Below are 115,343 nucleotides of genomic sequence, written 5' to 3'. Positions count from 1 at the left end.
GCCGTCGAGTGCGGTGTCAGCCGGCCGAAGCAGCACGGGGCCGTGGCCACATGAGGAAGGCAGGGTGTCCCGGGACTCTCTCGGGACACCCTGCCTCAGGGATCCCGGGCTCAGGCGGCCGGCGTGGCCGGGGGCCGCATGCCGAGCCACTGCTCGGCGTCCCAGGCCTCGAACCGCTCCACCTCGGTGAAGCCCAGCTTCGCGGCGAGGCGCATCGAGGCGACGTTGGCGCTCTGGGTGGTGAGCACCACCGGCTCGCCGGGCAGCACACTGTCGAACCATTCGAGTGCGGCCGTGCATGCCTCGGCGGCGTACCCGAATCCCCATGCCTGCGGCATGAACAGGTAGCCGAGATCGGCCTTCCCCGCGGCGGCCGGCCGGCGGTGCTCCGTCGCCCTCCTGAGCAGAATCTGGCCGATCATGGCCCCGTCGAGCTCGACGACGAAACTCCCGGGCCAGCGCTCGGGCACCTCAGGCGTCTCGCGCTCAAGTTCGTCACGCGCGTGGGGGCCACCGAGATAGGTGTGCACTTCCGGCGACGCCAGCAAATCGATGAACGCCGCACGGTCGCGGGCCTCGGATTCACGGAGTACGAGTCTTTCGGTCTTGATCGGCTCAGGCGGCCAGGCGATGGGTCCCAGGTGTGACATGCGCGTAGGCTAACAGCCCAAGTCGCCCTGGAAATAGGTTCCTTCCCGCCTGCGATCAGCTCGGCGCCGCGCGGATCCGGCAGTGCGGCCAATCGCCCGGCCGACGCCATCTGCCCCGGAGCTTCGTTCCGCCCGTCGCGGAGCTCATGCGAACAGTCCGATCGCGGCGGAACTCCGTCGGGCCCTGGCATGTGTCAGTACAGATTGCCACACCGATCGGTAATCTACCGGTTTGAGGATAATAATAGGCCGCCGTGCGGAATAACACTTCCGCGATCCGGGGACAGGGAATGGGAAAGCTTATGCCTCTCACGCTGGTCGAGCGATTCATGCATGGACTGGAAATATCCCCGGACCGTCCCGCCGTGCGCATCGGATCAGAGGTCATCACCTATCGGCAGGTGCACGAGAAGGCCTTGCGATGGGCGGGATCGCTGGTGGCGGACGGCGCGCCCCGTGCGGTGGGAGTCCTGGCGGGCAAGAGCATGACGGGCTATGTGGGCCTACTGGCAGTCCTGTACTCGGGCGGCACCGTTGTCCCGCTGCAACCCAGCTTTCCCGCTGCCCTCAGCCGCCGGATGATCAAGGTGGCCGGGGTGGACACGGTGATCGCCGACGAATCCGGTCTGGCGGCTCTGTCGGAGATCACCGATGAGGACACCCCCGTTCGAGTACTCGACACCGATGGTCTCGCCGACGGTTTTCCGACGATTCCGGTGACTTCGTATCCGGCATTTACGGCGCCGATCGAAGTGGCGTTCTCAGACCGGGCATACATTCTCTTCACGTCGGGTTCGACCGGTATCCCGAAGGCTGTCCCGGTTTCGCACGGCGGGTTCGCGCACTATTTCGATCAGCTCCTCAGGCGGTGCGACTTCGGACCGGATGACGTGCTCGCCCAGACCTACGACCTCAATTATGACCCCGGCATCCACGACGTGTTCGCCGCGTGGGGCTCGGGTGCAATGATCCAGGTAGTACCGTCGTCGGCATATCGGGATCTCCCCTCGTTCATCGCGGAAAACGCAGTCACCATCTGGCACTCCACGCCGAGCGGTATCTGGATGGCCCGCGAGATGGGCGGGCTGGAGAAAGGCGCACTCGACGGCCTGAAGTGGTCGATCTTCGGCGGCGAAGCGTTGCGCGTTCAGGACGTCAAGGACTGGCTGGCGGCTGCACCGGGATCAAAGCTGGAGAACCGTTACGGACCGACCGAGCTTTCGATCGGCATCTCCTACCACCGTTGGTCGGGCGAGCAGTCGGTGGAGCGCAGTGTGAACGGCACGGTGCCGATCGGGAGGGTGCATGGCGGCCATGACTTCCGCCTGGTGACCGAGCAAGGGGAACAGTCGTCGGTAGAGGGTGAGTTGTGGGTCACGGGCCCGCAAATGACGGAAGGTTATCTCGATCCGGCCGACGACGAAGGGCGGTTCGTCGAACTGGACGGTCGGCGCTGGTACCGCACGGGAGACCGGGTCCGCGCGAATCCGGACGGCGAACTCGCCTATGTCGGGCGCATGGACTCGCAGGTGAAGGTGCATGGGTGGCGCGTCGAACTGGCGGAAGTAGACCATGTGGTACGCGCCTGCGACGGAGTACGCGACGCGGTCACCGTCGTGAGGGCTGCGATGCACGGCACGGAGCTGGTCGTGTTCTACACCGGCAGCGAGGTGTCGGAGACGGCGCTGGCAGATGCTGTGCGCGCCGTGCTGCCCGGTAGCGCGGTCCCGCGCCGGTACATTCACCTGGACAAATTCCCTCTGAATCCCAACCGAAAGGTCGACCGACTGGCACTGCGGAAGCGGGCCGAGGAACTTGTTGCTTGAGTGGGGTGCCGGTGCAGGGAAACAGAGAGATCGGCGCCCGGCTCTCCGCCGGCCAGGAGGAATCGATCGATGAACGAGCACAGGCATACGGTCGAGGAAGCGGAAAGGTTCCGCAAGCACGGTATCGACTTGACTGTCTACCGGCAGAACGATCCGTCGGCGACAGTTGTCCGCGTGCATGTAGAGCGGGGACACTTTCAGGAATTCTACAATGTAAGAAGTTCCTACATCTACTACATCGTCGACGGGCAGGGGACATTCTACCTGGATGGTGAAGCGGTCGAGGTCGGCGCCACCGACCTGATCTCGGTCCCACCGGGCATCCGCATTTACTATCTCGGAAGGATGGAGATGGTTCTGACCGTTGCGCCGGCATTTGACGAACGCGACGAACGGCATGTCAGGTTCATCGCCGAAGGCGAGAACACCGGGCCGTGATCGATTGAGACCGTCCCTCGGATCCCGCTGATCTGCTCCCGTCGCGAGCTGTGACGCCGTCGGGCGCACCAGGGTCCTGCGCGCCGGATGCCGGTGTCCACCGGGGGCGACGCGGCCGGTACCTCGGATCTGAAGCCCCAACAGGTAACAGGACCGAGGTCTGAGGCGCCAAGGCTATGGTGTCCGGCATGGATCAAGTTGCTGACGCGATAATGCGGACGAGCCGGCCGGGCCCTGCGGTTATCGAAATCCGCAATGGCGATATATCAGTGACCCTGCCCGAAGGTCATCCCGGGTACGGCGACGAGCGGTACATCGAGCGCCGCGAGTGGATTGCCGCCGCGGCGATATACGCCCGGTCCGGAGACCCGGCTCCCCACGTCGTGTACTCGGACAACGACCGTCAGGTCTGGCGGCTGGCCACCGAGGAACTGCGCGACCTGCATCGGCGCCACGCAAGCGCGCTGTATCTCGAATCGGTAAGCGCACTCAACCTTCCGTCGCATCGACCGCCGCAACTTCGTGAAGTTTCGGACGCGATCGAGAAAGAGACCGGCTTCAAGATGATTCCGGCCGCCGGGAGCGTCGCGGTCAGGACCTTCTACGGAAGCCTCGCGGACCGGAACTTCCACGCCGCTCAGTACATTCGCCATGTTTCGCGACCCGAGTTCTCTCCGGAACCCGACATGATTCACGAAGTCATCGGACATGGCCCACATCTGGTGAACGAGCGCTGGGCGCATCTGTATCAGCTTGCCGGAGATGCCGTACGGCGCCTGCGCAGGCCCGAGGCCGTAGAGCTCGTCTCGCGGATCTTCTGGTTCTCCATCGAGTGCGGGCTCGTGGCTGAAGGCGGGGAGCCGAAGGCGTGGGGGGCGAGCCTGATGTCTTCCACCAAGGAGCTCACACATTTCCAAAGTGCTGACATCAGGCCTCTGGACCTCGCTGACATGGCCAAGCAGGGCTACAACTCGCACGCTCGTCAGCCTGTGCTTTTCATGGCCAACTCGCATGCGCATCTAGAGGATTTCCTCGGCGAGTTCTTCACCACGATCGACGACGATTCTCCTTACGCGGTATGAGCCAGACGACGGGATCTCTTCAATGAAGGCTGTCATTCGGAACTCGGAGTGCGCCGAGCTCGGCGACATCCCTGCGCCGCCGCGTCCACCCGGCTGGGTCAGGCTCCGGGTGCTGATGGCGGCGATATGCCGCACGGACGTACAGGCGGCGACCGGGCTCCTTCCGCTCGGCGGCAGGAGAGTCCTCGGCCACGAGATGGTCGGGGAGGTGGTCGAAGCCGACTCGACGAGCAGTTACCGGCACGGGGATCGTGTGGCGGTGGCGCTGCCGCTGATTTCGTGTGGGGAGTGCAAGGCGTGCGCGGACGGCGACCGCTGTGCTCACAGGCTCATGCTCGGTGTCGACACCGACGGCGCGTTCGCCGAGCAGGTCGTCGTGCCCGAGGCGAGCCTGTGCGCCGTGCCGACGGACCTGGCGCTGACGCGGGCCGCATGCGTGGAACCGATCGCCGCGATGTCCGCGGTTCTGAACGCACCGATCAGGCCCCACGAGCGGGGGCTCGTGCTGGGCTCGGGCCGCATCGCCGACCTCACGACCCGTGTCCTGCGCGCCCGCGGCTTCGACGGCGTCGAGACCGCCCCGGCCCTGGACAGCCCGGAAGGCGAGGATCTGGGAGGGAGGGCGGAGAACGGAGCCACCTGGGAGTCTTACGACTTCGTGGTCGAGGCGGCCGGGACCGACAGGGCGCTCGACCTGGCAATTCGGTCGGTCCGGCCCGGCGGAGTGGTTGTGCTCAAGAGCCGCCCGGCCGTGCCGATCGCTACGGACGTGACCCGGGCCGTGCGCAACGACGTGACGCTGGCCGCCGTTTCCTACGGACCGCTCGACGACGCGGTGCGGCTGGCCGGTGAACTGGAGATCGACGACCTTCTGGGCCCGGTGTACCCGCTGGCCAGGTTCGGCGAGGCACTGGCCCTCAGCCTGGACCGGCCGCTGGGGCCCAAGATCTTCCTTGTCACCGAGTAGGACCTGGTCCAGCCGGATGACGCAGCGGCGGATCATGCCGCCCTGCTCCTCGCGGCTGGTGTGGTCGGTGCCGTCGAGATGCACGTCGGAGGTGATCCGTTTCCGTGTCCCTGCCCCTGCCCAGGTCGCCGAACTGCCGTCCGCTGCACAGGAAAGACCTGCACGCCTGCGTTCATGATCCCGTTCTGGACACCATGACGTTCCTGAACGAGATCACCCACCGCTATCCCGATGCCATCTCGTTCGCGCCGGGCCGGCCCTACGACGGCTTCTTCGACATCGAGCAGATCTTCGTCCATCTCCGCGCCTATCTCGACCACTTGGCCGCCCAGGGCCGTACCCCCGCCGAGGTGCGCACCGCTCTCTACCAGTACGGCCCCACCGCTGGTCAGATCCGCGACATCATCGCCGACTCGCTGCGTGCCGACGAGGGCATCGACGTGCCGGCGGAGTCGATCGTCGTCACGGTCGGCGCCCAGGAGGCCATGCTGCTGGTGCTGCGCGCCCTCGTCGCCGGCCCCGAAGACGTCGTCCTGGTGACCAGCCCCTGCTACTCGGGCATCACCGGCGCCGCTCGGCTGCTGGGCGCCCGCGTGGTCCCCGTCGACGAGGACGAGGACGGTCTCTCCCTGGCCGCCCTCGAGACCGTGATCGCTCGCGAGCGGGCGGCGGGACGGCGGCCCCGCGCCCTCTATGTCATCCCCGACCACTCCAACCCCTCGGGGAACACGCTGGACAGGGACACCCGCGACCGCCTGCTGGCCGCCGCGGAGCGTCACGGCATCCTGATCATCGAGGACAGCCCCTACCGCCGGGTGAGCCCCGGCACCCCGCTGCCCGCACTCAAGTCCCTGGACCGCTCCGGTACCGTCGTCCACCTCGGCTCCTACTCCAAGACGATCTTCCCCGGAGCCCGGGTGGGCTTCGCAGTCGCCGACCAGGAGGTCGTGGACGAGGACGGGCACACCGGCCTGCTCGCCGACGAACTCACCCGGATCAAGAGCATGGTGACGGTCAACACCTCCTCGCTGAGCCAGGCTGTCGTGGCCGGTGCCCTGCTCGCGGCGGACGGCCGGATCTCCGCACTCAACGCCCAACCGGCCGCCTACTACCACGATGCCCTGGGCAACGTACTGCGCTGCCTCGAAGCCTGCCTCCCGGTCGCCCGCCGCGAGGCACTGGGGGTCCGCTGGAACCGGCCCACCGGCGGGTTCTTCGTCACCGTCAAGGTGCCCTTCCGAGCCGACAACACGGCGCTGGCCCGCTCCGCCGAGAAATTCGGAGTGCTCTGGACACCCATGAGCTATTTCTATCCGGATGGCGGCGGCGACCGCGCTCTCCGGCTCTCCACCAGCTATCTGACCTCGGCCGACATCGAAGAGGGCACGGCGCGGCTCGCGGAGTTCATCGAGGCCGAGAGCGCAGTGGACGAGAACATCCCGGCGGACACAGCAAGAAGAATCCAGAACGACTGATTCGCCTCATTCCTGAAAGGCTGGTACTCGTGCACGACTTCGACAGGATCTGGCGAATACGCCAACGGCCGCGCAGCAAGCGCCGGATGTGGGGGTGGACCTTCCGATGACCATCACCCTCGAAGCCGGCGACGGCGTTCTTGTCGCGGAGCATCGTCCGCGCATCATCAGTGTCGGCACCGCGGTGCCTCCGGTCTCCTACTCCCAGCAGGAGGTCCTGGACGCCTTCGCGATCAGCGACCCGAAGATCACCTCCGTCTTCCGCAACAGTGCCATCGACCGGCGCCACCTCGTCCTGCCCGAGCCCGGCCCCGACGGCATCCGCAGTGCCGAGGAACAGGGCGACCTCCTCGACAAGCACAGGAGATCGGCCGTCGAGACGGGCGCCGAGGCGCTTCGCACCTGCCTCAAGCGGGCCGGCGCCGACCTGTCCGACCTGCGCCACCTCTGCTGTGTCACCTCCACCGGCTTTCTCACCCCCGGCATCAGCGCGCTGCTCATCCGCGAGCTCGGCATCGACCGGCACTGCTCGCGCAGTGACATCGTCGGCATGGGCTGCAACGCCGGGCTCAACGCCCTCAACCTGGTGTCGGGCTGGTCCGCCGCCCACCCCGGGGAGCTGGCCGTGATGCTGTGCACGGAAGCGTGCTCCGCCGCCTACGCCATGGACTCCTCCATGCAGACCGCGGTCGTCAACAGCCTCTTCGGCGACGGTGCGGCCGCCATCGCGCTCGTCTCCGGCCCCGACGACATGGGTGCCGTCGGCGGCGAGGGACCCACCCTCCTCAAGTTCGCCAGCTGCATCATCCCCGAGGCCGTCGGCGCGATGCGCTACGACTGGGACCGCGACCTGGGGCGCTTCAGCTTCTACCTCGATCCCCAGGTGCCCTATGTGGTCGGTGCGCACGCGGAGATCGTCGTCGACCGGCTGCTCTCCGGTACTGGGCTGCGCCGCAGCGACATCCGGCACTGGCTGGTGCACTCCGGCGGCAAGAAGGTCATCGACTCGGTCGTCGTCAACCTCGGCCTCACCCGCCACGACCTGCGGCACACCGTCGGTGTGCTGCGGGACTACGGCAACGTGTCGAGCGGGTCGTTCCTCTTCTCCTACGAGCGGCTGCTCGACGAGAAGACCGCCGAGCCCGGCGACTACGGGGTGCTCATGACGATGGGTCCGGGGTCCACCCTCGAGACGGTACTGGTGCAGTGGTGAGGGGAGACGTGCCCGTGGACGAAGCACCGACTCTGGCAGTGGACGGCCGCCGGCCGCCGACACCGGGGGCCGTGAAGGAACTCGCGGCGCTCTGCGACCGGGTGGAGGACGGCGGCCCCGGCGTTGCCGTGCTGCGGGTGAGCGGTGCGCCCGCCCCCGGCTGGACGAACGACCTCGACACGGCCCTTGTCACCAAGTGGGAGCGCACCCTGCGCCGATTCGAGCGCCTCCCCGCCGCGACCGTCGCCGTCGCCGTCGGCGACACCGGCGGCACCGCCCTCGACGCCTTCCTCGCCGCCGACCTGCGCCTGGCAGCACCCGGCACCCGGCTGGTGCTGCCCTTTGACGGTGAGGCCACCTGGCCCGGCATGGCCGCCTTCCGGCTGGTCCGCCTGCTCGGCGCGGGCGCCGCGCGCCGGGCCGTCCTCTTCGGCGACCCCATCGGCGCCGAGCAGGCCTTTGCCCTCGGCCTCGCCGACGAACTGGCGGACGACCCGGATGCCGCCCTGGCCGACCTGGTCCTCCGCTACGGCGACGGCGGCGGCAGCGAACTCGCCGTCCGCCGCCAGCTCCTCCTGGACGCGTCCACCACGCCGTTCGAGGACGCGCTCGGCTCCCATCTGGCCGCCTGCGACCGCGCCCTGCGCCGTGCCGTCGCCCGGGAGTCGGCGTGACCAACGCCCTGAGCGCCGGGGCGCCAGATCTGCCGGGCCTGCGGGCCGTCACGGAGGCCGCCGACGCGGCGGACCGCGTGCTCGCCGGGCTCCCGCGCCCGGCGAGCCGCGGCCCCGCCGCGCGGGAGGCGGCCGAGGCGGCGAAGGACGCCGCCCGGGCCGAGCGTTTCCGCTTCCTCGAGTCCCATGCCGAGGCCGTGTACGGCCATCTGACCGGGGGCGGCACCCGCGCCCTCCGCCTCGACGAGCTGGTCGAGGCGGCGGCCGCCGCCTACCCCGGCCTCGTCCCCGGCCCCGGGCGGATCGCCGAGGAGCGCACCCGGCCACAGGCCGACAAGGAGGGCCACGAGATCGACCAGGGCATCCTGCTGCGCGCGGTGCTCCGCTCGCCGGTCGCGGGCCCGCACTTGCTCGACGCGATGCTCCGCCCCACCGCCCGCGCGATGCGGCTGCTCCCCGAATTCAAGCGTACGGGCGTACTGGAGACGGAGTCCGTCCACGTGGAGCGCCGCGACGGCGTCGCCCGTCTGACGCTCTGCCGGGGCGACCGGCTCAACGCCGAGGACGAACAGCAGGTCGACGACATGGAGACCGCCGTCGATCTCGCCCTGCTCGACCCCGACATCCGGGTCGGCCTGATACGCGGCGGTGAGATGACCCACCCCCGCTACCGGGGCAGGCGCGTCTTCAGCGCCGGCATCAACCTCAAGAGCCTCAGCTCCGGCGACATCCCACTGGTCGGCTTCCTGCTCCGCCGCGAGCTCGGCTATCTCCGCAAGATCGGCAACGGCCTCTCCCTCGGCGACACCGCGACCTGGCACACCCAGCACGCCGGCAAGCCCTGGCTGGCCGCGGTCGACGGGTTCGCCATCGGCGGCGGGATGCAGGTATTGCTCGTCATCGACCATGTCGTCGCCGCCTCGGACGCGTACTTCAGCCTGCCCGCCGCCAAGGAGGGCATCGTTCCGGGAGCCGGCAACTACCGCCTCGCACGCTTCACCGGCCCCCGGCTGGCCCGCCAGATCATCCTGGGCGGCCGGCGCATCCGGGCGGCGGAGCCGGAGGCCCGGCTGCTGGTCGATGAGGTCGTCGAGCCCGAGGAGATGGACGCCGCGATCGAACGCGGCCTGGACGGTCTCGACGGCGAGGCCGTCCTCGCCAACCGCCGGATGCTCAACCTCGCCGAAGAGCCGGAGGCCGGATTCCGCACCTACATGGCCGAGTTCGCCCTCCAGCAGGCCTTGCGGATCTACGGCCAGGACGTCATCGGCAAGGTCGGCCGGTTCGCGGCGGGGAGTGCGTGAGCCGCCGACAGCGCCGGACCTACCGCTCAACCGGCACCCGGGTCACCTCAGTACGTCGCGGCCCGGCCGGTTCCGGTGATCCGCCCGGCGGCGCCACGAACCGACCCGCGCCAAGGCCCGTCATGGTCGTTCGCGACCTCGACGAATAGCCCGGCAACCCAGAAAAGGCGGTCAGCACAGAAGAGTTGGTATCCACCACGAGATCGTGATGCCGCTCGCGACGTCACCTGCCCGGAAATGCCCGCAAGTTGCCATTTGCGGTCGTCGGTGGGCAGCTCATTCCATCTTGTGGCTCCGGCGGGGCTGCAGGGGCGGCGAATGGAACCCGCCCGCCACTTCCCCAGAGGCAACCCTATTCGCGACGCCCGAGCCCTGTCCTATGTCAGGAGACGGCCACCAAGCGGTTGGCTAGCGTACGCCACATGCCCCGAGCCACATCAGCCGCCCCGCCGCCTGCCCCTCGGAAACCGTTCGCACGCCTGCTCCGCCGAGTGGCCCCGCCGTCTTCGGCGGTGGGGCGGGTCAGCGCTCAGGCTCTGCTCTACGGAATAGGAACCGGCAGCTTCTTCACCACAAACGCAGTCTTTTTCACCAAGGTTGTCGGCCTCTCCGCCGCCGCTGTCGGGTTGGGCCTGACCATTGCCGGGATCGTCACCTTCGTCGCCGCCGTGCCGCTGGGCCGTGTCGCCGACCGGGTCGGTCCCAAAACCGCGTGGGCCGTGGCGTCCCTCGCGGAGGCGGTCTGCTTCCTGGCCTATCCGGCGGTTCGCGGATTTGCCGCCTTTCTGGTGGTCGTCATGGCCCTCAGACTCATCAACGCCGCCGGAGGCGCAGGTTATGGCGCGTATCTGCTCAACCTCTACCCCGGAAAGGAACGGACCGCGGGGCTCGCCTACAACCGGAGTGCATTGAACGCCGGGTTCACCATAGGCGCGGGGCTGGGGGGCCTGGCCCTTGCCACCGGCAGCGACACCGCCATCCGCGTGCTCCCCTTCTTCGTCGGTGTGGTGCTGCTCGTCAACTCGGTGGTGATCTTCAGGCTGCCCAAGGCGGCCGGCCCCGTCCCGGCTCCCGCACAGCCGGAAGGGCGCGAGCGGCGGAAGTGGGGCGGCGCGCTCGGCAACCGGCCGTTTCTCGCCGTCTCCGTCCTGAGCGGTGTGCTGTCCACGAATCAGGTGATCCTCTCCGTGGTCATCCCGCTCTGGCTGGTGGAGGACACCAACGCCCCTCGTGTGCTTCTGGCGGGGCTGCTCGCGACCAACGCCGTCATGGTGGTGACCCTGCAGACCATGGCTGCCCACGGCACCGACACGCTGTCGGGCGCGGTCCGGGCGCAGTACCGGAGCGCCGCCTGCTTCGCGGCCTCCTGTGTGATCGTCGTGTTCACCGACGGCAGCGTCGAGTGGCTGACCATCACCCTGGTCTGGTTGGCCCACATCCTGCTGACCGGTGCCGAGCTCTTCCAGGCAGCGGCGGGCTGGGGATTCACCGCGCTCTTGTCCGACCCCCTCCGACGCGGCGAGTACCAGGGCGTCACCCAGGTCGGCCAGACCCTCGGCACCGTATGGGCGCCGGCCGCCTACACCTACCTCGCCATGGAGTGGCAGACCGCGGGCTGGCTGACCATCGCCGCCATCGTGCTCCTCGCGGCCGTCGTCACCCCGCCCGCCGCCCGCGCCGCCGAGCGTTCCCTCGCCAAGGCGGTCGCCGGTACCGCATCCGGCAGCGTGCACCCTGTTGACGAGCTTGCCTGACCGAATGCAGGGCCCGGCGCCCTGCTCGCACGTGTGCGACAAAGTTTTCGGCAATGCAGGTTCGGCAGGGCTGTAACTCCCGACGCGTCGTCCCACGGTTTCCGGAGTTTCTGATCTCGGCATCCATTTTTTACTGATGCCGTCCCAGGTTTCTTGGAGTTGCTTCAATCCTGGTACCTATCAGGACCTCGAGACCTGAGGTTCGTGCAGACTAATTCCGTGTTCTTGCACCATCGTTCTTCATGCCCGGCGAAAGGCAACAGTGCCCCTCTGTACAGCTCTGCGGGCGTTGCCGACAGTGGAAACACCTCCATCGCGGCCGGACGGGCTCGTAGGCGCAGCACAGTTGCCATATCGAAGAGAGGGCACGATGAGTACGCAGACCGGCAAGGCCGAAGTCGTGGTGTCGCCGAGCGAGTTCTTTCAGATCGAGGCAACGGAGCGAATCAGGTCCTCCGTTGAACTCGAGCTCTCGGACCACTCGTACCTTCCGAAGTCGGATTTCCTGCGCGCCGACTGGGTCGCGAGCGTTGCCGTGCCTGCGTTCAAGACACTTGCTCAGCGGGGCTTCCTTGCTCCGCGTTTTTGCACGATCGGCACGGGCGTAGGCCTGGACGCCCTGGCGGCCGTGGAGATTTTGCAGGCACGTACCGTCGGCTTCACCGATATCCACGACGACGTCGTCGAATGCGCCCGGAAAAACATTCAGAGCAACCTCCTGGCAGAAGACGTCGAACTGTTCGGAGGCGCCGGCGATCTCCTCACCCCGCTGGTCGGCAAGTTGTCCCAGGTCGATGTGATCTACGAGAACCTGCCCAACATCCCGATGGCCCAGAGCGACGACCTCGCTCACGGCCAGACGAGTTCGACGTTCATCGCGGAGCGCAGCGAAGAGATTCCCGGATTCGCCGAGAAGAACCTCGTCACACTGCACTACCTGGCTCTGCAGCAGGCGTACCCGGTCCTGCGGGTCGGTGGCCGCGTGCTGTCGTCGATCGGTTCACGCATTCCGATATCGGAGATTCTGGCTCTTTCCGGAGCCGCCGGCTACGACGGCCGCGTGCTGACCTACACATGGAAGGTCCAGTCCGAGCCGGACGAGGTGGTGGGCGGATTCGCCCGGTGGGAACGAAAAGGTCTCGGTCCATTCCACTTCTACCCGGTGCGCGTGCTGCAGGAGGCGTTCGAAGGCTTGTCACCGGCGGCTGCTGGTGCACAGGCGCTGCAGATGGAGAACGATCTGTCGCCGCACGAGATCTCAGCGGTGGATGCCATGGCCCTGGTGGAGAAGGGCGAACAGGTCGGGCATACGGTGGCGATTCTCGATTCCGTCAAGGTTGCCGCCTCCGCGCTCTGACGGGCAGGGGCGGGTGAACGCCGAAGGGCGCGACCGTTCACGATCACGTCGATTCCAACGGTGTCCCCGAGACCGGCTCCCGTCACCGCCGGCAGCGTCCGGGACCACCTGCCGGCCTGCGCCCGCCGCCGTGCGGGTCCGCGAGGTGTGCGGCGTGATCCGCCGGGCCCACGTCACGTCCTGCTCGGTCTCGCTGCGCAGCGTGCCGCCCCGGGCCTCCATGTCGATGATCGGCTGCCAGGTTCCGGTCGCCTGCCGCGCAAAGAAGCTGCTCACCCGGTGTGTGATACCGCGGTTGCCGCACTGGGTGAGCGATTCAGAACGCATCGAAGTCACGCTGGTCCTGCGCCGTCGCACCGAGATCCCGGACGAGTTGGTCGAGGGACCCGAGACGATCACGCGTGAGGAACTGGCGGCCCGTTACGGCGCCGACCCGGCCGACATCGACATGGTGAAGCGGTCAGCGGAGCAGCACGGGCTGACGGTGACGCAAACGGATCCGGCTTTCCGGCGGGTCAAGATCTCGGGAACGCTCGGTCAGCTGAGGTCCGTGGTGCAGGCCGACTCACTGACCATGGTCACGACCCCCGACCCGGCGGACGAGGCACGCACGGTGGAGCACCGGCAGCGGACCGGCGAGCTGCGCATCCTGCCCGAGTGGGACGGCGTGGTGATCGGCGTGACGGGCTTGGACAACCGACCGCAGGCCCGCCCGCACATCCAGCGCATGAAGGCCCATGCCGCCCAGACGTCGTACTCGCCCGTTGACCTCGGCAGGATCTACCGCTTCCCCCAGGGTACGGACGGCAGTGGTCACACGATCGGCGTCGTCCAACTCGGCGGCGGGATCCCGGAGGGCGACCTGGACGCCTGCTTCGCCACGCTGGGCATCCCCATGCCGCGCGTGGACGTCGTCGAGGTGGGCAACGGCAGTGACAGCCCGGGTGACCCGGCCGACGGGGAAGTGATGCTCGACAGCCAGGTGATCGGCGCGCTGGCGCCCGGTGCATGCCAAGTCGTGTACTTCGCGGGAGGACAGTGCCGCTCTCCTGGGTCGTGCGGAGTCTGCCCGCCTTGGCCAACGCTCAGTCGAACAGGGGTACCAGCGCGGTATCGCCCGCGAGGATCCGCCAGGCGGGCACCCGCACCGTCCGGCTCACGGGGCAGGGTTTGGCCCCGTGCCCTCCGGAGGGCAGGCCGGTGAGCAGGTCGCCTCGCGCGTGGGTCAGCCGAAGGTGCCGCGCGGGGTCTTCGCCGGGCCGCGGGCCGGGGTCGATCAGCACCGCCGTGTTCTCGCCGGCGTCGGTGAACAGCAGGTCCACCGGGTGGCCGCCCACCAGAACGGCCCGCTCCAGATCGGTGATGCCCCGTCCGGCCAGGTACCGCTGCAGGCGGTCGGCGAGGTCCGCGCGGGCCTCGGTCACCGGGCCGGGCGCGTCGGCCTCGGCCGTCATGCCGTCGTCGCCCGCGCCCAGCGGCGCCGAACGCGCGGCGAGCAGGGAGGGCAGGCCGCTCTGGTCCTGCCAGAAGGCACGGCCGCCCACCGTGCGGCAGGCCGCTCTGGTCCTGCCAGAAGGCACGGCCGCCCACCGTGATCAGCTGCGACTTGGCCCGGGTGACCGCCACGTTCCACAGATTGACCTGGCTCGCGACCCAGTGCGTCGTCCGGGGCGGTGTGTTCTGCGCCGCCACCGGGCTGAGCACCATCACGTCCCGTTGTCCGCCCTGGAAGGTGTGGACGGTGCCGACCCGGACACGGTCGTCGTCCCGCCACATCGGGGCCAGTGTCTCCTTCTGCGCCCGGAACGGTGTGACCACTCCCACCGTCGCGTCCGGCGCAAGCCCCGCCAGCAGTCCGTCGACCACGCGCCGGACGGCCCTCGCCTCCTCCGCGTTCCGCCAGGACTGCCCGTCGCCGCCGCGCGCCGACTCGCCGGACGGTACGTCGACCCAGCCGAGCACCGGTGCGGGGTCGGCCACTCCCACCGGGTCGTGTGCCGGCACCTGCCGCCGTACGTCGGTCAGCACCCGCAACCGGCCGCCGTAGCAGTGGCCGTTGACGACGTCCGCGACGCGAGGGTGGCAGCGGTAGTGCTCGTCGAGGAGCAGCGCGCTGTCGCCGTGCTGTTCGGCCGCGTGGTAGGAGGAGTGCACGTGATAGGTGAGGCGATGGTGCTCCAACTGCGCGGCGCTCAGCCCGGCCCGTACCCGTGCCTGACGCTCCTGCTGCGGCGACACACCGGGGATGTGCCCGAGTTGCATGGGGTCACCGATGATCAGCGCCCGGCGGGCCCGGAACAGCAGCGGCAGCACCGACGGGATGGAGCACTGGCTGGCCTCGTCGATGACCACGAGGTCGAACAGCTTCGGGGCGAGTTCCAGTTGTCGCACCGAATGGGTGCTGACGGCCCATCCCTTGATGTGCGTCATCAGGTTCTTCTGGCTGCGCTGGTAGCCGGAGCGGCGGCGGAGCGCCTGGAGTCGCTGGTTCATGAGCCCGGTGGCCCGGTTCAGCGCCTCGGCGGACAGCGCGCGGGACAGTTCCGCCGACAGCGCGGACAGCGCTTCCGCCGTCGCGAGCCGGGCCTGCCCGAGCCCTTCCTCGTCCCATTCCCCGTGCCGTTGGACGAGTTCCCGTAGCTCCCGCTCCACGGACACGATCCCGGCCAGGGACTCCAGCAGTTCGGGAGGCACGGGGCGTCCCGTCGCCCACTGCGGCCATGGCGGTCCGGCACCGTCCGTACGCTCCGCTCCCGCCGCGACCAGAGCGGCGAGCGCCCGCCCGCGCCGCCATGCCCCGAACTGCCACCAGCGGAGCCCGGCGGTCTTCCGCGCACGCTCCGCCCATCCGCCCAGCGATGCCACGCCGTCGACGTCCGCCGCCCAGGCCCCTTCGAGCAGGGGCAGAGGCAGCTCCAGGGCCGCGGCCCGCTCCTCCCGGTCGTGGAGCAGTTCCAGCAGCTGTCCTTCCTCGCCGACGCGATGTGCTGCCTGCGCCCGCAACTGGTCGGCCGTTCCCCGGGTGGTGCGCAGTTCCCCGCCCACGGTGGCCGATCCGCGTGGCGACGCCCCGGCCGGTTCGGCGAGGAGCCGTTCCAGTTTGGCGGCCTCTCGCTCCAACGCCTCCACGTTTCCCGTCCGCATCAGCAGCCCGGGCGCGATGTCGTCGCAGCGCTGGGCGACGACGTTCACGGCCTCATTGTTCGTGGAGGCGACCAGCACCGACTGCCCCGCGGCGACGCAGGTGGTGACGACCGCCGTGACAACTTCGCTCTTCCCCGTGCCGGGCGGCCCGGTCGCGACTGTCAGCGGCCGGGTCATCGCCGACGAGATCACCAGCTCCTGGCTCTCGTTGCACGGTCCCGGAGCGACTGGCGTCACCTGGCTCGCCGCGACGGCGATCGGGGCCGGGACCTGCCGGGCCCCGCCGTTCAGGAGTGCGTCCAGGGCGGTGCCCGGGATCTGAGCGGTCCGCGTCGAGATCTGGAGCAGGTTCTCCACCAGCGCCTGGGTGGCCATGGCCTCCGCGCCCGAAGGCACCAGCAGCACGGCCGCGTTGTGCGCCCCGGGCCGCAGCGCCTGCATCACCGTGCGCTCGCTCAGCGCGGAGGGCTCCAGCGGTTCGAGTTCCGGCAGCCCCAGCTCGTCCAGCAACTCCCTGATGGCGCGCAGCATCTGGGCGTCGTTGCCCTCCTGCCAGGCCGGTTGCCAGCGCGCGACCAGGTCCGCCGCGTCGCCGGCGTCCAGGAGTTCCGAGACGACGCCGCTGTGCAGGGACGGCACCCCGCTGGGCCGGAGCACGTCCCGGCCCTCCTCGTCCGGTGCCAGCTCCATCTGCTGGATGAGCAGCGGCGCCAGCCCCACCGCCGCGCGGCGCCCCCGGCCGCCGTCCCGCGCCGGCAGCGTGATCGCCGGATAGCCGTACCAGTACTCCTGGCGCGAGCCCACCTCGGTGTCCGAGCCGCTCCGCCCCTCCTGCGGTCGGGGCAACGCTCCGGGCGCGACGATGTGTGGTCCACGCCCCGACTGGATGGTCTCCTCGCCCTGGGCCAGCAGGAAGTACTTCTTGCCCCGGCCGCCGTCCCGGTCCGGGCGCATCCCGGCCGCGGCCTGCGCCGTGAGGCAGTCGGCGTAGTACCGCAGCAGCTGCTGCGCGTCGACGCCGTCCCGCTCGTCCGCCTCGGCGAGCTCCCGGGCCTTCAGCAGCGCGGGGGAGTGCCGGGCGGTTCCGGAGACGGTGTGGGGGAGCGCGGGGAGCCGCACCGGTCGCGCCACCGACCGGGCGAAGGGGAGGCTGCGGGTTGCCCTGATCGTGGATTTGGTGGGCCGCTGCTCCTCCGGTACGCCGTCGCGGGTCATCTGGGCGGTGAGGTAGGCGAAGAGGTCGTCCGGGGTGATCCAGCCACCCTCCTTGATCCGGCCGTTGCGCAGCCCCTCGACGATCTCTCCGGTGAACCGGGAGGTGCCGAGGCCCGACCCGGGCGGCGCCATCGCGGAGGCCGCCTGGAGGGCGTCGGACGCGGTGATGAAGTACACGCCGGTGGGTTGCAGCAGGGTGCTCGGCGCGGGCCGGTCCGGGTCCCCCGACGGGCCCTTGGCGGTCCAGCCCTGGACGACGGACCCGCTGGAGCAGCAGTCCAGCAGGACCAGTTTGGAGGCGGCCCGGCAGGACTGGAGCATCCGCTCCAGGAACTCCGCCGGTACGGCGGTGCCCGGCAGGTCGGCCGGGTCGGTGTCCCGGGTCAGGAAGTACAACTGGCCGTCCTGCTCGCAGTACTCGCCGTGCCCGCTGAAGTAGAGCAGCGCGGTCTCACTGGGCTGCCGTGTCTCCAGGAATGTCTCGACGGCGTGCAGCATCTCCGCCCGCGTCGGCTCCGCGGCCAGCGCGCAGTCGTTGTACATGCCGATCTCGGTGTTCTCCAGCACCGCCCGCATGTAGTGCAGATCGGCGCGTACGGCCGGGAGGTCGGCGTATGTCTCGCTGTCGTACGTGGAGACGCCGACAAGTAACGCGTGCCGGTCGTTGTCGGTCATCGCCGCTCAGCCCGCCGTCGTCGCCGTCGTGCCGTCGCCGTCGTCCGCGAGGAACCGCTCGACCAGTGTGTCGTCCTCGCGGGCCTCCTTGCCGGTGATGTGCAGGGTTGCCCCGTCGGGCCGCTTGACCACGATGGTGCGCTGAGGGACCCGCGCCAGCCATGTCTGCACGAGCGAGACGACGAACGAAGCGGCGCTCAGCATCAGCCCGACGGCCTCGGCGGAGGGGCCGCCCTTGTCGCCGGCCCCCGGCACGCTGCCGGGTTCGGGAAGGTCGAGCCTGGCCGTGGGGTCCACCTCGCCGAACGCGGCGAGCAGTTCGCGCGCGTCCTTGCGGGCGCGCAGCGGATCGTCGTCGACGACGGAGATCAGGTATCCGGTGTGGCTGTCGGGCATGGCGGTCTCGTGCTCCCCCTGAATTCACCGGCTCCCTGCCGGGCGAACGAGACTAGGGTCTGTGTGGCGTTGTGATCAGCCAGTTGCCTTCAGCAGGTCGTTGATCCAGATCATTGAGGCGCGGAGGTGGAGGCCGGCGAGGTAACTCTCGGGCGACTTGTCGTATCGAGTGGCGATGCCCCGCCAGGCCTTCAGCTTGTTGATGAGCCGCTCGACCGTGTTCCGCTCCTTGTAAAGATCACTGTCGTGGCACGTGGGGCGGCCGCCCCGGTGGCCCTTCTTCTTCCGGTTGGCGGCCTGGTCCTTCTTCTCCGGAATGACTGCTTTGATGCCGCGTTTGCGCAGGTAAGAGCGGTTGGCGCGGGACGAGTAGGCCTTGTCCGCGGCGACAGCGCCGGGCCGGGTTCGAGGCCGGCCCACAGGCAGACGGACCCGAATCTTCTGCAACACGGGGACGAACTGCGGGCTGTCGCCGGCCTGTCCTGCGGTCAGCACGAGGGACAGCGGACGGCACCTGCGGTCCGCGGCGAGATGAATCTTGCTCGTCAGTCCGCCACGGGATCTGCCGAGCAGGGCCTGGTTCAGCCGGAACTTGCGCCGCCGCCGGATACGCCGTCGCTCTTCCTGCTCGGGGTCGTCCCCGCCGTCCTGCCCGTTCTGTCCCGGCGGGCCGCCCCTTTTTGCCGGGCCCGCTCCTGTTCGGCGGCGGCTTCCTCAAGGGCGTCCATGACGTCCTTGCCGAGGTGCATCCCGGCGGCGTCCTGGTGGGCGCGGGCCGTAGTGGAGTCCACGCTGACCAGGGATAAGTCCGTCTGTCCCCGGCGAGCGGCCTCGGCGATCATGCCCTCCAGAAGAGCGGAGAAGACCCCGGCGTCCCGCCAGACGCGAAAGCGCCCGTAGACCGTCGGCCACGGTCCGAACTCGGAGGGCATCTCGCGCCACTGGGCGCTGGAGCGGAACCGCCAGATCACCCCCTCGAACTGCTCCCGCAGCCGCTCGGGGTACGGGCCGTACTCGCCTATCGGCAGGTACGGCTCGATGAACTCCCACTGCTCGTTGGTGAGTTGCGTACGTGTCACATCCAGCGTCCTACCAGGCCCCACCCCCGCACGGGACCAGAACCCGAGAATGATCACGACCTCACACAGGCCCTAGTGCCCGGCACTGACACCGGACGCCCAAGTGGGTCTGCTGTCCCGGTCGTTGGCGTGAAAACGGCCGACGATGGCCGGGGTGCGTGTGCATCGCGTCAGACGCGGTCCGCCTGCACGGTCCTGCCCCGGCTGACGGTGGCTCAGGTGGGCTTCGCTGCCGCCTGGCGTGGGGATGGGCAACGTTGCGTCAGCGCATGTCTGCCGCGTCGAGCAGGGTGGTCACCGTGGGGGTGATGAGGCCGGTGAGGGTGTCGGCCTGGATTCCCGCGCGGGCGGCGGCGCCGTCGAAGAACAGGCTGAGCTGTCGGGCCAGCAGGTCGGGGTCGTTCGCGCCGCCCTGTTCGGCCTCGGTGCGGAAGAAGGCCGTCAGGTTCTCCTTGATCCGGTGCGCCACCTGACTCGCGGGGTGGTTCTGGTCCTTGAGCTCGATCTGCACGGCCAGGTAGGGGCAGCCTCGGAACTCGGGTGCGCCCGACTGCAGTTCCACCTGCGCGAAGACGTGCAGGATCCGTTCGCGGGGTGGACGGCCGTCGTCCGCCGGGGGCAGCAGTGTCGCCACGTAGGCGGAGGCGCGCTCCCTGAGGCTTGCCGCCAGCAGTTCGTCCTTGCTCTCGAACAGCTGGTACATGGAGCGCTTCGACACCCCCGCCGCCTTGCACAGCGCCTCGACGCCGATGTTGACACCGTCGCGGTAGGTGAGCGTGGCCGCTGCCTCCAGCAGCCGCTCTCGAGGGCTTGGCTTCACTGCGGTGGTCATGCTGCGAGGTTAACGTGGATCGGGCCCGATGGAAACCGATCGGTTTCTGGAGTGTGTCAGCGCATGCCCGCCGCGTCGAGCAGGGTGGTCACCGTGGGGGTGATGAGCCCTGCCGGTGTGTCGGCCTTGATTCCCGCGCGGGCGGCGGCGCCGTCGAAGACCAGGATCAGCTGCCGGGCCAGCAGCTCGGGGTCGCTCGCGCCACCCTGTTCGGCCTCGGTGCGGAAGAAGGCCGTCAGGTTCTCCTTGACCCGGTGGGCCACCCGGCTCGCGGGGTGACTCCGGTCCTTGAGCTCGATCTGCACGACCAGGAACCGGCAGCCCTGGAAGTCGGGCGCGACCGCCTCCGACACCAGCTGGTCGAAGACGTGCAGGATCCGTTCGCGGGGTGGACGGCCGTCGTCCGCCGGGGGCAGCAGTGTCGCCACGTAGGCGGAGGCACGGTCCTCCAGGCTCGCGGCCAGCAGTTCGTCCTTGCTCTCGAACAGCTGGTACATGGAGCGCTTCGACACTCCCGCCGCCTTGCACAGCGCGTCGACGCCGATGCCGACTCCGTCGCGGTAGGTGAGCGTGGCCGCTGCCTCCAGCAGCCGCTCTCGGGAGCTTCGTTTCGCCTCGGTCGTCATATTGCGAGGTTAACTCGTCTCCGGCCAATTGAAAACCGATCGGTTTACCGTGCTCCCCGGTCGTGAGCGCCCGCTTGCCGCGGCGATCCTCGGGCTCAGTGAGCGATCACGGGCTCGCCCTTCGACGGTGCCAGAGGCGCGTTCGGTATCAGGAGGGCCGTGAGTACCGCACCGACCACGAAGAACCCCGCGCCCCACGCCAGGGTGGCCGTGTAGCTCTCGACCCCCGCCTGCGCCACGGTGAGCGCGCCGGGCTTGTGCGAGGACAGGTAGTCGGTCGCGGCCGACGAGGCGACGGTGGTCAGCAGTGCCGTGCTGATCGAGCCACCCACCTGCTGACCTGTGTTGATCAGTGCCGAGGCGACACCGGTGTCCTCGTGGTGCACGCCTGCGGTCGCGCCCTGGAACGCGGTCGTCATCACGCCACCCAGGCCAAGGCCCAGCAGGATCAGACCGGGCATGATGTGGGCGACGTAGGTGCTGTCCAGTGCGAGTCGGGTCAGCAAGGCCATGCCTGTTGCGGCGACCAGGAAGCTGACGCTGATCACGATCTTCGGGCCGACCCTGGGCAGCAGCAGCGAAGGTGCCGTGGTCGAGGCGGCAACGATTCCCGCGACCATCGGCAGGAAGGCCAGGCCGGTCTTGATCGGCGAGTAACCGATGCTGGCTTCCAGGTAGTACGTCAGGAACAGGAAGATCGAGAACATCCCCATGCCGATGACGAACACCACCAGGAACGAACCGCCGCGGGTCCGGTCCAGTACGAGTCGCAGCGGCAGCAGCGGATGCGCGACCCTGGCCTCCAGTCGTACGAACACCGCGAGCAGCACCACGCCGGCGATCAGCGAGCCGAGGGTGACCGGGTCGGTCCAGCTGGTCGATTCGACGTGCGCGAACCCGTAGACGATGGCGAACAGGGCCGCGCTCGCCAGGATCGTCCCGGGGATGTCGAGTTTGGGTCGTTCGGCGACCGCGGGCTTCGCCAGGAGCAGCACCGCACCGACCAGTGCGACGGCCGCGAAGACGACGTTCACGTACATCACCCAGCGCCACGACGCCCATTCGGTGAGCATGCCGCCGAGCAGGAGCCCGACCGCGCCGCCCGCACCGGCCAGTGCGCTGAAGATGCCGAACGCCTTCGGCCGCTCGGCCGGATCGGTGAAGGTCACGCTGAGCAGTGAGAGTGCCGCGGGTGCGAGCAGTGCGGCGAAGAGTCCTTGGGCCACGCGTGCCGTGACGAGGATGTCGAAGCTGTTGGCGGCGCCACCGAGGACGGATGCGCCCGCGAAGCCGATCAGGCCGGTCACGAAGGTGGTGCGTCGGCCGAACAGGTCGCCGAGTCGGCCGCCGAGCAGCAGCAGGCTGCCGAATGCCAGGGCGTAGCCCGTGATGACCCACTGCCTGCTGCCGTCGCTGAATCCGAGGTCATGTTGTGCCGCGGGCAGCGCGATGTTCACGACGGTCGCGTCGAGCGTGACCATGAGCTGCGCCGTGCCCAGCACGACGAGCACCCACCAGCGCATGGCGTGGGAGCCGCGGCGGCCCGAGTCTGATGTGCCGGAGGCGGGCGCCCCGTGATCGAAGGTGGTACTCACTTTTCCCCTTGGTTGCTGGGCATGGGCCGGCCACTGGTTGGAAACCGATCTGTTTCCCCTCAGGAAAACAGATCGGTTTCCGTGGCGCAAGCGGGCGGGGTGTCGCTGGCCAGGGGTGCAGGGGTGATGCGGTCATGTGGCGGCGGAGGGGACCTTGCGCGCGGAAACTGATCGGTTTACTCTGCTGGAAACCGGTCGGTTTCTCGTTGTGGAGGCACTCGACCCCGGGTGTCAGCAGCTCGCACACAAGGAGTCACCGATATGCCCAGCCCCGACGCACGTCCCACGATCCACATTCCCGGGACCACGAGCCACACCCTCGCCCCGCGCACAGGACGCCCGTCTCGCGAGGGGACCCTGCGCTACCTCAGAGCGGGCACCGGCGCCCCCCTGGTCCTGCTGCACACCGTGCGCACGCAGGCCGAGCACTTCCGCTCGCTCATCCCGTTGATCTCCGACCGGTACACCGTGTACGCCCTCGATCTGCCGGGGATGGGCTGGTCCGAGATCGTGCCCGGTGCGTCGTACGACGAGCCGGCGATGCGTGCCGGTGTCGAACGGCTACTCACCGAACTCGACCTCCACGACGTGACGTTGGTCGGGGAGTCCATGGGCGCGGTGCTCGCCCTGACCACCGCGGCCGATCTGCCGGAGCGGGTCCGGCGGGTCGTCGCGGTCAACACGTACGACTTCCGCGGCGGAATCGCCCGGTCCGGCCTCCTCGCCCGCGTGCTGGTCGGTGGCATCCTCGTACCGGGCGTGGGCCCGGTGATCGCCGGGGTGGAGCCCAAGGCCGTCTTCCAGAAGATCCTCCAAGGCGGCCTCGGCGACAACAGCGCACTGCGGGAGGACTACGTGGACGAACTCCTCCAGGTGGGCCGCCGCCCCGGCTACCCGACCGTCGCACGAGGCGTGTACCAGGCCCTGCCCAGCCTCATCGCGGCCCGCTCCCGCTACCCCGAGGTCAAGGCCCCCGTCCACCTCGTCTACGGCGAGAACGACTGGTCCCGTCCTTCGGACCGCCTGGCCAACAAGGAGTTGCTGCCCGCGGCCGACTTCACCCAGGTCCCGGGAGCGGGCCACTTCATCGCGCTGGAACGCCCCGACGTGCCGGCCGACTTGTTGAACGCGGTGGCGTAGTCCCCGGGCTCCCGACCTTCTCGTTTTCCCATTCGGCTTCCCCATGGCATCTTTGCGACGACCCACCACATGGAGTGCGGCCCTTCTGGAGCCCTCGACCAAGTGACCCCCGGAGGCCCGCCGTATGAGGATCTCGCAACGCGCCCAGTCCGTCGCGCCGTTCTACGCCATGGAGTTCGGCAAGCATGCCGCGGCGCTGGAGGCCGAGGGGCAGCACGTCGTCAAGCTCAGTCTGGGGGAGCCGGACTTCGGGGCGCCGCCGGCCGTGCTGGACGCGCTGCGGGGTGCGGTGGGGAGCAGACCCCTGACTTACACGGGGGCGCTCGGGCTGCCCGAACTGCGGCTGGCCATAGCGCGGTTCTACGGTGAGCGGCACGGCGTCGACGTCGATCCGGGCCGGGTCGTCGTGACCGCCGGGGCGTCGGCCGCGCTGGTGCTGGGTGCCGCCGCGCTCGTCGATCCCGGGGACGAGGTGCTCATCGCCGACCCCTCGTACCCCTGCAACCGGCAGATCGCCGAGAGCTTCGGGGCGCGGGTCACGCTCGTGCCCACCACGGCCGGGTCGCGGTACCAGCTGGACGCCGCCTCCGTGCGGTCGTACTGGACGGACCGCACCCGCGGGATCATGGTCGCGAGCCCCTCCAACCCGACGGGCACCTCCGTCCCGGCCGACGAGCTGGCGGCCATCTGCGAGCTCGCCCGGGAGCGGGACGCCTGGCGGATCGTCGACGAGATCTACCTCGATCTCGGCGACCACGACGAGCACGGGCGGCCGCCGCGCAGTGTGCTGTCGTACGACGAGGACGCCGTGGTCATCAACAGTTTCTCGAAGTACTTCGGGATGACCGGCTGGCGGCTGGGCTGGTGCGTGGTGCCCGAGGCGCTCGTGCCCGCGCTGGAGCGGCTGGCGCAGAACTACATGATCTGTGCCTCCACGCCCGCCCAGTACGCCGCGCTCGCGTGTTTCACCCCCGAGTCGCTCGCCGTGTGCGAGGAGCGGCGGGCCGAGTTCGGGCGGCGGCGGGCCCTGGTCCTCGACGGTCTCGCGCAGATGGGGCTGCCGGTGCCCGTGCCGCCCGACGGGGCGTTCTACGTCTACTTCGACGTCAGCGGCACCGGGCTCACCTCGTGGGAGTTCTGCGGACGGGCGCTGCGGGAGGCGCGGGTCGCGCTCACGCCGGGGCGGGACTTCGGGGTGGCCACCGCAGACACGCATGTGCGGCTGTCCTACGCCGCGTCGGCCGACGAGCTGCGCGAGGGAATCGCGCGGCTGGGGAAGTTCGTGGCCTCGCTCGTCTAGAGCCTGCTGCGAAGCCTGGGCATGACACAGGGGCCGGTCCGCACGGACCGGCCCCTGTGTCATGGGGTCGCTCAGACCAGGTCGAAGCGGTCCAGGTTCGAGACCTTGACCCAGGCGTCGACGAAGTCCTTCACGAACTTCTCCTTCGCGTCGTCGCTCGCGTAGACCTCGGCGAGCGCGCGCAGCTCGGAGTTGGAGCCGAAGACCAGGTCGGCACGGGTGCCGGTCCACTTCAGCTTGCCGGTCTCCGCGTCGCGGCCCTCGAAGGCCGTCTGGTCCTCGGAGGTGGACTTCCACGTCGTGCCCAGGTCGAGCAGGTTGACGAAGAAGTCGTTGCTCAGGACGCCCGGACGGTCGGTGAAGACGCCGTGCGCGGTGCCGCCCTGGTTGGCACCCAGGACCCGCAGACCACCGACGAGCACGGTCAGCTCGGGGGCGGACAGGGTGAGCAGGTTCGCCCTGTCGAGCAGCAGGTACTCGGCCGGCAGACGGTTGCCCTTGCCCAGGTAGTTGCGGAAGCCGTCCGCGACCGGCTCGAGCGCCGCGAAGGACTCGACGTCGGTGTGCTCCTCGGTGGCGTCCACGCGGCCCGGCGTGAAGGGGACCTCCACGGAGTAGCCGGCGTCCTTGGCGGCCTTCTCGACCGCCGCGGCACCCGCGAGGACGATCAGGTCGGCCAGGGAGACCTTCTTCGCACCGGTGTTGAACTCGGCCTGGACACCCTCCAGGACGCGCAGTACCTGGGCGAGCTGCTCGGGGTCGTTGACCTCCCAGCCGCGCTGCGGCTCCAGGCGGATACGGGCACCGTTGGCGCCGCCGCGCTTGTCGCTGCCGCGGAAGGTGGACGCCGAGGCCCACGCGGTGGAGACCAGCTGCGAGACCGTGAGGCCGGTCTCCAGGACCTTGGCCTTCAGCGCCGCGATGTCGGCGGCGTCGATGGTCTCGCCCTCGGCCTGCGGCAGCGGGTCCTGCCACAGCAGCGTCTCGGCCGGGACCTCCGGGCCGAGGTACAGGGACTTCGGGCCCAGGTCACGGTGGGTCAGCTTGTACCAGGCGCGGGCGAAGGCCTCCGCGAACTGGTCCGGGTTCTCGTGGAAGCGCTTCGAGATCTCGCCGTAGATCGGGTCGAAGCGCAGCGAGAGGTCGGTGGTGAGCATCGTGGGCCGACGCTTCTTCGACGAGTCGTGGGCGTCCGGGATGATCTCCTCGGAGTCCTTGGCCACCCACTGGTTGGCACCCGCGGGGCTCTGGGTGAGCTCCCACTCGTAGCCGAAGAGGATGTCGAAGAAGTCGTTGCTCCACTGGGTGGGCTTGGTGGTCCAGGTGACCTCGAGACCGGAGGTGATGGCGTCGCCGCCCTTGCCGGTGCCGTAGGTGGACTTCCAGCCCAGGCCCTGCTCCTCCATGGAGGCGGCCTCGGGGTCATTGCCGACCGCGTCGGCCGGGCCGGCGCCGTGGGTCTTGCCGAAGGTGTGCCCACCGGCGATGAGGGCGACGGTCTCCTCGTCGTTCATCGCCATGCGGCGGAAGGTCTCACGGATGTCGCGGGCCGCGGCCAGCGGGTCCGGGTTGCCGTTGGGGCCCTCGGGGTTGACGTAGATGAGGCCCATCTGGACGGCGCCGAGCGGGTTCTCCAGCTCACGGTCGCCGGTGTAGCGCTGGTCGTCGAGCCAGGTGGTCTCGGGACCCCAGTAGACGTCCTCGTCGGCCTCCCAGACGTCGGCGCGGCCGCCGCCGAAGCCGAAGGTCTCGAAGCCCATGGTCTCCAGCGCGACATTGCCAGTGAGGATCATGAGGTCGGCCCAGGAGATGGACTGGCCGTACTTCTTCTTGACCGGCCACAGCAGACGGCGGGCCTTGTCCAGGTTGCCGTTGTCCGGCCAGCTGTTCAGCGGCGCGAAGCGCTGCTGGCCGCGGCCGCCACCGCCGCGGCCGTCGCTGATGCGGTAGGTGCCGGCGCTGTGCCAGGCCATCCGGACCATCAGCGGGCCGTAGTTGCCGAAGTCCGCGGGCCACCAGTCCTGCGAGGTGGTCAGCACCTCGGCGATGTCGCGCTTCACGGCGTCCAGGTCGAGGGCCTGGAACGCCTCGGCGTAGTCGAAGTCCGCGCCGAGCGGGTTCGCCACGACCGGGTCCTTGGCAAGGATCTTCAGGTTCAGGCGCTCCGGCCACCACTGGCGGTTGCCGCCGCCCTGGGTCGGGTGCGCGGCGCGCCCGTGCGCGACCGGGCAGCCACCGGTGCCCTCAGTCTTGGCGTCGGTGACGATTGCATCGGGGTTCTCAGACATGGAAGTCCTTCCGAACTGGGTGGATCACGGTGCTGAAGTAAGCCTTTGGGTGGAGCAGCCGGGGCACAGGCCCCAGTAGATGACCTCGGCCTCGTCGATCGAGAAGCCGCGGTCGTCGGAAGCTGTCAGGCAAGGCGCGTGACCGACGGCACAGTCGACGTCGACGACGGCCCCGCACGACCGGCAGACCAGGTGGTGGTGGTTGTCCCCGACCCGTCCCTCGAACCGTGCCGGGCTGCCGGGCGGCTCGAGGCGGCGCACGAGGCCCGCGGCGGTGAGCGAGTGCAGGGCCTCGTACACGGCCTGGAGGGATATGTGGCCGAGTCGGTCGCGCACTCCCGTGGCGATCGCGTCGGCCGCCAGGTGGTCACCGGCCCGGACGGTCTCGAGCAGTGCGACGCGCGCGGCCGTCACCCGCAGGCCGGCACCGCGCAGCTCATCGGCGGTGTTCGGAAGCTGGGGGGCGGTCATGGGGACCAACCTACCCCCACAAACACGAATGGTTCAAGAAATGGAACCGTTCCAAATCTGTGGCGCGTCAGATCGGGGCCGCTCTGATCGACGAAGGGGCTCACAACAGTGCCCGGTGAGGTGTGCGGTCGGTGTAACCCCTGATGAACGGCTCGGGAGACATCTGTGTAATGGGCATTTCGTACGGTCGGTGAGATCGATTCGGCTGAGGTCAGGAGGCGTGCCCGTGGTGCGGACGGTCTGCTCGTACTGCGGTGTGGGCTGCGGGCTGGTCCTCGACATCGGTGCGGGCCCCGACGGGCGGCGTACGGTCCTGAAGGCCTCCGGCGACAAGGAGCACCCCGCCAACTTCGGCAAGCTCTGCACCAAGGGCGCGACCACCGCCGACCTGCTCGCCGCGCCCGGACGGCTGACCACGGCCCTGGTACGGCCCGAGCGGGGCGAGGAGCCGGCGCCGGAAGCCGTCGGCGTGGCGATCACCGAGACGGCCCGGCGGCTGCGGGAGATCATCGACGAGCACGGCCCCGATGCGGTCTCGCTCTACGTCTCCGGCCAGATGAGCCTGGAGGCCCAGTACCTGGCGAACAAACTCGCCAAGGGGTTCCTGCGCACCAACCAGATCGAGTCGAACTCCCGGCTCTGCATGGCCAGTGCCGGCACCGGCTACAAGCTGTCCCTCGGCGCGGACGGCCCGCCCGGCTCCTACCAGGACTTCGAGAAGGCCGACCTCTTCCTCGTCATCGGCTCCAACATGGCCGACTGCCACCCGATCCTGTTCCTCAGGATGATGGAACGGGTGAAGTCGGCGGGCGCCAAGGTGATCGTCGTCGACCCGCGGCGCACCGCCACGGCCGCGAAGGCGGACCTGTTCCTCCAGATCGAGCCCGGCACCGACCTCGCGCTGCTCAACGGCCTGCTGCACCTGCTGCACGCCGAGGGCCGCACCGACCCCGACTTCATCGCCGCCCACACCGAGGGCTGGGAGGCGATGCCGGAGTTCCTCGCCGACTACCCGCCCGCCGCGGTGGCCGGGACGACGGGCCTCGCCGAGGAGGACATCCGGGAGGCGGCGCGGCTGATCGGCGAGGCCGGTGAGTGGATGAGCCTGTGGACCATGGGACTCAACCAGTCCACCCACGGCACCTGGAACACCAACGCCCTGGTCAACCTCCACCTCGCCACGGGTGCCCTCTGCCGCCCCGGCAGCGGCCCCTTCTCCCTCACCGGCCAGCCCAACGCCATGGGCGGCCGCGAGATGGGCTACATGGGTCCGGGCCTGCCCGGCCAGCGCTCCGTCCTCGTCGACGACGAGCGGGCCTTCATGGAGGACCTCTGGGAGCTGCCCCCGGACACCCTGCGCGCCGACGGCGTCGGCAAGGGCACGGTCGAGCTGTTCCGGAAGATGGCCGACGGCGAGATCAAGGCCTGCTGGATCATCTGCACCAACCCGGTCGCCTCCGTCGCGGGCCGCCGCACGGTCATCGAGGGCCTGGAAGCCGCCGAGTTCGTCGTCACCCAGGACGTCTTCGCCGACACCGAGACCAACGCGTACGCCGATGTCGTGCTTCCGGGTGCGCTGTGGACGGAGGGCGAGGGCGTCTTCGTCAACAGCGAGCGCAACCTCACGCTGACGCCGGCCGTGGCCGACCCGCCCGGCGAGGCGATGGCCGACTGGCGGATCATCGCCGCCGTCGCCCGCGAGATGGGGTACGGGAAGGGGTTCTCGTACGACAGCGCGGAGGACGTCTTCGAGGAGATCAAGCGGGCCTGGAACCCGAAGACGGGCTGGGATCTGCGCGGGGTCTCGTACGAGCGGCTCCGGCGGACGCCGGTGCAGTGGCCGGCGGCGAGCGAGGACGGGCCCGACCGGAATCCGATCCGGTACGTGGGGGAGGACGGGACGCTCCGCTTCCCCACCGCGAGCGGGCGGGCCGTCTTCCACGCCCGGCCGCACATTCCGCCGGCCGAGATGCCGGACGACGACTACCCCTTCGTCCTGAACACCGGGCGGCTCCAGCACCAGTGGCACACGCTCACCAAGACGGCGAAGGTGGCGAAGCTCAACAAGCTGAACCCCGGGCCCTTCGTGGAGCTGCATCCGCGGGACGCCTCGGCCCTGGGGGTGGTCGACGGCGACTCCGTCGAGGTGGCCTCGCGGCGCGGGCGGGCCGTGCTGCCGGCCGTGGTGACGGACCGGGTGCGGCCCGGGTGCTGCTTCGCGCCCTTCCACTGGAACGACCTGTTCGGGGAGTACCTGAGCGTCAACGCGGTGACGAGCGACGCCGTCGATCCGCTGTCGTTCCAGCCGGAGTTCAAGGTGTGCGCGGTGTCGCTGACGAAGGTGCCCACGCCGGTGACCGTGCGGACTCCGGTGGCCGCGGTGGCTCCGGTTCCGGCAGCCGCGCCGTGGGACGCCGGGATCGCCCCCGCCGCATCGACGGCCGCGTCCACGGTCGCGTCCGTCTTCGGCCTAGACCCGGCCCCGCCGCCCGTCCTCACCGCCCAGGAACGCCAGTACCTGGTCGGCTTCCTCGCCGGGATCCCCGCCGGTGCGCCCGGGGTGCCGGTACTGCCGCCCGACGCGCCCTTCAGCCCCGAGCACGCTCTGTGGGTGAACGGCACACTCGCCGGGATGTACTCACGGGCGGCGGCTACACAGTCCTCGCCCACACAGATCTCGCCCACACAGTCCTCGGTCACGGTCCTGCGCCGTGAGGTCGTCATCCTGTGGGCCTCGCAGACGGGCACAGCCGAGGAGTTCGCCGCCGCCACCGCCGAGCGGCTCACCACCGTCGGCCACAGCACCTCCCTGGTCGGCATGGACCAGGCCGAGCTCGGTGAACTGCCCTCCGGCGCCGACTTGTTGCTGATCACCAGTACCTTCGGCGACGGCGACGCCCCCGACAACGGCAGCGGCTTCTGGGAGACCCTGGCCGATCCCGGCACGCCTCGCCTGGAGGGCCGGCGGTACGCGGTGCTGGCCTTCGGCGACTCCTCGTACGACGACTTCTGCGGACACGGCCGCCGTCTCGACCGGCGCCTCGACGAACTGGGCGCGCTGCGGCTCGCCCCGCGCAGGGACTGCGAGCCGGACTTCGAGGACGCGGCGCACGGGTGGCTCGACGAGGTCCTGACGGCGCTGTCCGACATTCCGGGGTCCTCCGGCACGGGCGAGTCGGCCCACCTCGCGGCCCGGCCGACCTCGGCCCCGCGGACCCCGGCCACCCCGCCCCGCTCGAAGAAACCCGTCCCCGTCCTCGCCCGTCTCACCGGCAACCGCCTCCTGAGCCTGCCCGGCGCCGGCAAGGAGGTCCGCAGGTTCACCTTCGACACCCGGGACGCGGAGAGCCCGCTGCTCTACGAGGCGGGCGACGCCCTCGGCATCCGGCCGCTCAACTCGGCCGACCTGGTCGAGGAGTGGCTCGCGATCACCGGTCTGGACGCCGGGGCCTGCGTGGACGTCAACGGCGTCGGCGAGGTCGCACTCGGCGAGGCGTTCCGGCGCCACCTCGACATCACCAGGATCACCCCGGGACTGCTCCGGTTCGTGGCCGAACGCACCCGGGACCCACGGGAGTTGAAGAAGCTCCTGCGTCCGGACAACAAGGACGAGCTCGCCAGGTGGGGCTGGGGCAGGCAGGCCGTGGACGTGATCACGGAGTACGCCGTGGAGGCCGGCCCACAGGAGTGGGCGCGGCTCCTCGGACGCCTCCAGCCGCGCCTGTACTCCATATCGTCCAGCCCGCTGACCGACCCGCACCTCGTCTCGCTGACCGTCTCCGTGGTGCGCTACGAGAACCTGCGCGGCAGGCCCCGCCAGGGCGTGTGCTCGCCCTTCCTCGCCGACGCCGCCGCGGACACCCCGGTGCCGGTCCACGTCCAGCGCTCCCCGCACTTCCGCCCGCCGGCCGACTCCGCCACGCCCATGGTCATGGTCGGCCCCGGCACCGGTGTGGCGCCCTTCGTCGGCTTCCTTGAGCAGCGCCGGGCTCTCGGTCAACGGGGCCCGAACTGGCTGTTCTTCGGCGAACAGCACCGGGCGACCGACTTCTACTACGAGGACGAGCTGACCGGTTTCCTTGCGGACGGCACCCTCGCCCGTCTGGACACCGCCTTCTCCCGCGACCAGCGCGCCAAGGTCTACGTCCAGGACCGGATGCGCGAACACGGCCCGCTGCTGTGGTCCTGGCTCCAGGAGGGCGCCCACTTCTACGTGTGCGGTGACGCCTCCCGCATGGCGAAGGACGTCGACCGGGCGCTGCGGGACATCGCGGTCCTCCACGGCGGCATGGACGAGGCGGGCGCGGCGGCCTATGTGAAGCAACTCGCCACCGACAAGCGCTATGTGCGTGACATCTACTGACCGAACCCGTGCCCGGGGCTCGGGCCACACGTGGGAGTATCGGTCGCCATGAGGGCGTCCCCTGCGGTCCGGAGCCTGCGCGCGGCGGTGTTCGCCGTGCTCTGCGTCCTGCTGGCCGCCGGCGGACACACCCTGGCTACCGGCGTGGCACCGCCGGTGTGGACGCAGGCGGCCGGGTTCGTGCCGGTGTTCGCGGCCGGGTGGCTGCTCGGCGGCCGCGAACGGTCGCTCGCGGCCATCGGCGGGGCGACCCTCGCCTCCCAGGGCGGACTGCATCTGGTCTTCGGCGCGGCGCGACCGCACACGGTGATGGTCATGCACGGCATGCGCATGACCCACTCGCACGTCCACGCCCTGACCCCGCACGCCACCGCGGCCCACGTCTCGGCCGCCGTCCTGCTGACCTGGTGGCTGCGGCGCGGCGAGGCCGCCCTGTGGTCGATCCTGCGCCGGGCGGTCACGCTCGTGCCGGGCCTCGCGGCCTGGTGGCAGGGATACGGCGAACCGGTCGCCCCGGACCCCGTACGCCCACCGGCCGACGGCCCGCGCACCCCCTGCCCCCTCCTGCTCCGCCACACCGTCCACCGGCGCGGACCGCCCACCTCGATCCCGTACGCGATCTGACCCCTTCACCCCTTTCCTGTCAGTACGGAGATCCCTCACCCATGTCCTCAGCACGCACCGCCCTGCGCCGCGCCGGCCTCGGCACCGCCCTCGCCGCCACCGCCGTCCTCACCGCCGCGGGCGTCGCCTCCGCGCACGTCACCGTCCATCCCGACAGCTACGCCAAGGGCGCCACCGACGGCGCGCTCACCTTCCGCGTGCCCGACGAGAGCGACACCGCGAGGACCACGAAGGTCCAGCTGTTCCTGCCCACCGACCACCCCCTGCTCGGCGTGCTCGTCTCCCCGCACGACGGCTGGACCGCCAAGGTCACCGACACCAAGCTCAAGACGCCGGTCAAGACGGACGACGGCACGATCACCGACGCGGTCTCCGAGATCACCTGGACCGGCGGGAAGATCGGCCCCGGCCAGTACGAGGACTTCGACGTCGCCTTCGGCCAACTGCCGGACGACACCGCCCGGCTGGCCTTCAAGACCCTCCAGACGTACTCCGACGGGAAGGTCGTCCGCTGGATCGAGGAGGCCGCCGGGGGCGACGAGGAGCCGGAGAACCCGGCGCCCGTCCTGAAGCTGACCTCGGAAACCGGCACGTCCGCGGCCCCGAAGGCGTCGGCGACCGCCTCCGCCGCCTCCGCGAGCGACTCGACCGCCCGCGGCCTCGGCGTCGCCGGACTGGTCGTGGGCGTCCTGGGGCTGGCGGCGGGCGCCTTCGCCGTCGTACGGAGTCGCCGTGCGCAGTGAGCCGGAACCTGTGGATTTCCGTACCCACAGGTGAAGGCGGGTGCCCGGATGGGAGGATGAGGCGCCATGACAGCAGGGTGGTGTTCACGCACAGTACGGGCCGCGGTGTTCGCGGCCGTCTGTGTGCTGCTCGCCGCCCTGGGCCACGTCCTCATGTCCGGCGCCCCTGTGCCGGGTTGGACACTGGCCGCGGGCCTGGCGGTGACCGGGTGCGCGGGCTGGTGTCTGGCCGGCCGGGAACGCGGGCTGCCGCTGATCGTGGCCGTCGTGGTCGCAGCCCAGACGGCCCTCCACTCGGCGTTCTCCCTGGCGCAGCCCACAACGGCTGCGCAGGACATGGGTGGGATGCACATGGAGTCCATGCACATGAGCGGCATGGACTCCCTCGATGCGGCCCCGGCGGGGACCTCGTCGGGCGTCGGCGCCCTCTCGTTCCTCGTGCCGTTCGGGATGTACGCCGCCCACCTGCTCGCCGCGCTCCTCACCGGGCTCTGGCTGGCGTACGGCGAACGGGCCGCGTTCCGCATCCTGCGGGCCGTCGCGGCACGGCTGGTCGCCCCGCTGCGACTGCTGCTCGCCCTGCCCGCCACCCCGCACCGCCCGCGTCTGCGGGCACGCAGGGCCCGCTCGCAGCGGGCGCCGCGGCTTCTCCTTCTCGTCCACGCGATCACCCATCGGGGCCCGCCCCCGGGGACCGCTGTCGCCTGACGACAGACGGTTCCCCGAGGCGGCCCTCGCGCGCCTCGGGCTCGGTCGTGCACCCGCACCTGGGCGCTGCCGCACCTGTGCCCTGCGCACATGTGGTCGCCGCACGGCCGTATCCCCTCACCGGACCGCCGTGCACCCCTGTGCGCCGGAGCGGTCCGGATCACGGCTGACCCGAGAAGGACACCTGGTGATCACTTCCGCCCTGCCCGCCTCTGCCGAACTCCGCGCTCAACGGGAGTCCGCCGACGCCTCCGCCACCGCCTGGGCACTCGCCGCCCGGGCCGGTGACACCGACGCCGTCGACCACTTCGTCCGCGCGCTGCACCATGACGTCCTGCGCTACGTCTCCTACCTCTGCGCCGACCCCCAGTCCGTGGACGACCTGGCCCAGGACACCTTCCTGCGGGCGCTCGGCAGTCTGCACCGGTTCGAGGGGCGGTCCTCGGCACGGACCTGGCTGCTGTCCATCGCCCGCCGTGCGGTGATCGACGGGTTTCGGCACGCGGCAGCTCGACCCCGCCGGTACGACGGTTCGGACTGGCAGGCCGCGGTGGAGCGTGCGCAGCCCCGGGATGTGCCCGGGTTCGACGACGGGATAGCGCTGCTCGACCTGTTGGGCGCGTTGTCCGAGGAGCGGCGGGAGGCGTTCGTGCTGACGCAGCTGCTGGGCCTGTCGTACGAGGAGGCTGCCGCGGTGAGCGGTTGCCCGGTGGGCACTGTGCGGTCCCGGGTGGCGCGGGCCAGGAGGGTGCTGATGGAACTGGCGGTGTGACTGCGCCTGTCGGGGTGCCACGAGGGGCTGTGGCGCGGGTGCGGCAGCGTGGTGGCTGGTCGCGCAGTTCCCCGCGCCCCTGAGTGCGCTCACCGCCGGTTCAGAGGCCGGCGTAGGACATGAACGGGCAGGTGGGAGGCGTCATTGAGGCCCCTGGGGGACCCGCACCGCACCGGTGACTACTCCGGTGCCGTCTCCGTGGCGAAGTCGGGCATCAGGGCGCACAACGCCTGGCGCTGCGCCGGGCCCATGAAACGCCCCAGGGCCTCCTTGACCGCCTCGGCGAGTGCCTCGGAGGCCTCCTTGAGCAGGCCCCGGGCCTTCTCGGTGAGGGCGACCTCGATGCCCCGCTTGTCGCCGCAGACCGACTTGCGGGTGACCAGACCGGCGTGCTGGAGGCAGGCGATCTGGTAGGTGAGGCGGGTCTTCGGGCGGCCCAGGAGTTCGGCGATCCGGGTCATGCGCAGGGCCTGGCCGGGGTCGGCGGCGAGCAGACACAGGACCAGGAACTCGTCGTGCGAGACGTCCAGCCGTTCCTTGACGACGGAGCGCAGCTCCTGCTCGACGGCCCCCGTCGCGGCCAGCATCAGCATCCATGCGTGCAGCTCAGGGGGCAGGAGCCCACCGGACGTGGCGGGGCATTCGGACGGATCGGCCATGCTTCGAGTGTAGCTGTTGTTCAAATTTGGAGTATGGGCTAGCGTACTGTCATCCAAATTTGGACTACAGAAGTGAGGGATCATGACCGTCGCCGTCGAAACCGGAACCTGGCAGCTCGACCGGACCGCCACCACCGTCGCGCTCAAGCACAGGACGATGTGGGGCCTGGTCACCGTGAAGGGCACCTTCACCACCGTGGACGGTCAGGGCGAGGTGCGGGCCGACGGGTCCGCCGTCGGCACCGTGACCCTTGACGCCGCCACCCTCGACACCAAGAACGCCAAGCGGGACGCACACCTGCGCGGGTCCGACTTCTTCGACGTCGAGAACCACCCCGAGATCACCTTCGCGGTGCGCAGCGCCGAGCTGCGCGACGGCGACCAGGTCCATGTGATCGGCCAGCTCACCGCGCGCGGCGTCAGCCGCCCCCAGTCCTTCACCGCCCGGCTCGTCGACGCGAGCGCCGACGCGGTCACACTGCAGGCCGAGTTCTCGGTGGACCGCGAGCAGTTCGGCCTGGGCTGGAACCAGCTCGGCATGATCCGCGGCCTGACCACGATCACCGCCGCGCTCACCTTCAAGCGGTCGGCAGCGTGACGTAGGTGCTCGACAGCGTCTGCGGCGAGGACGTGAACACCCGCAGCCGGATCTTCTGACCCGGCTTCGGGAGGGCGTACGTCCCCCCGGGCGGCCGCAGCTCATAGGTCGCCGTCGTGTGGGCGGGCAGTGTGGCCGGACCGCGCAGTACCGAGAAGTACGGGTACATGCCCTGGCCCCGGGTGAGGGTGAAGTGGGGCGTGAGGGCGTCGTCGTCCATGTTGGTGACGCGGAGGGTCAGCCGGGAGAGCGCGCGCACGTCATGGCGCACCGAGGTGACCTCCATGCGCAGGGGCGGCGACCCGGTGGCCGCCAGCGTCGCGCTCAGCAGAGCCGGACTCAGCAGTACGACGGCCGCGGCGATCCGCGCCGGACGCCGGTGCGGGCCGGCGAGCCGGCGCGTGAACGGCTGCCAGGCCCCCGCGAACTCCGAGGCCGGCGCGGTGACCGCCGCCGCCAGCCACAGCGGGGTCATCATCAGGTAGTAGCCGTCCTGCGAACGCGTCGCCAGCCAGAAGGCCAGCCACGGCAGCACGGTCGCCGCCGGACCGAGACGGCGCACGAACAGCACGAACAGCACGGACAGACCGGCGAGCAGCAGCAGACTCGCGTACCCGTACCAGTCGAGCCGGTCACTGCCGTCCGTCAGATACAGCGACACCCCCACCAGGCCCTGGCCGTGCAGCACCGCGCCCTGGATCAGCGGCAGCGCGATCCCCTTAAGCCAGGCGACCGGCTGGCTCACGACGAAGTACGTGTTGATCAGCAGCCATACGGTGGTGGCGACCCCGGCGAGCCGCAGCACCACCAGGCCCGCCGCCCGCCCGCCGAGCTCCCCGCGCCGTACCGCGTAGATCCCGGCGAGCAGGAACGGCGCGAGGAACCACGGCAGTTGCTGTGCCGCGCACGCCGCGCCCAGACAGGCGGCCTGCGCCACCCCGGCAGGACCCAGCCGCCCGCCCCGGCCGATCCGGGGCCAGCGCACCACCACCGGCACCAGCAGGGCCAGCGCCAGGATCGCCGGGTAGCCGAGACGGCCGTACATGGGAAGCATCGAGAACCCCAGGCACGTCATGGTCGCCGCCGACCGCCACGGGGCGGGCAGCAGCCACCACAGCACGACCGTGCCGACGAGCAGTGCTCCGGTGCTCATCACGATGGCCGGCAGACCGCCGTGCCCGAGCCACAGGAAGGGTGCGGTCAGCAGCGGGGCGAGCGGGGGATAGCCGTACGTGTAGTCGTAGCCGCCCGTGACCGTCGGGGTGAGCGCGATGCCGTTGCCGCCGAAGAGCCAGGGCCAGGGACGCCCGTAGATCCCGTGCCCGGCGACCAGGTCGCGGGCCGCCTGGGCGGTGAGGACGGACTCGTCGGAGCCGCGGTGGAACAGGACGAACGCGCACAGGGCGAGCGTCAGGCCGGTCACCAGCACGCACAGGTCCACGCGCGCGAGCGACCGCCGGCCGCGCACGACCAGGGCCAGGACGCCGCAGACCAGGATCGAGGCGTAGCAGACCGAGATCACCGCGGCCACGGCCGGCCGGTGGGTGGCCGCCTGGGTCCACACCTCGCGCGTGCCGATGAAGAGGCTGACGTCCGCGAGCAGCGTCAGGACGCGATGCCACTGCGTGGGGGGTTCCGGGGCGGCGGACACCGTCGGCTGGGTCGGCCGGCCGGGTGCCGACAGCTGAGTATCTGCCAGGAGCACGTCACCGGACGCTAATCGGACCTGGTGAGGGGGGATCGGCCGGAGGCCAAGAGTCCGGTGTGAGGCGGGTAAGACCCTTTCGTCCGCGGCGGAGGCGGTGTGATGTGACCGCCGCGACGGTCGCGGACCGTGTCGTTGTTGGGCCGAACGGGTGACTTGGCGTAAGAATTGGCTGGTGCAGGCATTGAAGGCGAGTCGGATCGGGGGGAGCCGGTGAACAGGTACGACGTCACCGATGAACAGTGGGAGGGGCTCGCCCAGGTCGTTCCGTTGCGCGGGCGGGACGCGTGGCCGTCCGCGGTCGGACACCGGTCCATGCCGGAGGCCGAGACCGAGGCCAGACGCCGTTTCGTCGTGCTGCGGATCAACGTCTTCGCGGACGCCCGCGAGGTCGCCGAGACCCTGATGGCGGGCATCCCCGTCCTGCTCGACCTCACCAGCGCGGAGACCGAGGTCGCCAAGCGGGTCCTCGACTTCAGTACGGGCGTCGTGTTCGGGCTGGCCAGCGGGATGCACCGGGTGGACCGGAACGTGTTCCTGCTCACCCCGGCCGGAACCGAGGTGACGGGCCTGATGGAGAGCGCGGGGATGCCGGGGGCCTGAGCCTCGGGGAGGTTAGCCCGTTCGTAGGAAGGCCAGCGCGGAGGAACGGTTCGCCCGGTGGCGGACTCCTACGGTCCGGATATGCGTCTGTCCCCCATCTCCTCCGTAGTGCCGGCTCAGTCGGCCTCTCCGCTCGCGGAGCCGACGCAGGGTGGCGCGCGCCGCCCCGACCGGCCCTGCCTCGTCGAGCTGCGGCTCTCCGCGTACGCCGGGCACCGGCGGGCCGGGCTGCCGCTCGGACCCCTGACCCTGTTCGCCGGCCCCAGCGGCAGCGGCAAGACGAGCGCGCTCAGGGCGTACCAGGCGCTCGCGCGACTCGGTGGCGGCGCGAGCCTCGGCGAGGTGTTCCTCCGGCCCGAAGCCTGTGTCCCCGACCGGGCCCGCCCCGACGCACAGCGCCGCCGCGGCTTCCGGATCGGCTGCACGGCCGACGGGCCCGAGGGGCCGGTCCGCCTCGACCTCGCCGTCCAGGCCGAGCCCGAACTGCGCATCGTGGGGGAGCGGTTGACCTCCGGCGGGCTCGTCCTGCTGGAGACCGCCCTGCGCGATCCCTCCCGCCGGGCCGTGCAGGCCGCCTGGCACACCGCCGGGAGCGCCCCGGTCACCCGCGCCCCGCTCCCGGACGACCGGCTCGGCACCCCCCTGCTGCCGCTGCGCGTGGCCGGCAAGACGGACGGACAGCGGCGGGTGCTCGCCGCCGCCGAACAGATGGTCGTCGCCCTGCGCTCCGTCTTCGGCTGCGACCCGCGGCCCGGACGCATGCGCCTGCCCGTGCCGACCGGTTCGGGACGGCTGCTCGGCGGCTGCGACAACCTCGCCGACGTGCTGTGGCGCACCCGGGCGGAGTGCGGCCGACGGCACGCCCAACTCGTCGCCGCGGTGCGGGCCGGTTGCGCGGGCCCCGTCGCCGACGTGCTCGCCGAACCCCTGGACGCCGGGCGGGTCAGGGCCCTGCTCGACCGCGGGGACGGCGGCCGCACCGAGCTCGCGCGGCTGGGCGACGGCGAGTTGCGGTATCTCGCCCTCGCCCTGGTGCTGCTCACCGGCCCTGGGGTGCTGGAGGTCGACCCGGCCGGCGAGGTGCCCGCCGCGATGCAGACGCTCACCGTGCTCGCCGACAACCTCGACCGGAGCCTGGACCCACGGCAGCGGACCGAACTGCTGGGGCTGGCCGTGCGGATGTGCGAGCGCGGGCACATCCGGCTCGTCGGCGCGGTGAGCGACGCCTCGTGGGCCGCCGGGGTGGACGGCGTCACGGTGGTACACCTGGAGCCGTGACCGAACCTCTCGACGTGGCGAAACTGCAGCGCCGGCTGGCCGACTTCGCGGCGGCGCGCGACTGGCAGCAATACCACACCCCCAAGAACCTCGCCGCCGCGCTCAGCGTGGAGGCCTCCGAACTGGTCGAGATCTTCCAGTGGTTGACCCCCGAGGAGTCGACCCGGGTCATGGACGACCCCGACAGCGCGCACCGCGTCACGGACGAGATCGCCGACGTGCTCGCGTATCTGCTCCAGCTGTGCGAGGTGCTCGGCGTCGATCCGCTGACCGCGCTGGACGCGAAGATCGACCGCAACGAGCGGCGGTTTCCGGCGCCGTGAGGAAGGATGCAGTCCTCTTTCACTCTCCGTGACGGAAAGCTGCGTCGAAACCGATTTGTTGTCCACAGATTTCCGTCTACCTCTGGTTTTTCGTTCCGAGCGAGCTCACTCTGGGTAGTGGACAAGGGAGTTCGGGCGGACGTGGACGGGGGCAGCCGATGGACGCGGTGCGGCTCATCGTGACGAGCAGGCGTGCCCTGGCCGGGGGTGGCGAGGCACCCCAGGTCATGGCGGAGGTGTGGCAGGCGCAGGCCCTGGCCCAGGCGATAGGGAGCCGTCTCGCGGTCGCCGGCCCCCCGGAACTCCGGGGCGAGGCACTGGGGTTGACCGAACTGGCGGGCCGGGGCTGCGGGGTCCTGGAGCGTCCCGACATCGCCCTGGCGGAGCTGCGGGCCGCCCAGCTCACCGAACTCGGCGATGCCCGCCAGGCGCTCCTCTACCTCGGCGGCCTCCTCGGCGAGGTGGGCATAGCCCTGGTCGGCCTCGCCTGCGCGGCGGACGACGAGACGACGTACTGGCAGTGCATGGAGGCGATCGACGCGGCGGACGAGTCGCGGGACCGGGTGCTGCAGATGCTGCGAAGACTGGCGGACCGGGGGGACGAGTTGCCGGAGGCGGGGTGAGTCCTCGGCCGTGGGAGCGTCGTGGCTGGTCGGGTGGGTACAACCGGACACAGCTCGACCGCACCCACTCAGGGGCGCGGGGCTGTGACATCAGCGGCTCCGCCGCGGGGCGCGACCAGCCCCCACCGGCCCGCAGTCGAAAACTGCCCTCAGCCGGCCTCCTCCTCGCCGACCCCCCCCGCCCCACCGAACCCCCGGACCCCTGAAGGTCCGCGTCCAGTGTCGGATTTTCACCCGCCCGGGGACGCGTGGGAGCACAGGGACCGATGGGAGTATTGCGAACCGCTGCGTGCAGGATGGAGTCATGGATCTCCGCATCTTCACCGAGCCCCAGCAGGGCGCGAGCTACGACACCCTCCTCACCGTCGCCAAGGCCACCGAGGATCTCGGGTTCAGCGCATTTTTCCGTTCCGACCACTACCTCAAGATGGGCGACGCCGACGGCCTCCCCGGCCCCACCGACGCCTGGATCACCCTCGCCGGGCTCGCCCGCGAGACCAAGCGGATTCGCCTGGGCACCCTGATGACCGCCGCCACCTTCCGGCTCCCCGGCGTCCTCGCCATCCAGGTCGCCCAGGTCGACCAGATGTCCGGCGGCCGCGTCGAACTGGGCCTGGGTGCCGGGTGGTTCGAGGAGGAGCACACCGCGTACGGCATCCCGTTCCCGAAGGAGAAGTTCTCCCGCCTGGAGGAACAGCTGGAGATCGTCACCGGCCTGTGGGCCACCGAGCCCGGCAAGACCTTCGACTTCCACGGCAAGCACTACGAGCTGACCAGGTCGCCCGCGCTGCCCAAGCCCGCCCAGAACAAGATCCCCGTGCTGATCGGCGGCCACGGCGCGACCCGCACCCCGCGCCTGGCCGCGCGGTACGCCGACGAGTTCAACATGCCGTTCGGCTCGGTCGAGGACAGCGAGACGCAGTTCGGCCGGGTCCGTGCCGCCGCCCAGGAGGCGGGCCGCGAGGCCGACGCGATCACCTTCTCCAACGCCCTCGTCGCCTGCGTCGGCAAGGACGACCAGGAGGTCGCCCGCCGTGCCGCGGCCATCGGCCGGGACGTCGAGGAGCTCAAGACCAACGGCCTGGCCGGCACCCCCGCCGAGGTCGTCGACAAGATCGGCCGCTACGCCGCCGTCGGCTCCCGCCGGATCTACCTCCAGATCCTCGACCTCGACGACCTGGACCACCTGGAGCTGATCTCCGCGCAGGTGCAGTCGCAACTGCCGTAAATCGAAGGCGCTGGTCACAGCCCCTGTGCGAAGCTGAGGGCGTCGTCCTGCCGAGCCCCCCAGGATCACCGTCCTCGGGGGCTCTCGCGCGTACGGCACCCTGTCCCTGCCACCGGCCGGAGAGGCCACTCGCATGTTTCTGACGATCAGTACCACCGGCACTCCCGAGCGCCCCGCCACCGACCTCGGCTACCTGCTGCACAAGCATCCCGAGAAGGCGCAGGCGTTCTCCACCTCCTACGGCAGGGCGCACGTCCTGTATCCGGAGGCGGACGATCAGCGCTGCACGGCGGCGTTGCTGCTGGAGGTCGACGCGGTGGCGCTGGTCAAGCGCGGCAAGGGCAAGGGACGCGGCGGCGCCCCGGACGCGGCGCTCGCGCAGTACGTCAACGACCGTCCTTACGCGGCCTCCTCGCTGCTCGCGGTGGCGCTGAGCGCGGTCTTCTCCAGCGCGATGCGCGGTGTGTGCACCGCGAAGCCCGAACTGCCCTCGCAGCCCCGGCCGTTGCGCATCGAGGTACCGGCGCTTCCGGCCCGAGGCGGCCTGGAGCTCGTACGGGGTCTCTTCGAGCCGCTCGGCTGGACCGTGACCGTCGAACCGGTGGCGCTGGACAGCGAGTTCCCGGAGTGGGGCGACTCGCGCTACGTCCGGCTCGAACTGGAGTCCACGCGGCTCACCGTCGCCGAGGCCCTGCGCCACCTGTACGTGCTCCTCCCCGTCCTCGACGACGCCAAGCACTACTGGGTGGCCTCCGACGAGGTCGACAAGCTGCTCAGGGCCGGTGAGGGCTGGCTGGCCGAGCACCCGGAGCAGAAGCTGATCACCAGCCGTTACCTGTCCCGCCGCTGGTCGCTGACGCGGGAGGCGATGGAACGTCTGGAACTGGTGCGGCTCGCCGAGGCCGACGACAGCGAGGTCGAGGACATCGACAACGCCGTCGAGGCGGAGACCGAGACCGAGGAGAAGCCCACCCCGCTCGCCGTCCAGCGCCGCGAGGCGATCCTTCAGGCGCTGCGCGCCGCTGGTGCCGCCCGCGTCCTCGACCTCGGCTGCGGACAGGGCCAGTTGGTGCAGGCGCTGCTCAAGGACCCGAAGTTCACCGAGATCGTCGGCGTCGACGTGTCGGTGCGGGCGCTCACCATCGCCGCCCGGCGGCTGAAGCTGGACCGCATGGGGGAGCGGATGGCCTCCCGCGTCCAGCTCTTCCAGGGCTCGCTGGCGTACACCGACAAGCGGCTCAAGGGGTACGACGCCGCCGTGCTCAGCGAGGTCATCGAGCACCTCGACCTGCCCCGGCTGCCCGCCCTGGAGTACGCAGTGTTCGGCGCGGCCCGGCCGCGGACCGTCCTCGTGACGACCCCCAACGTCGAGTACAACGTCCGCTGGGAGTCGCTCCCGGCCGGACATGTCCGGCACGGTGACCACCGCTTCGAGTGGACGCGGGAGGAGTTCCGGGCCTGGGCCTCCTCGGTGGCCGAACGGCACGGCTACGACGTGGAGTTCACGCCGGTGGGGCCGGACGACCCGGAGGTCGGGCCGCCCACCCAGATGGCCGTTTTCGCATTGCGCACAACTGTGACCAGGACCGAGAAGGAGGCGAAGGCGGCATGACCGAGACCCAGCGCACGGGACGGACTCTTCCCATCACGGACCTCTCCCTCGTCGTCCTCGTCGGCGCCTCCGGCTCCGGCAAGTCGACCTTCGCCCGCAGGCACTTCAAGCCGACCGAGGTGATCTCCTCGGACTTCTGCCGCGGCCTGGTCTCCGACGACGAGAACGACCAGGGCGCGACGAAGGACGCCTTCGACGTCCTGCACTACATCGCGGGCAAGCGCCTGGCCGCCGGCCGTCGCACGGTCGTCGACGCGACCAGCGTGCAGTCGGACTCCCGACGGCAGTTGATCGACCTGGCCAGGCAGTACGACGTCCTGCCCATCGCCATCGTGCTCGACGTGCCCGAGGAGGTGTGCGCCGAGCGCAACGCGGCCCGCACCGACCGGGCCGACATGCCGATCCGGGTCATCAAGCGGCACATCCGCGAACTGCGGCGGTCCATCCGTCACTTGGAGCGCGAGGGCTTCCGCAAGGTGCACGTCCTGCGCGGGGTGGCCGACATCGAGCAGGCCACCGTCGTCACCGAGAAGCGCTTCAACGACCTGACCCACCTCACCGGCCCCTTCGACATCGTCGGCGACATCCACGGCTGTGCCGTCGAACTCGAGTCCCTGCTGGGCAAGTTGGGCTACGTCGACGGCGTCCACCCCGAGGGCCGTACCGCGGTCTTCGTCGGTGACCTCGTCGACCGCGGCCCGGACAGCCCCGGTGTGCTGCGCCGGGTGATGTCGATGGTCAAGTCGGGCCACGCGCTGTGCGTGCCGGGCAACCACGAGAACAAGTACGGGCGTTACCTCAAGGGGCGCAAGGTCCAGCACACCCACGGCCTCGCGGAGACCATCGAGCAGATGGAGAGCGTCCCGGACGAGTTCCGGGCCGAGGTGCGGGAGTTCATCGACGGCCTGGTCAGCCACTACGTCCTCGACGCCGGCCGCCTGGTGGTCTGTCACGCCGGTCTGCCGGAGAAGTACCACGGCCGCACCTCCGGCCGGGTCCGCTCGCACGCGCTGTACGGCGACACCACCGGTGAGACCGACGAGTTCGGGCTGCCGGTCCGCTACCCGTGGGCGGAGGACTACCGCGGCCGGGCGGCCGTGGTCTACGGGCACACCCCGGTCCCGGAGGCGACCTGGCTCAACAACACCATCTGCCTGGACACCGGCGCGGTCTTCGGCGGCAAGCTCACGGCGCTGCGCTGGCCGGAGCGGGAGCTGGTCGACGTACCGGCGGAGCGGGTCTGGTACGAGCCGACGAAGCCGCTGAAGTCCGAGGCCCCCGGTGGCCAGGACGGCCGGCCGCTGGACCTCGCCGATGTGCACGGCCGCCGGGCGGTCGAGACCCGGCACGCGGGACGGGTCGCCGTCCGGGAGGAGAACGCGGCCGCGGCCCTGGAGGTCATGAGCCGCTTCGCGGTGGACCCGCGGCTGCTGCCGTACCTGCCGCCGACGATGGCGCCGACGGCCACCAGCCACGTTGAGGGCTTCCTGGAGCACCCGGCGGAGGCGTTCGCGCAGTACGCCGGGGACGGGGTCGAGCGGGTCGTGTGCGAGGAGAAGCACATGGGCTCGCGGGCGGTGGCCCTGGTGTGCCGGGACGCGGAGACGGCCCGGAGGCGCTTCGGCGTCGACGGTCCTACGGGCTCCCTCTACACCCGCACGGGCCGCCCGTTCTTCGACGACGAGTCGGTGACGGAGTCGATCCTGGACCGCCTGCGGACGGCTGTCGGCGAGGCGGGCCTGTGGGGCGAACTCGACACGGACTGGCTGCTGTTGGACGCCGAGCTGATGCCGTGGTCACTGAAGGCCTCGGGCCTGCTGCGCTCGCAGTACGCGGCCGTCGGCGCCGCGTCCGGCGCGGTGTTCCCGGGCGCGCTGGCCGCGCTGGAAGGCGCCGCGGCACGAGGTGTCGAGGTCGCCGGCCTGCTGGCCCGGCAGCGGGAACGCGCCGTGAACGCGGCCGCGTTCACCGACGCGTACCGCCGCTACTGCTGGACCACGGACGGCCTGGACGGCGTCCGCCTGGCACCCTTCCAGGTCCTCGCCGTCCAGGGCCGCAGCCTCGCGGGGCTCCCGCACGACGAGCAGCTGGCCCTGCTCGACCGCCTGGTGGAGCACGACGGCACGGGCCTGCTCCAGACCACCCGACGCCTCTACGTCGACACCGGTGACCCGGAGTCGGTGCGGGCGGGCGTCGACTGGTGGCTGGAGATGACAGGGCGGGGCGGCGAGGGCATGGTCGTCAAGCCGCTCGGCGCGGTGGTCCGCAGCGCGGAGGGCCGTCTGGTCCAGCCCGGCATCAAGTGCCGCGGCCGGGAGTACCTGCGGATCATCTACGGCCCCGAGTACACCCGTCCGGAGAACCTCGACCGCCTGCGCAAGCGGTTCCTGAACCACAAGCGCTCCCTCGCGATCCGCGAGTACGCCCTCGGCCTGGAGGCCCTGGACCGGCTGGCGGAGGGCGAGCCGCTGTGGCGGGTCCACGAGGCGGTGTTCGGGGTGCTGGCGCTGGAGTCGGAGCCGGTGGATCCCCGCTTGTGACCGTGGGGTCACCCCACGGTCACCCCACCAACCGCAACCGCTCCGCGCACACCCCCACCTCCACCGTCTGTCCCCACGTCAGCTCCAGTGAGTCGCCCTCCATCCCGTCCCCGAAGGCGATCAGACGCTCGGACTCGACGGTGAGGCGGAGGCGGGTGGGGGCGGGGAGTTCGCCGGCGGTCAGGGAGGTGCCGGTGGCCGGGGACGGCCAGGCCTCGCGGACGAACCAGACCAGGCGGGTCTCCGTCGGGGCCGGCAGCCGTAGGGCACCACCCCGTTCCTGCCACACGGACCGGAGCCAGCCCGTGGCTCCGGTCCCGGTCCCCACCAGCACCCCGGACGAAGCCTGGGCCTCGACGACACCCCCGTCGCCCTCCAGGCCCAGGCGGTATCTGGCGGTCTGATGACCGGCGGCGCCCAGGTAGATCTCGTTCAGTGCGACGAGCCGCTGGGTGTCGTCCGCGACGGCCTCGACCATCGTCAACTCGTCGACGCTCGTACTACCGGCCGCCGCCAGCAACCCCGCCGTATCCCGCGGACGGTGCCGAACCAGGACACCCGGGTTGCGGCCCGGCTCGGTGTCGATGCCCAGCACCGGTTGGCCGGACAGGTACTTGGCCACGTTCGCCACCAGGCCGTCCTGGCCGACCACGATCACGACGTCCTCGGGAGCGAACAGGAAGCGGTCCAGGTCGGCCCGCTCCACCCGTGCCTGCCGCCAGGTCAGCGGGATCGCGGAGGTCACCTCGGCGAGTGCGCGGCGGCTGCGCTCATGGCGTTCGGCGACCTCCTCGATGTGCCGGCCCCGGGAGGAGAGGAAGAAGGCGGCCTGGCCGTGGGTGCCGTGGTGGGCCACCAACTCCTCGTACTCCGTGGTGCGATGGACCAGGACGGCCCGTGGCGCGAGACTCACTCCGGCTCCCGTGCGCCCAGCTTGGCCAGGAGCCCCGTCAGCACGTCCGGCGAGATCGTCACGCTGTCGATGCGGGGCAGGTTCTCGGCGAGCCGGGTCCCGGTGAGGGCGTGCAGTGTGGCGACCTCGACGTCCTCGTGCACCTTCAGCCAGGCGGCCTGCGCCTGTGCCTTCGCGTCGCCGACCGCGCGCGCTCCCTCGGCCTCCGCGCGGGCCAGCCGTACCGAACGCGTCGCCTCCGCCTCGGCCCGTACCGCGTCCGCCGCCGCGTGCTCCTCCGCCTCCCGGCGTGCGTTCGTGCCCCGCTGTTCGACCAACTGCTCCTCGCGGCGGGCGAGTTCGATCTGGCTGGCCAGTTCGTTCTCGGCGATGGCCCGCTCGCGCTCCACGGCCACGGCCCGCCGTTCGTAGGTCGCCCGGTCGGCCTCCTGCTGGATCTGTTCGCGGGCCGGGGTGCGCAGCGCCCGTTCCACCTCCGGCTCGGGTCTCAGTGCCATCACGCGTACGGCGACCACCTCGATGCCGGTGGCCGGCAGCCGTGGCTCGGCGTCCAGGCCCGCCGCGACCCGCTCGCGCACCGCCGCCACGCCGTCCACCAGGGCGGCGGACAGGGGAGTGCGGGCCAGTACGTCGAGCGCGTGCTGCTGGGCCGTCTCCGTGAGCAGCGTGCCCAGTTGCTCCAGGGGCGCACCCCGCCACACCCCGGTGTCGGGGTCGATCGAGAAGTCCATGCGGGCGGCGGCGAGCGCCGGGTCGCCGATCCGGTAGGTCACGGTCGCCTGGACCGCCACGTCCTGGAAGTCGGACGTACGGGCATGGAAGGTCATGGCCAACTCGCGGTCGTCCACGGGGACTTCGGAGAGCGCGGCCGTCAGCGCGCGGAACCAGAAGCTGAGCCCCGGACCGTCGTGCAGCAGTGTGCCGCCGCGGTGGTGCCGGATGTGCGCCGTGGGCGCGCCGCGCAGATGGCGCCAACCGAGGCGCCGGGTGATGTCGGCCATCGAACCCCCTCTTTTCGTCCGTACGACGATAACCGCACGATCCGTTTATCGTCAAGAGGACGAGAACGGGAAATCTGTACGAACGAAGGGGTCAACACGCTTCCCGTTGGTCAGGATGGAGACATGGGATTCCATGTCGACTCCGAAGCCGGGCGGCTCAGCCGCGTCATCCTGCACCGGCCGGATCTCGAGCTCAAAAGGCTCACCCCGAGCAACAAGGACGCACTCCTCTTCGACGACGTGCTGTGGGTGCGCCGGGCGCGCGCCGAGCACGACGGGTTCGCCGACGTACTGCGCGACCGCGGTGTCGCCGTGCACCTCTTCGGCGACCTGCTCGCCGAGGCCCTTCAGGTGCCGGCGGCCCGGTCGCTCGTGCTCGACCGCGTCTTCGACGAGAAGGAGTACGGCCCGCTGGCCACCGACCACCTGAGGGCCTCCTTCGAGGCACTGCCCGCAGGGGAACTCGCGGAAGCCCTCGTCGGCGGGATGACCAAGCGCGAGTTCCTGGAGGCGCACCCGGAGCCCACCTCGGTGCGCTTCCATGTCATGGACCTCGACGACTTCCTCCTCGCCCCGCTGCCCAACCACCTCTTCACCCGGGACACCTCCGCCTGGATATACGACGGGGTCTCCGTCAACGCCATGAAGTGGCCCGCCCGGCAGCGCGAGACGGTCCACTTCGAGGCGATCTACCGCCACCACCCGCTCTTCCGCGACGAGACGTTCCACATCTGGTCGGAGGGGCAGGCCGACTACCCGTCCACCATCGAGGGCGGTGACGTCCTCGTCATCGGCAACGGTGCCGTCCTCATCGGGATGAGCGAGCGGACCACGCCCCAGGCCGTCGAGATGCTCGCGCACAAGCTGTTCGCCGAGGGCTCCGCGCAGTCGATCGTGGCCCTCGACATGCCGAAACGGCGGGCCTTCATGCATCTGGACACCGTGATGACGATGGTCGACGGCGACACCTTCACCCAGTACGCCGGGCTCGGCATGCTCCGCTCGTACACCATCGAACCGGGTGTCGGCGACAAGGAGCTCAAGGTCACCGACCACCCGCCGGAGCACATGCACCGCGCGATCGCCGCCGCGCTCGGGCTGAGCGAGATCCGGGTCCTGACCGCCACCCAGGACGTGCACGCGGCCGAGCGCGAGCAGTGGGACGACGGCTGTAACGTCCTCGCCGTCGAGCCGGGTGTCGTCGTCGCCTACGAGCGCAACGCCACCACCAACACCCATCTGCGCAAGCAGGGCATCGAGGTCATCGAGATCCCGGGCAGCGAGCTGGGGCGGGGCAGGGGCGGGCCGCGCTGCATGAGCTGTCCGGTGGAGAGAGCGGCTGTATAGAAATGCTGAATATCGTATAGACTTCCACAGTCCTGTTCTCGTCCCTCTGGAGCGCCCCCATGGCGACTGTCCTCACCGCCCTCGCCGGGCGTCACTTCCTCAAGGAGCTCGACTTCACGGCCGAGGAGTTCCTCGGCCTGGTCGAGCTGGCGGCCGAGCTGAAGGCCGCCAAGAAGGCGGGGACCGAGACGCGATACCTGAGCGGGAAGAACATCGCGCTGATCTTCGAGAAGACCTCGACGCGCACCCGCTGTGCGTTCGAGGTCGCGGCGGCGGACCAGGGTGCCTCGACGACCTACCTGGACCCGTCCGGCTCGCAGATCGGGCACAAGGAGTCCGTGCGCGACACCGCGCGCGTGCTCGGCCGTATGTACGACGGGATCGAGTACCGCGGGGACAGCCAGCAGAAGGTGGAGGAGCTGGCCGGGTACGCCGGGGTGCCGGTGTACAACGGCCTCACCGACGACTGGCACCCCACGCAGATGCTGGCCGATGTGCTGACGATGACCGAGCACACCGCGAAGCCGGTCCGGGAGATCGCGTTCGCCTACCTCGGGGACGCGCGGTTCAACATGGGCAACTCGTATCTGGTCACCGGCGCGCTGCTCGGGATGGACGTGCGGATCGTCGCGCCGAAGACCTACTGGCCCGCGCAGGACGTCGTCGAGCGGGCGCGGGCGCTCGCCGTGGACAGCGGGGCGCGGATCACCCTCACGGAGTCGCTGGAGGAGGGCGTGCGGGGGGCGGACTTCGTCGCCACCGACGTCTGGGTCTCCATGGGGGAGCCGAAGGACGTGTGGGACGAGCGGATCGCCGCGCTGTCGCCGTACGCGGTGACCATGGACGTGCTGCGGGCCACGGGGAACGCGGACGTCAGGTTCCTGCACTGCCTGCCCGCCTTCCACGACCTCGGTACGAAGGTGGGGCAGGAGATCTTCGAGACCCACGGGCTGGAGTCCCTGGAGGTCACGGACGAGGTGTTCGAGTCGGCGCACTCGGTCGTGTTCGACGAGGCGGAGAACCGGCTGCACACGATCAAGGCCGTGCTGGTGGCGACGCTGGCCTGAGCGTCACACCGGGCCGCCGGCCTGAGCGTCACGCCGGCCGCCACTGAGGCGGCACCACCGCCAGCCGGAACCACACCGCCTTGCCGGTCTCGGTCGGGCGGTGGCCGCACGACGAGCTGAGCGCCCTGATCAGGAGCAGTCCCCGGCCGTGCTCCTGCCAGGGGTCCGGGTCCCTGGTGTCCGGCTGGGTGAGGTGGCCCGGGGGCGCCGGGTCCGGGTCGTGCACCTCCACCTGGCAGCCGGTCGGCAGCAGCTCCACGACCAGCTCTATCGGGGTGTCGCCGGCCGTGTGCTCCACGGCGTTCGCCACCAGCTCGGCCGTCAGCAGCTCCGCGGTGTCGCAGTCCGCCCCGTGCTCCAGCTCGGCCAGCGCGGTGCGGACCAGAGCGCGCGCCACGGGCACGGCCGCGGCGGAATGCGGCAGCGCGATGCGCCAGGAGGCGGAGGCTGAGGGGCGATCGTGCAAGGCGGTTCCGTTCATGAGCAGGCTGTCCTGCTTTCAACCGTATGAATGGTACGGCGCCGTCGGCAGAGTCGTCCGGCGGGCACCGCGGGGGACCTTCGGCCCCGTTGACAGGCGGCTTACCCGCAGCAACGGCTTGCCTCTCACGGCTGATCCCGCCGTTGCCGGTCTGTCGACGAGCCGTGACGGATGTGACGGGGCCAGGTCACATCCGGATGCGCCGGGTCACATCCGGATGCTCCTATCGCGTACTCGTGACGACAGTCAAAGATGGGTGATAGCTTCGAAGGGCAGAGCGCACCTCGAACCTCGCCCGAGCACGAGGAGGCCGCACGGACATGAGCCCCTTCACCGGCTCCGCCGCCCGCACCCCCCACTGGCAGCACTTGCGCGTCGACCTCGCCGACGGGGTCGCCACGGTCACCCTCGCCCGCCCCGACAAACTCAACGCGCTCACCTTCGGCGCCTACGCCGACCTGCGCGACCTGCTCGCCGAGCTGTCCCGCGAGCGCTCCGTCCGGGCCCTGGTCCTGGCCGGCGAGGGCCGCGGCTTCTGCTCCGGCGGTGACGTCGACGAGATCATCGGCGCGACCCTCGCCATGGACACCGCCCAGCTCCTCGACTTCAACCGGATGACGGGCCAGGTCGTGCGGGCCGTACGGGAGTGTCCGTTCCCGGTGATCGCGGCCGTGCACGGGGTGGCGGCGGGCGCGGGCGCGGTCCTCGCCCTGGCGGCCGACTTCCGGGTGGCGGACCCCTCGGCCCGCTTCGCCTTCCTGTTCACCCGCGTCGGCCTGTCCGGCGGCGACATGGGCGCGGCCTATCTGCTGCCCCGCGTGGTCGGCCTCGGCCACGCCACCCGTCTCCTCATGCTCGGCGAACCGGTCCGCGCCCCCGAGGCCGAGCGCATCGGCCTGATCAGCGAACTCACGACGGACGGCGGCGCGGACGAGGCCGCGCAGGCCCTGGCCCACCGCCTGGCCGAGGGCCCGGCACTGGCGTACGCCCAGACGAAGGCACTGCTGACGGCGGAGCTGGACATGCCGCTCGCGGCCTCGGTGGAACTGGACGCCTCGACGCAGGCCCTGCTGATGAACGGTGAGGACTACCGGGAGTTCCACGCGGCGTTCACGGAGAAGCGGCCGCCGAAATGGAAGGGGCGGTGATCATGTCCACTACTGTCCGGCGCATCGCGATCATCGGCGGCGGCCCCGGAGGACTGTACGCGGCAGCCCTGCTGAAGCGGCTCGATCCCGGGCGGGACATCACCGTGTGGGAACGCAACGCTCCCGACGACACCTTCGGCTTCGGCGTGGTGCTCTCCGACGAGACCCTGGGAGGCATCGAACACGCGGATCCCGAGGTCTACGAGGCCCTGTGCGAGGACTTCGTCCGCTGGGACGACATCGACATCGTGCACCGGGGCCTGCGGCACACCTCCGGAGGTCACGGCTTCGCCGCACTGGGCCGCCGGCGACTCCTCGACATCCTGCACACCCGCTGCCGCGCCCTCGGTGTCGACCTCCGCTTCCGCACCGAGGCCCCACCCGACCTGGCCCGGAGCCACGACCTGGTCATCGCGGCCGACGGAGTCAACAGCACCACCCGTCAACGCCTCGGCCATGTGTTCCGCCCCCATGTGACCCCGCACCACTGCCGTTACATCTGGCTCGCCGCCGACTTCCCCTTCGACGCCTTCCGCTTCGAGATCGCCGAGACCGAGCACGGCGTGATGCAACTCCACGGCTACCCCTACGCCCCCGACGCCTCCACCGTGATCATCGAGATGCGCGAGGAGGTCTGGAAGGCGGCCGGCTTCGACGAGGCCACCCCGCAGGAGTCGACGGAGAGCTGCGCCAAGATCTTCGCCGAAGCCCTCCGCGGCCGCCCGCTGCGCTCCAACAACTCCACGTGGACCACCTTCCGCACGGTGGTCAACGACCACTGGTCGCACGGCAACACCGTGCTTCTCGGCGATGCGGCCCACACCGCCCACTTCTCCATCGGCTCCGGTACCAAGCTCGCCGTGGAGGACGCCCTCGCCCTGACCGCCTGCCTCGAAGAACAGCCTTCGCTGGAACGGGCGTTGGCGGCCTACGAGGCGGAGCGCAAACCCGTCGTCGCCTCCACGCAACGCGCCGCCCGCGCCAGCCTGGAGTGGTTCGAGAACCTCCGCCTGTACCTCGACCAGCCGCCCCGCCAGTTCGCCTTCAACCTGCTCACCCGCAGCCGCCGCGTCACCCACGGCAACCTGCGCCTGCGCGACCCGCGTTTCACCGGCGCCGTGGAGCGCGAGTTCGGCTGCCCGCCCGGCACGCCCCCCATGTTCACCCCGTTCCGGCTGCGCGGTCTGACCCTGCGCAACCGGGTCGTGGTCTCGCCGATGGACATGTACTCCGCCGCCGACGGCGTCCCCGGCGACTTCCACCTGGTCCACCTGGGCGCCCGGGCCCTCGGCGGCGCCGGGCTGGTGATGACCGAGATGGTGTGCGTCTCGCCCGGGGGACGGATCACACCCGGATGCACCGGGCTCTACAGCGGCAGACAGGCGGAGGCCTGGAAGCGGATCACGAACTTCGTGCACGCGCAGTCACCGGGCACCGCGATCGGCCTGCAGCTCGGCCACAGCGGCCGCAAGGGCTCGACCAAGCTGATGTGGGAGGGCATCGACGAGCCCCTGCCGGAGGGCAACTGGCCGGTCGTGGCGCCGTCGCCGATCCCCTACAAGCCCTCCAACCAGACCCCGCGCGAGCTCGGCCGCGCCCAACTGACGGACATCCGCGAGCAGTTCACGGCAGCCGCCTGGCGTGCCGCCCGAGCCGGCTTCGACCTGCTCGAATTGCACTGCGCCCACGGCTATCTGCTCTCCGGCTTCCTCTCCCCGCTGACCAACCGGCGCACCGACGCCTACGGCGGCTCGCTCGCCAAGCGCCTGCGCTTCCCGCTCGAAGTCTTCGACGCGGTCAGGGAAGTGTGGCCGCAGGAACGGCCCATGACCGTCCGTATCTCCGCCACCGACTGGGCCGAGGGCGGCACCACGGCCGAGGACGCCGTCGAGATCGCCCGCGCCTTCGCCGCGCACGGCGCCGACGCCATCGACGTGTCGACCGGGCAGGTCGTGGCCGAGGAGCACCCGGAGTACGGGCGCTCGTACCAGACGCCGTACGCCGACCGGATCCGCCACGAGACCGGCCTCCCGGTGATCGCGGTCGGCGCCATCTCCTCCTGGGACGACGTCAACTCACTGATCCTGGCCGGGCGTACGGACCTGTGCGCGCTGGCCCGCCCCCACCTCTACGACCCGCACTGGACCTTGCACGCGGCCGCCGAGCAGGGGTACGAGGGTCCCGGCGTCGTGTGGCCCGACCCGTACCGCGCCGGCCGCCGACGTCCGCAGACCGGCCGCACGGACGCCCCCAAGCCCCGTCTCACGCTGGGGAGTTGAGGGCGCCGCCCGTCGGGCGGGGCCTTGGGCCGTGCTGGGCCCGGGATCACAAGCCGGCGAACGTGGCCCCCGCGTCCCGCAGCCGCTCGTGCAGGCCACGGAACACCGCCGCCGCCCGCTCGCCCGGCCAGTCCCCCGGGAGCAGCGGGGCGGGCAGGCCGGGGTCGGCGTAGGGGAGGTGGCGCCAGGAGTCGAGGGCGAGGAGGTAGTCGCGGTAGGCCTCCTCCGGTGGGGTGTCGGCCCGGTCCTCCCAGTCGCGCAGCACACGCGCGTGGCGGTCGAGGAACGCCTCGTGCTCCTTGGCGATCGCGGCCAGGTCCCACCAGCGGGCGACCGCCTCGACGGTGGCCGCGAAACCGAGATGCTCGCCGCGGAAGAGGTCCACGTACGGGTCGAGCCGCAGCCGCTGGAGGGTGTGCCGGGCCTCCTCGTGCAGCCGCGCGGGCGCGATCCACACCCCGGGGGCCGCCGTGCCGAAGCCGAGTCCGGCCAGCCGCGAGCGCAGCACGTGCCGCTTCTGCCGCTCCGACTCGGGCACCGAGAACACCGCGAGCACCCAGCCCTCGTCCTCGGGCGGCGTCACCGCGTAGATGCGCCGGTCGCCGTCGTCGAGCACCTGGCGGGCGTCCGGGGACAGTTCGTACCCGGCGGCCCCCTGGGCCGTGCGGGCCGGCAGCAGCAGGCCGCGCCGCTTGAGGCGGGACACCGACGACCGTACGGAGGGGGCGTCCACGCCGACCGCGGCCAGCAGCCGGATCAGCTCGGCGACGGGCACGGGGCCCGGCATGAAGCGGCCGTAGGCTCCGTAGAGCGTGACGATGAGAGACCGTGGTGCATGCTGGTCGGACACGTTGATCATCTTAGGTCGTGTGGATCACTGCTGGTCACCACCGGTGCGCAACCGGAACCGCTGGAGTTTGCCGGTCGCCGTGCGCGGCAGCGCGTCCAGGAAGACGATCTCGCGCGGGCATTTGTAGGGCGCCAGTTCGGCCTTGACGAAGGCGCGCAGCGCCTCCGCGTCGCGCTCGGCGCCCTCCTTGAGGACGGCGAAGGCGACGACGACCTGACCGCGCGCCTCGTCGGCCCGTCCCACGACCGCCGCCTCGACCACGTCCGGGTGTCGCTGCAGGGCGTCCTCGACCTCCGGTCCGGCGATGTTGTACCCGGCGGAGATGATCATGTCGTCCGCGCGGGCCACATAGCGGAAGTACCCGTCGTTCTCGCGGATGTATGTGTCGCCGGTGATGTTCCAGCCGTCCCGCACGTAGTCGCGCTGGCGGGGATCGGCGAGATAGCGGCAGCCGACGGGGCCGCGCACGGCGAGCAGCCCGGGTTCGCCGTCGGGCTTCTCGTGACCCGTCTCGTCGACCACGCGCGCGTGCCAGCCGGGTACCGGCACCCCGGTCGTCCCGGGCCGGATGCGCTCGTCGGCCGCGGAGATGAAGATGTGCAGCAGCTCGGTGGCGCCGATGCCGTTCACGATCCGCAGCCCGGTCCGCTCCCGCCAGGCCCGCCAGGTGGCCGCCGGCAGGTTCTCCCCGGCGGAGACACAGCGGCGCAGGGACGAGACGTCGTACGCGTCGAGCTCGTCGAGCATCGCGCGGTAGGCGGTGGGCGCGGTGAAGAGAACGGAGACCCGGTGCTCGGCGACGGCCGGCAGCAACTGGCGGGGACCGGCCTGTTCGAGGAGGAGGGAGCTGGCGCCCGCACGCATCGGGAAGATCACCAGGCCACCGAGCCCGAAGGTGAACCCGAGCGGGGGGCTGCCGGCGAAGACATCGTCCCCATGTGGTTTGAGCACATGCTCGGAGAAGGTGTCGGCTATCGCGAGCACATCCCGGTGGAAGTGCATACAGCCCTTGGGGCGTCCGGTGGTCCCGGAGGTGAAGGCGATCAGCGCCACGTCGTCGGCCGCGGTCCGCACCGCGGGGTACGGCGTCCCGGGCGCCTCGCGGTTCAGGAGGTCGTCGGGGGCGTCGCCGCCGTACGTCGTGATCCTCAGGCCCGGTATCTCGGCCTTGGCGAGGTCGTCCACGGCGCGTATGTCGCACAGGGCGTGCTCGATGCGCGCGATCTCGCACATCGTGGCCAGCTCGTGCGGACGCTGCTGGGCCAGTACCGTCACCGCGACCGCGCCCGCCTTCAGCACCGCCAGCCAGCAGGCCGCGAGCCAGGGCGTGGTCGGGCCGCGCAGCAGGACACGGTTGCCGGGGACGACCCCCAGGTCGCCGGTGAGGAGATGCGCGAGCCGGTCGACCCGGGCGCGGAGTGTGCCGTACGTCCATGTGGCCCCGGTCGGGGTGTGGAAGACCGGGCGCTCGTCGGGCGGGCCCGTCAGCAGCTCGGCGGCACAGTTCAGCCGATCGGGGTACCTCAGCTCCGGCAGGTCGAAGCGGAGCTCCGGCCACTGGTCGGGGGGCGGGAGGTGGTCGCGCGCGAAGGTGTCGACGTGGGCCGAGACGTTCATGGCGGGTCGCCCCCTTGCCTTGTGGACCGCGTGGCCGCATGACCGCGTGGGCCGCCTTGTGGGCGTCGATGGTGGGCTCGTACGAGGAGCGTATCGTGTTGGTGACGACAGTCAACGGCACGCGATACTGTCGAGGGGTCCTGCCGACGAGAGGGGACCGGCAATGCCCGCATTCTCGCTCGAACCGTCACAGACCGCCCGGTGTGCGGAGCTGCGTGCCCTGGCCGCGGAACGGCTGCGCCCGCTCGCGGAGAAGGGCGAGCCGGGGCAGGTGAACCGTCCGCTGGTCGCCGAGCTCGGTCGACTGGGGCTGCTGGAGCGGCTGTTCACCTCCAGCGCCCTCGATCTCTGCCTGATGCGGGAGTCCCTCGCCTACGCCTGCACGGAGGCGGAGACGGCCCTCGCCCTCCAGGGCCTCGGCGCCCACCCCGTCCATGCCCACGGCACCCCGGCCCAGCGGGAACGCTGGCTGCCGGCGGTCGGCGAGGGCGCAGCGGTGGCCGCGTTCGCGCTGAGCGAGCCCGGGGCGGGGTCGGACGCGGCGGCCCTGTCCCTGTCCGCCGAGTCCGACGGCCCCTCCCGCTGGCGGCTCACCGGGGAGAAGTGCTGGATCTCCAACGCTCCCGAGGCCGACTTCTACACCGTCTTCGCCCGCACCACCCCCGGCGCGGGAGCCCGCGGAGTCACGGCGTTCCTCGTGCCCGCCGGCCGGCCCGGGCTGACCGGCACCGCCCTCGACATGCTCTCCCCGCACCCCATCGGCGCCCTCGCCTTCGAGGCCGTACCGGTGAGCGCGGACGACGCCCTCGGTGAGGTCGACCGAGGCTTCCGGGTCGCCATGGGCACCCTCAACCTCTTCCGGCCCAGCGTCGGCGCCTTCGCGCTGGGCATGGCACAGGCGGCACTGGACGCGACCCTCGCGCACACCTCCCGACGGGACGCCTTCGGCGGCAAGCTGAGGGACCTCCAGAGCGTCGCCCACACGGTCGCCGAGATGGCCCTGCGCACGGACGCGGCCCGCCTCATGGTGTACGCGGCGGCGACGGCGTACGACGAAGGCGCCCCGGACGTGCCCAAGCGCGCGGCGATGGCGAAACTGCTCGCCACCGAGACCGCGCAACACGTCGTCGACACCGCGGTCCAACTCCACGGCGCCCGTGCCCTGGAGCGCGGACACCTGCTGGAGCACCTGTACCGGGAGGTGCGCGCCCCGCGCATCTACGAAGGGGCCAGCGAGGTCCAACGGGGCATCATCGCCAAGGAGTTGTACGCCGACCTGGAGGTGCCGTGAGCGCCGAGCGCATCAACCCGCCCGAACTGTCCCCGCCCACCGGTTTCTCCCACGCGGTCGTCGCCACCGGGTCCCGGGTGGTCTTCCTCGCGGGGCAGACCGCGCTCGACGCCGACGGCAAGGTGGTGGGGGAGACCCTCCCCGAGCAGTTCGAGCGTGCGCTCACGAACCTGCTGACGGCCCTGCGAGCGGCCGGCGGCACGCCCGCCGACCTCGCCCGGGTCACCGTCTACGCCACCGACATCGCCGCCTACCGCGCCCACGTACGTGAACTGGGCCGTATCTGGCGGGAGTTGGCGGGCCGTGACTATCCCGCGATGGCGGTCGTGGAGGTCGTACGGTTGTGGGACGACCAGGCGTCCGTGGAGCTGGACGGATTCGCTGTGCTGCCGTAGCGCCGCCGAGCCGCCCGCGACGTCGTGCAGAGGCGGTGCCGTTCTGCCGGGTGGCGCCCCGGGGCGGAAGTGGTCAGGCGGCGACGGCCAGCTCTCCGGTCGGCACTCGGTGCGGGGCGACGACGCGGCCGTCGGGCAGCAGCTCGCCGGTGTCGTCGAAGACGATCGCGCCGTTGCACAGGAGGTTCCAGCCCTGCTCGGGGTGGGCGGCGACGATGTGCGGGGTGATGTCGTCGGACGAAGCGCTCGAAGACCGGTGAGAACACATGGCGCACCTCCACATTCGGCGGACCGTCCCTATGGGGTCCGTATCCGTATGGGTAGACCATGCTCCCGTCGCGAACTCATCGGAACAGCCCGACATGAAGCGTGACAACACGCGGACAACTCTCGGACGGTTCCACGACGCTCGGTGCGGACTCGCCACCGAATGAGTGACGGTCAGGGCTGTCCGGGCGGGTTCCCGGTAGCAGTGGAGACGCCCGTTCCACTCATCCGGGAGGTACCCCCGTGTCCGTTCGCCCCGCTCTCGCCGCCGTCGCCGGTGCCGCACTGTTCCTGCTGGCCGCCCCCGCGCTGCCGGCGAGCGCCGCCCCGTACGAGACCGTCACCATCGACCCCGTCGGCCGTATCGCCGAGGACGGCACCGTGACCCTGTCCGGCACCTACCGCTGCACCGGCGGTTCGGGCCCCGTGTTCGTCAGCTCCTCCGTGGGCGAGCGCTCCTCGTCGAGCCGGTACGGCATCGGCGGGACCCGCGCGGTGTGCGACGGCGTGGAGCACAGCTGGCAGAACACGGGCAAGCCCACCCCGGCCGCCCTCGCACCGGGTGCGGCTCATGTCGAGGCCACCCTCATGGAACTCACCCTCCAGGGCGGTCTGCCGCTGCCCCGCTTCCACGCGGCCGAGCAGCGCGACATCACGCTGACGAAGGGCTGAGCGCGGCCCACGTGCGTCCCGGTGGCCTCGCCCACCACCGGGCGCGGGCGGTCAGCGCACGAGTGCGATCTCCGGAGGCCACAGCACTCCGTCGGCCAACAGCAGGGCGGGGCCCAGGTGTTGAGGGCACACGACCAGGGGTGGCCGGGCGTGGCAGGCGATCTCGAAGCGGGCGCGGGCTCCGCACTCCTCCCCGTCCCGAGGACCGGAGTGCCGGCTCGCGCACCGCCGTGCGGGCGGGTCCTCCGCGGCCGTCACCGGACCCCTGCCTTCGTATCGGGTGTGTGTTCGAGGGTGGCCAGGATCATGGTCTCCTCCTCCTGCGGTCCTGCCGCCCGGCGGTCCTGCGGTCCGCGAGGGGCCGGGCATGCGTTCACGCTAGGAACGGGCGGGTCGGGCAGCCTGTCCTGGCGGCCGTTCGGGTGAGGCCGGGAGGGACGGGCGCCAGGCGGTGGCAGTGCGTGATCACCCGTGACTCGTCGACCCGGTCCCGGCAGACCTCCCTCCGGCCCCGGACGTCAGACGGGATACGCGTGCGTCTGCGTCGCCTTGACCGCGGCCCAGACCTCCGCGCCCGGATGCAGGTCCAGTTCGGCCGCGGCCACCGTCGTGAGGTCCGCCGCCAGGGGGAGCTCGCCGGTGAGGTCGGCGCGGATCTGGTCGCCGTGGGTCTCCAGCCCGGCCACCTCGCAGCGCCAGTGGTTGCGGGCGCTGGAGCCGGCGGGGGGTTCGCGGTAGAGGGTCACGGCACTCGGCGGGAACGCCACGAAAACGGGCCCCGTGAGGTCTTCCGTGGTCGTGAGCGCGGGCCCGGCGTCGAGGCGGACCGTGTGGCCGTCGGCCTCGCCCCGGTAGAGGTTCAGGCCGACCAGCTGGGCGATGTAGTCGGTGCGCGGATGGCGGGCGATGTGGGAGGGGACGCCCTCCTGGACGACCTCGCCGTGTTCGACGACCACCAGCCGGTCGGCTAGGACCATCGCGTCCAGCGGGTCGTGGGTGACGAGTACGGCGACGGCCTCGAACTCGGCCAGATGGCGCCGGAGTTGGGCGCGGACCTCCAGACGGGTGCGGGCGTCGAGGGCGGCCAGGGGCTCGTCGAGGAGCAGCAGCCGGGGACGGGTGGCCAACGCGCGGGCCAGGGCGACGCGTTGGGCCTGACCACCGGACAACTTGCGGGGTTTGGCGCCCGCGTGGGCCGCGAGACCCATGCGGTCGAGCCACTCGGCGGCCCGTGCCCGTGCCTGCGCCTTGCTCGCGCCCTGGCAGCGCGGGCCGAAGGCGACGTTGTCGAGAGCGGTGAGGTGCGGGAAGAGCAGATAGTCCTGGAAGACGACGCCTACCGGGCGGGACTCGGGAGGCGTGCGCTCCAACGCGGCGCCGTCCAGCCGTAGATGGCCGTCGGTGAGCGGGGTGAGCCCGGCGAGGGCGCGCAGGGCGGTGGTCTTGCCGGCGCCGTTCGGGCCCAGCAGGGCGACGACCTCGCCGGGGGCGACGGCCAGGGGCACGTTGAGGCGGAAGGTACCGCGGTCCACGACCAGTCGGGCATCGAGGCCGTCCGGGGTGGCGTCGGGGACGACGGCTCGGGTTCTGCCGGTCATGGGGCGGTCACTGGTCCCGTCCGTATCGTTGCCGCCGATCCCCTCAGTATCGGCGCCACCGGTCTGAGCCGTCCGCCCGTCACCGGCCTGTGTGGCCCGCCCGTCACCGGCCTGTTCCGCCCGCCCGCCACCGGCCTGCGCCGTCCGCCCGTCACCGGCCTGTTCCGCCCGCCCGCCACCGGCCTGCGCCGTCCGCCCGTCACCGGTGCCGACCGTGCGATTGCCTCGGTGCCGCTCGCGGGGCCGACGCCGGTCGCGGCGGCCGGACGGGTGCCGGTCTGCGTGGCCCGGTGCTCAGCGGTCTGGGCGGTCCGGGCGGCCTCGGTGGCACTGGGGTCGTACGTCGCGTGGTCGGCATCGACGCCGGTCGCGGCGGCCGGACCGGCTCCGGTCTGCGCGGTCCCGTGCTCGGCCGGCCCGGCGGTCCGGGGGATCGCGGCGTCACCGGGGTCATGCCACGCGTGGTCGCCGCCCCCCGCCCTCCCGCCGCCGGCCCCGTTCATCCCGCCGCCATCCAGCGGTCGCGGAGCCCAGCCAGTACCGTCACCGACACGGCCAGCAGCACCAGGCTGAGGGCGATGGCCGCCTCCGGGTCGCTCTGGAGGGCGAGGTAGACGGCCAGCGGCATGGTCTGGGTGCGGCCGGGGAAGTTGCCGGCGAAAGTGATCGTCGCGCCGAACTCGCCCAGCGCCCGCGCCCAGGCCAGTACGGCGCCCGCCGCCACACCCGGCGCGATCAGCGGCAGCGTGACCCGCCGGAACGCGGTGAAGCGGGAGGCGCCCAGGGTCGTCGCCGCCTCCTCGTAGCGCGGGTCGGCGGCCCGCAGTGTGCCCTCCACGCTGATGACGAGGAAGGGCATCGCGACGAACGCCTCGGCGACCACGACCCCGGCGGTGGTGAAGGGCAGCGTGATCCCGAACCACGCGTCCAGCCACTTCCCGACGACCCCGTTGCGCCCCAGTGCCATGAGCAGCGCGACACCGCCGACGACCGGCGGGAGGACCAGCGGCAGGGTGACCAGGGCACGGACCAGACCGCGGCCGGGGAACTCGACACGGGCCAGCAGCCAGGCCAGCGGGACCCCGAGCACCAGGCTCACCGCGGTCGCGGCCGTGGCGCAGACCAGGGACAGCTGGAGCGCCTGCCACACGGCGGCGCCGGTCAGCTGTTCGGGCATACCGCGCCAGGGGGCCCGTACGAGCAGGGCGACCAGTGGCACGGTCAGGAACGCCACGCCGATCAACGCGGGCACGAGCAGCGGCAAGGGCACACCACGGCCGCCGCCGGGAGCCCGGACACGGCGGCGCCGCGGCCCGCCCCGGAGGGTCTCGGACGCGGCGGCGGCCTTGTCGACCGGGCTCACGGCTTCAGGAACCCGGCCCCGGTCAGGACCTTCCGACCCTCGGCGGACCGCACGAGCGCGATGAACGCCTTCGCGGTCTCCGTGTCATGTGTGCCCTTGAGCAGGGTGATCGGATAGTCGTTGACGGCGTCGGCGGACTCGGGGAACTCCACGCCCTCCACCTTGTCACCCGCCGCGTGCACATCGGTCTTGTAGACGACGGCCGCGTCGGCCTCCTTCATTTCGATCTTGGTCAGCGCGGCCTTGACGTCCTGCTCGTAGGAGACCGGAGTGAGCTTCAGCCTGCTCGCCGCGAGGGCCTTCTGGGCGGCGGCGCCGCAGGGCACCTCCTGGGCGCACAGCACGACCTTCAGGTCCTTGTCCGTGAGGTCCTTCAGCGACCCGACCCGGTGCGGGTTGCCGGGCAGGGTGGCGATCTCCAGCTGGTTGCGCACGAAGGTGACGGGCGTGCCGGAGGCGTCCCCCGCGTCCGTGACGATCTTCATCGTCTTGGGGCTGGCCGAGGCGAACACGTCCGCCGGGGCGCCGCCGGTGATGCTCGCGGCCAGCGAGTCGCTGCCGCCGAAGCTGAAGGTGACCTTTGTGCCCGGGTGGGCCTTCTCGAACTCCTTGCCCAGCGCCGTGAAGCTCTCCTGGAGGGAGGCGGCGGCGAACACGGTCACGGTGCCGGAGAGCCGGCCCGAGGCGGAGGAGTCCGGCTTCGTGGAGGAGTCCGATCCGGACGACGAGCAGGCGCTCAGGGCCAGCAGCGCGGCGGCGCCGGCGCCGGCCGTCCGCAGGGCCCGGTGGTTCCGGCGCGGGGTAGGGGTCATCACGGGTCCACTCCCTCTGGTCCTCACGGACACGATCACCTGCGTCCCGGCGGTCCCGCTCGTCGGCGATCCGCGTGTACGTCGATCATACTGACGCAGATGCCAGGTGAAAGTCTCCTGTCACATCGCATGAGCGGTAGATCTGATCCATCAGGTTGGCATGTGCGTTCCTACGGACTCCGGTCGTGGCTGTGGAGCGGCCGGGGCGGCGCGAAGGAATGCCGTTGCCGGCCACGAACCGAGGTGCATACGTTCGGCCCATGGCGGACGACGAACCCACACGCGCGGCAAGGCTGCTGGACGCCCAGGCGAGGGCCGCAAAGCTCTTCGCGGAGATCGAGGCGCGCGGACTGGTCGCGCCGGGCCGGGGGGAGCGGGCGGTCGGTGACCGGATCCGGGACCTGGCGAACGACCTGTTCGGAACCACCCGGCACTGGCACAAGCGGATCGTGCGCTCCGGACCGAACACGCTCCAGCCGTACCGGGAGAACCCGCCGGACCGCGTGATCGGCGCGGACGACATCGTCTTCGCCGACTTCGGCCCGATCTTCGAGGAGTACGAGGCCGACTTCGGGCGGACCTTCGTCCTCGGCGACGACCCGGTCAAGCACCGCCTCCGCGACGACCTGCCGAAGATCTTCGCGGCGGGCCGGAGCGCCTTCGAGGCCGACCCGGGCATCACCGGCGCGCGGCTGTACGCCGAGGTCGAACGGCTCGCCGCCGAGTCCGGCTGGGCACTGGGCGGCTGGCACGCAGGACACCTCGTCGGCGAGTTTCCGCACGAGTGGATCGACGGCGCCGACGTGGAGTCGTACATCACCTCCGCCAACGACACCCCACTGCGCCGCACCGACAAGGCGGGACGTCGCTGCCACTGGATCCTGGAGATCCATCTCATCGACGCCGAGCGGGAGTTCGGCGGTTTCCACGAGGAACTGCTCACCCTCTGACCCGGGCGACGGCCCGCTCAGGTGCGGTCGATGTGCACGTTCGTCGACTTCACCCGGGCGGTGGCCTCCACCCCGACCTCCAGGCCGAGTTCCTCCACGGCCTCCCGTGTCAGCAGCGACACCAGCCGGTGCGGGCCCGCCTGGATCTCCACCTGGGCCGCGACATCGCCGAGCTTCACGGCGGTGACGATGCCGGGGAAGGCGTTGCGGACGGACGTGTGGGACACGCCCTCCTCACCGCCCTCCCCCTTCGCCAGTTCCACGGAGAAAGCGGCCAGATCCCTGCCGTCGACGAGGCGCCGCCCGCCCTCGTCCCGGTGCGTGGGCACCCGCCCGGCGTCCGCCCACCGCCGCGCGGTGTCGGGGCTCACGCCGAGCAGCCGTGCGGCCTGGCCGATCGTGTAGGACTGCATACGCGCCAAGATAGGCGATCAGCGCACTCCGAGCGGTCCCGCACTCGTCCGTCAGATGTCCCGGAAGATCTCGATCTGGGCCCCCACCGAGTTGAGCCGTTCGGCCAGGTCCTCGTAACCGCGGTTGATGACGTAGACGTTGCGCAGCACCGACGTGCCGTCGGCCGCCATCATCGCCAGCAGGACGACCACGGCGGGGCGCAGGGCCGGCGGGCACATCATCTCGGCGGCGCGCCAGCGGGTCGGGCCCTCCACCAGTACCCGGTGCGGGTCGAGGAGTTGGAGGCGTCCGCCCAGCCGGTTGAGATCCGTCAGGTAGATCGCGCGGTTGTCGTAGACCCAGTCGTGGATGAGGGTCTGGCCCTGGGCGACCGCCGCGATGGCCGCGAAGAACGGGACGTTGTCGATGTTCAGGCCGGGGAACGGCATCGGGTGGATCTTGTCGATCGGCGCCTCCAGCTTGGAGGGGCGGACCGTGAGGTCGACCAGCCGGGTGCGGCCGTTGTCGGCGAAGTACTCCGGCGTGCGGTCGTGGTCGAGCCCCATCTCCTCCAGGACCGCGAGCTCGATCTCCAGGAACTCGATCGGCACCCGGCGCACCGTCAGCTCCGACTCCGTCACCACGGCCGCGGCCAGCAGGCTCATCGCCTCGACCGGGTCCTCGGAGGGGGAGTAGTCGACGTCCACGTCGATCTGCGGCACGCCGTGCACGGTGAGGGTGGTGGTGCCGATGCCCTCGACCCTGACCCCGAGGGCCTCCAGGAAGAAGCACAGGTCCTGGACCATGTAGTTGGAGGAGGCGTTGCGGATGACGGTGACGCCGTCGTGGCGGGCGGCCGCGAGCAGCGCGTTCTCCGTCACGGTGTCGCCGCGCTCGGTCAGCACGATCGGACGGTCGGGGCGGACCTGCCGGTCGACCCGCGCGTGGTACTGGCCCTCGGTGGCCGCGACGTCCAGGCCGAACCGGCGCAGCGCGATCATGTGCGGCTCGATGGTCCGGGTGCCGAGGTCGCAGCCGCCGGCGTACGGCAGCCTGAAGCTGTCCATGCGGTGCAGCAGTGGGCCGAGGAACATGATGATCGAGCGCGTGCGGACGGCGGCCTCGGCATCGATGGCGGCCATGTCCAGCTCGGCCGGCGGCACGAGTTCGAGGTCGACGCCGCCGTTGATCCACCGGGTGCGCACCCCGATGGAGCTCAGCACCTCAAGAAGGCGGTAGACCTCCTCGATGCGGGCGACCCTGCGCAGCACCGTGCGCCCCTTGTTGAGGAGCGAGGCGCAGAGCAGGGCCACACACGCGTTCTTGCTCGTCTTGACGTCGATCGCGCCGGACAGCCGACGACCGCCGACCACACGCAGATGCATCGGGCCCGCGTAGCCCAGAGAGACGATTTCGCTGTCCAGCGCTTCACCGATACGGGCGATCATCTCAAGGCTGATGTTTTGATTGCCGCGCTCGATGCGATTGACGGCGCTCTGACTGGTGCCGAGTGCCTCGGCAAGCTGCGACTGTGTCCAGCCCCGGTGCTGTCGGGCGTCACGGATGAGCCTGCCGATACGTACGAGGTAGTCGTCTGCCATGGCGTTGAGGCTATCTCAGATATGAGATGGCGCATTCCGGAGGGTCCGTTCGGGGGAGGGGCCCGCACAGACCTGAGTGAAGGTCAGTGGCGCTTGGCGGTACGGGTCCGCCGCCACCCGAAAGGTCCGGGCAGATCCACTGACGTCGTACGACGTCCGGTGCTGCTGTGCGTGTGCTTCGGTCCATGACTTCCGCCACCGGTCGTGATGGACCAGGAGTGCCGGTTGATGTTCAGCCGCACCCCGGGAAGAATCCGGAAACTCTTGCGGAACGTGAGCGGCATGGGGGGCCTCCCTTTGAAGGTCGGTCGCGTGCTTTCGACTCCGTCCGCCTACCCCGGCTCGGTGAACTGATGGGTACCGGGTTTCGTACCGCCCTTTCGGCGTGGGCGAGTTGGGGCTGCTGGGTGTCGGGCGCCGGGTGGGTGAGGGTGTGAAGGTGCGGAGTCGGGGCAGGGGGCGTCCCTGTGGAGGATCGCGCTGCGGCGAGCGGGCCCCGGACGGTCGACAGGGGAAAGCGGGCCTGCGCGCCGGTTCGGCACCGATGGGGTGCCGCCCGATGGGCCCGCCCGCGGGGAATCCCCAGTGCGCCGCACATCACCGCGAGTGACCTGTCGCAGCGATTGTTGAGCATTCTCACTGAAGTTTGAGTGAGGGAGGATATTGAAGATCATTGCTGGCGTTGGAGTCTCATGGCGCAGGGAATTTTGTGCTCAGAGCAGCCCGGAGACGCTTCGCACTGTGCGACCTCTGGCCACCCCGTTATCTTCTTCGCGGTCCTGCAAGAGGGCCGCTGGCCTCTGGACCCGGCATGACTGTTGCCCCCTGTCGAACGGATGACCTGGGGGTGTCACCGGGTCCGAGGGGTGCCGTCGGAGACGCTGATCAGAGGTCCGGCCACCGCCCGGCCCGGGCGCAATGCCACTCGCGGGCGGCAGGTCTGCATAACGTGGATGCGCGCGAACGGTCCCGCCGCCGAGGTCGGCACAGCACCGACGCATGTGGGAGGCACGGTGATCGGCATCGACGAGGCGGGCGTCTTCCTCGGCCTGGACGTCGGCAAAGCAACCTCCACGGCCACGGACTCACCCTGGCCGGGAAGAACGTTTTCGACAAGGCCCTGCCCAACGGCGAGTCCCAACTGCGGGCCGTCTTCGACAAGCTCAAGGCTAAGTTCGGCACCGTCCTGGTGGTCGTGGACCAGCCTGCCCCCGTCGGCGCCCTGCCATGGCGACAGAAGTTGCGAGGAGGAGATCGAGGCTACGGCGAGATGGGGTTACTCCGCTTCATTCTGGGATTAGGCTGTTGGGCTCAGTGAAGGCTGCTTGGGGGACATGCAGCACACGAGAGGATGTGCACGGTTCATGAACGGGGTGCCCGGACAGATCGGCCGGTACGCGGTCGAGCGGGAGCTGGGCTCGGGGGGAATGGGGGAGGTCTATCTGGCCTTCTCACCCGCAGGCGATCCGGTCGCGGTGAAGCTGATCCGCTCGGACCGGCTGGACCCGGTCGCGCGCGCACGCTTCGAGAAGGAAGCGCTCATCGCCAGGACGGTCGTGGGGACGAACCGGGTCGCCCGTTTCCTGGACGCCGACCCCTACGCGGAACGGCCGTGGCTGGCCATGGAGTACGTGCCCGGCCAGACGCTGCTGTCGTACGTGGACGGGAACGGCCCGTTGTCCGCTCCCCTGGCGGCCAGCCTCGGCGCCCTGCTGGCGGAGGGGCTCCAGGCCGTGCACGCGGTAGGGCTGCTCCACCGGGACCTGAAGCCGCAGAACGTCATGCTCGGGACCTACGGCCCGATCCTGATCGACTTCGGCCTCGGTGCGTTCCTCGATACCGCCAAGGACACGCTGTCCCACAGCGGAATGATCATCGGCACCGTGCGCTGCATGCCGCCCGAGCAGGCTCAGGGGCGGACAAAGGTCAAGGAGTCCGCCGATGTGTACGGCCTCGGCACGGTGCTGCTGTACGCGGCCACGGGGCACTACCCCTATGACGGGGCGCGCTGGGAGGCGATCGTCGGGCAGGTCGCCAACGCCGACCAGGCCCCGGACCTGAGCGGCCTCCCCCAGATCCTGGAGCCGCTGATCGGCTCCATGCTGGCCCACGATCCGGCCGACCGGCCTTCCCTCGATGCGGTGATGGCCGGATGCACGAGCGTGCTGTCCGAGGCGGGGCTGTCTCCCATGGCGGCACGGCACGCCCTGATCGACGCCACCGCGACGGACGTGGAGGAGCCGGCTGCCGGGAACGAGTCGCCCTCGACGGTGTGGAGGCGAATAGCCGAGCAGGCGGTCGAGCTCGGCGAGGACGAGCCGGACAGTCCGCTGGACGGTCCCTCACCAGGCGCACCGAAGCCGGTCACGGCGGACGCGAAAGACGCGGAGGAGGCGGAGAACGCCGCCGGGGCCGAGCAGTCGCCCGGCTCGCCGGCGGGCAGCCCGGCGCCCCCCGCCCCAGTGGCCGGTGCGCCCGTACCCGTGCCCCGGAAGCCGGGACGACCGCCCGCGTCGCTGCGCGTGGCCGAGGAGCTGCGGAGCCGGTACGCCGCACAGCCCGGCCTCTGAGCCCGGCTTCCGGTGACACCGTGGGGGCGGTGTCGAAGGCGGGTGGTACATGTAGGCAGCATTGATACGGACGGACCGTGTACGACGGCGGTGGTCCAGGAAGATCGGGGCGGGAAGTGGAGCAGGACGTGACCACCGTTGCGGGGGCCGGTGACGGCCAGGGTGTGCTCGACGACGCGGTGAGCGAGGACGGGATCGTTCTCGACGCGTCGGGTGACGTGGCGCTGCCGGACGGCGGGGCGGTCTCCTACGCGCCGGGGGCCCAGGTGCGGATCCGTGACGAGCAGTGGCTCGTCCGCAAGGTCGCGCCCACGGCGCGGGACGGCTGGATGGTGGAGGTCACCGGTGTCTCCTCGTTCGTGCGGGGCACCGACGCCGTCTTCTACAGTCTGCTCGACGACATCCAGGTGCTCGACCCGCGCAAGACAGAACTGGTTCCCGACGGCTCTCCCAACCACCGCAAGGCCCGCCTCTACCTGGAGGCGGTGATCCGCAAGACGGCGCTGCCCCAGACCGAGCACGGGCTCGCGCTGGCCGACGGGTTCCTCATGGACAAGCAGACCCACCAGCTGCGGCCGGCCGAGCTCGCCCTCTCCATGAAGAACCCGCAGCCGCGGCTGCTCATCGCCGACGTGGTGGGGCTCGGCAAGACCCTGGAGATCGGCATCCTGCTGGCCGAGCTGATCCGCCGCGGGCGGGGCGAGCGGATCCTCGTGGTCACGCCGGCGCATGTCCTGGAGCAGTTCCAGCGCGAACTGTGGACCCGGTTCTCGATCCCGCTCGTCAGGCTCGACTCCACGGGCATCCAGCGCATCCAGCAGGACATCCCCGCGGGGCGGAACCCGTTCGCCTACTTCAAGCGGGCGATCATCTCCGTGGACACGCTCAAGAGCGACGTGTACGCCCACCACCTGGACTCCACCGAGTGGGACGCCGTCGTGATCGACGAGTCCCACAACCTGGTCAACCGCGGCACGAAGAACAACGACCTCGCGCGCCTGCTGGCCCGCCGGACCGACGCGCTGATCCTCGCCTCGGCGACTCCGCACAACGGTGACGCCGGGTCGTTCGCCGAGTTGATCAAGATGCTGGACGAGGCCGCGATCGCGAACACCTCGGACTACGACGTGAAGGATCTCGACCACCTCTACATCCGGCGGACCAAGACGGACAAGGAGGTGCGGGACTCCCTCAAGGGGGTGTGGGCCGACCGAGGCCCGTCCGAGCCGGTCCCCGCGCGGGCCACCAGGAAGGAGCGCGCGGTCTTCGAGGAACTGGCCGCCCGCTGGATCCCGCGTGATCCCGCCGCTTCCTCGGTCTGCGCCGACCCGCTCGCCGCCTACAACTTCTTCAAGGCCTTCCTCTCCTCCCACAAGGCGCTCCAGAAGTCGCTGGAGGCACGGCGCCGCTACCTGGCCGGGCCCGCGAAGGGGAAGAAAGGCGAAGACCCGGCCGCACGCGAGGCCGCGCTCAAGATCGAGCGCGAGGCGATCGTGGAATTGGAGCGGCTGGCCGGCGAGCTCGGTGACGACGACTCCGCGAAGCTGGACGCGCTGGTCGAGCAGCTCGAGAAGATCGGTGTCGGCCCGGGGTCGGACACCCGCGTCGTCGTATTCTCCGAGCGCATCCCCACGCTGACCTGGCTGGCCGAGGCCGTCCCCGCCCGACTCGGGTTTCAGAAGACCGGTGCCGTCGAGGCGGGTGAGAAGAAGAACCGGCCCTGGCTGGCGTACGGCGGAGCGGTGCAGGTGATGCACGGCGAGGCCACCAACGAGGACGAGCAGAAGCGGATCGTCGAGAAGTTCGGGCTGCGCGACGACCCGGTGCGCATCCTGTTCACGGGCGATGTCGCCTCCGAGGGCGTCAACCTCCATCAGGAGTGCCACCAGCTCATCCACTACGACCTGCCCTGGTCGCTGATCCGTATCGAGCAGCGCAACGGCCGCATCGACCGCTACGGACAGAAGGAGAAACCGCAGTTCCGCGCCCTGGTGCTCACCAGCGACGTGGAGTGGCGGCGTGTTCCGGAGACCGGGGAGGCCCTGCCGCTCGACGACCGGCTTGTCGGCGCCAAGCTCCTCAAGCGCGAGGAGGAGGCGCACCGGATCGACGGCTCGGCCGAGACGGTCACCGGCCTGTACCGGGCGCAGGAGGAGGAGAACCGCCTCACGCGGGACCTGCTCGCCGGCCGCACCGTGGAAGAGTCCATCAAGCAGTCCAGCGGTGGCTCCTCGTCGCTGCTCAGGAAGATGATGGGCAACATCGGGTCCAAGTCGGCCCAGGACGACGTGGCGTCCGCGACCGTCCCGAGCGTTTTCCGCTCGACCTCCGCCTACTTCGAGGAGGCCCTGCGCCAGATCTGCCCGACCGGCGCGGACAACGAGCTGAAGCTGCGCCACGAGGACGACGGAACGATCGCGTTCGAGCCGCCGGCCGACCTCCAGTACCGCTTCAAGGCACTGCCCAAGTCGTACCTGACCGAGCAGCACATCCTTCCCACCAGCAAGGCCCCCGGCCGGCTGCGCATCACCTTCGACAAGGGGCTCGGGGAGAAGCGGCTGAAGGCGGCCCGCGAGTCGTCCAAGACCCAATGGCCCAACGTCAGTTACGTCTCGGACGTGCATCCCGTCCTGGACTGGGTGACCGACAAGGCGCTCGCGTCCCTGCGGCACGACGAGGCGTTCGTCCTCGCCTACCGTCCCGACATCGCCGCGGCGGCCAAGCTGGATCCCCGCCTGCCGGCGGAACTGTCCGGGCCGGTCTGTCTGGTGCAGGGCATCCACTCCAACGCCGTGGGCCGCCCCACCGTGGTGGAGTGGATGGCCGTCGTCGGACTGCCCGACGCGCCCCGGGTCGTACGCATGAACGCCGCCTTCCTCGCCGCGTGCGGCGTCGGACCGAAGATGCCCGGCCGCGCCGTGTCCGAGGAGGAGCGCGAGGCACTGCAGCGGCTCGTCCCCCAGGCGGTCGACGAGGCTGCGCGGTACCTGCGCGAGCAGGAGGCCGAGTACGCGCGGCGCATCGACGACATGCTCGCCCCGTACGAGAAGCGGGTGACGCGGTGGCAGCAGGACGCGCTGTTCGCCTCGGCCCGCTCGGCGAAGGACCGCAACGACGTGAACCTCACGGCCAGCCGCCGTAAGACCCTCATCAAGTCGCTGAAGACCTCGGGAGCGCCCATGCTGCGCCTGCTCTGCGTCCTGCAGCCCCTGTCCACCGCCGCCGCTGGGGAGACCACCCGATGAGCACCGACTTCGACTCCTTCTCCAACCGCGGCGAGTACCTGTCGGCGCACTACTTCGCCGAGCAGCTGGGCCAGGACCTCAAGAAGGGCCTGCTCGCCACCTGGACCGTCCGGGAGACCGACGAGAAGGACCCGCGTCCCACACCGAGGGAGATGCTGCGCGCCCTGCGCGGCACGTACCTCTCGGAGGAGTACCGCAACTTCTTCGCCGAACGCGCCAAGCTGGACGCCGAGGACGACGCCGACGAGAACAGCGCCGCTGCCGGAGCGCGCCTGAACACCTACAACGACGGCGACTGGCGCGAGCGACTCAGCGCCTGGCATGGAAAGGTGCTGGCGGCTCTCGGTTTCGCCGGCGCCTCCGAGCGGCGGCAGCTGACCGTTCACCGCGCCGGCCGTGAGCACACCGTGACCACGGCCTGGCACGGCGACGGCATCGTGGCCCTCGAGTGTGGCTGGGCCGCCGGCAACGACACGGCCCTGGACGCGGACGGCCCCGGCCGCCTGCCGCACCCGCTGCGGGTGAGCGGCAGCGAGGTCTACGAGAGCGGCCAGTCCCTCGCCACCTGGCTCTTCCAGAGCGAACTGGGCGAGCCGGGCGGGGAACCACCCCGCTTCGTGCTGCTGCTGTGCGGCGGCGTGATCGTCCTGGCCGACCGCCAGGTGTGGGGCGAGGGCCGCTTCCTCGCCGCCAACCTCGACGCCGCGCTGGAACGCAACGACCGCAAGCAAGGCGGGGAGCTGGCCACCATCGCCGCCCTGTTCAGCCACGAACTGCTCGCCCCCGCCGAGGACGGCAAGGGGCCGGGCATCGACGCCCTGGTCAAGGCCTCCCGCGACAACGCGGTCGGTGTCTCCGGGGAACTGCGTGAGGGACTGCAGCGCTCGGTCGAGATCATCGCCAACGAGGTCCTGGCCCGGCTGAAGCAGGCCGGCATCGAGCCCCGGCAGATCGAGGACCCGAAGCTGCCGTTCGCCAAGGAACTCACCCGCGAGTCGCTGCGCTACCTCTACCGCATCCTCTTCCTGCTGTATGCCGAGGCCCGCCCGGAGCTGGGCATCCTGCCCGCCGACGACGGCACCTACGAGGCCGGCTACTCGGTGGCGCGACTGCGGGAGCTCGTCGAGCGCGACGAGCAGCTCGTCGAGGAGGAGGCGAAGAACGGCCACCACCTCTTCGCCTCTCTTGACGTCCTGTTCAACAAGGTCAACCGCGGCCACCGCCTGTACGGCACCGAGCCCGACGACGACCTGCCGGACGACGACGAGGAGACCCGCAAGCTCAAGGCGAAGCGGCGCAGCGAGGACCGCGGCCTGCGTTTCGAGCCGCTGCGCAGCGAACTCTTCGAGCCGAAGTCCATCCGGCTGATCGGCCGGGGTGTCCTCGACCCCCGCAGCGACGAGGACACCGAGCCGAAGTGGCTGGACCTGCGGCTGCGCAACCACGCCCTGCACGAGGTGCTGCGGCTGCTGACCATGAAGAAGGCCAGGCGGCGCGGGGAGCGCGGCGGCTTCATTTCCTATCGCAACCTCGGCATCAACCAGCTCGGCGCCGTGTACGAGGGCCTGATGTCGTACACCGGCATCATCGCCGAGGAGGAACTGTGTGAGGTCGCCAAGGGCGGTGACCCGGAGAAGGGCTCCTGGCTGGTGCCCGCGCACCGCCTGAAGGAGTACCCGGAGAAGACCTGGGTCGAGTACGACGAGCACGACGCGGTCAAGGGCCGACGCGGACCGAAGAAGTACAAGGTGGGCGAGTTCGTCTACCGGCTGGCCGGCCGCGACCGCGAGACATCCGCCTCGTACTACACCCCCGAGTCCCTGACCAAGGTCACCGTCGAGCTGGCGCTCAAGCACCTCCTCGACCAGGAGCGCGACGAGAACGGCGAGGTCGTCCGGACGCGGGCCTCGGAACTGCTGAAGTACAAGATCTGCGAGCCCGCGCTGGGCTCCGGCGCCTTCCTCAACGAGGCGATCAACCAGGTCGCCGAGGAATACCTGCGCCGTCGGCAGGACGAGCTGGGCGTCTCCCTCCCGGCTTCGGCCGCGCTGACGGAGAAGCAGAAGGTCAAGGCGTACGTCGCCCTGCACAACGCGTACGGGGTCGACCTCAACGCCACGGGCGTGGAGCTGGCCGAAGTCTCCCTGTGGCTCAACACCATGCACCCGGGGATGCGGGCACCGTGGTTCGGGCTGCACCTGCGGCGGGGCAACTCGCTGATCGGCGGACGGCGGGCGGTGTACGCGGGCGAAGACGTCGCCTCCCCGGCGAAGGCCTGGCTCGCCGCGAAGAACACGCTCGCGCCGACGCCGCTGCCGTTCTTGAAAGACGGCGAGCCGCAGCCGCTGCCTGCCGACGCGGTCCATCAGTTCCTGCTGCCGAGCCCCGGGTGGGCGGCAGTGACCGGTTCCAAGGAGGCCAAGGAACTCGCCAAGGCCGAGGTTGCGCAGTTGGCTGCCTGGAAGAAGGGCGTCCTCCAGCGGCCCAAGCGCAGCACCGCGCACCTGAACAAAGATGGCACGCCCAAACTCGACAAGGCGGGCAGGCCGAAGCGTGAGGCCGCCTCCCAGTTCACCCGGCTGCGGGACGCGGCCAAGCGGGCAGAGTTCCTGTGGTCGCTCGTCATCAAGCGCATGCAGCTGTCCGAGGCCGCGATCGCGCGGAAGATCGACGTGTGGGGCGCCCAGCCGGACGACCCCGAGTACGACTTCCTGCGCACGGCGGCGGGCGCGACGCCGAAGGAGCAGGTCATGGCCGACCTGTTCGAGGCCACCGAGACGCCGTACTGGCGTCTGAAGAAGGTCATGGACGCGTGGTGTGCCCTGTGGTTCTGGCCGGCGGACAAGGCGTCCCTGCTGGACGGCACGGACGGGATGTACGACGACACGGTGCCAGCAGTGGCCTCCGCCGACGCGCTCGGCGACCTGCTGGGCGTGCCGCTAGTCGGCGGGGATGCGGCGGCGATCTCCCCGGACGGGGGCGGAGAGAGCGGCGAGGGCGCGCGGGCGGCGATCCCGGGTCCGCGCTTCACCGAGCAGACCGCGCTGTTCGCGTCGGGACCGACGCAGGACACCCTGACGTCCGCACTGGCGGATGATGAGCCGCTGATCGACCTCCAGACGGTGGAGGTGCCCGGTCAGTCCAGGCGCGGTGCGCCGAGGCAGTCCAAGCGGCGGACGTGGCGGAACACCATCCCGCTGGTCGAGCTGGACGACTGGCTGGACTTCCTCGAGTCCCTCCTGGGCACCGTCGACCCCGACGAGCAGAACCTGGTCACCGAGTTCGACAACCTGGACGCGCTCAAGGACTTCGAGAAGAACCTTCCTCACCTGATGGGGATGGACCTCGCGGACCCGGAGACCCGCTTCCCCTGGATGCACACAGTCACCAACATCGCGGAGGAACAAGGCTTCCTGCACTGGGAGTTGGACTTTGCTTTGATCTTCGCGAAGCGAGGCGGATTTGACCTGCAAGTGGGGAACCCACCGTGGGTACGGCCCGATTGGGACGCAGCAGCCGTCTACGCGGAGCAGGAGCCATGGTTCGAACTGGCGGAAAAGCCCTCAATAGAGGAGAAAGCCCACCATCGTGCGGAAGTGCTACGGTCCCCGCAGGCCCTGGCGTACGTCCTAGCCGAGGCGACGCACACCAGCGGACAGGCCGCGGTGTACGGCTCGTCTCAGATGTACCCCCTACTCCAAGGGACACGCCCGGACCTCTATCGGGCATTTATGTCTCAAGTGTGGGCGCATACCTCGGCAGACGGTACGTCCGGGATGGTACACCCAGACTCACACTTCACCGGGGACAAGGAAGGGATAATTCGGGAGGCAGCGTATCAACGGTTGCGAATTCACGCGGACTTCGTAAACCCCGGTCACCGGTTCTTCCCCAAACCGGTAGATGAGAATACTCACTTCGGTGTTCACATCTACGGTCGGCGAGCCAGTGTTGATTTCGTCCACTTGTCGTGGCTTGTATCGGTCGACACGTTGCGTGATTCCCTCCGTCATGATGGATCAGGTGCTCCGCCCGGCGTGAAACGCGATAACGCCTGGGATATTCGGGCACATAAGTCGCGCGTTGTCCGCGTAACCTCTGCACTCTTGCACCAGTGGCAGCGCATGATGTCCGATACCGATGCGCCTGCTACCCAGGCCCGACTCCTCTTTCCGGTAAGCACGGCGGAAGCTGCGGCGATCGAGGCTCTGGCCATGTACCCGCTGCGACTCGGCATGGTCGGCCCGCAGATCTCACGTGGCTATGACGAGAGCGCAGCCAAGAAAGCCAACCTAATCGACTACAACCGACCCGCTCCTGCCACTGGCCAAGAATTCCAGCCTGTCCGATGGCGCCACACCATCATCAAAGGCACGCAGATCAGCGTAGCTACACCAGTATTCAAACGTCATGATGCAAACAGTAACGATCCATACGGCACTGACTTGGTGTCTCTCCCTGACAACTTCGTTCCGGACACGCTGTACATACGGGTTCCAGGGCGGACACAGGAATACCTCGCGGACCAAGCCCGGTGGCTCAGTCAGGAGGGGCTTACGCGCCTGCGTGCGTCGGAGTCCGCACTCGTGCGGGCGAGAGGCGTGGTGGCGCAACGGGAAAAGGTACCCGAAGAGGCCGTGCAACAAGAGCAGATGGATGAAGTGCTGGCCCAATGGGCGCGTCGACGGTATGTGACGTACCCCCGTCTGGCTTACCGACGTCAAGTGGCCCCTAACACGGAGCGTGCGCTCTACGCAGCTCTGCTGCCACGAGGCACGGCCCACGTTAGCGGCATCAATAGCCTGGCCATGAGCACGGCACGGCTGACATCGCTGACTGCCGGATTCTTTGCATCCCTGCCAGTTGACTACTTCGTCCGCGCCACAGGCTGCAGCGATCTACATGCGCATGTGGTACGAGCCATGCCTGTCCCCACTACAAACCACCCGTTGGCAAGCCCACTTCTCCTCCGCATCCTCCGCCTCAACTGCCTGACTAACGCCTACGCCGACCTTTGGTCCGAGCTCTACGCTCCGTCCTGGTGCGGCAACGAGCCGTGGGCCATCCCATGGTCTGGCCTCGAGCATCTGGATCACGTCACCCCCACCTGGCAGCGAAACACCCCACTCCGTACGGAACGCGCCCGCCGCTCTGCCCTCGTCGAGATCGACGCCCTCGTGGCCGTCTGGCTCGGCATGGACGCCGACGCGCTCATCGCCGCCTACCGGGGCCGGTTCCCCGTGCTGCAGAAGTACGAGGCGGTGACCTGGTTCGACGCCGAGGGATGGAAGCTCGCCGGTAACGCCCGCACGATCGGGCAGCGGCAGACCAAGGAGACCTGGCCCCAGTTCCAGGCCTACCTCGCCGACCCCGACAACGCCCCCGTCCCCGACGGCTACACCGCCCCCTTCTACAAGGCCGACCGGGAGAAGGAGATGCGCGAGGCGCACGCCTACTTCCAGAAGCGGCTGGACGAGGCCGTGGCCCGTGGTGAGTGGGACCCGGTGAAGCAGGAGGTGCCCGCGCCGTGAGGCCGACGCTCGAGGCGCAGGGGCTCAAGGAGAGCCTGCTGCAGTACCTGTCGACGACGTACGCGCTGACCGACGAGGGCGCCCGGGAGTCACTGCACCGGTTCCTGGGGGACGAGACGTCCGGGATGTTCCGGGGGCCGTTCCTGCGGATCCGGACGCCGTTCACGCGGGCTGGTGACTCCTGGAAGGAGCTGCTGGACTGGCGGCGTACGGACGACTGGACCCCGTACGCCCACCAGGCCAGGGCGTTCGCGCGGCTGTCGTCGGCCGGCGGCCGGACCCCTCGGCCGACGCTCGTCACCACTGGTACCGGTTCCGGCAAGACGGAGTCGTTCCTCTACCCGGTCCTGGACCACTGCGCCCGCGAGCGCGACGCCGGCCACAACGGCGTCAAGGCCGTGTTCCTGTACCCGATGAACGCGCTCGCCACCGACCAGGCGCAGCGCATCAACGACCTGCTGTGCGAGCATGACGCGGACCTCGGCAAACTCCGCGTCGGCCTCTACATCGGCGACCGGGCGGAGACGACATACGACCGGGTGTACACCCGCCGTTCCGACATGTGGGTGTCGCCGCCGGACGTCCTGATCACGAACTACAAGATGCTGGATCTGCTGCTCCAGCGGTCCCAGGACGCGGCGCTGTGGAACGGCGCGGACATCCGGTACGTCGTCGTGGACGAGTTCCACACCTACGACGGCGCCCAGGGCACCGACGTGGCGATGCTGCTGCGGCGGCTGGCGGCCGCCGTCGGGGCGCCGGAGCCGGGGAGGCCGCTGGGGCGGATCTGTCCGGTCGCCACGTCCGCGACGCTCGCGTCCGGTACGGACGGGGACGGGGTGCGTCAACTGCTGGACGTCGCGACCCAGGTCTTCGGAACGCAGTTCACCGAGGACGCGATCATCGGTGAGGACCGGCAGAGCGTCGACGAGTTCATCCCGCCGGACGACTTCGACCCGGCGCTGCCGGATCCCTCCCCCGACGAGCTGGCGCTGCTGCCCGATCCGTCCCTCGGTAAGGCGGAGTTCGCCGATCTCGTCGAGACGGTGACGGGGACGCGCGATCCAGACCCGTTCCTGCTGGGCCGGAACCTGAAGCGGCAGACGCTGACCTCGGCCGTCATGCAGGCGCTGGACGGCGAGGTCCGCACCACCGGTGAGGTGCTGGACCTGATGTGGCGCAGGGGTGCGCGGTCGTGGGGCAAGACGATCACCGAGCGGCCGGAGGTCGCCGCCTCGGCCCTCGCCCGGTTCGTGGCGCTGCTGGCCGTCGCCCGCGATCCGGGGTCCACGCCGGAGCGGCCGCGGCCCCTGGTGCAGATCGAGGTGCACCAGTGGGCCCGCTCGGTCTCCCGCCTGGTCCGCGGGGTGCTGCCGTGGCCGAAGGCGGAGTTCCAGTGGGACGCGGCCGGTGCGGCGGACCGGCAGAGCGACCGGCACGCCCGGACGGCGCCGGTCACCACGGCGACGGCGGGTCAGGCCGCGAACCTGTTCCTGCCCGCCGTCTACTGCCGTGACTGCGGGCGTTCGGGCTGGGCGGTGTTCTCGCCGGAGACGGACGACACCGACGTGCAGGTCGACTCGCACAAGATCCGGCGGGCCTCGGTCAGCCAGGACAAGATGCGGGTGCGCAACCTGATCGCGGCGACCCACGCCGAGGCGCGCGAGGGATCCGGTGCCGCGCCGATGGCGTCGGCCGGCCGCGGGGCGGACGGCGGGCGGGCCGTCTCCGCGCTGTCCGCCGGCCGGGGCGGGCAGCTGCGCGTGCTGGACGGGCCGAATCGGACGCTGCGGCTGCCCGATCCCGTCAGGGACTACGAGCCCTCGACCGGGGACCCGCGTCCGGCCACCGGTGACTCGGCCTTCGTGCTGGTGAACCTGGGCGAGACGGCGAACACGGCGGCCGAGGAGGACTGGTGTCCGGCGTGCGGGTCGCGCAACGCGATCCGCTTCCTCGGCACGGGTGCGGCGGCGCTCGCCGCGGCCTCGGTGACCCAGCTGTTCACGGGGGGTGAGCTGGACGAGGAGCAGGGCGAGGACAAGACGCTGATGTTCAACGACTCGGTGCAGGACGCCGCGCACCGGGCCGGTTTCGTCGCCTCCCGCTCGTACACCTTCTCCCTGCGCGCCCTGTTCAAGAAGCATCTGTCGGAGGATCGGCCGACCGCGCTCAACGACCTGATCGCGGACGTCGTCGCGGCCACCACCGACCGCACGACGCTCGCCGCCGTCGTACCGACCGATCTGCACGACATCCGGGGTGTGCAGCGGCTGCTGTCCGGCCAGGGACGGGGCGGTGACCGCAGGACGTGGAACCTGATCGGTGAGCGCTTCGCGTTCGAGGCGCTGATGGAGTTCGGGTTCCGCTCCCGCAACGGCCGCACCCTGGAGCTGACCCGGACGGCGGCGGCCCAGGTGCGTATCGCGGACGTGGCCGCGGCGGTCGCGCTCGTGAAGGACGCGCACCTGGCCGAGGAGGGCCGGCACGGCGGGCTTCCTCCCGTCGAGCAGGACGACGCCCGCTACCTTGCGTTCCTGCGGATCCTCCTGGAGCGGCTGCGCACCAGGGGTGCGATCGGCCACAAGTGGCTGGACGGCTATCTGAGGGAGGCTGGGACCAGCCGCTACTTCATCTGGGGCAAGCGGCCGGTGGGCATGCGCGCCTTCCCCCGGGGCGTCGCGGCCCCGGTGTTCCTGCTCGATCAGCCCAAGGCCAACAGCGAGTTCGACTTCGCGACGGGACGGCTGTCCTGGTACGAGCGGTGGGCGCAGCGCTGCCTCGACCTGCCCCGCGAACAGACGGCCGGCTTCTGGAACCGGCTGCTGCCCGAGCTGGTCACGGCCGGGCTGCTCTCGGTGCGCACCCCGGCCGACGGCAGCCTGCGCGTGTACGGGCTGCAGCCGGGCGCGGTCGACGTGCGGCTGCTCGCCGACGACGTCGTCAACGAGGCCTTCGTGCGCTGCCCGGTCTGCTTCTGGGAGCAGACGGTCCACCCGGAGCTGCTGGACCAATGGCACGGGCAGCCGTGCCCGTCATACCGCTGCCGCCGGGGCCGACTGGTCGCCGGGAACCGCCCCGAGGAACTCGGCATGCACCACCGGGACCGCAACTACCGGGACGACTACTACCGGCGGCTGTACCGCAAGGCGGGCACCTACCAGGTGGTCACCGCCGAGCACACCGGCATGCTCACCCGGCCGGAGCGGGAACGGGTCGAGGCGGCGTTCAAGCACGGCACCGGGTTCAAGGACCCCAACGTGCTGTCGTGCACGCCCACCCTGGAGATGGGCATCGACATCGGCGACCTGTCCGCCGTCGTGCTGGCCGCGCTGCCGCGCCGGCCCGCCAACTACGCCCAGCAGGTCGGGCGGGCCGGGCGGCGGACGGGCAACGCGTTCCTACTCACGATCCCCGACCGCAGCCGCCGCGACCTGTACTTCCTGGACCAGCCGCGCGAGATGATCGCCGGGCGGATCGTGCCGCCGGGCAGCCACCTGTCGGCGATCGAGATCCTGCGCCGCCAGTACCTGGCCCACCTGCTGGACCTGGCCGCGCGCGGGCGCCTGCCGCGCCCCGACGGCAAGCCCCTGGCCGCGATACCGGCCAGGGCCCCGGAGCTGTTCGGCCCCTCCGGCTACCTCGCCGACCTGGTCGAGGCAGCCCTCGCCCGTGGCGACCAGATGGTCGACGGTTTCCTGGAGCTGTTCCCCGGCGGGGTGAGCGACCAGGCCAGGGCCGAACTGCGCGAGTACGCCACCCACAGGCTGCGCAGCGCGGCGGAGGAGGCCGAACGCCAGTGGCGGCGCGGCGAGGAGGTGCTGCGCCGCCGGCTGAAGCTGATCGGCGAGGCGCGTGACGAACTGCACGACAGCGACGACGAACAGGCGCGCCAGAAGGCCGAGCTGGACGCCGAGCACCGGTCGGTCGGCAAGCGGCTGCTGTCGCTGGGGCTCACCACGGCCCAGCAGGCCCTGTGCGACCTCGCGCTGCTGCCGAACTACGCGCTCATCGACGCGGTGACCACGCTGAACGCCACGCTGTACTGGCCGGAGGGCGTCGACGAGAAGACCGGCCGGGAGACGTACAAGTCCAAGCCGCGCGCCTACGAGCGGCCCCGCCGTTACGCGCTGTCCGAGTTCGCGCCGGGCAACACGTTCTACGTCAACGGCTACAAGCACCAGGTCACCGGCCTGGAGATCGGGACCGCCACCGATCCCGACTGGCGGCTGTGGCGGTTCTGCCAGGAGTGCGGGTACGTGCGCACGGAGAACGCGGAGGGCGACCGCTCGCCGTGCCCGCGCTGCGGCAGCGCCCGGATCGCGGACGACGGCTCCTGCCTGCACAAGGTCGTCGAGCCCGCCGTCGTCACCTCCCGGGACAAACGCGAGGACGCCCGGATCAGCGACGACAAGGACGACCGGGAGCAACGCCACTACACGGTGATCGACGCCGTCGACATCGCGTCGCAGGACATCGAGCCGAAGACGTCCTGGCGGCACGCGACACAGACGTTCGGCGTCGACTTCAGCCGCAAGGCGGTCATCCGGCGGGTGAACGTCGGCCCGATGCGGTTCGACGCGAAGGCGGAGGACGACTTCGCCGGGCACAGCGTGCGGATGGCGCCGTTCCACGTGTGCACGGGCTGCGGCGCGGCGACCGCCGACGGGCGGCCCGTCTTCGACCACGACACCGACGCCCTCGACTCGGCGGCGGCGCGCAACCCCAAGCTGAAGCACCACCAGCCGTGGTGCCCGCTGCGCCGGGGGAAGAACCCGCAGGACGTGGCGCAGGAACCGGTGCTGCTGGCCCACCAGTTGCGCACCGAGGCGCTACGGGTGCTGCTGCCGGCCGCCACCGTCCTGGTCGACGAGAAGATCCACTCCTTCCGGGCCGCGTTGCGGCTGGGCGTCGACCACCACTTCGGCGGTGATCCGCAGCACCTGGACGCGACCCTGGCGCGCATGCCCGACAACGGCACCGGCGAGACGCGGCACTTCCTGGTGCTCTTCGACCGCCTGCCGGGCGGCACCGGCTATCTGCACCGGCTCACCGATCCGGCCCACTTCCGGGCGGCGCTCGCCGACGCGCGGCGGGCGCTGCTGACGTGCCCGTGCCGCGACGAGGGGTGGCACGCCTGTCACCGCTGCCTGCACCGCTACACCGAGGAGCGGCACCAGGACACCGTCTCGCGTCTCGAGGCCCTGGGGATCATCAACGACCTGCTGGGTCCGGTCGACCAGGACGGCGAGCCGGTGCTCGGCGAGGACGGGCGGCCCGTCGGCCTCTGGCAGGTGGCGGAGCTGCCCAGCACGGACCTGATCGGCCTGGACAAGCAGGTCGAGTCCGACCTGGAGGCCCGGTTCCTGGCCGCCCTGCGCACCTGGACCGGCGAGGAGCGGGACGCCGTACTGGAGGAGAGCAGCACGGCCAGCGGCTACCTGCGCTTCGGCCAGGGCACCAACTGGCGGCTCACCGCGCAGCGGGACATGGAGTACACCCGGACCGACTTCACCTTCGAGTCCACGGACGGCCCCAAGGAGTACGTCACCGTCTACCTCGACGGCCACCGCTACCACGCCACCCGCGCGCACAACCGGATCGCCGCGGACTGCGACAAGCGCAACCGGCTGCGGGACAACAACCACGTCGTTTTCCAGCTCACCTGGGACGACCTGGAGCTGTTCGAGAAGGGCGCGGCCGCGAAGGCCAAGCCGGTCTGGCCGCCGTACCCGCGCAGCGCGCAGGACGCGGCCAAGGACTGGTACGAGGAGATGGACGGCGCGCGCGCCGACTTCGCACAGGCCGTGTTCGCCAACCCCGTCGAGACGCTCCTCGCCTACTTGCGCGACCCGGCAAAGGAGCGGTGGGGACGCCGGGCCAGGGCCCTGGTGGCCGGCCTCATGGACGAGCCCGCCGCCCTGGCCATGCAAGCGGACCGCACCCAGGCACGCCAGGCACTGAGGTCCGCGCTCGAGGCATACGGCGCGGGCCGAGAGCCGTCGTCCGCGGAACCGGTCACCGGCGACGGGGCCGTTCTGGTGCTCCAGGCGAGCGACGCGTACGGGCTCCCGCTCCTCTTCACCGTCGACGCGAGCGACGGCGAGGAGCCGGAGGCGGTGCGGTGGAGCGCGCTCGCCGTGCTGGACGACCGTGACGAGGCCCTGGGCACCGACGCGCACAAGCTGCGCTGGCGGGCCTGGCTCTACTGGTCGAACCTGCTGCAGTTCCTCGCGTTCGCCGGCGGGGACGGTGTCCAGCTGGCCGGCAGCCGCGCGTCCGCCTTCCCGGTCGACGTGCTGGCCGTCACCGGCGGCGTCGGCGAACTCGACTCGCTCATTGCCGTGCGCCGGCCGGGGGACATGCCGACGGCGGAGGGGGCGGTGGCGCGGGAGGCGCCGCCCGCCGGTACCGGCACCGGTGCTGCCGTGGCCGCTGCGGTCGCCGAGGCGGAGGCCGGTGGCTCGGTGGCCGAGCGGGCCGTCGCCGGGCTGCTGCGCGACGCCGCCTGGGACGAGGAGATCCTCCCCCTCCTCGAGGAGGACGAGCCGGACTCGACGCTCACCCGGCTCGCCCGCGCGCTCGCCGAACACGGCAAGCGGGCCCCCGTCTTCGGCTTCGAGCTCGGTGAACGCGGCTGGCCGGCCGACTTCGCCTGGCAGGACTCCGGCGTCCATATCGCCGTCGTCGCCGCACCGCACGGCGAGGACGACGAGGAGGCCCTCCGCCGAGACAAGGCCTACGCCGACGCGGGGTGGACGGCCCGTACGGCGGCCGACTGGCTCGACGACCTCGACTCGCTCACCGAGAGGCTCCCCGATGCCTCGTGAGCACCCGGCACGAACGACTCCCCCGGTCCTGACGACCTCCGCGATTCCTACGACCTCCGCTACTCCTCCGGCCTTCACAATTCCTGCGACTCCCCGACGACGGAAGGCAGCACTGATCCCATGACCGCCCGGCTCAGCCTGTATCAGAAGGCCGAACAGGAGCTGTACAAGCTCGACCGCTCGGTCAAGGGCAAGTTCTACGACTTCTGCCACCGCTTCCGCGAGGACCCGGACCACCCCGGCCTGGACCTCAAGCCCCTCAAGGGCGACGGCCGGGTCTTTCGCGCCAAGATCGACCAGTCGTACCGCGCCCTGCTGGCCAGGGCCGGCGTCGACGACAAGGGCCAGGAGAACTGGCTCGTCATCGCGGTGCGCCACCGCAAGCACGTCTACGAGGAACTCTCGGTCGCGATCAACCGGGTCACCGGCGAGATCGAGTTCGTGGACCTCTCCGTGGTGGGCGAGAGCGTGCTGCGCCGCGCGGGCGTCACCCTCACCCCCGCCGAACCCGAACCCGCGCCCGCGCCAGAACCTGAGCTCGAGCCCGAATCCGTCCCGGCCGCCGCCGAGCCCCTGCTCACCGGCGTCACCGCGGACGACCTGCGAGACCTCGGCGTCGCCGACCAGCTCATCGACCTCGCGCTCGCCGTCACCGGCAGCGAGGAGCTCGACCAGCTAGTCGAGGGCGCACCCCTGCTGTCCAAGGACATCCTGTACGGGCTCGCCGCCGGCATGCCCCTGGACGAGGTCCGCAAGGAGATCACCGCCCCCGTCAAGGTCGACCTCGGCCAGGACTACGCGCAGGACCTCGGCGCCGCGCTCGCCCGCACCACCGTCACCACCATCGACGCCGACATTCAGGCCGCCCTGGAGGAGGGCGACTTCCGCGCCTGGAAGGTCTTCCTGCATCCCACCCAGGCCAAGCTCGTCCACCGCGCCTACAGCGGTCCGGCCCGCGTCTCGGGCGGTCCCGGCACCGGCAAGACGATCGTCGCCCTGCACCGGGTCAAGCACCTCGCGCAGCAGCTGCCGCCCGGGCACAACAAGCCCATCCTGCTGACGACGTTCACCAAGAACCTCACCACCGACCTGCGCGCCCGCCTCGCCTCACTGATGGAGCCCGAGCTGCTCGCCCGCGTGGAGATCGCCCACATCGACCAGCTCGCCGCACGTGTCCTCAGCGAGAACTCCGTCAAGGGCGCGGCCCGGCAGCGCGTGTACGACAGCACCGCGCTCAACGTGCTGCGCCAACTCCTGCTCGAACTCGACGAGCGCCGCTGGGACGCCGAGTTCCTCTACGAGGAGTGGGACCAGGTGATCCTCGGCCAGTCCATCGGCACCCGCAAGGCGTACTTCGACGCCCGCCGCGCCGGCCGCGGCCGCTCCGTCACCCGCCCTGAACGGGCACAGATCTGGAAGATCCTGGAGCAGTTCACGGCCCGCCTGGACAAAGAGGGGCTGGAGACCTGGGGGCAGGCCGCCGAGCGCGCCGCCCGCCTCGAGGCGGAGCGCGACGCGAAGATCAGGGCCCGGCAGGAGCACAAAGAGGCCGTTGGCGGCAAGGACCTCACCCACCGCGACGACGGCTCCGGCATGCGCTTCCTCCACCACCGCTACCGGCACATCGTCGTCGACGAGGCCCAGGACCTGCGCGCCGCCCACTGGAAGATGCTGCGCGCCATGGTCGCCCCCGGCCCCGACGACCTGTTCATCGCCGGCGACACCCACCAGCGCATCTACGACCAACAGGTCACCCTCTCCACCGTCGGCATCAACATCCGGGGCCGCTCCTCCCGGCTCACCCTCAGCTACCGCACCACCAGGGAGATCCTCTCCCGGGCCCTGCGGGTGGTGGACCTCACCGGCAAGGACCTTGCCTACGACGACCTCGACGACAGCACCGACACCCTCGACGGGTACCGCTCCGTCCTGCGGGGCCCCGTGCCCGACCTGGTCCGCTGCGATTCCTGGGAGGACGAACTCGACCGGCTCGCCACGACGCTGACCGCCTGGCGCGAGGAGATCGCGACGGGCAACGGCGGCGCCGGCCCGCGCCGTGACCCTCGCGGCAGCATCGCCGTGTGCGTCGCGGAGCGGGACATGGCCAGCCAGGTGATGTTCCACCTGGCCACCAAGGCGGGCATCACCGTCGCCGAGCTCACCAAGGACGGCCCCAAGGGAGACGGCGAGGTGCACGTCGGCACGATGCACCGCTTCAAGGGCCTCGAGTACCAGAAGCTCGCCATCGTCGGCGCCCGCGACGGCGTCATCCCCCGCACGGAGATCCTCGAGCGCTACCGCACCACCGACCCCCGGCGCTGCGCCCGCGAGGAACTCAGGGCCCGCTCTCTGCTCTTCGTGGCCGCGACCCGCGCCCGCGACGCCCTCCGCATCAGCTGGCACGACAAGCCGAGCCCCTACCTGCCGGTCTGAGCCGCTTCAGGGCCTCGGAGTGGGCCGCGTTCCACGGCACAAACGCACGAACGCGGCCCACTCCGAGGGAGGGAAAGCGAGTTGTACGGCCCTACTGGTGGGCTCACGTTTCTCCGGTCCAGGTGTCAACCGTCCGGCCGGGTCTGACACGTTCGGTCACGCAGCCTGGAGTAGATGAGATCCGCCTAGGGCCTGTGTGACGTTGTGATCAGCCAGTTGCCTTCAGCAGGTCGTTGATCCAGATCATTGAGGCACGGAGGTGGAGGCCGGCGAGGTAACTCTCGGGCGACTTGTCGTATCGAGTGGCGATGCCCCGCCAGGCCTTCAGCTTGTTGATGAGCCGCTCGACCGTGTTCCGCTCCTTGTAAAGATCACTGTCGTGGCACGTGGGGCGGCCGCCCCGGTGGCCCTTCTTCTTCCGGTTGGCGGCCTGGTCCTTCTTCTCCGGAATGACTGCTTTGATGCCGCGTTTGCGCAGGTAAGAGCGGTTGGCGCGGGACGAGTAGGCCTTGTCCGCGGCGACAGCGCCGGGCCGGGTTCGAGGCCGGCCCACAGGCAGACGGACCCGAATCTTCTGCAACACGGGGACGAACTGCGGGCTGTCGCCGGCCTGTCCTGCGGTCAGCACGAGGGACAGCGGACGGCACCTGCGGTCCGCGGCGAGATGAATCTTGCTCGTCAGTCCGCCACGGGATCTGCCGAGCAGGGCCTGGTTCAGCCGGAACTTGCGCCGCCGCCGGATACGCCGTCGCTCTTCCTGCTCGGGGTCGTCCCCGCCGTCCTGCCCGTTCTGTCCCGGCGGGCCGCCCCTTTTTGCCGGGCCCGCTCCTGTTCGGCGGCGGCTTCCTCAAGGGCGTCCATGACGTCCTTGCCGAGGTGCATCCCGGCGGCGTCCTGGTGGGCGCGGGCCGTAGTGGAGTCCACGCTGACCAGGGATAAGTCCGTCTGTCCCCGGCGAGCGGCCTCGGCGATCATGCCCTCCAGAAGAGCGGAGAAGACCCCGGCGTCCCGCCAGACGCGAAAGCGCCCGTAGACCGTCGGCCACGGTCCGAACTCGGAGGGCATCTCGCGCCACTGGGCGCTGGAGCGGAACCGCCAGATCACCCCCTCGAACTGCTCCCGCAGCCGCTCGGGGTACGGGCCGTACTCGCCTATCGGCAGGTACGGCTCGATGAACTCCCACTGCTCGTTGGTGAGTTGCGTACGTGTCACACCCAGCGTCCTACCAGGCCCCACCCCCGCACGGGACCAGAACCCGAGAATGATCACGACCTCACACAGGCCCTAGGACGGCCTCGGTACTGGTGGGCTCGCCTGTTCATCTGTCGCCAGTTCCTCGTGGGCCCCACCCTGCTGGTGACCCTCAGCGGCCACTCAACCTTCGCTGAGAATACCTAGCGCTCACCAGTCTTCGCTGACAATGCTCAATCTTCGCTGCGACAGATCAGCGAGGCCGGGCATGACCATCCCGGCCTCATGTACTAGAGTTATCTCGACATCGAGATATCTGCCGAGGCGTACCGCAGTCGCACGCTTCCGCCGAGCCTGGCAGTAAGGCATACCTAACTTAGCCTTACCTTAGCGGATCGGCCAAGCGGCGTGGCGGCAGGATGCGGTGGTAAGCGCACAAAAATGAAGGAGACTGTCGTGTCGGCGAACAGCTTCGACGCCCGCGCCACGCTGAGCGTGGCCGACGAGTCGTACGAGATCTTCCGGCTGGACAAGGTGGAGGGCTCGGCCCGCCTGCCGTACAGCCTCAAGGTTCTGCTGGAGAACCTGCTCCGTACCGAGGACGGCGCGAACATCACCGCCGACCACATCCGCGCCCTCGGCAGCTGGGACTCCCAGGCCCAGCCGTCGCAGGAGATCCAGTTCACGCCGGCCCGCGTGATCATGCAGGACTTCACCGGCGTGCCCTGTGTCGTCGACCTCGCCACCATGCGTGAGGCCGTGAAGGAGCTCGGCGGCGACCCCGCGAAGGTCAACCCGCTCTCCCCGGCCGAGCTGGTCATCGACCACTCCGTCATCGCGGACAAGTTCGGCACCCACGACGCGTTCGCGCAGAACGTCGAGCTGGAGTACGGCCGCAACCGCGAGCGCTACCAGTTCCTGCGCTGGGGCCAGACCGCCTTCGACGACTTCAAGGTCGTCCCGCCGGGCACCGGCATCGTCCACCAGGTGAACATCGAGCACCTGGCCCGCACGGTCATGGTCCGAGGCGGCCAGGCGTACCCCGACACCCTGGTCGGCACCGACTCGCACACCACCATGGTCAACGGCCTCGGTGTGCTGGGCTGGGGCGTCGGCGGCATCGAGGCCGAGGCCGCGATGCTCGGCCAGCCGGTCTCCATGCTCATCCCGCGTGTCGTCGGCTTCAAGCTGACCGGTGAGCTCAAGCCCGGCACCACCGCCACCGACCTGGTGCTGACCATCACCGAGATGCTCCGCAAGCATGGCGTGGTCGGCAAGTTCGTCGAGTTCTACGGCGAGGGCGTCGCCGCCACCTCGCTCGCGAACCGCGCCACCATCGGCAACATGTCGCCGGAGTTCGGCTCCACCGCCGCGATCTTCCCGATCGACGACGAGACCATCAAGTACCTCAAGCTCACCGGCCGCTCCGAGCAGCAGCTCGCGCTCGTCGAGGCGTACGCCAAGGAGCAGGGCCTCTGGCTGGACCCGAAGGCCGAGCCGGACTTCTCCGAGAAGCTGGAGCTCGACCTCTCCACGGTCGTCCCCTCCATCGCAGGACCGAAGCGCCCGCAGGACCGCATCGTCCTCGCGAACGCCGCCGAGCAGTTCAAGACGGACGTGCGCAACTACGTCGACGACGTCGACGAGGCCGGCAAGGAGTCCTTCCCGGCCTCCGACGCCCCGGCCGTCGCCCCGAACGGCGCCCCGTCCAACCCCGTCACCGTGACCGCCCCCGACGGTTCGACGTACGAGATCGACCACGGCGCGGTGACGGTCGCGGCCATCACCTCCTGCACCAACACCTCCAACCCTTACGTCATGGTCGCCGCGGCACTCGTCGCGAAGAAGGCCGTGGAGAAGGGCCTGACCCGCAAGCCGTGGGTCAAGACCACCCTCGCCCCGGGTTCGAAGGTCGTCACCGACTACTTCGACAAGGCGGGCCTGACCCCGTACCTCGACAAGGTCGGCTTCAACCTCGTCGGCTACGGCTGCACCACCTGCATCGGCAACTCCGGCCCGCTGCCGGAGGAGGTCTCCAAGGCCGTCAACGACCACGACCTCGCGGTGACCTCGGTCCTCTCCGGCAACCGGAACTTCGAGGGCCGTATCAACCCCGACGTCAAGATGAACTACCTGGCCTCCCCGCCGCTGGTCGTCGCGTACGCCCTCGCCGGCTCCATGAAGGTGGACATCACCAAGGACGCCCTGGGTGTCGACCAGGACGGCAACCCGGTCTTCCTCAAGGACATCTGGCCCTCCGAGGCCGAGGTCAACGACGTCGTCGCCAACGCCATCGGCGAGGACATGTTCAACAAGTCCTACCAGGACGTCTTCGCGGGCGACGCCCAGTGGCAGGCGCTGCCGATCCCGACCGGCAACACCTTCGAGTGGGACGCCGAGTCGACGTACGTCCGCAAGCCCCCGTACTTCGAGGGCATGACGATGGAGACCACCCCGGTCTCCGACATCACCGGCGCCCGCGTGCTCGCCAAGCTGGGCGACTCGGTGACGACCGACCACATCTCGCCCGCCGGTGCCATCAAGGCCGACACCCCGGCCGGCAAGTACCTCACCGAGCACGGTGTGGAGCGTCGTGACTTCAACTCCTACGGCTCTCGCCGTGGTAACCACGAGGTCATGATCCGCGGCACGTTCGCCAACATCCGCCTGCGCAACCAGATCGCGCCGGGCACCGAGGGCGGCTACACCCGCGACTTCACCCAGGACGGCGGTCCGGTGTCGTTCATCTACGACGCCTCCCGCAACTACATCGAGCAGGGCATCCCGCTGGCCATCCTGGCCGGCAAGGAGTACGGCTCCGGCTCGTCCCGCGACTGGGCCGCCAAGGGCACCGCGCTCCTCGGCGTCAAGGCCGTCATCGCCGAGTCGTACGAGCGCATCCACCGCTCGAACCTCATCGGCATGGGTGTCCTGCCGCTCCAGTTCCCCGAGGGCCAGTCCGCCGCGACCCTCGGTCTGACTGGCGAGGAGACCTTCTCCTTCACCGGTGTCGAGGAGCTGAACAACGGCACCACGCCGCGCACCGTCAAGGTCACCACCGACACGGGCGTCGAGTTCGACGCGGTCGTCCGCATCGACACCCCCGGTGAGGCCGACTACTACCGTAACGGCGGCATCATGCAGTACGTGCTGCGCAGCCTGATCCGCAAGTAGGTCCCAGGGCGCGTCCTTCCGGGCCTCCGAGGGCCGCACTCCCGTGACGGGGTGCGGCCCTTCGCCGTACCCGCCGCGGCGCGGGGCATCACCCAGCCTCAGATGGAACACAGGATTCCCTCAGCGGGCGGGGACACGATCGGTACATGACTGGCACAACCGGACCGCGAACCGGCCGCGCACGCGTGTTCATCGCCGACGACGACCCCGCACCCGACGAGGTGCTGTCCGTCGCCGTGGAACACCGGCTCGGCGGACTGGGGGCCGGCGCCGACGACTCCGTCCATGTGCTCGGCGACCTGGTCACGACCGAGGACACCCGTGAAGTGCGCCGCGCGGGCGTGTCAGGCCGGCTCACCGCGGAGGCGTACGACCCGCTCGCACGTCCTCGCCAGATCCTGAGCAAGGCGCGAGGGCGCGTGATCCCCGCCGTGCGCGGCCTCGGGTACGCCATCAGGGCCGCGGAGGAGGGGAGATGAGCCGGCGACCGAACGCGAGGACGCGCACCCGGTTCCTCCGCACCCGGTCCCTCCGCACCCGTCTGCTCGTGTTCGTCAGTGCCACGCTGGTCGTCGTCTGTGTCGCGATGGGCCTGATCACGACGCTCTTCCAACGTGCCTATCTGATGGGCAACCTGGACGACCGTGTCCGCGACGCCGCCGAACGGGCCCTGGGAGGAGCCTCCTCGCACCGGGACACGGACGACGACCTGGCCTTCCTGCGGGAGTCCGGGCAGCCCGCCGGGATGCTCTCCGCCCGGCTGGACGAGGACGGCGCCATCGTCTCCGCGGCCGTCGTCGTCCAGGGCACCCCGACCCGCGAGCTCAGCACCGGCCAGCGCACCGCCCTGGCCGGGATCCGGGCGGACGGTGCCCTGCACACCCGTGCCGTGCCCGGCCTCGGCACCTACCGGGTCACCGTCCTCGTGAGCGGAGACGTCCGGGTCCTCGCCGGCCTGCCCATGGACGACGTCCAGGACATGATCAGCGGACTGGTGATGATCGAGACCGGCGTCGCCGTGGCCGCACTCGCCGCCGCCGGCTGCGTCTGCGCGGTGGTCATACGACGGCAACTGCGCCCCCTCGGCCGGGTCGCCGCCACCGCCGCCGAGGTCTCCCGCGCCCCGCTCGGACGCGGCGAGGCCACCGCCCTGACCCGGGTACCCGAACGGGACACCGACCCCGGCAGCGAGGCCGGCCAGGTCGGGGCCGCGCTCAACCGTCTCCTCGACCATGTGGAGTCCTCCCTCGCCGAGCGGCAGCGCGGCGAGGAGCGGATGCGGCGCAGTGAGGAACGCATGCGGCGCTTCCTGGCCGACGCGAGCCACGAACTGCGGACACCGCTCGCCTCGATCTCCGGGTACGCCGAGCTGATGAACCGCGGCACCGACCGCGTCGAACCGGTGCGGGCCTGGCGCCGGGTCTCGGCGGAGTCGGCACGCATGACGGGCCTGGTGGAGGACCTGCTCCTGCTCGCCCGCCTCGACGAGGGCCGCCCCCTCCAGTCCGGGGAGGTGGACCTGGCGGCGCTGGTCGCGGAGGCGGTGTGGGAGGCGCGGGCGGCGGGGAGCGGCCACGACTGGCAGCTCGAACTGAGCCTGGACGCACCGGTGTTGGTGACCGGCGAGGAGACCCGCCTGCACCAGGTGGTGGCGAACCTCCTGTCCAACGCGAGGATGCACACGCCGGCCGGCACGAGGGTGACGGCATCGGTGGAGTCCGCGGACGGGCGCTGCGTGATCCGCGTCCGCGACAACGGCCCCGGCATCCCCCCGACCGCACCGGTCACCCGTGCCACCCGGGAGCTCGTGGCGTCCCCGGACCTGGTCGCGCACTGGAGGATCCCCGACGCCGACTGGCCGTTCGTCGACACCGCACGCGACCATCTCCTCCTTGAGGCAACCGCCCCGCCGGGGGACGGCTCGACGGAGCTGCCCGAGATCCTGCTCTCCGCGCTCATCGCCCGACTGCGGCCACCGAGCGCCGAAGAGCGGCCCGCACACCCGGTGTTCCGACTCTTCCGGTCCAGCGTCGAAGCGCACTTCCGCGACCATCACGACGCGGGCTACTACGCCCGGGCACTGGGATACGCGCCCCGGACCCTCTCACGAGCGGTACAGCAGGTCACCGGCCGTACCGCGAAGGCGTACATCGTCGACCGGCTCGTCCTGGAGGCCAAACGGCTCCTCGCACACGACCGTCTCACCGCGGCGGGCTGCGCCCACGCGCTCGGCTTCCCCGACGCGTCCAACTTCTCGGTGTTCTTCCTGAAGGCGACGGGCATGCGGCCGGGGGCGTGGCAGGCGGGGGCTGCCGTCGAGTGAGGGCGCTCGGCCGCGTCGACCGAAAACCAATGGATCGGCACCGCCGGTCGCCGCTAGCGTGCTGCCGAACCGAGTCGCCCAGGCAGGGACGTGCCGTTGTACACCGTGTGAGACCCCTCAAGCGCTGATTGGTCGCGCGTCGCGCATGTGCGCCGCGCTGCTTTTTGCTGCGGACTTCTCACTGAAACCGGTGTACTTCTGTGCTCACCAACTGGGTGGTCATGCCCACCTGCCTTCCGCTGGTCCTCCGCCGTTGCCACACGTGCGCGTCGGATCGCTTCCGGGCCGACGGCAGGTTCCGTGTCAACGCGAACCACAAGCTCCTCGACATCTGGCTTCTCGTGCTCTGCACCTCCTGCGGGGAAACGGCGAAGCTCACGGTCCTGGAGCGGACGCATGTGCGTTCCCTGCGACCGGAACTGCTGGACCGGCTGCACGCCAACGACCCGGCCCTCGCAGCCGAGTTGCTCCAGGATCCGGTCGTGCGGCGCCGTAACCGCATCGCCCTGGACTGGAACGACGCCTGGCGTCTCGACACCGGCGGATCGGATCACCTGGACCGCGAGGTGATCGACGTCTCGGTCCGCTTCGCGGCACGGATCCCCGTCCGTCCGGTGCGGCTGATCGCCGAGGGCTTCGGCCTCTCCCGGGCCGAGGTCGAGAGGCTGGTCACGGAGGGGAAGCTGGTCTCCATAGCCCGGCTGGGCTCCAGACTCTCCGGCGACTTCACCTTCACGCTCAAACACTGAGCCCGCATGGGCACGTGGGGCCTGTCGGGACGGGGGTCAAGCTAAGTACCCCGTCCGAAACCAACTGGGGCGCCTCGTGCCCCACAGGGGTCGCGCCCGCGCCGGAGGCCGCAGAAAAGTAGGTCCCCAGGTGCGGAGACATGGCGACTTCCGGGATACGGAGCAGTCGGCTCGGCGGCTCAGGACGAGGCGGGGCGGCAGACCACGCACGAAACGGCATCCTCGCCGAGCAGCTTTCGCGGGTCAGTGGCAGTCGTAGCGGTGCCCATACGGGAGATCCGGGCACTGACGGCAGAGAAAGACGTACAGGCCCCCGCGTCCCCGATCTCCAGTTCGGGCCCGATAGCGTCAAAGACGGTCCGGGCCCGCTGGAGCGTCCCACGCCGGTTGTGTCGTTCCGGGTTCGTGCTCATCCAGCGGGAGCCAACGTCCATACGCCGGCTCGCCCGTAATGCTGAACAAGTGCTCCATGCGGTGGCCCGACCACTGCGGCCAGTCGGGGCTCTGAGTCCAGGCCGGATACCCACCCACCTTGTTCTGCAGAGCACTTGTCGCCTCCGTGTACCAGAACCCGTACCGGTCCTGTAGCTCTTCGAGGCGGGGGCGTAGGGCCGTCAGCAGCTCATCGGGGAGGTCATAGCCCGGGTACTCGATCGCGGGAGTGGGACAGACCGTGCAGGGGCGCGGCACGAGGCCGTCTCCGTACTCACCCTCGCCAGGCGCGGGAACGCCGTGCAGCAACCCCGCTGCAACCGTCTCGGCCTCGTTCCGCCAGTACAGCTTCGGCAGTACCGCTCCGGCTCGATCCTCCTCATGGATGAGGGCACACCAGAGCAACTGCACCATTGGCTGACCATATGCCGATGAAGCGCTTAACCGTTTCGGTTAATTGCAGGGTTCCTTCATAAGCCCTCCCGCCCCGTACGGACTTGGTCCGGGAGGGCGGCGGTCCCGGCGAGTTCCGGGGGCCATTACGTCACGCGCAGTCACGACAGGCCCCGAGCGCGCTGCTCATCACTTCGTGTGAATCGCTTCCCGGACCGGCAAGGCACAAGCCCCAGGCGGGGAAGGAGGCCTGGGGCTTGCGAGAGGGATGGAGCCGTCAGCCGGCGCTGCGCGTGAACGGTGCGAAGGTGTGGCTGAAGTACCAGGTGTCCTGTGCGATGCCGGAGCAGGAGTTGGCGCCCGCGGTGCCGACACAGCCGCCGTTGTCGCGCTGGAGGGCCCAGAAGGAGAGCGTGTTGATCCCCTTGGCGACGGCCCAGTTCTTCACCGTGACCGCGTCCTGCGTGGTGAAGGTCTCCTCGGGGCCGAAATCGTCGATGCCGGGCATCTCGGTGACACCGACCATGCGCCACAGCTTCGCCGAGCTCTTCTTCGGGTAGAGCGCCGCCAGTTGGTCGTGCAGGCCGGCGGCAGCGGTCTCGGTGTCGGCCGCCATGTCGTGGGTGAGGCCGTCCCAGTAGTCGAACGTCATGATGTTGACGACGTCCACGCGCGCGCCGTTGTCGACGGCGTTCTGCAGCAGTGCCACACCGCTGGCCGCGAGTCCGGTGTTGAACGTCGGCAGGGTGTACGAGAACTGCACGCGGTGGCCGGTGTGTTCGGCCCAGCTCTGGACCTTGGCGATGGCCTTGTTGCGACGGTCGACGCCGGCGGTGTTGTTGATGGAGTCGGCCTCGATGTCGAGGTCGATGCGGGTGACGCCGTACGTCGTGACGAGGCTCTTGTACACCTTGGCGATGGCGTCGACGCTGGTGCAGCTGTCGGCCAGCTCGGTGCCGGTGGTGTCGGCGCTGTAGCCGCCGAAGGACGGGATGACGTTGCCGCCGCGGGCCTGGATCGTGGCGATGTCGCTGCCGAAGGTGGCCTTGCCGATGGGCTGGGTGGTGTCGCCGTTCCAGTACGCGGTGCAGGAGCCCGCCGCTTCGGTCTGGAGGAAGGCCATGGTCAGGTACTTGTTGCCCGACGCGGCGGCGAGCGCGGCCGGGCTCTCACCGGTCCAGGCCTCGAAGTACGGCGCCGCCACATGGGCGGGCATCGGCTTGGCCGCGGGCGAGGACGCCTCCGGCGCGGCGAGCGCGGAGCCCCCGGTGAGGGCGGCGAGCCCGACCGAAAGGGCGGTGACAGTCATACAGGACAGCAAGGTGCGGAAAGTTCCAGGTCGTCTCATTGACGCTCCCATGGTGAACAACATGCAGGCGGGGACAGCGGGAAGGCTGAACGGAACTGCGAGATGGCCGCCATCTTTGGACTAGACCAATAATCTGTCAAGGTTCTTTACGGTTAACTGGCCGAGTCGGTGCTGGGCCGCGGCCCGCCGTGCCCACGAAGCGGCGTTGCTCCCGGACCCACGATCCGGGGGCAACGCCTCTGCTGTGCCTGTTAATTGTCTCCCTGCCAGAGCCCGCCTCAGCGGCGGACCTTCACCTTGCTGAGTGCGGCGACGCCGAAGGCCGCCAGGGCGATCTGGATGAGCCATTCGACCCAGTCGACGCCCTTGGTGTCCGCGACGCCGAGTCCGCCGGCGATGCCGTGCCGATAAACGCCGCCACGGTTCCGATCCCGATCGTCCACAGCAGGCCGATGCGCTGCCGACCGGGCACAACGAGCCGTCCCAGACGAGCGAGGTCCGCGGCGGCGTGCCCTTTCAAGGCGTAGTCCTCGGCAGGAGTACCGACCGTGCCCGTCCATCTCCGGGTGAAGTACTTGAACTCGATCGCGGTGCGGGTCGAGGGGCCGATGCACAGGAGGTCCAGGTACTCGGCCTTGCCCTCCGCCCGCTGCGGCACCTCAAGCCTGGAGTGCACATCCGGCGACAATTCCCACAGAGCCCGCGAAGCTGTGCTGAAGATCTGCTTCGGAATGGAAGACCGGCCCGTGCCTGCCCAGTCAACGGCTGTGGCACCCCCCGGAAATCGGCCTGTCGGCCGTCCGCGATGGCCGTTTCCCCGCCGCGTGGAAGCGGGACCGGATGACGTGGATCAAGCCGTCGTTCCTGTGGATGATGTACCGCTGCGGCTGGGGCTCCAAGGAAGGACAGGAGACCGTTCTCGCCGTCGAGATCACTCGGGACGGCTTCGAGTGGGCGCTGCGCCACGCCTGTCTGTCCAGCTACACCCGCGGGGTCCACCCCGACCGTGCCACCTGGCAGCGACAGCTGAGACGCGCTCCCACCCGCGTGCAGTGGGACCCGGAGCGGGACCTGCACCTGCGGCCCATGCCGTACCGGTCCCTGCAACTCGGCCTCTCCGGCGAGGCCGCACGACGCTACGCCGACGAGTGGACCATCTCCATAGGCGACGTGACCCCGCTCGCCCGCGAGATCCACGCTCTCGTCAGTGGCGGCGACCTGGACTCCGCCGCCCGGCTGCTGCCCCCAGGAGCACCCCTACCCCGTTGAGGACGACATCCTTGCCGTGCTCCACGGATGACGGGCCGATCAAGCCGACGCCAGGCCCACGGGTCACATGGCAGCACAGGCTCGGCGGGCCGGGCCCCAAGTGCCCAGGTCGGGGGGATCGCGGTTGCGGCAGGAGCCAGGTACGGGTGCTCAGGCCCGCCCTGGGCGCGTTCACGCAGCACGCGGAGGTGCTGCTGAGGCGACGGTGCGGATCTCGTTGCCGGACCGGCGGGTCGGCCGCCCCTGCCGGGACGCCGCCGACCGACGGAGGGCACGCCCGATCCCACCCAACTCCCTTACCCACCCCTACCCTTACCGCGTGACCACCCCCGACCCCCTGCACCACGCCCTCCACGCCCCGGCCCCCCGCCCCCTCCCGGATGAGGTCGCCAGGCTCCTGCGCATGCTGGACGCCCCGCCCCGCCTGGCAGCCCACCTGAGACTCGTGCACGACGTGGCGTACGAGCTCGTCGAGTGGCTGGCGGTGCGGTACCCCGGGGCTCCGACTGGACCGTGAGGCCGTCCTGTTCGGGGCCGCGACGCACGACGTGGGAAAGACCGCGCACGTCTCCGAGCTCACCGGCCCCGGCTCCGCACACGAGGAGACCGGCCGTGAACTCCTGCTGGCCCACGGCATCACCCCCGACCGCGCCCGCTTCGCCGCCACGCACGCGGTCTGGGCCCTCCCGGACCTCGGGCTCGACGACTTGCTCGTCAGCCTCGCCGACAAGATCTGGAAGAACAAGCGGGTACCGGAACTGGAGGACCTGATAGTCAGGAGACTGGCCGAGGCGAGCGGCCGGACGGTGGGGGAGGAGTTCCTGACCCTCGACGACACGCTGACAGCCATAGGAGAAGGCGCCCAGGAACGACTGGCCTTTCAGACGACCCACTCGGTGTGACCAGCCGGCAGCACCTCCAGATGTCCCCCTCCGGCATGTCCGGCCGACGGGACTCCGGGACGGCCCATCCTGGTGTGGCCGGTCGGCGGGGGTCAGGCGCGGCCCTTCCGGTGTGGCGGGGCGAGGGGACTCCGAGACAGCTCATCCGGTACGACCGGTCGGTCAGGATTTCCACGTCCTACAGGGGTGTTGCTGGGCGGTGGGATTTCCGGGACGCCCACCCTGGTGTGACCGTCGGCGGGGGTCCGGAGCCGCCCATCCGATGTGGCGGGGCGAGGGCACTCAGAGACAGCCCATCCGGTACGACCAGTCGGTCAGGACCTCCAGACGGCCGATCCCGGTGTGACCGGCCGACGGGGCTTCGAGACGGCCCCTGGTGTGACCGGCCCACAGGACTCCGAGACGTCCGACCACGGTGTGGCCGTTCGCCCCGCCTCCCAGCGGCCCCCGCCATATCCGCGCGACTGAGCCCCTGACAACCCACCCCGTGCAGCCACGCGGCCGACTTCCCGGCAACCCACCCCGTGCAGCCACGCGGCCGACTTCCCGGCAACCCACCCCGTGCAGCCACGCGGCCGACTTCCCGCCAACCCACCCCGTGCAGCCACGCGGCCGACTTCCCGGCAACCCACCCCGTGCAGCCACGCGGCCGACTTCCCGGCAACCCACCCCGTACAGCCGCCGCCTACCTCACAGCCCAGACCGACCCACCCCGCGCAGCCCCCACCCCAACCGCCCAGACAGCCCACTCCGTGCAGCCCCACCCCCCGCCCAGAAAACCCACCGCCCCCCACCCCGCTCCCACCCACCCCCAACTCACAATCCCCCCACGAACCCCCGCCACCTGTTTACACCCGCCCCACTTCGCGCTACCTTCCGCAACACGTGGGGTGGGAGCGCTCCCATTCGGACGGACCGGAACCCGCCCGCATGAAGCTCCCACCCCACGGCAACCACACACACCCCGCACGGCCCGTACCTCAAGGAACGGACTGGACTGTCATGATCCTGACAAAATTATCGAGGGTGACACGCCCCAGAGCCCTCTTCCTGGTCCTCGTCTCCCTGCTGGCCACCATCCCCGCCCTCGGCCTGGTCCTCACGGCCGGCGTCAAGGCCGAGGCCCACGGCACCCCGATGAAGCCCGCCAGTCGCACCTTCCTGTGCTGGCAGGACGCGCTGACCGACACCGGTGAGATCAAACCGGTCAACCCGGCCTGCAAGAACGCGCAGGCGGTCAGTGGCACCACCCCGTTCTACAACTGGTTCTCCGTGCTCCGCTCGGACGGCGCCGGCCGCACCCGCGGCTTCGTCCCGGACGGTCAGCTGTGCAGCGGCGGCAACACCAACTTCACCGGATTCAACGCCGCCCGCGACGACTGGCCCCTCACCCACCTCACCGCGGGCAAGACGGTCGACTTCTCCTACAACGCCTGGGCAGCCCACCCGGGTTGGTTCTACGTCTACGTCACCAAGGACGGCTTCGACCCGAAGAAGACCCTCACCTGGGACGACATGGAGGCCCAGCCGTTCCTCAGCGTCGACCACCCGCCGCTCCACGGCAGCCCGGGCACGGTCGAGGCCAACTACTCCTGGACCGGGCAGCTCCCGGCGAACAAGTCCGGCCGCCACATCATCTACATGGTCTGGCAGCGCTCGGACAGTGCGGAGACCTTCTACTCCTGCTCCGACGTCGTCTTCGACGGCGGCAACGGAGAGGTCACCGGCATCCACGAGCCGGGCAACCCGACCGAACCGGTACCGGGCACCTGCACGGCCACTCGCAAGACCACGGGCAGTTGGAGCGGCGGCTACCAGTCCGAGGTGACCGTCACCAACTCCGGCGACGTCCCGATGCTGGGCTGGATGGTCGACTGGAACCTGCCGGCCGGACAGAAGGTCGACAGTCTCTGGAACGGCAACGCCACCTACACCGGCCAGGACGTGATGGTCCACAACGCCAACTGGAACGGCTCGCTCAGTCCGGGGCAGAGTACGACGTTCGGCTATGTCGTCACCGGCTCCGGAGGCGACACGGCCGCGACCCTTCCCTGCCGGGTCGGCTGAGTCACCGTCACCACGAGCGTCGGAACCAAGAGCGTCGGAACCACGAACGTCAAGAACACGAGCGTCAGAAGCGCGCTCGAACCTTCCGCTCAGGGCGGACCCGGTGGGGCTGTGCGCCACCGGGTCCGCGAGCCGTGCCGGCACGAGGGGGGTGATGGCCGGCGCGGATGGTGCATGGCTTGTGACGACCCGACGCGCGACAACGTTGTCGAGTGGTCTGTACATGACTCTACCGCGCCAACGGACAACGATGTCAAATAAGTTGGGGAAACAGCCGGACCGGCCGACCGGGCGACGCCCTCGCGCGTCCCCTCCGCCGTACGCACCCTTCCGTGATACGCGTGGCGCACGTTACTGTCCCTGCGGCTTGTGCGACCTGTGCTGCGCGACCCGTCCGAAGGAGGAGGGGCCGCGTCATGCGTTTCCGTCCTACGTCCTTGCTGCTGGCGGCCGTTCTCGCCGCCACCGGCGCCACCCCCGCCCTCGCGGCCCCCGCCGCGCCACCCGGCCTCGTCGACGACCCGACCGCCTACGTGAACCCGCTCATCGGCACGAAGAACGGCGGCAACGTCTTCCCCGGCGCCGTCACCCCGTTCGGCATGTTCTCCTTCAGCCCCGAGAACACCCGGGGCGACGCCACCCGCACCGCCGCACCCGGCGGTTACCTGTACGACGCCACCCGCATCCGCGGCTTCAGCCTCACCCACATGTCCGGTACGGGCTGCGCGGGCGGCAGCGGTGACATCCCGCTCTTCCCCTTCGCCGGCGAGGTCACCTCGTCCCCGGCGAGCGACACCAAGGACGCGGTGTACGCGGCCGGCTTCAGCCACGCCGACGAGACAGCGGAGCCGGGCCACTACAAGGTGGGCCTCGACTCCGGCGTCACCGCCGACCTCGCCGCCACCGCCCGCACCGGATCGGCCCGCTTCACCTACCCGGCCGACAAGCCCGCCGCACTGCTGTTCCGTACCGCCAACTCCGAGGTGGGCTCGACCGGTTCGACGGTCGAGATCGACCCGGAGACCCGCACCGTCTCCGGCTCGGTCACCTCCGGCAACTTCTGCGGCTATCTCGACCCGGAAGGCCGGCGCGCCTACTACACCCTCCACTTCACCGCCCACTTCGACCGCCCCTTCGCGGCCACCGGCACCTGGCAGGACGACACGCTCACCCCCGGGTCCCTGAAGGGCTCCGGCGGCACGGGCGGCTTCTCCCAGGACGGGCGACCCGTCGCGGGCAAGGGGGCGGGCGGATACGTCCAGTTCGCGCCCGGCACCGAGCAGGTCGGCGTCAGGATCGGGATCTCGTACGTCAGCCGGGCGGGCGCGGAGGCCAACCTGGCCGCGGAGAACCCGCCCCGGCGCTCCTTCGACGCGGTGCGCGACGCGGCCCGCCGCGCCTGGCGTGACCGGCTGCGGGCGATCCGCGTCGGCGGCGGCACCGACGACGAACGCAGCACCTTCTACACCGCGCTCTACCACGCCCTCCTCCACCCCAACGTCATCAGCGACGCCGACGGCAGATACCGGGGGAGCGACGACGAGGTGCACCGCGTAGCCCGCGGCCACCGGGCCCAGTACGGCACCTTCTCCGGCTGGGACGTCTACCGCGGCCAGGTGCAACTGCTGACCCTGCTCGACGCACGCACCGGCTCGGACGTGGCGCAGTCCCTGTACGAACTGGCCCGGCAGAACGGCGGCGTCTGGGACCGCTGGCTGCACGGCGCGAGCGGCACCCACGTCATGAACGGCGACCCCTCACCCATCGCCCTGGCCGGCATCCGTGCCTTCGGCGGCACCGGCTTCGACCTGCGCGGCGCACTGGACTCGCTCGTCCGGGCGGCCACAGAGCCCACGGAACAGGACCTGTCGGCGGCGGGGAAGCCGGTGCTGTCCGTCGGACAGCGGCCCTCCCTCGACAAGTACCTGAAGCTGCACTACATGCCGTCGGTCTCCAACGCCTGGGGCGGTGCCGCCGAGACCCTGGAGATGTCCGGCGCCGACTTCGCGCTCTCCCAACTCGCCCGCGCGGCGGGGGAGAAGGACACCGCGGCGGCGTTCACCAAGAGATCCCAGTGGTGGCAGAACAACTTCAACATCGCCGCCGGCCCGAGCGGCGGGTACATCGCCAACCGCAAGGCGGACGGCAGTTGGGTCACCGGCTTCACCCCGGCCACCGGCAACGGGTTCGTCGAGGGCACGGCGGCCCAGTACACCTGGATGGTCCAGCACGACCCGGCGGGTCTTTTCGCCGCGATGGGCGGCCGCGACAAGGCCCTCGGCCGCCTCGACTCCTTCTTCCACGACGAGAAGGGCGACTGGGCCTTCACGGGCAACGGCGGCGACAAGTCCGAGCTGGACAACGAGCCGTCGATCAACGTCCCCTACCTGTACGCCTACGCGGGCGCCCCCCACAAGACCCAGGAGACCGTCCGCGCCGCGATGCGACAGCTCTGGTCGACCCAGCCGGGCGGCATCCCCGGCAACGACGACCTCGGCGCGATGTCGGCCTGGTACGTCTTCTCCGCGCTCGGCATGTACCCCCAGGTGCCGTCCCGGTCCGAACTGGTCCTCGCCTCACCGCTGTTCCCGCGCATCGAGATCGACCGCCCCTACGGCAACGACATCTCCGTCCGCGCGGAGGGAGCGGCCGCCGGCGCCCCGTACGTCCACTCCCTGAAGGTCGACGGCCGTACGAGTGAGGCTCCTTGGCTCCCCGCCTCCTTCGTGCGGGACGGCGGCCGGCTGGACTACACCCTGTCCACCGAGCCGGCCCCGGCCTGGGGAGCGGACGCGGCCCCGCCGTCCTTCCGCGCGGGCGAGCAGCCGTACCAGATCGGTGTCGGCCCGACCGCGGCGACGGTAGCGCCGGGCGGCAGCACGAAGACCCGTGTGCGCGCGCTCTCACTGAGCGGCGACGGCACGGGCCCCGAGGTCCGCTTCCGCGTCAGGACACCGGAAGGCATCACAGCGAGCCCCGCCGAGGGCACGGTGCCCGACGGCTCCCAGGAGATCACCCTCAGCACCACCGAGGGCACCGCGCAGGGCTTCTACGACGTCACGGTCGCCGTCACCTCGGACGGCACCGCGTACGAGCAGCCCGTGTCCCTCACGGTCGCCGCACCCGGCACCCTGCTCGCCGCCTACGACAACACCGGGATCTCCGACGACTCCGGCGACCACGACGAGGCCGACTACGACGGCGGCGGCTGGAGTTACTCCCGTCAGGCGCTGGCAGCGGCCGGTCTCACCCCGGGCGGGCAGGGCACGGTCGACGGCCTGTCCTTCATCTGGCCGAACTCACCAGGCGGTCGGCCCGACAACGCGACCGGGTCCGGCCGGGCCCTCCAACTGGCCCATCCGATCGGTGAGTTGTCCTTCGTCGGCAGCGCGGTCAACGGCAACCAGCAGAGCCAGGCCACCGTGACCTACACCGACGGCAGCACCGGCACGGTCGAACTCGCCTTCACCGACTGGACCGTCGGGGGAGGGGGCGGCACCGTCCAGTACGGCAACGAGGTCGTCGCCCGCGCCGCGTATCGCAACGTGGCGGGCGCGGACCGGGACCCGGTGGCCACGTACGTCTTCGCCACCAAGCCGTTCACCGCACCGGAGGGCAAGCGGATCGCGAGCGTGGAGCTGCCGCGGAACACGGACCTGCACGTGTTCACGCTGGCTGTCGACTGACCTCCAACACCTCCTCCAGCCAGTCGAGTTGGCGCCGCACCTGCACGGCGTCGCCCCCCTCGTGGCCGTTGTACGGATAGGCGTGGATCTCCTTGCGGGGGTCCACGCCGGTCAGCTCGCCGTAGCGGTTGAAAGCCGCGTACGCCCCGCTCGGCGGGCACACCGTGTCCCGCAGGCCGGTCCCGAAGTGGGCCGGGGCCGCGGCGCGCCGCGCGAAGGAGACGCCCTCCACGTAGGAGAGCGTGCGATACGCGGCCTCCTCCACGCCCCGGTGCACAGAGAGGTAGGCGCTGATCTCGCCGTACGGACTCGCGTCGGTGAGGTCCAGAGCACGTCGGATGCCGCACAGGAAAGGCGCGGTGACCAGGACCGCCGCCAGATCCGGCACCAGTCCCGCGACCGCCAGCGCCAGTCCGCCGCCCTGACTGTTGCCGACGGCCGCGACGCGCCGCCCGTCCACCTCCGGGAGCGCCCGCACCGCCTGCACCGCACGCACCGCGTCCGTGATGAGCCGCCGGTAGTGGTAGGCGCGGGGGTCGGGCAGGCCCCGTACCGCGGGACCCGGGCCGCCCGGTGCCGAGGCGTGCGGGTCGGGGGTCGCGCCACCGTTGCCGTACTGGTCGCCCTGGCCGCGGTTGTCCATCAGCAGATGCGCGTATCCGGCGTTCACCCAGGTCAGCCGCTCGTGCGGAAGGCCGCGCCCACGGCCGTAACCGGCGTACTCGACGACCGCGGGCAGCGCCTCGCGCACCCCGACGGGTCTGCTGTACCAGGCGCGTACCGGATCGCCGGCGAAGCCCCGGAAGGTGACGTCCCAGGTCTCGGTCAGCCGCAGTCCGCTCCGAGCCGGGCGCATCGACACCAACACGTCCGTCTGCGCCGCCTCCTTCAGGGTGTCACGCCAGAACTCGTCGAAATCCGGGGGTTCCTGGACATCGGGACGGTAGTGCTCCAGCTCCGCGGCGGGCAGGTCGAACGCAGGCACAGGGCACCTCGCATGAGTCGGTCCAAGTAGTGAAACTTGCGGAGAGTCAAGGGATACGGCCTCCCGGTTCTACCCCACTCCTGCCCCACGTATCTCCTGTCCGCCCCATTGACAGCGCTTTCTTCGTCCCTCTAAGTTGCCGCGCAGTTACCGGTAAGAGCTCGAAAGTTTCGGTTCCATGTCTCCGTCTGAGAGGACCGAGCATGAGCACATCCGTCAAGTCGGCCTCTCCACCCTCCAGCGTCGAAGACCTGCCCGGGGCCGTCGCCCGCCCCGCGCCGCGCGGTGGATGGCGCCGGGCCCTGCGGCGCGACTGGCAGCTCTACTCCCTCGCGGTCCTGCCGCTGCTGTTCTTCCTGGTGTTCCGCTATCTGCCGATGATCGGCAACGTGATCGCGTTCCGGCGCTTCGAGCCCGGCGGCTCGATGTTCGGCGAGGACTGGGTGGGCCTGCGCTATGTGCGCATGTTCCTCGGCGATCCGACCTTCTGGCAGGTGTTCCGCAACACCCTGTGGCTCGGCGGGCTCACGCTGGTGTTCTGCTTCCCGATCCCGATCGTGCTGGCCCTGCTGCTCAACGAGGTGCGCCGGCGCTCCCTGAAGCGGTTCGTGCAGTCGGTCTCGTATCTCCCGCACTTCCTGTCGATCGTGATCGTCGCGGGCCTCACGATGCAGATGCTCGCCACCGACGGGCCGGTCAACCACGCCCTCGGCTGGTTCGGCCACGACGAGATCCGCTTCATCCAGGAACCCGACTGGTTCCGCACGATCTACGTCGGCTCGGAGGTCTGGCAGACCGCCGGCTGGGGCACGATCCTCTACCTCGCCGCGCTCACCACCATCGACGAGGACCTCTACGAGGCCGCACGCATCGACGGCGCCAACCGCTGGCGGCAGATCTGGCACGTCACCCTGCCCGGCATCCGCCCCACCATGGTCACCCTGCTGATCCTCAACGTCGGCACGTTCATGGCGGTCGGCTTCGAGAAGGTCCTGCTGCTGTACAACCCGCTGACCTACCCGACCGCCGACGTGATCTCGACGTACGTCTACCGGGCCGGTGTCGAGTCCAACAGCTTCAGTTACGCGGCCGCGATCGGCCTGTTCGAGGCGGTCATCGGCCTGGTCCTGATCACGACCGCCAACACGCTCTCGCGCCGCACAGTGGGGACCAGCCTGTGGTGAGGCCAAGCCGCTCCTACCGGGTCTTCCAGGGCGTCAACGGGGTGGTCCTCAGCCTCGTCGTACTGGTAACCCTGTACCCCTTCGCCAACATCGTCGCGCGGTCCTTCAGCGGGGAACGGCAGATCCGGGCCGGTGAAGTGACCCTGTGGCCCAAGGGGTTCAACCTCACCACGTACCGGATCGTCTTCCAGGACTCGATGTTCTGGCGGAACTACGGCAACACGGTGTTCTACACGGTCGTGTCCACCGTCGTGGCCATGGTTCTGACGACCTGTTACGCCTACGTCCTGTCGAAGAAGCACCTCAAGGGGCGCGGGGTGCTCGTCGGCACAGCCGTCTTCACGATGTTCTTCACCGGCGGCCTGATCCCCAACTACATCCTGGTCACCGAGCTCGGAATGAAGAACAGCGTCTGGGCGATCGCGCTGCCCAACGCGATCAGCGTCTTCAACCTGCTGGTGATGAAGGCCTTCTTCGAGAGCCTGCCGACCGAGCTGGAGGAGGCCGCGCAGATCGACGGCCTGAACACCTACGGCATCCTCTTCAGGGTCGTGCTGCCGCTGTCCAAGGCGGTCGTCGCGACCATGGTGCTCTTCTACACGGTGTCCTTCTGGAACTCCTGGTTCAGCGCGTTCCTCTACATGGACCAGTCCGACCTGATGCCGGTCACCGTCTATCTGCGCAACCTCATCGCGGGCGCCACCGGCGGCGGCAACGCGGGCGCCGGCACCGCGGAGCTCAGCCAGGTCGGCGCGAGCATCCAGGCCGTCACGATCGTGCTCACCGCGCTGCCGATCATCTGCGTGTACCCGTTCGTCCAGCGCTTCTTCGTCTCGGGCGTGATGCTCGGCGCGGTCAAGGGCTGACGGCCCGTCATTTCACTTACGGAACAAGGGAGTATCCGTGGAGAACCCAGGACAGCTGTCACGGCGTCAGATCCTCGCCGCCGCAGGATTCATCGGCCTCGCCACCCTCACCGGCTGCGGCAGCGGCGACGACGGAGGGGACTCCAAGGACCTTTCCAAGAAGCAGAACGGAGCGATGAAGGAGTACCAGGCCGGCCAGCAGTTCAAGGCCACCAAGTCGCTGTCCTTCTCCATGCTGCACAACGACAACCCGGTCTACCCCCTGAAGAAGAACTGGCTGTTCTGGAAGGAGGTCACCCGGCGCACCGGCGTCACCATCAAGCCCCTCGACGTCCCCCTGGCCGACTACGAGAAGAAGCGCAGCGTCCTCATCGGCGCGGGCGACGCCCCCTTCATCATCCCGAAGACGTACCACCCCGGCGAGGTCGCCTTCGTGTCCTCGGGAGCGATCCTCCCGGTCAGCGAGTACGTCGACCTGATGCCCAACTTCCGGGACAAGGTGAAGAAGTGGAAGCTCGAGCCCGAGCTCGACTCCATCCGCCAGTCCGACGGCAGGTACTACCTGCTGCCCGGCCTGCACGAGAAGCCCAAGTCCGGCTACTCGATGTCCCTCCGCACGGACATCCTCGACAAGCACGGACTGGCCCTGCCCACGACCTGGGACGAGGTGTACGACGTCCTCAAGGCGCTCAAGGCCGAGTACCCCGACAAATACCCCTGGACCGACCGCTGGAGCACCAACACCCCCTTCCCCTGCGGGGCGTTGTTCCAGTACCTCGGCCAGGCCTACGGGGTGAAGGCCGGCTGGACGTACGACAACATCAGCTTCGACACCAAGGCGCAGAAGTTCGTCTTCACGGCCGCCCAGGACGCCTACCGGCAGATGATCGAGTTCCTGAGAAAGATCGTCGCCGAGAAGCTCCTCGACCCCGAGAGCTTCACCCAGCAGGACGACCAGGCCGTGCAGAAGCTGCTGGCCGAGAAGTCCTACGTGATCAGCGCCAACCCCCAGGAGCTGGTGCAGAACTACCGCTACAACCTGGGCAAGCAGGTCAAGGGCGCGAAGATCGAGATGGTCCCGGTGCCGCTCGGCCCGGCCGGCCCGATCCTGCTGAGCGGCATCCGGCTGGAGAACGGCGTCATGATCTCCAGCAAGGCCCTCAAGAGCGCCGACTTCGTCGCGATGATGCAGTTCGTGGACTGGCTCTGGTACTCCGACGAGGGCCAGAAGTTCTGCAAGTGGGGTGTGGAGGGCGTCACTTACACCGAGTCCGGCGGTAAGTACACGCTGAAGCCCGGCATCTCGCTGATGGGCTCCGATCCCGACGCCCCCAAGGACCTCCAGAAGGACTACGGCTTCTTCAACGGCGTGTTCACCTACGGCGGCAGCTGGGAGCTGGTGTCCTCCAACTTCAGCCCGGACGAGAAGAAGTTCCAGGACGTCATGTCCCAGCGCAAGGAACTGCCAGTCGACCCGGCCCACCCCCTGCAGTCCTTCGAGCAGGAGCAGGCGACCCTCTGGGACACCCCGCTCAAGGACCACGCCATCCAGAGCACCCTCCAGTTCGTGCTCGGCAAGCGCCCGATGTCCGAGTGGGACGCGTATCTCGCCGAGTTGAAGGCGAAGAACATGCAGCAACTCGTCGACCTGCACAACAAGGCGCACGAGCGGTTCAGGAAGGAGAACGGGTGATCTTCCGCGTCCCCGCCGAGCCGTCCGGCCCCCTCTCCGAAGCCTGGCGCCACTGCGTGGGCACCGGGAGGATCGAACTCGCCCTGCGCCGCGACTACCAGGACTCCCTCAGGCTGCTCCAGCGCGAGATCGGCTTCCGCCACCTCCGGGGGCACGGACTGCTGAGCGACGGCATGGGCGTGTACCGGCCGTACGAGTGGCCCGAGGGCGTCCGAGGGGTCCGTCATTCCTTCACCTACGTCGACCAGGTCGTGGACGCCTGCCTGGAGCTCGGCATCCGGCCCTTCGTCGAACTCGGCTTCATGCCGGCGGAGTTGGCGTCAGGGGAGCAGACCGTGTTCTGGTGGCACGGCAACGTCACCCCGCCCCGTTCGCACAAGGAGTGGGCTGCCCTGGTCAAGGCGACCGTCACCCACCTCGTCGACCGGTACGGCCTCGACGAGGTGCGGGGATGGCCCATCGAGGTCTGGAACGAACCCAACCTGCCCGACTTCTGGCAGGGCGCGGACGAGAAGGCGTACCACCACCTCTACGAGGTGACGGCGAGCGCGGTGAAGGAGGTGGACCCGGATCTCCAGGTCGGCGGCCCCGCGATCTCTCCGGGCGCGGACGAGTGGCTGGACCGCTTCGCCGAGTTCGCCGCACAGCGCGACGTCCCGGTCGACTTCGTGTCGAAGCACGCCTACACCTCGGGCCCCGCCCAGCACGTCCCCTTCGGCGTCCACCAGACCCTGGCACCCGCCCAGGACCTCCTTGACCAGTTCGCCACGCCCCGCGAGCGGCTGAAGGGCACCCGGCTCGCCGGACTCCCGGTCCACATCACGGAGTTCAACTCCTCCTACCGCCCCGACAACCCGGTCCACGACACCGCCTTCCACGCGGCCTACCTGGCGCCGGTGCTCGCCCGCGGCGGCGACCACGTCGACTCCTTCTCGTACTGGACCTTCAGCGACATGTTCGAGGAGGCCGGCCCGCCGACCGCGCTCTTCCACGGCGGCTTCGGCCTGCTCACCCACCGGCAGGTGCGGAAACCGGCGTACCACCTCTACGCCTTCATGGCCCGCATGGGCCCCGGCCTGCTCACCCGCGGCGCCGACCACCTGGTCAGCCGGCACCCCGACGGCCGGGTGACCGTGCTCGCCTGGGCGCCGGTCGACGCGAGCGGCGAGACGCCCGGACCGGACCGGCACCGGCTGCGCCTGTCCGTGCCGGTGCGGGGCGCCCGGGAGGCGTTCGTACGGCGGTCCGTGGTCGACGAGGAGCACGGCAACGCCCGCACGGCCTGGCAGCGGATGGGGAGCCCGCGCTCGCCCGGCCCGCACCAGCTCGACGTACTCCACGAGGCCGCCGAGCCGGGCCGGCAGCACCTGCGGCTGCCGGTCGAGGACGACAGGGCCGTACTGGACCTGACGCTGGCCCGTCACGAGATCACGCTCGTGGAGGTGAGCCCGGTCGTGGAGGAGGCACCGGAGTGGTGGGACGAACGCCGACTGCTGGGGAGGGAGCCGCGGTGACAGCCGGAACGCGCCGAGTACCGGCGGAGACCGGTCGTGCCAGGGCGAGGTCCCACGACACCCCGCCCGCAGGGCAGCGGCCGCCGGAGAACCGTGAACCCCCCGCCCCCTCCTTCGGCACCGGCTCCCTCTCCAGCGCCGCAGCCCTGATCCACACCCTCCTCACCGTCGAGGCCCTGCTCCTCGTCGCCGCCTCCCCGGGCTTGGCGGGACTGCTCCTGCTGGGCCCGGCCCCGGCCAACCTCCCGCTCGCCGCCGTGTGCCTGCTGCCCCTCGGTCCGGCGACGGCCGCCGCCCTGTACGCTCTCGACCGCCGCGACCGCGACCTCACCGACCTCCACCCGGCCCGCTCCTACTGGCGCGGCTGGCGGCTCAACGCCGTCCCCGCCCTGAAGCTGTGGACACCCCTGCTGGCCTGGCTCACGGTCATCGCGTTCACGCTCACCCACTTCACCGCCACCGGCCTGCCCGGCTGGTGGGCCGTGCTGCTCGCGGCCGTCGGCGTCGGCTCCCTCCTGTGGGGCGCCCACGCGCTCGTCCTCACCGCCCTGTTCGCCTTCCGGGCCAGGGACACCGCACGCCTCGCCGGCTACTTCCTGTTCCGGCACGGCCGCGCCACCCTCGGCGCCGCCTCGCTGCTCGTCCTGACGGCCGCCGGGACCGCCGTACTGACCGAGGCGCTGCCCGCCCTGCTCGCAGCCCCGCTGCTGCTGTCCCTGCTGCACAGCAGCCGTCCGGTGATCGCCGAGACCCAGGAGGACTTCACCGCATGAGCCCGTCGAGCTCCAAGATCCCCTACGGCGGCGACTACAACCCCGAGCAGTGGCCGACGGAGGTCTGGGACGAGGACCACCGGCTGTTCACCCGGGCCGGCATCGACACCCTCACCGTCGGCGTCTTCTCCTGGTCGCTCACCCAACCCGCCGAGGACACCTACGACTTCACGGTCCTCGACCGCGTCCTGGACCGGGCCGCGGCCGAGGACCGGCAGGTCTGCCTGGCCACCGGTACGGCCGCCCTGCCGCCCTGGCTCGCGAAGAAGTACCCCGAGGTCAACCGGACCGACTTCGAGGGCCGCCGGCACCGCTACGGCCAGCGCCACAACTTCTGCCCCAGCTCACCGGCGTACCGCCGACCGGCCACGGCGATGGCGGCACGCCTCGCCGAACGGTACGCGGACCACCCGGCGCTGCTCGCCTGGCACATCAACAACGAGTACGGCGGCATCTGTTACTGCGACCTGTGCGCCGCCGCGTTCCGGGACTGGCTGCGGGACCGGTACGGCACCCTCGACGCCCTCAACGACGCCTGGTGGACGACGTTCTGGTCGCACCGCTACACCTCCTTCGAGGAGATCGAACCGCCGAGCGCCCTCACCGAGCACTGGCGGGGCCCCGACCACACCGCCTTCCAGGGCATCACGCTCGACTACTTCCGCTTCACCACCGACGCGCTGCTCGGCTGCTTCCTCGCCGAGAAGGAGGTGATCCGCGCCCATGATCCGGTCACTCCCGTCACGACCAACTTCATGGGCATGTTTCGCCCCCTCGACTACCACCGCTGGGCGTCCCACCTCGACTTCGTGTCCTGGGACAGCTACCCGCCCCTGGACGCCCCGCCGACCTGGGCCGCCCTGGCCCACGACCTGATGCGCGGCCTCAAGGACGGCGCCCCCTTCTGGCTGATGGAGCAGACCCCGTCCACGACGGCCTGCCGTGACGTCAACCCCCTGCGCAGGCCAGGGGAGTTGCGGCTTGCCACCTTCCAGGCGATCGCCCACGGCGCCGACGCGGCCCTCTACTTCCAGCTGCGCGCCTCCCGGGGAGCCTGCGAGAAGTACCACGGAGCGGTCATCGGCCACGCGGGCCGCGACGACACCCGGGTGTTCCGGGAAGTGGCCGCGCTGGGCGCGGAGTTGGAGCGGCTCGGCGTCGCCTCCCTCGGCGCCCGCACCCCCGCTCGTACCGCGCTGCTCTTCGACTGGGACAGCTGGTGGGCCCTGGAGATCTCCGACGGCCCGTCCCGGCTGGTCAAGTACCTGGACGTGGTCCACCCCTACTATCGGGCCGCCCGCGAGGCGGGCGCCGACGTGGACGTCGTGCCGCACACCGCCGACCTCGCCCCGTACGACGTCGTCCTCGCCCCCGCCGTGCACATGGTCAAGGGCGACCTCGCCACCCGCCTCGAAGCAGTCGCGGCACGCGGCGGCACGGTCCTCGCCACCTTCCTCTCCGGTCGTGTCGACGAACACGACCGGGCCTTCCTCACGGACGTCCCCGGCCCCCTCGCGCCCCTGATGGGCATCCGGATCGACGAATGGGACTCCCGCCAGGCGCAGTTCGCCCAGCCCGTCCCCGAAATCGAATCATCGGGACGCCTCGTCTTCGAGATCGTGCAGCTGAGAGGCGCCGAGGCCATCGCCACGTACGGCACGGACTTCTACGCGGGCACACCCGCCGTCACCCGCAACCGGTACGGGCAGGGCGAGGGCTGGTACGTCGCCACCGCCCTGGACCAGCCCGGCGTGCACCAGGTGGTCCGCCGCGTTCTGGCCCGCCACCGTGTCATCGGCCCGTACGCCGACCACGAGGGCCTGGAGACCGCGACCCGTGTCGCGCCCGACGGAACCCGCCTGCGCTTCCTCCTCAACCACACGGCTGAGCCGGTCGAGTTGACCGCTCACGACACCGCGACCGACCTGCTCACCGGCAAGCGGACCGAGGCGGGCGACCCGCTCACCCTCGACCCGAGGGGCATCGCCGTCCTCAGGCTTCAGTAGACGGTGCGCCCCCGCGCATCCGGCACCCCGGACTTACGGAAGAAGTAACTGTTGACCTGATCGCGCCACTCGCGGGCACTGCGGAGCTGCTCCTCGAACCGCTCCGTCACCCGCGCGTGGCGCGCCGGGTCCACCAGGTCCACCAGCGAGGCCCACACCCGCTGGGCCGCCTCCACCTCCTCCACGCCCTCGAAGTGCGTGTCGTAGATGTGCTGGATCACCGTCTTCCCACTCTTCAACATGTGCCCGTACGACACGTGGTGGAAGAACAGCAGCAGCTCGTCCGGGCAGGTCTCGGCAGACTCGTACACCTCCGCCCAGGGCTTCCCGTACTGCCCCGCGTACCCGGTCCCGCTCGCCACGCTCCGGTCGACACCGACGCCGTCGCGGTCGGCGAAGTGGTAGGTCCCCCACGGGCTGTACTCGTACCCGTCGACGCTCGGCCCGTAGTGGTGCCCCGGCTGGACCATGAACCCGACCCCGAGGGGAGCGGTGTACTTCTCGTACGTCCGCCACGAACCGTCCAGAACCGAGCGCAGCCCCTTCGCGAGCCCAGGGTCGCTCCCGAAGGTGAGCCCGGTCCATTCGTCGAGGAACCGATGCGGATCGCCGCCCGGCTCCCAGGCCAGCCGCCCGAACGTGTACAGGTTCGCCTGGGCCAGCGGATGCCCGGTCCAGAACGGGTCGTCCCCGACGTTGGACACGGCCACGAGCCCGCCGCGCGCCGACGCACCGACCGTGGACTCCCCGTCGATCCCGAAGCGCAGCACCTCGCTCCACATCGGCCCCAGCCAGCACACATGCCGCTGCTGCCCGGTGTACTCCTGCGTCGCCTGGAGCTCCACCGCCAGCCGCGTGCCCGGCATCGCCCCGATCAGGGGGGAGACCGGCTCCCGCACCTGGAAGTCCACCGGCCCGTGCTTGACCTGGAGGACGGCGTTGTCGGCGAACTCCCCGTCCAGCGGCACGAAATGGTCGTACGCGGCCCGCGCCCGGTCGGTCGAGCGGTCCCGCCAGTCCTGGCGGTGGTCGTAGACGAAGGCCCGCCAGTGGACCGTGCCGCCGTACGGCTCCACGGGGGCGGCCAGCATGTTGGCGCCGTCGGCATGGGTGCGCCCGTACGCGAACGGGCCCGGCTGTCCCTCGGAGTCGGCCTTCACCACGAAACCGCCGAAGTCGGGGATCGCCGCGTACACCCGGGCGGCCGCCCCGGCCCACCACGTCGACACGCCCAGGTCGAGCGGATCGGCCGTCGGCAGACCGCCCAGCACCATCGGCGCGGCGAAGGTCACCGACAGATGGACACGAATGCCGTACGGCCGCAACACGCCCGCGATGTCGGCCACTTCACCGAGCCGCTCGGTCAGCAGCCGTGCCTCGGCCGCGTGCACGTTGACGTTGTTGACGGACAGGGCGTTGATCCCGCAGGCCGCGAGCAGCCTGCCGTACCGCCGCACCCGGTCCAGATCCCCGCGCGCCCGCCCGTCCTCCCAGAACAGCGACCCGCCCGCGTACCCGCGCTCGACCTGGCCCATGACCGGGTGCACGGCCACGTTGTCCCAGTGGTCCAGCATGCGCAGCGGCAACTGCGGTTCATGGATCGCAGGTTGAGCCTCGCCCCGGAACGCCGCCTCCCCGAGCCGTACGACGTGGAAGAACCCGTACAGCAACCCGCGCGCGCCGGACGCCGTGACGGTCGTACGGCCGTCACGGCGTCCGTAGGTGAACGCCTCGCCGGCGTCGTCCCCGGTCAGCTCCAGGACGAGATCGGGGTCTTCGCGCACGACCGCGCCCCCGAACCGCTCGCAGGCCTCCACCACCTCCCCGCGCACCGTGTCCACCAAGGGACCCGAGCCGCGGATCAGGGTCCGCCGGGTGCCGATCGGCCGGAACGCCACGTCCGGCAGCCAGGCCGGATCGACACCCTGCATGAGACCCCCAACACTCCTGCTCAGGCGAGCAGTTCGACTTCCGAGACCACCGCCTCGCCGTCGAGCACGAGACGGTACTTCCCGTACGTACCCGCAGACCTCACCGAGAACGCCCGTGTCTGCCGGTCCCAGGCGAAGAACTCCCCGGACCGCTGGTCGAGGGTCTTCCACTTGGTCCCGTCGTCCGAGCCCTGGAGCGTCCAGCCGGTCGGGGCCTTCGTGCGGTCCGACGACGAGGTCACCGTGTACTGGACCCCCTTGACCTCACCGGAGACCGGAAGGTCCACGGAGGTCACGGTCGCGTCCGTCGCCGACGTGTTGTCGAACAGCGCCCCGTCCCCGGCGAGCACGTCCGCCCGCGGCGT

At 70.3% G+C, this 115,343-nt stretch carries 79 protein-coding genes and 6 pseudogenes (1 of these 85 only partly in view); 53 read left to right on the top strand and 32 right to left on the bottom strand.

All coding sequences use genetic code 11. The annotated features are described in order from the left end of the window. Positions 1–110: 110 nt before the first annotated feature. A complete protein-coding gene (locus RKD20_RS11290; RefSeq protein ID WP_424877620.1) occupies positions 111–650 on the bottom strand; it encodes a GNAT family N-acetyltransferase in 540 nt (179 codons plus the stop codon). Between the two features lie 302 nt (positions 651–952). Between RKD20_RS11290 and RKD20_RS11285 the strand changes: the two genes are divergently transcribed. From RKD20_RS11285 to RKD20_RS11240, 10 genes are all read left to right on the top strand, one after another. Continuing rightward, complete coding sequence (locus tag RKD20_RS11285; protein WP_424877619.1) at positions 953–2,476, top strand: AMP-binding protein; 1,524 nt, start codon at positions 953–955, stop codon at positions 2,474–2,476. Between the two features lie 69 nt (positions 2,477–2,545). Continuing rightward, the gene (locus tag RKD20_RS11280; RefSeq protein ID WP_424877618.1) at positions 2,546–2,914 is read left to right on the top strand and encodes a cupin domain-containing protein; all 369 of its coding nucleotides are present in this window, start codon (positions 2,546–2,548) and stop codon (positions 2,912–2,914) included. A gap of 188 nt (positions 2,915–3,102) precedes the next feature. Next, on the top strand, positions 3,103–3,996 hold the full coding sequence (locus RKD20_RS11275) for a phenylalanine 4-monooxygenase (RefSeq protein ID WP_424877617.1): 894 nt from the start codon (positions 3,103–3,105) through the stop codon (positions 3,994–3,996). Between the two features lie 22 nt (positions 3,997–4,018). Further along, positions 4,019–4,963 carry a zinc-dependent alcohol dehydrogenase gene (locus RKD20_RS11270; RefSeq protein WP_424877616.1) on the top strand — a complete coding sequence of 315 codons (945 nt, stop codon included), beginning with the start codon at positions 4,019–4,021 and terminating at the stop codon, positions 4,961–4,963. A gap of 194 nt (positions 4,964–5,157) precedes the next feature. Then, a complete protein-coding gene (locus tag RKD20_RS11265) occupies positions 5,158–6,438 on the top strand; it encodes a PLP-dependent aminotransferase family protein (RefSeq protein ID WP_424877615.1) in 1,281 nt (426 codons plus the stop codon). A gap of 106 nt (positions 6,439–6,544) precedes the next feature. Next, on the top strand, positions 6,545–7,651 hold the full coding sequence (gene dpgA / locus RKD20_RS11260; protein ID WP_028808467.1) for a 3,5-dihydroxyphenylacetyl-CoA synthase DpgA: 1,107 nt from the start codon (positions 6,545–6,547) through the stop codon (positions 7,649–7,651). Between the two features lie 14 nt (positions 7,652–7,665). Next, positions 7,666–8,325 carry an enoyl-CoA-hydratase DpgB gene (gene dpgB / locus RKD20_RS11255; protein WP_424877614.1) on the top strand — a complete coding sequence of 220 codons (660 nt, stop codon included), beginning with the start codon at positions 7,666–7,668 and terminating at the stop codon, positions 8,323–8,325. Further along, positions 8,322–9,629 (top strand): (3,5-dihydroxyphenyl)acetyl-CoA 1,2-dioxygenase DpgC, encoded by a 1,308-nt coding sequence (dpgC, locus tag RKD20_RS11250; protein WP_424877613.1) that lies wholly within the window; start codon positions 8,322–8,324, stop codon positions 9,627–9,629. The genes dpgB and dpgC overlap by 4 nt, the downstream gene beginning before the upstream one ends. A gap of 422 nt (positions 9,630–10,051) precedes the next feature. After that, the gene (locus tag RKD20_RS11245; RefSeq protein WP_424877612.1) at positions 10,052–11,383 is read left to right on the top strand and encodes an MFS transporter; all 1,332 of its coding nucleotides are present in this window, start codon (positions 10,052–10,054) and stop codon (positions 11,381–11,383) included. 370 nt (positions 11,384–11,753) lie between these two features. Next, a complete protein-coding gene (locus RKD20_RS11240; protein ID WP_424877611.1) occupies positions 11,754–12,740 on the top strand; it encodes a class I SAM-dependent methyltransferase in 987 nt (328 codons plus the stop codon). 813 nt (positions 12,741–13,553) lie between these two features. Here the strand turns inward: RKD20_RS11240 and RKD20_RS11235 are convergent. The 6 genes and pseudogenes from RKD20_RS11235 to RKD20_RS11210 all read right to left on the bottom strand — a co-directional run bounded on the left by RKD20_RS11235 (position 13,554) and on the right by RKD20_RS11210 (position 22,302). Next, entirely contained in the window at positions 13,554–17,774 is a 4,221-nt protein-coding gene (locus RKD20_RS11235; RefSeq protein ID WP_424877610.1) for a caspase, EACC1-associated type, read from the bottom strand. A gap of 6 nt (positions 17,775–17,780) precedes the next feature. Beyond that, entirely contained in the window at positions 17,781–18,170 is a 390-nt protein-coding gene (locus RKD20_RS11230; RefSeq protein ID WP_424877609.1) for an effector-associated constant component EACC1, read from the bottom strand. 75 nt (positions 18,171–18,245) lie between these two features. Beyond that, a pseudogene (locus tag RKD20_RS11225) lies at positions 18,246–19,249 on the bottom strand (IS5 family transposase). A gap of 262 nt (positions 19,250–19,511) precedes the next feature. Next, on the bottom strand, positions 19,512–20,081 hold the full coding sequence (locus RKD20_RS11220; protein WP_424877608.1) for a TetR/AcrR family transcriptional regulator: 570 nt from the start codon (positions 20,079–20,081) through the stop codon (positions 19,512–19,514). A 56-nt stretch (positions 20,082–20,137) separates the two neighbouring features. Then, a complete protein-coding gene (locus tag RKD20_RS11215; RefSeq protein WP_424877607.1) occupies positions 20,138–20,707 on the bottom strand; it encodes a TetR/AcrR family transcriptional regulator in 570 nt (189 codons plus the stop codon). Positions 20,708–20,802: 95 nt separating this feature from the next. Beyond that, entirely contained in the window at positions 20,803–22,302 is a 1,500-nt protein-coding gene (locus tag RKD20_RS11210; protein ID WP_424877606.1) for an MFS transporter, read from the bottom strand. 261 nt (positions 22,303–22,563) lie between these two features. Here RKD20_RS11210 and RKD20_RS11205 point away from each other — a divergent pair, with 261 nt between their 5' ends. Together RKD20_RS11205 and RKD20_RS11200 are read left to right on the top strand one after the other, a co-directional pair. Next, a complete protein-coding gene (locus RKD20_RS11205; RefSeq protein ID WP_424877605.1) occupies positions 22,564–23,442 on the top strand; it encodes an alpha/beta fold hydrolase in 879 nt (292 codons plus the stop codon). A 124-nt stretch (positions 23,443–23,566) separates the two neighbouring features. Next, the gene (locus RKD20_RS11200; protein WP_424877604.1) at positions 23,567–24,742 is read left to right on the top strand and encodes a pyridoxal phosphate-dependent aminotransferase; all 1,176 of its coding nucleotides are present in this window, start codon (positions 23,567–23,569) and stop codon (positions 24,740–24,742) included. A gap of 71 nt (positions 24,743–24,813) precedes the next feature. Here the strand turns inward: RKD20_RS11200 and katG are convergent, their stop codons facing one another. Together katG and RKD20_RS11190 are read right to left on the bottom strand one after the other, a co-directional pair. Next, entirely contained in the window at positions 24,814–27,030 is a 2,217-nt protein-coding gene (katG, locus tag RKD20_RS11195) for a catalase/peroxidase HPI (RefSeq protein ID WP_424877603.1), read from the bottom strand. Between the two features lie 24 nt (positions 27,031–27,054). After that, positions 27,055–27,501, bottom strand: a complete 447-nt coding sequence (locus RKD20_RS11190) for a Fur family transcriptional regulator (protein WP_351990632.1) — start codon at positions 27,499–27,501, stop codon at positions 27,055–27,057. Between the two features lie 226 nt (positions 27,502–27,727). On the opposite strand from RKD20_RS11190, the gene RKD20_RS11185 reads away from it, so the two are divergent. The 5 genes from RKD20_RS11185 (at position 27,728) to RKD20_RS11165 (ending at position 34,711) form a co-directional block, all read left to right on the top strand. Continuing rightward, positions 27,728–31,864, top strand: coding sequence for a molybdopterin-dependent oxidoreductase (locus tag RKD20_RS11185; protein WP_424877602.1), 4,137 nt, complete (start codon positions 27,728–27,730; stop codon positions 31,862–31,864). A 48-nt stretch (positions 31,865–31,912) separates the two neighbouring features. Further along, positions 31,913–32,488, top strand: a complete 576-nt coding sequence (locus RKD20_RS11180) for a hypothetical protein (RefSeq protein WP_424877601.1) — start codon at positions 31,913–31,915, stop codon at positions 32,486–32,488. Positions 32,489–32,529: 41 nt separating this feature from the next. Then, positions 32,530–33,231 (top strand): YcnI family protein, encoded by a 702-nt coding sequence (locus tag RKD20_RS11175; RefSeq protein ID WP_424877600.1) that lies wholly within the window; start codon positions 32,530–32,532, stop codon positions 33,229–33,231. 66 nt (positions 33,232–33,297) lie between these two features. Then, complete coding sequence (locus RKD20_RS11170) at positions 33,298–33,939, top strand: hypothetical protein (protein WP_424877599.1); 642 nt, start codon at positions 33,298–33,300, stop codon at positions 33,937–33,939. A 187-nt stretch (positions 33,940–34,126) separates the two neighbouring features. Then, entirely contained in the window at positions 34,127–34,711 is a 585-nt protein-coding gene (locus tag RKD20_RS11165) for a sigma-70 family RNA polymerase sigma factor (RefSeq protein WP_424877598.1), read from the top strand. Between the two features lie 179 nt (positions 34,712–34,890). On the opposite strand, the gene RKD20_RS11160 is transcribed toward RKD20_RS11165, so the two are convergent. Beyond that, entirely contained in the window at positions 34,891–35,370 is a 480-nt protein-coding gene (locus RKD20_RS11160) for a MarR family winged helix-turn-helix transcriptional regulator (protein ID WP_424877597.1), read from the bottom strand. Positions 35,371–35,452: 82 nt separating this feature from the next. Between RKD20_RS11160 and RKD20_RS11155 the strand changes: the two genes are divergently transcribed. After that, positions 35,453–35,968: a YceI family protein gene (locus RKD20_RS11155; RefSeq protein WP_424877596.1), complete on the top strand. Its 516-nt coding sequence runs from the start codon at positions 35,453–35,455 to the stop codon at positions 35,966–35,968. Here RKD20_RS11155 and RKD20_RS11150 read toward each other — a convergent pair. After that, on the bottom strand, positions 35,949–37,673 hold the full coding sequence (locus RKD20_RS11150) for a hypothetical protein (protein WP_424877595.1): 1,725 nt from the start codon (positions 37,671–37,673) through the stop codon (positions 35,949–35,951). The genes RKD20_RS11155 and RKD20_RS11150 overlap by 20 nt on opposite strands. Positions 37,674–37,886: 213 nt before the next feature. Between RKD20_RS11150 and RKD20_RS11145 the strand changes: the two genes are divergently transcribed. The 7 genes from RKD20_RS11145 to RKD20_RS11115 all read left to right on the top strand — a co-directional run bounded on the left by RKD20_RS11145 (position 37,887) and on the right by RKD20_RS11115 (position 45,880). Beyond that, positions 37,887–38,276, top strand: a complete 390-nt coding sequence (locus RKD20_RS11145) for a cell division protein SepF (protein WP_390107492.1) — start codon at positions 37,887–37,889, stop codon at positions 38,274–38,276. A gap of 81 nt (positions 38,277–38,357) precedes the next feature. Further along, positions 38,358–39,554, top strand: a complete 1,197-nt coding sequence (locus RKD20_RS11140) for an AAA family ATPase (RefSeq protein WP_424877594.1) — start codon at positions 38,358–38,360, stop codon at positions 39,552–39,554. Beyond that, complete coding sequence (locus tag RKD20_RS11135; RefSeq protein WP_424877593.1) at positions 39,551–39,877, top strand: nucleotide pyrophosphohydrolase; 327 nt, start codon at positions 39,551–39,553, stop codon at positions 39,875–39,877. Before RKD20_RS11140 ends, RKD20_RS11135 begins: the two co-directional genes overlap by 4 nt. A gap of 158 nt (positions 39,878–40,035) precedes the next feature. Continuing rightward, positions 40,036–40,500 carry a DUF6099 family protein gene (locus tag RKD20_RS11130; RefSeq protein WP_020122472.1) on the top strand — a complete coding sequence of 155 codons (465 nt, stop codon included), beginning with the start codon at positions 40,036–40,038 and terminating at the stop codon, positions 40,498–40,500. A gap of 304 nt (positions 40,501–40,804) precedes the next feature. After that, positions 40,805–41,728, top strand: coding sequence for an LLM class F420-dependent oxidoreductase (locus tag RKD20_RS11125; protein WP_424877592.1), 924 nt, complete (start codon positions 40,805–40,807; stop codon positions 41,726–41,728). A gap of 133 nt (positions 41,729–41,861) precedes the next feature. After that, a complete protein-coding gene (locus RKD20_RS11120; protein ID WP_424877591.1) occupies positions 41,862–43,340 on the top strand; it encodes a 3' terminal RNA ribose 2'-O-methyltransferase Hen1 in 1,479 nt (492 codons plus the stop codon). Next, positions 43,337–45,880, top strand: a complete 2,544-nt coding sequence (locus RKD20_RS11115) for a polynucleotide kinase-phosphatase (protein ID WP_424877590.1) — start codon at positions 43,337–43,339, stop codon at positions 45,878–45,880. Before RKD20_RS11120 ends, RKD20_RS11115 begins: the two co-directional genes overlap by 4 nt. Positions 45,881–45,899: 19 nt before the next feature. Here the strand turns inward: RKD20_RS11115 and RKD20_RS11110 are convergent, their stop codons facing one another. Beyond that, positions 45,900–46,793, bottom strand: coding sequence for a hypothetical protein (locus RKD20_RS11110; RefSeq protein ID WP_424877589.1), 894 nt, complete (start codon positions 46,791–46,793; stop codon positions 45,900–45,902). Further along, positions 46,790–47,794, bottom strand: a complete 1,005-nt coding sequence (locus RKD20_RS11105; RefSeq protein WP_424877588.1) for an SPFH domain-containing protein — start codon at positions 47,792–47,794, stop codon at positions 46,790–46,792. Before RKD20_RS11105 ends, RKD20_RS11110 begins: the two co-directional genes overlap by 4 nt. A 123-nt stretch (positions 47,795–47,917) precedes the next feature. Here RKD20_RS11105 and RKD20_RS11100 point away from each other — a divergent pair, with 123 nt between their 5' ends. Further along, positions 47,918–49,141, top strand: coding sequence for an arginine deiminase (locus tag RKD20_RS11100; RefSeq protein WP_424877587.1), 1,224 nt, complete (start codon positions 47,918–47,920; stop codon positions 49,139–49,141). 59 nt (positions 49,142–49,200) lie between these two features. Further along, positions 49,201–50,208 carry an ornithine carbamoyltransferase gene (gene argF, locus RKD20_RS11095; RefSeq protein WP_424877586.1) on the top strand — a complete coding sequence of 336 codons (1,008 nt, stop codon included), beginning with the start codon at positions 49,201–49,203 and terminating at the stop codon, positions 50,206–50,208. A 28-nt stretch (positions 50,209–50,236) separates the two neighbouring features. Here argF and RKD20_RS11090 read toward each other — a convergent pair whose 3' ends face one another. After that, entirely contained in the window at positions 50,237–50,689 is a 453-nt protein-coding gene (locus RKD20_RS11090) for an ATP-binding protein (protein WP_424877585.1), read from the bottom strand. A gap of 320 nt (positions 50,690–51,009) precedes the next feature. Here RKD20_RS11090 and RKD20_RS11085 point away from each other — a divergent pair, with 320 nt between their 5' ends. Both RKD20_RS11085 and RKD20_RS11080 read left to right on the top strand, forming a co-directional pair. Next, on the top strand, positions 51,010–51,837 hold the full coding sequence (locus tag RKD20_RS11085; protein WP_424877584.1) for an enoyl-CoA hydratase family protein: 828 nt from the start codon (positions 51,010–51,012) through the stop codon (positions 51,835–51,837). 2 nt (positions 51,838–51,839) lie between these two features. Beyond that, a complete protein-coding gene (locus RKD20_RS11080) occupies positions 51,840–54,116 on the top strand; it encodes a bifunctional salicylyl-CoA 5-hydroxylase/oxidoreductase (RefSeq protein ID WP_424877583.1) in 2,277 nt (758 codons plus the stop codon). Positions 54,117–54,162: 46 nt separating this feature from the next. Here RKD20_RS11080 and RKD20_RS11075 read toward each other — a convergent pair whose 3' ends face one another. Beyond that, positions 54,163–54,975, bottom strand: a complete 813-nt coding sequence (locus tag RKD20_RS11075) for a PaaX family transcriptional regulator C-terminal domain-containing protein (protein WP_424877582.1) — start codon at positions 54,973–54,975, stop codon at positions 54,163–54,165. A gap of 15 nt (positions 54,976–54,990) precedes the next feature. Next, entirely contained in the window at positions 54,991–56,583 is a 1,593-nt protein-coding gene (locus RKD20_RS11070; RefSeq protein WP_424877581.1) for an AMP-binding protein, read from the bottom strand. A gap of 163 nt (positions 56,584–56,746) precedes the next feature. On the opposite strand from RKD20_RS11070, the gene RKD20_RS11065 reads away from it, so the two are divergent. Further along, complete coding sequence (locus tag RKD20_RS11065) at positions 56,747–57,874, top strand: acyl-CoA dehydrogenase family protein (RefSeq protein ID WP_424877580.1); 1,128 nt, start codon at positions 56,747–56,749, stop codon at positions 57,872–57,874. Further along, the gene (locus RKD20_RS11060) at positions 57,871–58,269 is read left to right on the top strand and encodes a RidA family protein (protein ID WP_424877579.1); all 399 of its coding nucleotides are present in this window, start codon (positions 57,871–57,873) and stop codon (positions 58,267–58,269) included. The genes RKD20_RS11065 and RKD20_RS11060 overlap by 4 nt, the downstream gene beginning before the upstream one ends. A gap of 73 nt (positions 58,270–58,342) precedes the next feature. Here RKD20_RS11060 and RKD20_RS11055 read toward each other — a convergent pair whose 3' ends face one another. After that, complete coding sequence (locus RKD20_RS11055; protein ID WP_424877578.1) at positions 58,343–58,537, bottom strand: DUF5999 family protein; 195 nt, start codon at positions 58,535–58,537, stop codon at positions 58,343–58,345. A 242-nt stretch (positions 58,538–58,779) separates the two neighbouring features. On the opposite strand from RKD20_RS11055, the gene RKD20_RS11050 reads away from it, so the two are divergent. Beyond that, positions 58,780–59,208, top strand: a complete 429-nt coding sequence (locus tag RKD20_RS11050; RefSeq protein ID WP_424877577.1) for a DUF6299 family protein — start codon at positions 58,780–58,782, stop codon at positions 59,206–59,208. Positions 59,209–59,259: 51 nt separating this feature from the next. Here RKD20_RS11050 and RKD20_RS11045 read toward each other — a convergent pair whose 3' ends face one another. The 4 genes from RKD20_RS11045 to modA all read right to left on the bottom strand — a co-directional run bounded on the left by RKD20_RS11045 (position 59,260) and on the right by modA (position 62,981). Further along, complete coding sequence (locus tag RKD20_RS11045; RefSeq protein ID WP_078612759.1) at positions 59,260–59,466, bottom strand: hypothetical protein; 207 nt, start codon at positions 59,464–59,466, stop codon at positions 59,260–59,262. Between the two features lie 260 nt (positions 59,467–59,726). Next, on the bottom strand, positions 59,727–60,806 hold the full coding sequence (locus tag RKD20_RS11040; protein WP_424877576.1) for an ABC transporter ATP-binding protein: 1,080 nt from the start codon (positions 60,804–60,806) through the stop codon (positions 59,727–59,729). Positions 60,807–61,305: 499 nt separating this feature from the next. Next, positions 61,306–62,169: a molybdate ABC transporter permease subunit gene (modB, locus tag RKD20_RS11035; protein ID WP_424877575.1), complete on the bottom strand. Its 864-nt coding sequence runs from the start codon at positions 62,167–62,169 to the stop codon at positions 61,306–61,308. Further along, the gene (modA, locus tag RKD20_RS11030) at positions 62,166–62,981 is read right to left on the bottom strand and encodes a molybdate ABC transporter substrate-binding protein (RefSeq protein ID WP_424877574.1); all 816 of its coding nucleotides are present in this window, start codon (positions 62,979–62,981) and stop codon (positions 62,166–62,168) included. Before modA ends, modB begins: the two co-directional genes overlap by 4 nt. Before the next feature lie 260 nt (positions 62,982–63,241). Between modA and RKD20_RS11025 the strand changes: the two genes are divergently transcribed. Next, positions 63,242–63,931, top strand: a complete 690-nt coding sequence (locus RKD20_RS11025) for a M24 family metallopeptidase (protein WP_424877573.1) — start codon at positions 63,242–63,244, stop codon at positions 63,929–63,931. Positions 63,932–63,948: 17 nt separating this feature from the next. On the opposite strand, the gene RKD20_RS11020 is transcribed toward RKD20_RS11025, so the two are convergent. The 3 genes from RKD20_RS11020 to RKD20_RS11010 form a co-directional block, all read right to left on the bottom strand. Next, positions 63,949–64,344 carry a TOBE domain-containing protein gene (locus tag RKD20_RS11020; protein WP_381336162.1) on the bottom strand — a complete coding sequence of 132 codons (396 nt, stop codon included), beginning with the start codon at positions 64,342–64,344 and terminating at the stop codon, positions 63,949–63,951. A gap of 51 nt (positions 64,345–64,395) precedes the next feature. Next, on the bottom strand, positions 64,396–65,925 hold the full coding sequence (locus tag RKD20_RS11015) for a helix-turn-helix domain-containing protein (protein ID WP_424877572.1): 1,530 nt from the start codon (positions 65,923–65,925) through the stop codon (positions 64,396–64,398). Positions 65,926–66,008: 83 nt separating this feature from the next. Further along, positions 66,009–66,209: a DUF4236 domain-containing protein gene (locus RKD20_RS11010; protein ID WP_007385362.1), complete on the bottom strand. Its 201-nt coding sequence runs from the start codon at positions 66,207–66,209 to the stop codon at positions 66,009–66,011. Between the two features lie 729 nt (positions 66,210–66,938). On the opposite strand from RKD20_RS11010, the pseudogene RKD20_RS11005 reads away from it, so the two are divergent. The 6 genes and pseudogenes from RKD20_RS11005 to RKD20_RS10980 form a co-directional block, all read left to right on the top strand. Further along, a pseudogene (locus RKD20_RS11005) lies at positions 66,939–67,153 on the top strand (IS110 family transposase); the annotation flags it as partial. A 136-nt stretch (positions 67,154–67,289) separates the two neighbouring features. Beyond that, positions 67,290–68,495, top strand: coding sequence for a serine/threonine-protein kinase (locus RKD20_RS11000; protein WP_424877571.1), 1,206 nt, complete (start codon positions 67,290–67,292; stop codon positions 68,493–68,495). A gap of 128 nt (positions 68,496–68,623) precedes the next feature. Further along, a complete protein-coding gene (locus tag RKD20_RS10995) occupies positions 68,624–71,740 on the top strand; it encodes a DEAD/DEAH box helicase (protein ID WP_356761882.1) in 3,117 nt (1,038 codons plus the stop codon). Next, the gene (locus RKD20_RS10990; protein ID WP_424877570.1) at positions 71,737–77,271 is read left to right on the top strand and encodes a hypothetical protein; all 5,535 of its coding nucleotides are present in this window, start codon (positions 71,737–71,739) and stop codon (positions 77,269–77,271) included. The genes RKD20_RS10995 and RKD20_RS10990 overlap by 4 nt, the downstream gene beginning before the upstream one ends. Further along, positions 77,268–84,098 (top strand): DEAD/DEAH box helicase, encoded by a 6,831-nt coding sequence (locus RKD20_RS10985; protein WP_424877569.1) that lies wholly within the window; start codon positions 77,268–77,270, stop codon positions 84,096–84,098. The genes RKD20_RS10990 and RKD20_RS10985 overlap by 4 nt, the downstream gene beginning before the upstream one ends. Positions 84,099–84,218: 120 nt before the next feature. After that, positions 84,219–86,531, top strand: coding sequence for a UvrD-helicase domain-containing protein (locus RKD20_RS10980; RefSeq protein WP_424877568.1), 2,313 nt, complete (start codon positions 84,219–84,221; stop codon positions 86,529–86,531). A 208-nt stretch (positions 86,532–86,739) separates the two neighbouring features. Here the strand turns inward: RKD20_RS10980 and RKD20_RS10975 are convergent. After that, positions 86,740–87,743 (bottom strand): annotated as a pseudogene (locus tag RKD20_RS10975) (IS5 family transposase). A gap of 435 nt (positions 87,744–88,178) precedes the next feature. On the opposite strand from RKD20_RS10975, the gene acnA reads away from it, so the two are divergent. From acnA to RKD20_RS10955, 4 genes are all read left to right on the top strand, one after another. After that, complete coding sequence (gene acnA / locus RKD20_RS10970; protein ID WP_424877567.1) at positions 88,179–90,896, top strand: aconitate hydratase AcnA; 2,718 nt, start codon at positions 88,179–88,181, stop codon at positions 90,894–90,896. Positions 90,897–91,042: 146 nt separating this feature from the next. Next, positions 91,043–91,375 carry a hypothetical protein gene (locus RKD20_RS10965; protein WP_424877566.1) on the top strand — a complete coding sequence of 111 codons (333 nt, stop codon included), beginning with the start codon at positions 91,043–91,045 and terminating at the stop codon, positions 91,373–91,375. Further along, on the top strand, positions 91,372–93,219 hold the full coding sequence (locus RKD20_RS10960) for a helix-turn-helix domain-containing protein (RefSeq protein WP_424877565.1): 1,848 nt from the start codon (positions 91,372–91,374) through the stop codon (positions 93,217–93,219). Before RKD20_RS10965 ends, RKD20_RS10960 begins: the two co-directional genes overlap by 4 nt. 200 nt (positions 93,220–93,419) lie before the next feature. Further along, a complete protein-coding gene (locus tag RKD20_RS10955; protein WP_424877564.1) occupies positions 93,420–93,968 on the top strand; it encodes a DUF1062 domain-containing protein in 549 nt (182 codons plus the stop codon). A gap of 348 nt (positions 93,969–94,316) precedes the next feature. Here RKD20_RS10955 and RKD20_RS10950 read toward each other — a convergent pair whose 3' ends face one another. The 3 genes and pseudogenes from RKD20_RS10950 to RKD20_RS10940 form a co-directional block, all read right to left on the bottom strand. Further along, positions 94,317–94,814, bottom strand: coding sequence for a hypothetical protein (locus RKD20_RS10950; protein ID WP_424877563.1), 498 nt, complete (start codon positions 94,812–94,814; stop codon positions 94,317–94,319). A gap of 256 nt (positions 94,815–95,070) precedes the next feature. Next, on the bottom strand, positions 95,071–96,102 hold the full coding sequence (locus RKD20_RS10945; RefSeq protein ID WP_424877562.1) for a chitinase: 1,032 nt from the start codon (positions 96,100–96,102) through the stop codon (positions 95,071–95,073). Between the two features lie 278 nt (positions 96,103–96,380). After that, positions 96,381–96,622 (bottom strand): annotated as a pseudogene (locus tag RKD20_RS10940) (GlsB/YeaQ/YmgE family stress response membrane protein). 251 nt (positions 96,623–96,873) lie between these two features. Between RKD20_RS10940 and RKD20_RS10935 the strand changes: the two are divergent. After that, positions 96,874–97,402, top strand: a pseudogene (locus RKD20_RS10935) (DUF4291 domain-containing protein); the annotation flags it as partial. 372 nt (positions 97,403–97,774) lie between these two features. Further along, positions 97,775–98,273 (top strand): annotated as a pseudogene (locus tag RKD20_RS10930) (HD domain-containing protein). Positions 98,274–98,555: 282 nt separating this feature from the next. Here the strand turns inward: RKD20_RS10930 and RKD20_RS10925 are convergent. Next, the gene (locus RKD20_RS10925) at positions 98,556–98,687 is read right to left on the bottom strand and encodes a hypothetical protein (RefSeq protein WP_424877561.1); all 132 of its coding nucleotides are present in this window, start codon (positions 98,685–98,687) and stop codon (positions 98,556–98,558) included. A 588-nt stretch (positions 98,688–99,275) separates the two neighbouring features. On the opposite strand from RKD20_RS10925, the gene RKD20_RS10920 reads away from it, so the two are divergent. Both RKD20_RS10920 and RKD20_RS10915 read left to right on the top strand, forming a co-directional pair. After that, positions 99,276–100,340, top strand: a complete 1,065-nt coding sequence (locus RKD20_RS10920) for a lytic polysaccharide monooxygenase auxiliary activity family 9 protein (protein ID WP_424877560.1) — start codon at positions 99,276–99,278, stop codon at positions 100,338–100,340. A gap of 416 nt (positions 100,341–100,756) precedes the next feature. Continuing rightward, positions 100,757–104,026, top strand: a complete 3,270-nt coding sequence (locus RKD20_RS10915; RefSeq protein WP_424877559.1) for a GH92 family glycosyl hydrolase — start codon at positions 100,757–100,759, stop codon at positions 104,024–104,026. Here RKD20_RS10915 and RKD20_RS10910 read toward each other — a convergent pair. Next, positions 104,007–105,011: an acetylxylan esterase gene (locus RKD20_RS10910; protein ID WP_424877558.1), complete on the bottom strand. Its 1,005-nt coding sequence runs from the start codon at positions 105,009–105,011 to the stop codon at positions 104,007–104,009. The two genes, RKD20_RS10915 and RKD20_RS10910, sit on opposite strands and share 20 nt — an antisense overlap. 203 nt (positions 105,012–105,214) lie before the next feature. Here RKD20_RS10910 and RKD20_RS10905 point away from each other — a divergent pair, with 203 nt between their 5' ends. From RKD20_RS10905 to RKD20_RS10880, 6 genes are all read left to right on the top strand, one after another. After that, complete coding sequence (locus tag RKD20_RS10905; protein WP_424877557.1) at positions 105,215–106,195, top strand: ABC transporter permease; 981 nt, start codon at positions 105,215–105,217, stop codon at positions 106,193–106,195. Further along, the gene (locus tag RKD20_RS10900) at positions 106,189–107,061 is read left to right on the top strand and encodes a carbohydrate ABC transporter permease (protein ID WP_424877556.1); all 873 of its coding nucleotides are present in this window, start codon (positions 106,189–106,191) and stop codon (positions 107,059–107,061) included. Before RKD20_RS10905 ends, RKD20_RS10900 begins: the two co-directional genes overlap by 7 nt. Positions 107,062–107,098: 37 nt before the next feature. Next, positions 107,099–108,754: an extracellular solute-binding protein gene (locus RKD20_RS10895; protein ID WP_424877555.1), complete on the top strand. Its 1,656-nt coding sequence runs from the start codon at positions 107,099–107,101 to the stop codon at positions 108,752–108,754. Beyond that, positions 108,754–110,268 (top strand): GH39 family glycosyl hydrolase, encoded by a 1,515-nt coding sequence (locus tag RKD20_RS10890; RefSeq protein WP_424883198.1) that lies wholly within the window; start codon positions 108,754–108,756, stop codon positions 110,266–110,268. Before RKD20_RS10895 ends, RKD20_RS10890 begins: the two co-directional genes overlap by 1 nt. 146 nt (positions 110,269–110,414) lie before the next feature. After that, a complete protein-coding gene (locus RKD20_RS10885) occupies positions 110,415–111,041 on the top strand; it encodes a hypothetical protein (RefSeq protein WP_424883197.1) in 627 nt (208 codons plus the stop codon). Continuing rightward, entirely contained in the window at positions 111,038–113,047 is a 2,010-nt protein-coding gene (locus tag RKD20_RS10880) for a beta-galactosidase (protein WP_424877554.1), read from the top strand. The genes RKD20_RS10885 and RKD20_RS10880 overlap by 4 nt, the downstream gene beginning before the upstream one ends. Here the strand turns inward: RKD20_RS10880 and RKD20_RS10875 are convergent. Together RKD20_RS10875 and RKD20_RS10870 are read right to left on the bottom strand one after the other, a co-directional pair. Beyond that, on the bottom strand, positions 113,041–114,978 hold the full coding sequence (locus RKD20_RS10875) for an alpha-glucuronidase (protein WP_424877553.1): 1,938 nt from the start codon (positions 114,976–114,978) through the stop codon (positions 113,041–113,043). The genes RKD20_RS10880 and RKD20_RS10875 overlap by 7 nt on opposite strands. A 20-nt stretch (positions 114,979–114,998) precedes the next feature. Continuing rightward, positions 114,999–115,343: the final stretch of a GH92 family glycosyl hydrolase gene (locus RKD20_RS10870; RefSeq protein WP_424883196.1), read on the bottom strand. 3,390 nt of this gene lie beyond the right edge of the window; only the last 345 of its 3,735 coding nucleotides appear in the window; its start codon lies off the right edge, out of view; it ends in the stop codon at positions 114,999–115,001.

The sequence above is a fragment of the Streptomyces sp. SLBN-8D4 genome (assembly GCF_049739545.1).
Taxonomy (GTDB): domain Bacteria; phylum Actinomycetota; class Actinomycetes; order Streptomycetales; family Streptomycetaceae; genus Streptomyces; species Streptomyces canus_C.
Note: the sequence above shows the minus strand (reverse complement) of the source record. Positions and strands in the feature narration are given on the sequence as shown.

Bases quoted from the DNA above. Each gene is read 5' to 3' on its own strand.
- RKD20_RS11015 (WP_424877572.1), bottom strand. From the start codon at position 65,925: ATGGCAGACGACTACCTCGTACGTATCGGCAGGCTCATCCGTGACGCC.
- RKD20_RS11275 (WP_424877617.1), top strand. From the start codon at position 3,103: ATGGATCAAGTTGCTGACGCGATAATGCGGACGAGCCGGCCGGGCCCT.
- RKD20_RS11170 (WP_424877599.1), top strand. From the start codon at position 33,298: ATGACAGCAGGGTGGTGTTCACGCACAGTACGGGCCGCGGTGTTCGCG.
- RKD20_RS11285 (WP_424877619.1), top strand. From the start codon at position 953: ATGCCTCTCACGCTGGTCGAGCGATTCATGCATGGACTGGAAATATCC.
- RKD20_RS10920 (WP_424877560.1), top strand. From the start codon at position 99,276: ATGATCCTGACAAAATTATCGAGGGTGACACGCCCCAGAGCCCTCTTC.
- RKD20_RS11020 (WP_381336162.1), bottom strand. From the start codon at position 64,344: ATGCAGTCCTACACGATCGGCCAGGCCGCACGGCTGCTCGGCGTGAGC.
- RKD20_RS11040 (WP_424877576.1), bottom strand. From the start codon at position 60,806: ATGACCGGCAGAACCCGAGCCGTCGTCCCCGACGCCACCCCGGACGGC.
- RKD20_RS11245 (WP_424877612.1), top strand. From the start codon at position 10,052: ATGCCCCGAGCCACATCAGCCGCCCCGCCGCCTGCCCCTCGGAAACCG.
- RKD20_RS11205 (WP_424877605.1), top strand. From the start codon at position 22,564: ATGCCCAGCCCCGACGCACGTCCCACGATCCACATTCCCGGGACCACG.
- RKD20_RS11265 (WP_424877615.1), top strand. From the start codon at position 5,158: ATGACGTTCCTGAACGAGATCACCCACCGCTATCCCGATGCCATCTCG.
- modA (WP_424877574.1), bottom strand. From the start codon at position 62,981: ATGACCCCTACCCCGCGCCGGAACCACCGGGCCCTGCGGACGGCCGGC.
- RKD20_RS11155 (WP_424877596.1), top strand. From the start codon at position 35,453: ATGACCGTCGCCGTCGAAACCGGAACCTGGCAGCTCGACCGGACCGCC.
- RKD20_RS11070 (WP_424877581.1), bottom strand. From the start codon at position 56,583: ATGAACGTCTCGGCCCACGTCGACACCTTCGCGCGCGACCACCTCCCG.
- RKD20_RS11220 (WP_424877608.1), bottom strand. From the start codon at position 20,081: ATGACCACCGCAGTGAAGCCAAGCCCTCGAGAGCGGCTGCTGGAGGCA.
- RKD20_RS10915 (WP_424877559.1), top strand. From the start codon at position 100,757: ATGCGTTTCCGTCCTACGTCCTTGCTGCTGGCGGCCGTTCTCGCCGCC.
- RKD20_RS10945 (WP_424877562.1), bottom strand. From the start codon at position 96,102: ATGACTGTCACCGCCCTTTCGGTCGGGCTCGCCGCCCTCACCGGGGGC.
- RKD20_RS11290 (WP_424877620.1), bottom strand. From the start codon at position 650: ATGTCACACCTGGGACCCATCGCCTGGCCGCCTGAGCCGATCAAGACC.
- RKD20_RS11235 (WP_424877610.1), bottom strand. From the start codon at position 17,774: ATGACCGACAACGACCGGCACGCGTTACTTGTCGGCGTCTCCACGTAC.
- RKD20_RS11090 (WP_424877585.1), bottom strand. From the start codon at position 50,689: ATGAACGGAACCGCCTTGCACGATCGCCCCTCAGCCTCCGCCTCCTGG.
- RKD20_RS11200 (WP_424877604.1), top strand. From the start codon at position 23,567: ATGAGGATCTCGCAACGCGCCCAGTCCGTCGCGCCGTTCTACGCCATG.
- dpgA (WP_028808467.1), top strand. From the start codon at position 6,545: ATGACCATCACCCTCGAAGCCGGCGACGGCGTTCTTGTCGCGGAGCAT.
- RKD20_RS10990 (WP_424877570.1), top strand. From the start codon at position 71,737: ATGAGCACCGACTTCGACTCCTTCTCCAACCGCGGCGAGTACCTGTCG.
- RKD20_RS11010 (WP_007385362.1), bottom strand. From the start codon at position 66,209: ATGCCGCTCACGTTCCGCAAGAGTTTCCGGATTCTTCCCGGGGTGCGG.
- RKD20_RS10965 (WP_424877566.1), top strand. From the start codon at position 91,043: ATGACTGGCACAACCGGACCGCGAACCGGCCGCGCACGCGTGTTCATC.
- RKD20_RS11065 (WP_424877580.1), top strand. From the start codon at position 56,747: ATGCCCGCATTCTCGCTCGAACCGTCACAGACCGCCCGGTGTGCGGAG.
- RKD20_RS10980 (WP_424877568.1), top strand. From the start codon at position 84,219: ATGACCGCCCGGCTCAGCCTGTATCAGAAGGCCGAACAGGAGCTGTAC.
- RKD20_RS11115 (WP_424877590.1), top strand. From the start codon at position 43,337: ATGACCGAGACCCAGCGCACGGGACGGACTCTTCCCATCACGGACCTC.
- RKD20_RS10880 (WP_424877554.1), top strand. From the start codon at position 111,038: ATGAGCCCGTCGAGCTCCAAGATCCCCTACGGCGGCGACTACAACCCC.
- RKD20_RS11120 (WP_424877591.1), top strand. From the start codon at position 41,862: ATGTTTCTGACGATCAGTACCACCGGCACTCCCGAGCGCCCCGCCACC.
- RKD20_RS11230 (WP_424877609.1), bottom strand. From the start codon at position 18,170: ATGCCCGACAGCCACACCGGATACCTGATCTCCGTCGTCGACGACGAT.
- RKD20_RS11190 (WP_351990632.1), bottom strand. From the start codon at position 27,501: ATGACCGCCCCCCAGCTTCCGAACACCGCCGATGAGCTGCGCGGTGCC.
- RKD20_RS11025 (WP_424877573.1), top strand. From the start codon at position 63,242: ATGGCGGACGACGAACCCACACGCGCGGCAAGGCTGCTGGACGCCCAG.
- RKD20_RS11130 (WP_020122472.1), top strand. From the start codon at position 40,036: ATGGACGCGGTGCGGCTCATCGTGACGAGCAGGCGTGCCCTGGCCGGG.
- RKD20_RS10875 (WP_424877553.1), bottom strand. From the start codon at position 114,978: ATGCAGGGTGTCGATCCGGCCTGGCTGCCGGACGTGGCGTTCCGGCCG.
- RKD20_RS11160 (WP_424877597.1), bottom strand. From the start codon at position 35,370: ATGGCCGATCCGTCCGAATGCCCCGCCACGTCCGGTGGGCTCCTGCCC.
- RKD20_RS11140 (WP_424877594.1), top strand. From the start codon at position 38,358: ATGCGTCTGTCCCCCATCTCCTCCGTAGTGCCGGCTCAGTCGGCCTCT.
- RKD20_RS11000 (WP_424877571.1), top strand. From the start codon at position 67,290: ATGAACGGGGTGCCCGGACAGATCGGCCGGTACGCGGTCGAGCGGGAG.
- RKD20_RS11085 (WP_424877584.1), top strand. From the start codon at position 51,010: ATGAGCCCCTTCACCGGCTCCGCCGCCCGCACCCCCCACTGGCAGCAC.
- RKD20_RS11280 (WP_424877618.1), top strand. From the start codon at position 2,546: ATGAACGAGCACAGGCATACGGTCGAGGAAGCGGAAAGGTTCCGCAAG.
- RKD20_RS11105 (WP_424877588.1), bottom strand. From the start codon at position 47,794: ATGGCCGACATCACCCGGCGCCTCGGTTGGCGCCATCTGCGCGGCGCG.
- RKD20_RS10905 (WP_424877557.1), top strand. From the start codon at position 105,215: ATGAGCACATCCGTCAAGTCGGCCTCTCCACCCTCCAGCGTCGAAGAC.
- RKD20_RS11100 (WP_424877587.1), top strand. From the start codon at position 47,918: ATGGGATTCCATGTCGACTCCGAAGCCGGGCGGCTCAGCCGCGTCATC.
- katG (WP_424877603.1), bottom strand. From the start codon at position 27,030: ATGTCTGAGAACCCCGATGCAATCGTCACCGACGCCAAGACTGAGGGC.
- RKD20_RS11175 (WP_424877600.1), top strand. From the start codon at position 32,530: ATGTCCTCAGCACGCACCGCCCTGCGCCGCGCCGGCCTCGGCACCGCC.
- RKD20_RS11080 (WP_424877583.1), top strand. From the start codon at position 51,840: ATGTCCACTACTGTCCGGCGCATCGCGATCATCGGCGGCGGCCCCGGA.
- RKD20_RS10960 (WP_424877565.1), top strand. From the start codon at position 91,372: ATGAGCCGGCGACCGAACGCGAGGACGCGCACCCGGTTCCTCCGCACC.
- RKD20_RS11270 (WP_424877616.1), top strand. From the start codon at position 4,019: ATGAAGGCTGTCATTCGGAACTCGGAGTGCGCCGAGCTCGGCGACATC.
- RKD20_RS11125 (WP_424877592.1), top strand. From the start codon at position 40,805: ATGGATCTCCGCATCTTCACCGAGCCCCAGCAGGGCGCGAGCTACGAC.
- RKD20_RS11055 (WP_424877578.1), bottom strand. From the start codon at position 58,537: ATGTGTTCTCACCGGTCTTCGAGCGCTTCGTCCGACGACATCACCCCG.
- RKD20_RS11075 (WP_424877582.1), bottom strand. From the start codon at position 54,975: ATGATCAACGTGTCCGACCAGCATGCACCACGGTCTCTCATCGTCACG.
- RKD20_RS11180 (WP_424877601.1), top strand. From the start codon at position 31,913: ATGAGGGCGTCCCCTGCGGTCCGGAGCCTGCGCGCGGCGGTGTTCGCC.
- RKD20_RS10950 (WP_424877563.1), bottom strand. From the start codon at position 94,814: ATGGTGCAGTTGCTCTGGTGTGCCCTCATCCATGAGGAGGATCGAGCC.
- argF (WP_424877586.1), top strand. From the start codon at position 49,201: ATGGCGACTGTCCTCACCGCCCTCGCCGGGCGTCACTTCCTCAAGGAG.
- RKD20_RS11215 (WP_424877607.1), bottom strand. From the start codon at position 20,707: ATGACGACCGAGGCGAAACGAAGCTCCCGAGAGCGGCTGCTGGAGGCA.
- RKD20_RS11240 (WP_424877611.1), top strand. From the start codon at position 11,754: ATGAGTACGCAGACCGGCAAGGCCGAAGTCGTGGTGTCGCCGAGCGAG.